99 protein-coding genes, 1 tRNA gene and 1 riboswitch (2 of these 101 only partly in view) are annotated in these 113,900 nt (G+C 68.0%); of the genes, 40 read left to right on the top strand and 60 right to left on the bottom strand.

Features of this window, described 5'->3' with window-relative positions:
* Positions 1-157, bottom strand: the 5' portion of a protein-coding gene (locus FHT32_RS26585) for a PQQ-dependent sugar dehydrogenase (RefSeq protein WP_176667569.1). Its footprint begins 974 nt before the window's first position; 157 of the gene's 1,131 nt are visible here — the first part of the coding sequence; it begins with the start codon at positions 155-157; its stop codon lies off the left edge, out of view.
* Between the two features lie 241 nt (positions 158-398).
* On the opposite strand from FHT32_RS26585, the gene FHT32_RS26580 reads away from it, so the two are divergent.
* Positions 399-974: a C40 family peptidase gene (locus FHT32_RS26580; RefSeq protein WP_176667568.1), complete on the top strand. Its 576-nt coding sequence runs from the start codon at positions 399-401 to the stop codon at positions 972-974.
* Between the two features lie 87 nt (positions 975-1,061).
* On the opposite strand, the gene lpdA is transcribed toward FHT32_RS26580, so the two are convergent.
* The 4 genes from lpdA to aceE are packed head-to-tail and all read right to left on the bottom strand — an operon-like array spanning position 1,062 to position 7,920.
* Positions 1,062-2,888: a dihydrolipoyl dehydrogenase gene (lpdA, locus tag FHT32_RS26575; protein ID WP_176667567.1), complete on the bottom strand. Its 1,827-nt coding sequence runs from the start codon at positions 2,886-2,888 to the stop codon at positions 1,062-1,064.
* Positions 2,885-3,478, bottom strand: coding sequence for an MFS transporter (locus FHT32_RS26570; RefSeq protein WP_176667566.1), 594 nt, complete (start codon positions 3,476-3,478; stop codon positions 2,885-2,887). The genes lpdA and FHT32_RS26570 overlap by 4 nt, the downstream gene beginning before the upstream one ends.
* Positions 3,475-5,148, bottom strand: a complete 1,674-nt coding sequence (gene aceF, locus FHT32_RS26565) for a dihydrolipoyllysine-residue acetyltransferase (protein ID WP_176667565.1) — start codon at positions 5,146-5,148, stop codon at positions 3,475-3,477. The genes FHT32_RS26570 and aceF overlap by 4 nt, the downstream gene beginning before the upstream one ends.
* A 57-nt stretch (positions 5,149-5,205) precedes the next feature.
* Positions 5,206-7,920 (bottom strand): pyruvate dehydrogenase (acetyl-transferring), homodimeric type, encoded by a 2,715-nt coding sequence (aceE, locus tag FHT32_RS26560; RefSeq protein WP_176667564.1) that lies wholly within the window; start codon positions 7,918-7,920, stop codon positions 5,206-5,208.
* Positions 7,921-8,117: 197 nt separating this feature from the next.
* Here aceE and FHT32_RS26555 point away from each other — a divergent pair, with 197 nt between their 5' ends.
* The 5 genes from FHT32_RS26555 (at position 8,118) to FHT32_RS26535 (ending at position 15,084) form a co-directional block, all read left to right on the top strand.
* On the top strand, positions 8,118-10,658 hold the full coding sequence (locus FHT32_RS26555) for a PAS domain S-box protein (RefSeq protein ID WP_176667563.1): 2,541 nt from the start codon (positions 8,118-8,120) through the stop codon (positions 10,656-10,658).
* Entirely contained in the window at positions 10,655-11,287 is a 633-nt protein-coding gene (locus tag FHT32_RS26550) for a response regulator transcription factor (protein WP_012747279.1), read from the top strand. Before FHT32_RS26555 ends, FHT32_RS26550 begins: the two co-directional genes overlap by 4 nt.
* A 79-nt stretch (positions 11,288-11,366) precedes the next feature.
* Positions 11,367-12,218, top strand: a complete 852-nt coding sequence (gene folD / locus FHT32_RS26545; RefSeq protein WP_176667562.1) for a bifunctional methylenetetrahydrofolate dehydrogenase/methenyltetrahydrofolate cyclohydrolase FolD — start codon at positions 11,367-11,369, stop codon at positions 12,216-12,218.
* A gap of 127 nt (positions 12,219-12,345) precedes the next feature.
* Positions 12,346-14,394 (top strand): M3 family metallopeptidase, encoded by a 2,049-nt coding sequence (locus FHT32_RS26540; RefSeq protein ID WP_176667561.1) that lies wholly within the window; start codon positions 12,346-12,348, stop codon positions 14,392-14,394.
* A 30-nt stretch (positions 14,395-14,424) separates the two neighbouring features.
* On the top strand, positions 14,425-15,084 hold the full coding sequence (locus FHT32_RS26535) for a glutaredoxin family protein (RefSeq protein ID WP_176667560.1): 660 nt from the start codon (positions 14,425-14,427) through the stop codon (positions 15,082-15,084).
* Positions 15,085-15,103: 19 nt separating this feature from the next.
* On the opposite strand, the gene rpiA is transcribed toward FHT32_RS26535, so the two are convergent.
* Entirely contained in the window at positions 15,104-15,817 is a 714-nt protein-coding gene (gene rpiA / locus FHT32_RS26530; protein WP_176667559.1) for a ribose-5-phosphate isomerase RpiA, read from the bottom strand.
* A gap of 40 nt (positions 15,818-15,857) precedes the next feature.
* Between rpiA and FHT32_RS26525 the strand changes: the two genes are divergently transcribed.
* Complete coding sequence (locus tag FHT32_RS26525) at positions 15,858-16,943, top strand: quinone-dependent dihydroorotate dehydrogenase (protein ID WP_176667558.1); 1,086 nt, start codon at positions 15,858-15,860, stop codon at positions 16,941-16,943.
* A gap of 24 nt (positions 16,944-16,967) precedes the next feature.
* On the opposite strand, the gene FHT32_RS26520 is transcribed toward FHT32_RS26525, so the two are convergent.
* The 13 genes from FHT32_RS26520 to uvrB form a co-directional block, all read right to left on the bottom strand.
* Positions 16,968-17,681, bottom strand: coding sequence for a phage holin family protein (locus FHT32_RS26520; RefSeq protein ID WP_176667557.1), 714 nt, complete (start codon positions 17,679-17,681; stop codon positions 16,968-16,970).
* Between the two features lie 57 nt (positions 17,682-17,738).
* Positions 17,739-18,035 (bottom strand): DUF883 family protein, encoded by a 297-nt coding sequence (locus FHT32_RS26515; RefSeq protein WP_093052316.1) that lies wholly within the window; start codon positions 18,033-18,035, stop codon positions 17,739-17,741.
* 149 nt (positions 18,036-18,184) lie between these two features.
* Positions 18,185-19,291 (bottom strand): NAD(P)/FAD-dependent oxidoreductase, encoded by a 1,107-nt coding sequence (locus tag FHT32_RS26510; protein WP_176667556.1) that lies wholly within the window; start codon positions 19,289-19,291, stop codon positions 18,185-18,187.
* Between the two features lie 428 nt (positions 19,292-19,719).
* Positions 19,720-19,794: transfer RNA gene (locus FHT32_RS26505), tRNA-Val, on the bottom strand.
* A gap of 60 nt (positions 19,795-19,854) precedes the next feature.
* Complete coding sequence (gene dnaQ, locus FHT32_RS26500; RefSeq protein ID WP_176667555.1) at positions 19,855-20,577, bottom strand: DNA polymerase III subunit epsilon; 723 nt, start codon at positions 20,575-20,577, stop codon at positions 19,855-19,857.
* Positions 20,578-20,656: 79 nt separating this feature from the next.
* Positions 20,657-20,995, bottom strand: a complete 339-nt coding sequence (gene fdx, locus FHT32_RS26495) for an ISC system 2Fe-2S type ferredoxin (RefSeq protein WP_176667554.1) — start codon at positions 20,993-20,995, stop codon at positions 20,657-20,659.
* A gap of 9 nt (positions 20,996-21,004) precedes the next feature.
* Positions 21,005-22,867: a Fe-S protein assembly chaperone HscA gene (hscA, locus tag FHT32_RS26490; RefSeq protein ID WP_176667553.1), complete on the bottom strand. Its 1,863-nt coding sequence runs from the start codon at positions 22,865-22,867 to the stop codon at positions 21,005-21,007.
* Positions 22,868-22,871: 4 nt separating this feature from the next.
* A complete protein-coding gene (gene hscB / locus FHT32_RS26485) occupies positions 22,872-23,390 on the bottom strand; it encodes a Fe-S protein assembly co-chaperone HscB (RefSeq protein ID WP_176667552.1) in 519 nt (172 codons plus the stop codon).
* 68 nt (positions 23,391-23,458) lie between these two features.
* On the bottom strand, positions 23,459-23,782 hold the full coding sequence (gene iscA, locus FHT32_RS26480; RefSeq protein WP_093201676.1) for an iron-sulfur cluster assembly protein IscA: 324 nt from the start codon (positions 23,780-23,782) through the stop codon (positions 23,459-23,461).
* 1 nt (position 23,783) lies between these two features.
* Entirely contained in the window at positions 23,784-24,206 is a 423-nt protein-coding gene (gene iscU, locus FHT32_RS26475; protein WP_126018730.1) for a Fe-S cluster assembly scaffold IscU, read from the bottom strand.
* Positions 24,207-24,271: 65 nt separating this feature from the next.
* Positions 24,272-25,492 (bottom strand): IscS subfamily cysteine desulfurase, encoded by a 1,221-nt coding sequence (locus tag FHT32_RS26470; RefSeq protein WP_176667551.1) that lies wholly within the window; start codon positions 25,490-25,492, stop codon positions 24,272-24,274.
* A 91-nt stretch (positions 25,493-25,583) separates the two neighbouring features.
* Complete coding sequence (iscR, locus tag FHT32_RS26465; RefSeq protein ID WP_007828186.1) at positions 25,584-26,120, bottom strand: Fe-S cluster assembly transcriptional regulator IscR; 537 nt, start codon at positions 26,118-26,120, stop codon at positions 25,584-25,586.
* A 235-nt stretch (positions 26,121-26,355) separates the two neighbouring features.
* Positions 26,356-28,473 (bottom strand): excinuclease ABC subunit UvrB, encoded by a 2,118-nt coding sequence (gene uvrB, locus FHT32_RS26460; RefSeq protein WP_218088416.1) that lies wholly within the window; start codon positions 28,471-28,473, stop codon positions 26,356-26,358.
* Between the two features lie 105 nt (positions 28,474-28,578).
* On the opposite strand from uvrB, the gene FHT32_RS26455 reads away from it, so the two are divergent.
* The 4 genes from FHT32_RS26455 (at position 28,579) to FHT32_RS26440 (ending at position 32,636) form a co-directional block, all read left to right on the top strand.
* Positions 28,579-29,775 (top strand): amino acid aminotransferase, encoded by a 1,197-nt coding sequence (locus FHT32_RS26455; protein ID WP_176667550.1) that lies wholly within the window; start codon positions 28,579-28,581, stop codon positions 29,773-29,775.
* A gap of 158 nt (positions 29,776-29,933) precedes the next feature.
* Positions 29,934-31,340 (top strand): polyhydroxyalkanoate depolymerase, encoded by a 1,407-nt coding sequence (locus FHT32_RS26450; protein WP_176667549.1) that lies wholly within the window; start codon positions 29,934-29,936, stop codon positions 31,338-31,340.
* Between the two features lie 25 nt (positions 31,341-31,365).
* The gene (locus tag FHT32_RS26445; protein WP_176667548.1) at positions 31,366-32,001 is read left to right on the top strand and encodes an RnfABCDGE type electron transport complex subunit B; all 636 of its coding nucleotides are present in this window, start codon (positions 31,366-31,368) and stop codon (positions 31,999-32,001) included.
* On the top strand, positions 31,998-32,636 hold the full coding sequence (locus FHT32_RS26440; RefSeq protein WP_176667547.1) for a LysE family translocator: 639 nt from the start codon (positions 31,998-32,000) through the stop codon (positions 32,634-32,636). Before FHT32_RS26445 ends, FHT32_RS26440 begins: the two co-directional genes overlap by 4 nt.
* On the opposite strand, the gene yedA is transcribed toward FHT32_RS26440, so the two are convergent.
* Positions 32,602-33,531, bottom strand: coding sequence for a drug/metabolite exporter YedA (gene yedA, locus FHT32_RS26435; RefSeq protein WP_176667546.1), 930 nt, complete (start codon positions 33,529-33,531; stop codon positions 32,602-32,604). The genes FHT32_RS26440 and yedA overlap by 35 nt on opposite strands.
* 116 nt (positions 33,532-33,647) lie before the next feature.
* Between yedA and FHT32_RS26430 the strand changes: the two genes are divergently transcribed.
* Complete coding sequence (locus tag FHT32_RS26430; protein ID WP_176667545.1) at positions 33,648-34,145, top strand: Lrp/AsnC family transcriptional regulator; 498 nt, start codon at positions 33,648-33,650, stop codon at positions 34,143-34,145.
* Here the strand turns inward: FHT32_RS26430 and FHT32_RS26425 are convergent.
* From FHT32_RS26425 to scpA, 8 genes are read right to left on the bottom strand one after another with little or no spacing between them, the layout of a single operon-like run.
* Positions 34,135-34,626 (bottom strand): VOC family protein, encoded by a 492-nt coding sequence (locus FHT32_RS26425; RefSeq protein ID WP_176667544.1) that lies wholly within the window; start codon positions 34,624-34,626, stop codon positions 34,135-34,137. The two genes, FHT32_RS26430 and FHT32_RS26425, sit on opposite strands and share 11 nt — an antisense overlap.
* Complete coding sequence (gene bioB, locus FHT32_RS26420) at positions 34,623-35,651, bottom strand: biotin synthase BioB (RefSeq protein WP_176667543.1); 1,029 nt, start codon at positions 35,649-35,651, stop codon at positions 34,623-34,625. The genes FHT32_RS26425 and bioB overlap by 4 nt, the downstream gene beginning before the upstream one ends.
* On the bottom strand, positions 35,651-37,699 hold the full coding sequence (gene accC / locus FHT32_RS26415; RefSeq protein WP_176667542.1) for an acetyl-CoA carboxylase biotin carboxylase subunit: 2,049 nt from the start codon (positions 37,697-37,699) through the stop codon (positions 35,651-35,653). The genes bioB and accC overlap by 1 nt, the downstream gene beginning before the upstream one ends.
* Positions 37,700-37,719: 20 nt before the next feature.
* Positions 37,720-39,264 (bottom strand): acyl-CoA carboxylase subunit beta, encoded by a 1,545-nt coding sequence (locus FHT32_RS26410; RefSeq protein ID WP_019653176.1) that lies wholly within the window; start codon positions 39,262-39,264, stop codon positions 37,720-37,722.
* A gap of 21 nt (positions 39,265-39,285) precedes the next feature.
* Positions 39,286-40,299 carry a hypothetical protein gene (locus FHT32_RS26405; protein ID WP_176667541.1) on the bottom strand — a complete coding sequence of 338 codons (1,014 nt, stop codon included), beginning with the start codon at positions 40,297-40,299 and terminating at the stop codon, positions 39,286-39,288.
* On the bottom strand, positions 40,287-41,270 hold the full coding sequence (meaB, locus tag FHT32_RS26400) for a methylmalonyl Co-A mutase-associated GTPase MeaB (RefSeq protein ID WP_176667616.1): 984 nt from the start codon (positions 41,268-41,270) through the stop codon (positions 40,287-40,289). The genes FHT32_RS26405 and meaB overlap by 13 nt, the downstream gene beginning before the upstream one ends.
* A 47-nt stretch (positions 41,271-41,317) precedes the next feature.
* A complete protein-coding gene (locus tag FHT32_RS26395) occupies positions 41,318-41,791 on the bottom strand; it encodes a GNAT family N-acetyltransferase (protein ID WP_019653178.1) in 474 nt (157 codons plus the stop codon).
* A gap of 11 nt (positions 41,792-41,802) precedes the next feature.
* A complete protein-coding gene (gene scpA, locus FHT32_RS26390) occupies positions 41,803-43,965 on the bottom strand; it encodes a methylmalonyl-CoA mutase (protein ID WP_176667540.1) in 2,163 nt (720 codons plus the stop codon).
* Positions 43,966-44,097: 132 nt separating this feature from the next.
* On the opposite strand from scpA, the gene FHT32_RS26385 reads away from it, so the two are divergent.
* Positions 44,098-44,739 carry a GntR family transcriptional regulator gene (locus tag FHT32_RS26385; protein ID WP_176667539.1) on the top strand — a complete coding sequence of 214 codons (642 nt, stop codon included), beginning with the start codon at positions 44,098-44,100 and terminating at the stop codon, positions 44,737-44,739.
* Between the two features lie 133 nt (positions 44,740-44,872).
* Here the strand turns inward: FHT32_RS26385 and FHT32_RS26380 are convergent, their stop codons facing one another.
* The 4 genes from FHT32_RS26380 to FHT32_RS26365 form a co-directional block, all read right to left on the bottom strand.
* Positions 44,873-45,658, bottom strand: coding sequence for an IclR family transcriptional regulator (locus FHT32_RS26380; protein ID WP_176667538.1), 786 nt, complete (start codon positions 45,656-45,658; stop codon positions 44,873-44,875).
* Between the two features lie 179 nt (positions 45,659-45,837).
* Positions 45,838-46,863 (bottom strand): tRNA dihydrouridine(20/20a) synthase DusA, encoded by a 1,026-nt coding sequence (gene dusA, locus FHT32_RS26375; RefSeq protein WP_256099163.1) that lies wholly within the window; start codon positions 46,861-46,863, stop codon positions 45,838-45,840.
* A 13-nt stretch (positions 46,864-46,876) separates the two neighbouring features.
* Positions 46,877-47,704 carry an AraC family transcriptional regulator gene (locus FHT32_RS26370; protein WP_176667536.1) on the bottom strand — a complete coding sequence of 276 codons (828 nt, stop codon included), beginning with the start codon at positions 47,702-47,704 and terminating at the stop codon, positions 46,877-46,879.
* A gap of 28 nt (positions 47,705-47,732) precedes the next feature.
* Positions 47,733-48,518 carry an acetoacetate decarboxylase family protein gene (locus FHT32_RS26365; RefSeq protein WP_176667535.1) on the bottom strand — a complete coding sequence of 262 codons (786 nt, stop codon included), beginning with the start codon at positions 48,516-48,518 and terminating at the stop codon, positions 47,733-47,735.
* 275 nt (positions 48,519-48,793) lie between these two features.
* On the opposite strand from FHT32_RS26365, the gene FHT32_RS26360 reads away from it, so the two are divergent.
* Positions 48,794-49,177 carry a response regulator gene (locus FHT32_RS26360; RefSeq protein WP_176667534.1) on the top strand — a complete coding sequence of 128 codons (384 nt, stop codon included), beginning with the start codon at positions 48,794-48,796 and terminating at the stop codon, positions 49,175-49,177.
* 19 nt (positions 49,178-49,196) lie between these two features.
* Here the strand turns inward: FHT32_RS26360 and FHT32_RS26355 are convergent, their stop codons facing one another.
* The gene (locus FHT32_RS26355) at positions 49,197-50,135 is read right to left on the bottom strand and encodes a GntR family transcriptional regulator (protein WP_176667533.1); all 939 of its coding nucleotides are present in this window, start codon (positions 50,133-50,135) and stop codon (positions 49,197-49,199) included.
* Positions 50,136-50,308: 173 nt separating this feature from the next.
* Between FHT32_RS26355 and FHT32_RS26350 the strand changes: the two genes are divergently transcribed.
* The 7 genes from FHT32_RS26350 (at position 50,309) to FHT32_RS26320 (ending at position 59,658) form a co-directional block, all read left to right on the top strand.
* On the top strand, positions 50,309-51,664 hold the full coding sequence (locus FHT32_RS26350) for an aspartate aminotransferase family protein (protein ID WP_176667532.1): 1,356 nt from the start codon (positions 50,309-50,311) through the stop codon (positions 51,662-51,664).
* 19 nt (positions 51,665-51,683) lie between these two features.
* On the top strand, positions 51,684-52,781 hold the full coding sequence (locus FHT32_RS26345) for a C45 family peptidase (RefSeq protein ID WP_176667531.1): 1,098 nt from the start codon (positions 51,684-51,686) through the stop codon (positions 52,779-52,781).
* Positions 52,782-52,838: 57 nt separating this feature from the next.
* Positions 52,839-54,461 (top strand): ABC transporter substrate-binding protein, encoded by a 1,623-nt coding sequence (locus tag FHT32_RS26340; RefSeq protein WP_176667530.1) that lies wholly within the window; start codon positions 52,839-52,841, stop codon positions 54,459-54,461.
* A gap of 17 nt (positions 54,462-54,478) precedes the next feature.
* Positions 54,479-55,423, top strand: coding sequence for an ABC transporter permease (locus FHT32_RS26335; protein WP_176667529.1), 945 nt, complete (start codon positions 54,479-54,481; stop codon positions 55,421-55,423).
* Complete coding sequence (locus FHT32_RS26330) at positions 55,420-56,238, top strand: ABC transporter permease (RefSeq protein WP_176667528.1); 819 nt, start codon at positions 55,420-55,422, stop codon at positions 56,236-56,238. Before FHT32_RS26335 ends, FHT32_RS26330 begins: the two co-directional genes overlap by 4 nt.
* Entirely contained in the window at positions 56,235-57,893 is a 1,659-nt protein-coding gene (locus FHT32_RS26325; RefSeq protein ID WP_176667527.1) for an ABC transporter ATP-binding protein, read from the top strand. Before FHT32_RS26330 ends, FHT32_RS26325 begins: the two co-directional genes overlap by 4 nt.
* A 97-nt stretch (positions 57,894-57,990) precedes the next feature.
* Positions 57,991-59,658 (top strand): hypothetical protein, encoded by a 1,668-nt coding sequence (locus FHT32_RS26320; protein ID WP_256099162.1) that lies wholly within the window; start codon positions 57,991-57,993, stop codon positions 59,656-59,658.
* 21 nt (positions 59,659-59,679) lie between these two features.
* Here the strand turns inward: FHT32_RS26320 and FHT32_RS26315 are convergent, their stop codons facing one another.
* Together FHT32_RS26315 and FHT32_RS26310 are read right to left on the bottom strand one after the other, a co-directional pair.
* Positions 59,680-60,981 carry an MFS transporter gene (locus FHT32_RS26315; RefSeq protein ID WP_176667525.1) on the bottom strand — a complete coding sequence of 434 codons (1,302 nt, stop codon included), beginning with the start codon at positions 60,979-60,981 and terminating at the stop codon, positions 59,680-59,682.
* Positions 60,978-61,733, bottom strand: a complete 756-nt coding sequence (locus FHT32_RS26310; protein ID WP_371132255.1) for an aldolase — start codon at positions 61,731-61,733, stop codon at positions 60,978-60,980. Before FHT32_RS26310 ends, FHT32_RS26315 begins: the two co-directional genes overlap by 4 nt.
* 206 nt (positions 61,734-61,939) lie before the next feature.
* Here FHT32_RS26310 and FHT32_RS26305 point away from each other — a divergent pair, with 206 nt between their 5' ends.
* Positions 61,940-62,932, top strand: coding sequence for a helix-turn-helix domain-containing protein (locus tag FHT32_RS26305; protein WP_176667523.1), 993 nt, complete (start codon positions 61,940-61,942; stop codon positions 62,930-62,932).
* A 208-nt stretch (positions 62,933-63,140) separates the two neighbouring features.
* A complete protein-coding gene (locus FHT32_RS26300) occupies positions 63,141-64,700 on the top strand; it encodes a sodium:proton antiporter (protein ID WP_176667522.1) in 1,560 nt (519 codons plus the stop codon).
* Between the two features lie 24 nt (positions 64,701-64,724).
* On the opposite strand, the gene ilvB is transcribed toward FHT32_RS26300, so the two are convergent.
* Positions 64,725-66,509 (bottom strand): biosynthetic-type acetolactate synthase large subunit, encoded by a 1,785-nt coding sequence (ilvB, locus tag FHT32_RS26295; RefSeq protein WP_176667521.1) that lies wholly within the window; start codon positions 66,507-66,509, stop codon positions 64,725-64,727.
* Between the two features lie 65 nt (positions 66,510-66,574).
* Here ilvB and FHT32_RS26290 point away from each other — a divergent pair, with 65 nt between their 5' ends.
* A complete protein-coding gene (locus FHT32_RS26290) occupies positions 66,575-67,069 on the top strand; it encodes an Lrp/AsnC family transcriptional regulator (protein ID WP_176667520.1) in 495 nt (164 codons plus the stop codon).
* 21 nt (positions 67,070-67,090) lie between these two features.
* Here FHT32_RS26290 and FHT32_RS26285 read toward each other — a convergent pair whose 3' ends face one another.
* Positions 67,091-68,104 carry an OmpA family protein gene (locus tag FHT32_RS26285; RefSeq protein ID WP_256099161.1) on the bottom strand — a complete coding sequence of 338 codons (1,014 nt, stop codon included), beginning with the start codon at positions 68,102-68,104 and terminating at the stop codon, positions 67,091-67,093.
* A gap of 344 nt (positions 68,105-68,448) precedes the next feature.
* On the opposite strand from FHT32_RS26285, the gene FHT32_RS26280 reads away from it, so the two are divergent.
* Entirely contained in the window at positions 68,449-70,362 is a 1,914-nt protein-coding gene (locus tag FHT32_RS26280) for a sensor histidine kinase (protein ID WP_371132254.1), read from the top strand.
* Between the two features lie 28 nt (positions 70,363-70,390).
* Here FHT32_RS26280 and FHT32_RS26275 read toward each other — a convergent pair whose 3' ends face one another.
* A complete protein-coding gene (locus FHT32_RS26275) occupies positions 70,391-71,284 on the bottom strand; it encodes a LysR family transcriptional regulator (RefSeq protein WP_176667518.1) in 894 nt (297 codons plus the stop codon).
* 89 nt (positions 71,285-71,373) lie between these two features.
* Here FHT32_RS26275 and FHT32_RS26270 point away from each other — a divergent pair, with 89 nt between their 5' ends.
* Positions 71,374-72,153 (top strand): NAD(P)H-dependent oxidoreductase, encoded by a 780-nt coding sequence (locus FHT32_RS26270; RefSeq protein ID WP_176667517.1) that lies wholly within the window; start codon positions 71,374-71,376, stop codon positions 72,151-72,153.
* A gap of 6 nt (positions 72,154-72,159) precedes the next feature.
* Here FHT32_RS26270 and FHT32_RS26265 read toward each other — a convergent pair whose 3' ends face one another.
* The 4 genes from FHT32_RS26265 to FHT32_RS26250 form a co-directional block, all read right to left on the bottom strand.
* Complete coding sequence (locus tag FHT32_RS26265; RefSeq protein ID WP_176667516.1) at positions 72,160-74,256, bottom strand: alpha/beta hydrolase domain-containing protein; 2,097 nt, start codon at positions 74,254-74,256, stop codon at positions 72,160-72,162.
* Between the two features lie 73 nt (positions 74,257-74,329).
* Positions 74,330-75,295 (bottom strand): tripartite tricarboxylate transporter substrate binding protein, encoded by a 966-nt coding sequence (locus FHT32_RS26260; RefSeq protein ID WP_176667515.1) that lies wholly within the window; start codon positions 75,293-75,295, stop codon positions 74,330-74,332.
* Between the two features lie 48 nt (positions 75,296-75,343).
* On the bottom strand, positions 75,344-75,709 hold the full coding sequence (locus tag FHT32_RS26255) for a hypothetical protein (RefSeq protein ID WP_176667514.1): 366 nt from the start codon (positions 75,707-75,709) through the stop codon (positions 75,344-75,346).
* Positions 75,706-77,097, bottom strand: coding sequence for an acyclic terpene utilization AtuA family protein (locus FHT32_RS26250; RefSeq protein ID WP_176667513.1), 1,392 nt, complete (start codon positions 77,095-77,097; stop codon positions 75,706-75,708). The genes FHT32_RS26255 and FHT32_RS26250 overlap by 4 nt, the downstream gene beginning before the upstream one ends.
* A 91-nt stretch (positions 77,098-77,188) precedes the next feature.
* Here FHT32_RS26250 and FHT32_RS26245 point away from each other — a divergent pair, with 91 nt between their 5' ends.
* Positions 77,189-78,106 (top strand): LysR family transcriptional regulator, encoded by a 918-nt coding sequence (locus tag FHT32_RS26245; protein WP_176667512.1) that lies wholly within the window; start codon positions 77,189-77,191, stop codon positions 78,104-78,106.
* Between the two features lie 76 nt (positions 78,107-78,182).
* Here FHT32_RS26245 and FHT32_RS26240 read toward each other — a convergent pair whose 3' ends face one another.
* The 3 genes from FHT32_RS26240 to FHT32_RS26230 all read right to left on the bottom strand — a co-directional run bounded on the left by FHT32_RS26240 (position 78,183) and on the right by FHT32_RS26230 (position 80,408).
* Entirely contained in the window at positions 78,183-78,926 is a 744-nt protein-coding gene (locus tag FHT32_RS26240) for an FABP family protein (RefSeq protein WP_176667511.1), read from the bottom strand.
* Between the two features lie 82 nt (positions 78,927-79,008).
* The gene (locus FHT32_RS26235; protein WP_176667614.1) at positions 79,009-79,998 is read right to left on the bottom strand and encodes a tripartite tricarboxylate transporter substrate binding protein; all 990 of its coding nucleotides are present in this window, start codon (positions 79,996-79,998) and stop codon (positions 79,009-79,011) included.
* A gap of 2 nt (positions 79,999-80,000) precedes the next feature.
* Positions 80,001-80,408 carry a helix-turn-helix domain-containing protein gene (locus tag FHT32_RS26230; protein WP_218088415.1) on the bottom strand — a complete coding sequence of 136 codons (408 nt, stop codon included), beginning with the start codon at positions 80,406-80,408 and terminating at the stop codon, positions 80,001-80,003.
* A gap of 94 nt (positions 80,409-80,502) precedes the next feature.
* Here FHT32_RS26230 and FHT32_RS26225 point away from each other — a divergent pair, with 94 nt between their 5' ends.
* From FHT32_RS26225 to FHT32_RS26215, 3 genes are all read left to right on the top strand, one after another.
* On the top strand, positions 80,503-80,820 hold the full coding sequence (locus tag FHT32_RS26225) for a multidrug efflux SMR transporter (protein WP_176667510.1): 318 nt from the start codon (positions 80,503-80,505) through the stop codon (positions 80,818-80,820).
* A 151-nt stretch (positions 80,821-80,971) separates the two neighbouring features.
* Positions 80,972-81,439, top strand: coding sequence for an FMN-dependent NADH-azoreductase (locus tag FHT32_RS26220; protein ID WP_256099160.1), 468 nt, complete (start codon positions 80,972-80,974; stop codon positions 81,437-81,439).
* Positions 81,440-81,574: 135 nt separating this feature from the next.
* A complete protein-coding gene (locus tag FHT32_RS26215) occupies positions 81,575-81,964 on the top strand; it encodes a DUF427 domain-containing protein (RefSeq protein ID WP_176667509.1) in 390 nt (129 codons plus the stop codon).
* Between the two features lie 135 nt (positions 81,965-82,099).
* Here the strand turns inward: FHT32_RS26215 and FHT32_RS26210 are convergent, their stop codons facing one another.
* From FHT32_RS26210 to FHT32_RS26200, 3 genes are all read right to left on the bottom strand, one after another.
* Positions 82,100-82,480, bottom strand: a complete 381-nt coding sequence (locus FHT32_RS26210) for a helicase SNF2 (protein ID WP_176667508.1) — start codon at positions 82,478-82,480, stop codon at positions 82,100-82,102.
* Between the two features lie 244 nt (positions 82,481-82,724).
* Complete coding sequence (locus tag FHT32_RS26205; RefSeq protein WP_176667612.1) at positions 82,725-83,561, bottom strand: APH(3'') family aminoglycoside O-phosphotransferase; 837 nt, start codon at positions 83,559-83,561, stop codon at positions 82,725-82,727.
* 75 nt (positions 83,562-83,636) lie between these two features.
* The gene (locus FHT32_RS26200; protein ID WP_176667507.1) at positions 83,637-84,107 is read right to left on the bottom strand and encodes a plastocyanin/azurin family copper-binding protein; all 471 of its coding nucleotides are present in this window, start codon (positions 84,105-84,107) and stop codon (positions 83,637-83,639) included.
* Positions 84,108-84,347: 240 nt separating this feature from the next.
* Between FHT32_RS26200 and FHT32_RS26195 the strand changes: the two genes are divergently transcribed.
* Both FHT32_RS26195 and FHT32_RS26190 read left to right on the top strand, forming a co-directional pair.
* A complete protein-coding gene (locus FHT32_RS26195) occupies positions 84,348-84,704 on the top strand; it encodes a DUF2845 domain-containing protein (protein WP_176667506.1) in 357 nt (118 codons plus the stop codon).
* 6 nt (positions 84,705-84,710) lie between these two features.
* Positions 84,711-85,220, top strand: a complete 510-nt coding sequence (locus FHT32_RS26190) for a GNAT family N-acetyltransferase (RefSeq protein WP_176667505.1) — start codon at positions 84,711-84,713, stop codon at positions 85,218-85,220.
* Positions 85,221-85,363: 143 nt separating this feature from the next.
* On the opposite strand, the gene FHT32_RS26185 is transcribed toward FHT32_RS26190, so the two are convergent.
* Positions 85,364-86,443 carry a DNA ligase gene (locus FHT32_RS26185; protein ID WP_176667504.1) on the bottom strand — a complete coding sequence of 360 codons (1,080 nt, stop codon included), beginning with the start codon at positions 86,441-86,443 and terminating at the stop codon, positions 85,364-85,366.
* Between the two features lie 139 nt (positions 86,444-86,582).
* Between FHT32_RS26185 and FHT32_RS26180 the strand changes: the two genes are divergently transcribed.
* The 7 genes from FHT32_RS26180 (at position 86,583) to FHT32_RS26150 (ending at position 97,630) form a co-directional block, all read left to right on the top strand.
* On the top strand, positions 86,583-89,771 hold the full coding sequence (locus FHT32_RS26180; protein WP_176667503.1) for a hypothetical protein: 3,189 nt from the start codon (positions 86,583-86,585) through the stop codon (positions 89,769-89,771).
* On the top strand, positions 89,768-91,474 hold the full coding sequence (locus FHT32_RS26175; protein WP_176667502.1) for an SWIM zinc finger family protein: 1,707 nt from the start codon (positions 89,768-89,770) through the stop codon (positions 91,472-91,474). Before FHT32_RS26180 ends, FHT32_RS26175 begins: the two co-directional genes overlap by 4 nt.
* Positions 91,475-91,756: 282 nt before the next feature.
* Complete coding sequence (locus FHT32_RS26170) at positions 91,757-93,697, top strand: reverse transcriptase family protein (protein WP_176667501.1); 1,941 nt, start codon at positions 91,757-91,759, stop codon at positions 93,695-93,697.
* 375 nt (positions 93,698-94,072) lie between these two features.
* Positions 94,073-95,173, top strand: a complete 1,101-nt coding sequence (locus tag FHT32_RS26165; protein WP_176667500.1) for an N-acetyltransferase — start codon at positions 94,073-94,075, stop codon at positions 95,171-95,173.
* On the top strand, positions 95,170-96,021 hold the full coding sequence (locus FHT32_RS26160) for a PA4780 family RIO1-like protein kinase (protein WP_176667499.1): 852 nt from the start codon (positions 95,170-95,172) through the stop codon (positions 96,019-96,021). Before FHT32_RS26165 ends, FHT32_RS26160 begins: the two co-directional genes overlap by 4 nt.
* 34 nt (positions 96,022-96,055) lie before the next feature.
* The gene (locus FHT32_RS26155; protein ID WP_176667498.1) at positions 96,056-96,997 is read left to right on the top strand and encodes an ABC transporter substrate-binding protein; all 942 of its coding nucleotides are present in this window, start codon (positions 96,056-96,058) and stop codon (positions 96,995-96,997) included.
* A 105-nt stretch (positions 96,998-97,102) separates the two neighbouring features.
* Positions 97,103-97,630, top strand: coding sequence for an SET domain-containing protein (locus FHT32_RS26150; RefSeq protein ID WP_176667497.1), 528 nt, complete (start codon positions 97,103-97,105; stop codon positions 97,628-97,630).
* A 1-nt stretch (position 97,631) separates the two neighbouring features.
* Here the strand turns inward: FHT32_RS26150 and FHT32_RS26145 are convergent, their stop codons facing one another.
* The 8 genes from FHT32_RS26145 to FHT32_RS26110 all read right to left on the bottom strand — a co-directional run bounded on the left by FHT32_RS26145 (position 97,632) and on the right by FHT32_RS26110 (position 109,653).
* The gene (locus FHT32_RS26145; RefSeq protein ID WP_256099169.1) at positions 97,632-98,078 is read right to left on the bottom strand and encodes a VWA domain-containing protein; all 447 of its coding nucleotides are present in this window, start codon (positions 98,076-98,078) and stop codon (positions 97,632-97,634) included.
* Positions 98,079-98,281: 203 nt separating this feature from the next.
* Positions 98,282-99,376, bottom strand: coding sequence for an ATP-binding protein (locus FHT32_RS26140; protein WP_176667496.1), 1,095 nt, complete (start codon positions 99,374-99,376; stop codon positions 98,282-98,284).
* On the bottom strand, positions 99,373-103,188 hold the full coding sequence (cobN, locus tag FHT32_RS26135; protein WP_176667495.1) for a cobaltochelatase subunit CobN: 3,816 nt from the start codon (positions 103,186-103,188) through the stop codon (positions 99,373-99,375). The genes FHT32_RS26140 and cobN overlap by 4 nt, the downstream gene beginning before the upstream one ends.
* Positions 103,189-103,200: 12 nt before the next feature.
* Complete coding sequence (cobW, locus tag FHT32_RS26130) at positions 103,201-104,268, bottom strand: cobalamin biosynthesis protein CobW (RefSeq protein WP_176667494.1); 1,068 nt, start codon at positions 104,266-104,268, stop codon at positions 103,201-103,203.
* 135 nt (positions 104,269-104,403) lie between these two features.
* Positions 104,404-105,081: an energy-coupling factor ABC transporter permease gene (locus FHT32_RS26125; RefSeq protein WP_176667493.1), complete on the bottom strand. Its 678-nt coding sequence runs from the start codon at positions 105,079-105,081 to the stop codon at positions 104,404-104,406.
* Positions 105,082-105,154: 73 nt separating this feature from the next.
* Positions 105,155-106,693 (bottom strand): PepSY domain-containing protein, encoded by a 1,539-nt coding sequence (locus tag FHT32_RS26120; protein ID WP_176667492.1) that lies wholly within the window; start codon positions 106,691-106,693, stop codon positions 105,155-105,157.
* A gap of 23 nt (positions 106,694-106,716) precedes the next feature.
* Complete coding sequence (locus tag FHT32_RS26115) at positions 106,717-108,909, bottom strand: TonB-dependent siderophore receptor (RefSeq protein WP_176667491.1); 2,193 nt, start codon at positions 108,907-108,909, stop codon at positions 106,717-106,719.
* Between the two features lie 132 nt (positions 108,910-109,041).
* A riboswitch (cobalamin riboswitch) is annotated at positions 109,042-109,337 on the bottom strand.
* A gap of 91 nt (positions 109,338-109,428) precedes the next feature.
* A complete protein-coding gene (locus FHT32_RS26110) occupies positions 109,429-109,653 on the bottom strand; it encodes a hypothetical protein (protein ID WP_176667490.1) in 225 nt (74 codons plus the stop codon).
* 172 nt (positions 109,654-109,825) lie between these two features.
* Here FHT32_RS26110 and FHT32_RS26105 point away from each other — a divergent pair, with 172 nt between their 5' ends.
* A complete protein-coding gene (locus tag FHT32_RS26105) occupies positions 109,826-110,230 on the top strand; it encodes a hypothetical protein (RefSeq protein ID WP_176667489.1) in 405 nt (134 codons plus the stop codon).
* Between the two features lie 24 nt (positions 110,231-110,254).
* Here FHT32_RS26105 and ybaL read toward each other — a convergent pair whose 3' ends face one another.
* From ybaL to phbB, 3 genes are all read right to left on the bottom strand, one after another.
* Positions 110,255-111,967, bottom strand: coding sequence for a YbaL family putative K(+) efflux transporter (gene ybaL, locus FHT32_RS26100; protein ID WP_176667488.1), 1,713 nt, complete (start codon positions 111,965-111,967; stop codon positions 110,255-110,257).
* Between the two features lie 63 nt (positions 111,968-112,030).
* The gene (locus FHT32_RS26095) at positions 112,031-113,374 is read right to left on the bottom strand and encodes a dicarboxylate/amino acid:cation symporter (RefSeq protein WP_176667487.1); all 1,344 of its coding nucleotides are present in this window, start codon (positions 113,372-113,374) and stop codon (positions 112,031-112,033) included.
* A gap of 126 nt (positions 113,375-113,500) precedes the next feature.
* Positions 113,501-113,900: the 3' portion of an acetoacetyl-CoA reductase gene (phbB, locus tag FHT32_RS26090; protein WP_093201910.1), read on the bottom strand. 338 nt of this gene lie beyond the right edge of the window; the window shows 400 of its 738 coding nt (coding positions 339-738); its start codon lies off the right edge, out of view; it ends in the stop codon at positions 113,501-113,503.

Below are 113,900 nucleotides of genomic sequence, written 5' to 3'. Positions count from 1 at the left end.
GGCCGCCCGGAAGGAAGGCAACACCCCACGGGTTCTCGAGCCCCGTCGCCACGGTTTCAGACCGAGTCTGCGCGGCGGTGAGGCCGCAGAACCCGATTACCGTGACAAATGTCCAGCATCGAAGTGATGTCCAAAGAGGCAAGCGCGGCAAGTTCATGGCTTTTCCGTGAAGTTGGGGCGATCTTGGCGAGAAATAGCGACCGAATCCAGCATGAGCATCGATCCACCCGAGGTCTGAAGGCCTTTCGGCCGTCAACCGTTTATGGACCATAAACGTTCGCCGTTACATTTTTTCTTTGGCCGGATCGAAATTTTTCATGTAAATCAATGACTTACAGAGGGATCCGCTAATTCTGTTTAAATTGACATAACCGCGCGTCATCAATATCCTACGCGCCATGCGTTTTTTCGTCCTACCCGCATCCCTCCTCTTTGCCGTTGCAGTCCATGCAGCCCCCCAACAGGAAAAAACCGATGACGAGCTGGCACGAATGCTTGCCGACAAAGGCCTGATCGGGCAACTCAAGCAGGTTCGCCAAACCGTCACCGAACGCACTTCCGACCTGGTCGTCACCGCCATCGGATTCCTCGGCGTTCCCTACCGCCGCGGCGGCAACACCGCCGAATCCGGTTTCGACTGCAGCGGCTTCGTCCGCGCCATGTACAACCAGACGGTCGGCCACATGCTCCCCCGCCGCGCCGAAGAGCAGGCCGCCGCCACCGAGAAGATCGACCGCGACCAGCTCAAGCCCGGCGACCTCGTGTTCTTCAACACCATGCGCCGCGCCTTCAGCCATGTCGGCATCTATGTCGGCGAAGGCAAGTTCATCCACTCTCCCCGCTCCGGCGCGCAAGTCCGCGTGGAAGACATGAACGGCAGCTACTGGCAGCGCCGCTTCGACGGTGCCCGTCGCGTGGTCGGCGGTCAGGCGGACGAAGTGAAGGCCGCAGCGGTCGCGAATACCGGCAACTGAGCCCCCTTCCCGTCAAGGACGAAAAGAATCCCGCCTCGGCGGGATTTTTTATGGGCGCCCGACAGGCAGGCGCCCTTCGGCTCTTCTTCAGCCCTTCTTCTGCGGCGGCAGGTCCGTGCAGGTGCCGTGCGCCACTTCCGCCGCCATGCCGATGCTTTCGCCCAGCGTCGGGTGCGGGTGAATGGTCTTGCCGATGTCGATCTCGTCGGCGCCCATCTCGATGGCCAGCGCGATCTCGCCCAGCATGTCGCCGGCATGCGTGCCGACGATGCCGCCGCCCAGGATGCGATGCGTCTCGGCGTCGAACAGCAGCTTGGTGAAGCCCTCGTCGCGGCCGTTGGCAATCGCCCGGCCCGAGGCCGTCCAAGGGAAGTGCCCCTTCTTGACCTTGATGCCTTCGGCCTTCGCCTGGTCTTCCGTCAGGCCGACCCACGCCACTTCGGGGTCGGTGTAGGCCACGCTCGGGATCACGCGGGCGTTGAAGGCCGCGCTCGACAGCTCCTTGTCGCCCTTCAGCTCGCCGGCGATGACTTCTGCCGCCACGTGCGCCTCGTGCACCGCCTTGTGCGCCAGCATGGGCTGACCCACGATGTCGCCGATGGCGAAGATGTGCGGCACGTTGGTGCGCATCTGGATGTCGACCGGAATGAAGCCGCGGTCGCTCACCGTGACGCCGGCCTTCTCGGCGCTGATCTTCTTGCCGTTGGGGCTGCGGCCCACGGCCTGCAGCACCAGGTCGTACACCTGCGGCTCCTTCGGCGCGTTCTCGCCCTCGAAAGTGACCTTGATGCCTTCCTTCGTGGCCTCGGCACCGACCGTCTTGGTCTTGAGCATGATGTTGTCGAAGCGCGGCGCGTTCATCTTCTGCCAGACCTTCACCAGGTCGCGGTCCGCGCCCTGCATCAGGCCGTCCAGCATCTCGACCACGTCCAGGCGCGCACCCAGCGTGGAATACACCGTGCCCATTTCGAGGCCGATGATGCCGCCGCCCAGGATCAGCATGCGCTTGGGATCGGTGCCCATCTCCAGCGCGCCGGTCGAGTCGACCACGCGCGGGTCCTTCGGCATGAAGGGCAGGCTCACGGCCTGCGAACCGGCCGCGATGATCGCGCTGCGGAACTTGACGGTCTGCTTGCTGCCGGTGGTGTCCCAGCTGGTGCCGGAGGTTTCCTCGACCTCGATGTGGTACGGGTCGATGAAGTTGCCGACGCCGCGCAGCACCGCCACCTTGCGCATCTTTGCCATGGCCGTGAGGCCGCCGGTGAGCTTGCCCACCACCTTGTTCTTGTGGCCGAGCAGCTTGGCGCGGTCGACCGTCGGGGCGGCAAAGCTCACGCCGAGGTCGGCGAAGTGCTTGACCTCGTCCATGACCGAAGCCACGTGCAGCAGCGCCTTCGAGGGGATGCAGCCGACGTTCAGGCACACGCCGCCGAGGGTGGCGTAGCGCTCGATCAGCACGACCTTCAGGCCCAGGTCGGCGGCGCGGAAGGCGGCCGAGTAGCCGCCGGGGCCGGCGCCGAGCACGATCACGTCGCACTCGACGTCGACCTTGCCGCCGTAGCTGGACACGGCCACGGCCGCAGCAGCGGGGGCTGGCGCGGGCGCGGGAGCAGCAGCCTTCGCGGGGGCGGCGGCCGGGGCAGGCGCTGCCGCTGCGGGCGCTGGTGCCGCGGCACCGTCGACTTCCAGCGTCAGCACCACCGAGCCTTCGCTGACCTTGTCGCCCACCTTCACGGCCAGCGCCTTCACCACGCCGGCGGCGGACGACGGGATCTCCATCGAGGCCTTGTCCGATTCGACCGTGATCAGCGACTGCTCGGCCTTGACCGTGTCTCCGACGTTGACCAGCACCTCGATGACCGCGACTTCGTCGAAGTCGCCGATGTCGGGCACCTTGATTTGTTGTTCGCTCATTTGGACACTTTCAGTTTGAGTGTGAGAACGTCGACCGGTGGGGCCGAATTGCGATCGAATTCGCAGGCGGCGGCGATGCCCGCCTCCGCCACGTCGCGCGACGTGCGCGACTTGATGTCATAGGCCGCGTGCATGGCGCCGAGGGCAAAGCTGCGTCCCGAGCCGATGGCCCAGAACTCCTTGAACTCGAACACCTCGCGGTAGCTGTAGATGCCGTAGATGCCGCTCTGGTTGGCCATCAGCATCGTGAACTGGCTCGACTCGTAGGGCTCGTGCTCGTCTTCCTTGGTCTGCATGAAGAACGAGTCCTTCAGCACCGGATGCAGCATCGTGAAGGTGCGGAAGATCTCGTGCTTGCTGCCGAACAGCAGCTGCTCGCGCGGCTGCGCGGCCAGCGCGTGCTGCAGCACCAGGAAGTGCGCGGCGGCGCCGGCCAGGGCGAACAGGCTCTGCCCCGCCGCGTCCTCGACGGTGAAGATCTTCTGGTTCGTCTCGGCGCGGTGCGAAAGCCGCGTGTCGCCGAAGGTCACCAGAGAATCCGCTGCCATCGTGACCTGGCCGCCCTTGCGGACGGCCACTACCGTGGTCATAGCAGGATGCGGCGATAGTCCGCGAGCACCTGGCCCAGGTAGGCGTTGAAACGCGCAGCCAGGGCGCCGTCGATCACGCGGTGGTCGTACGACAGCGACAGCGGCAGCGTGAGGCGCGGCACGAACTGCTTGCCGTCCCACACCGGCTTCATCTGGCCCTTGGAGAGGCCGAGGATGGCCACTTCGGGCGCGTTGATGATCGGCGTGAAGTGCGTGCCGCCGATGCCGCCGAGCGAGCTGATCGAGAAGCAGCCGCCCTGCATGTCGGCCGAGCCGAGCTTGCCGTCGCGCGCCTTCTTGGCGAGCTCGCCCATCTCGGCGCTGATCTGCAGGATGCCCTTCTTGTCGGCGTCCTTCAGCACCGGCACCACGAGGCCGTTGGGCGTGTCCGCCGCGAAACCGATGTTGTAGTACTGCTTGTAGACGAGCTGGTCGCCGTCCAGGCTGGTGTTGAACTCGGGGAATTTCTTCAGCGCCGCGACCACCGCCTTGATGACGAAAGCCAGCATCGTCACCTTGACGCCCGACTTCTCGTTCTCCTTGTTGGTGGAGACGCGGAAGGCCTCGAGCTCGGTGATGTCGGCTTCGTCGTTGTTGGTGACGTGCGGGATCATCACCCAGTTGCGGTGCAGGTTCGCGCCGCTGAGCTTCTTGATGCGCGACAGGTCCTTGCGCTCGACCGTGCCGAACTTGGTGAAGTCGACCTTGGGCCAGGGAATGAGGCCCAGCGCCGCGCCGTCGGCACCGCCGCCACCGGCCGGCGCCTTGGCCGCCGAGGCCTTGGTGCTGGCCTGGCCGCTCATCACGGCCTTGGTGAAGTTCTGGATGTCTTCCTGCGTGATGCGGCCCTTGGGACCGGAGCCCTTGACCTCTTCGAGCGGCACGCCAAGCTCGCGGGCGAACTTGCGCACCGAGGGCGAGGCGTGCGGCAGGCTGCCGCTGGGGGCGACCGTCGGGTTGTGGGCCGGTGCCTCCGCCGCAGGTGCGGGTGCAGATGCGGCCGGGGCAGGAGCGCTGGCCGTGGCGGTCGCCGGAGCAGCGGCGGCTGCAGCCGGCGCCGGTGCCGGGGCAGCGGAACCGGCTGCGCCCTCGAGCACGGCGATCAGGTCACCGATGTTGACCGTGTCGCCCACCTTGACCTTCAGCTCCTTGAGCACGCCGGCGGCCGACGACGGAATCTCCATCGAGGCCTTGTCCGATTCGACCGTGATCAGCGACTGCTCGGCCTTGATCGCGTCGCCCGGCTTCACCAGCACTTCGATAACTGCGACGTCCTTGAAGTCGCCGATGTCGGGCACCTTGACCTCGACCGGGCCCGAAGCCGCCGGCGCGGCTGCGGGGGCCGGTGCGGGCGCCGCCGCGGCCGGCGCAGGCGCGGCGGCAGCGGGAGCCGCGGCAGGCGCAGGGGCCGGAGCCGCTGCAGCACCCACTCCCTCGGCCTCGAGCACGAGGACCACCGAGCCCTCCTTCACCTTGCTGCCGACCTCGACCTTCAGTTCCTTGACCACACCGGCGGTCGACGACGGGATTTCCATCGACGCCTTGTCCGATTCGACCGTGATGAGCGACTGCTCGGCCTTCACCGTGTCGCCCACCTTCACGAGCACCTCGATCACCGCGACTTCATCGAAATCGCCGATGTCCGGCACCTTCACTTCCACTGCTGCCATATCGTTGTCTCCCGCCGTCAGGCGCCGTTCGTTCGTTGATTGGTTGTTGATTGGGGATCAGGCGTAGAGCGGGTTGACCTTGTCGACATTGATGCCGTACTTCTTGATCGCTTCCACCACCTTGGCCACCGGCACGGTGCCATCTTCGCTCAGCGCCTTGAGCGCAGCCACCACGATGTAGTGGCGGTTGACCTCGAAGTGCTCGCGCAGCTTGTTGCGGAAGTCGCTGCGGCCGAAGCCGTCGGTGCCCAGCACCTTGTAGTTGCGGCCCTTCGGGATGAAGGGGCGGATCTGCTCGGCGTAGGCCTTCATGTAGTCGGTCGATGCGACGACCGGGCCGGTCGTGGCGCCGAGCTGCTCGGCCACGAAGGGCACGCGCGGGGTCTGGTCGGGGTGCAGCAGGTTCCAGCGGTCGGCGTCCTGGCCGTCGCGGGTGAGCTCGTTGAAGCTCGGGCAGCTCCACACGGAAGCCGACACGCCCCAGTCCTTCTCGAGCAGTTCCTGCGCGGCAAAGCTTTCGCGCAGGATGGTGCCGCTGCCCAGCAGTTGCACCGTGGGTGCCTTGGCCTTGAGCGCGGGGCCCTGCTTCGACAGGTACATGCCCTTGATGATCTGCTCTTCGGTGCCGGGCTGGAGGCCGGGCATCGCGTAGTTCTCGTTGAGCAGCGTCAGGTAGTAGTAGACGTTGTCCTGCTTCTCGACCATACGCTTGAGGCCATGGTGCAGGATCACGCCGACTTCATGCGCGAAGGTCGGGTCGTAGCTCACGCAGTTGGGGATGGTGTTGGCCAGGATGTGGCTGTGGCCGTCTTCGTGCTGAAGGCCTTCGCCGTTCAGCGTGGTGCGCCCCGAGGTGCCGCCCAGCAGGAAGCCGCGCGCCTGCATGTCGCCGGCAGCCCAGGCCAGGTCGCCGATGCGCTGGAAGCCGAACATCGAGTAGTACACGTAGAACGGCACCATGATGCGGTTGTTGGTGCTGTACGAGGTGGCGGCAGCGATCCAGCTGGACATGCCGCCGGCTTCGTTGATGCCTTCCTGCAGGATCTGGCCGGCCTTGTCTTCCTTGTAGTACATGACCTGGTCCTTGTCGACCGGGGTGTACTGCTGACCGTGCGGGTTGTAGATGCCGACCTGGCGGAACAGGCCTTCCATGCCGAAGGTGCGGGCCTCGTCGACCAGGATGGGCACCACGCGCGGGCCGAGCGCCTTGTCGCGCAGCAGCTGCGTGAGGAAGCGCACGTAGGCCTGCGTGGTCGAGATCTCGCGGCCTTCGGCCGTGGGCTCGAGCACCGCCTTGAAGGTGTCCAGCGCGGGCACGGTGAAGCTCTCGTCGCTCTTCACGCGGCGGTGCGGCAGGTAGCCGCCCAGCGCCTTGCGGCGCTCGTGCAGGTAGCGCATTTCCGGCGTGTCGTCGGCTGGCTTGTAGAACGGCAGCTCGGCGATCTGGCTGTCGGGAATCGGGATGTTGAAGCGGTCGCGGAAGGCCTTGATGTCCTCGTCGCCGAGCTTCTTGGTCTGGTGGACCGTGTTCTTGCCTTCGCCGATCTTGCCCATGCCGAAGCCCTTGACGGTCTTCACGAGCAGCACGGTGGGCTGGCCCTGGTGGTTCTGGGCGGCGTGGAAGGCTGCGTACACCTTCTGCGAGTCGTGGCCGCCGCGCTGGAGGTTCCAGATCTCGTCGTCGGTCATGTGCTCGACCATCTTCAGCGTGCGCGGATCGCGGCCGAAGAAGTTCTTGCGGACGTAGGCGCCGTCGTTGGCCTTGAACGACTGGTAGTCGCCGTCGTTGCACTCCATCATGATCTTGCGCAGCGCGCCGTCATGGTCCTTCTCGAGCAGGGCGTCCCAGCCCTTGCCCCAGACCAGCTTGACGACGTTCCAGTTGGCGCCGCGGAACTCGCCTTCGAGCTCCTGAATGATCTTGCCGTTGCCGCGCACCGGGCCGTCCAGGCGCTGCAGGTTGCAGTTGATGACGAAGATCAGGTTGTCGAGGTTCTCGCGAGCGGCCAGGCCGATGGCGCCCAGCGATTCGACCTCGTCCATTTCGCCGTCGCCGCAGAAGACCCAGACCTTGCGGTTCTCGGTGTTGGCGATGCCGCGTGCGTGCAGGTACTTGAGGAAGCGGGCCTGGTAGATCGCCATCAGCGGGCCCAGGCCCATCGACACGGTCGGGAACTGCCAGAACTCGGGCATCAGCTTCGGGTGCGGGTAGCTGGAGAGGCCCTTGCCGTCGACTTCCTGGCGGAAGTTGAGCAACTGTTCTTCGGAGAGGCGGCCTTCGAGGTAGGCGCGGGCGTAGATGCCGGGAGAGACGTGGCCCTGGATGTAGAGCAGGTCGCCGCCGTGGTTCTCGCTCTCGGCATGCCAGAAGTGGTTGAAGCCGGCGCCGAACATGCTGGCCAGCGAGGCGAAGGAGCCGATGTGGCCGCCGAGGTCGCCGCCTTCGGCCGGATGGTGGCGGTTGGCCTTGACCACCATCGCCATCGCGTTCCAGCGCATGTAGGCGCGCAGGCGCTGTTCGATCTCGAGGTTGCCGGGGCTGCGGGCTTCCTGCGAGGGTTCGATGGTGTTGACGTAGCCGGTGTTGGCCGAGAACGGCATGTCGACCGTGTTCTGGCGGGCATGTTCGAGCAGTTGCTCGAGGAGGAAGTGAGCCCGCTCAGGCCCCTCGCTCTGGATGACGGAAGACAGAGCATCCATCCATTCACGTGTCTCCTGGGCGTCCGCGTCGTTAGCGGCCGAGCCGAACAGGTTCTCGGGGTTTGCCGACATGCTTATGTCTCCTTTTAGGGCTGTGGCTGTAATTTAAGTGCGCTGTGCAGCGAACGCGGCGGAGTTTCGCATAGAAACATCGCAATTTCAAATAGTGCTTATTGATTTTTCAATGTGAAATTCAAAAGAAATCAGGGCAGGAACGGATGTCCGCACGGGACATGGCAAGCCGAGAGGGCAAGCCTAGAATCCGCCCCATGCCTCTCTCCTCCCCGCTGGCGGTTGCCCGCAGTGCCGTGAACGCCTCGCCGCTGTCCTGGTGGCGCAGGTGGTGGCGACGCCAGACTCCGGTGCTGCAGGACGCGGTCGCCATGCTCGCGCCGATGGCGGCCGTGCTGCTGTTCCTCGCCGCCATCGTTTCCGCCTTCTGGTACCTGCGCACCGAGGAGGTCGAGCGCGAGCAGGAGTCGGTGCGCCGCGACGTCGAATACGCACAGCAGCGCATGCGCCTGCGGCTGCTCGAGCGGCAGGAGCAGTTGATGCGCATCGCGCGCGACGCTTCCAACCGCGAGATCGACCCCGTCGAGTTCACCAGCCGCGCCGAATCGCTGGTGAGCCAGTTTCCCGAGCTGCAGACCATCACCTGGATCGATGACCGCCGCCGCTTCAAGGCCGGCTATGCGGCACCCAGCGTGCATCCGGCGCAGCAGCACCTGATCGGCGACGTGCTGCGTCCCGGCGACATCGAGAGCAACTACGCACTGGCGCGCGAACTGCGCCAGCCGGTCTTCTCGCAGCCCGTGGCAGGCGGCGACCCGCCCTCGATGCTGCAGCTGCACATTCCCCTTTTCGACCAGGGCCTGTTCGCGGGCGTCGTACTGGGCGAGTTTTCCATCGACGGGCTGCTGCGCTACGGCATGCCCTCCGAGGTGCAGGCGCGCTACGCGGTGTCGCTGCTCGACGCCAAGGGCCATGTGATCGCCGGCAACACCACGAACCTGAAGGAAAGCGGCACGCGCCTGCTGCCCTGGTCCGAGCGCACCAACGAATATGAAGTGCCGGTGTCGCCCGTCGGCAATGCGCTGGTGCTGCGGGCGCAGGCCTATCGCACCTCGCAGGGCGTGGTCGGCAACGGGCTCTTCTGGCTGGTCTGCGCGTTGAGCGTGCTCACGAGCTGGATGCTGATCGGCACCTGGCGCCACACGCGCCGGCGGCTGCAGGCGCAGCAGCGGCTGGTGGCCGAGACCAACTTCCGCCGGGCGATGGAGAACTCCATGCTCACCGGCATGCGCGTGCTCGACCTGCAGGGCCGCATCACCTACGTCAATGCCGCCTTCTGCGCGATGACCGGCTGGAGCGAGGAAGAGCTGGTCGGCCAGTCGCCGCCCTTCCCCTACTGGCTCGAATCCGATCGCGAGGTGATGAACGAGCGGCTCGAAGAGGAACTGCACGGCCGCGCCCTGCCCGGCGGCTTCCAGGTGCGGGTGAAGCGCAAGAACGGCAGCGTGTTCAACGCCCGCCTCTATGTGTCGCCGCTGATCGACGCACGCGGCCACCAGACCGGCTGGATGACGTCGATGACCGACATCACCGAGCCCACGCGCATCCGCGAGCAGCTCTCGGCCTCCTACGAGCGCTTCACCACGGTGCTGGAAGCGCTGGACGCCGCCGTGTCGGTGGCCCCCATCGGCAGCGAGGAGCTGCTGTTCGCCAACAAGCTGTACCGCCTCTGGTTCGGCTCCGACACCGTGGGCCACCTGGGCATGGTCGCGCAGGCGGGCGTGCCGGCGTCGAATGCGCACGACGAAGGCCTGGACGACGTGGACCCGTACGCCGGCTTGCCGATCGACACCCTCACCGCCGCACAGACCGCCAACAACGAGATCTTCGTGCCCCACCTGGGCAAGTGGCTCGAAGTGCGCTCGCGCTACCTGACCTGGGTGGACGGCCGGCTCGCGCAACTCGTGATCGCCACCGACATCACGCCGCGCCGCGACGCCGAGGAACAGGCCGCCGCGCAGGCCGACAAGGCCCAGGCCGCCAGCCGCCTCATCACCATGGGCGAGATGGCCTCCAGCGTGGCGCACGAACTCAACCAGCCTCTGACCGCCATCACCAACTACTGCAACGGCATGATGTCGCGCATCAAGGGCCAGTCGATCGACAACGAGGCCCTTCTGGCCGCGCTCGAGAAGACGTCGAAGCAGGCCCAGCGCGCGGGCCAGATCATCCAGCGCATCCGCTCCTTCGTGAAGCGCAGCGAGCCCAACCGCACGCCAGCCGACGTGGCCACCATGGTGAGCGAGGCGGTCGAGCTCGCCGGCATCGAGCTGCGCCGGCGCAACGTGCGCCTGAACCACTACGTGGCGGCCCGGCTGCCCGTGGTGCGCGTCGACCCCATCCTCATCGAGCAGGTGATGGTCAACCTGCTGAAGAACGCGGCCGAGGCCATCGACCTCGCCGACCGCCCGCTGGCGCGCCGCAGCGTGGAACTGCGCGTGCTGCCCAAGGTGATCGAGGGCCACAACGCCATCGAGTTCTCGGTGCAGGACACCGGCAAGGGCCTGGCGCCCGAGGTGATGGACCGGCTCTACGAGGCCTTCTTCTCCACCAAGCCCGAAGGCATGGGCATTGGGCTCAACTTGTGCCGCACCATCGTCGAGTCGCACCGCGGCCGGATGCAGGCGGAGAACATCTACAATGGCCCGGATGTGATCGGATGCCGTTTTTCCTTCTGGATTCCGGTGTTGGACGCTATCAGTTCCGTAGCTAGCGACGAGGCAAAGGTACCTGCATGAGTTTGATTCCGAAGAAGGGCACGGTCTATGTCGTCGACGACGACGAAGCCGTACGCGATTCGCTGCAATGGCTGCTCGAAGGCAAGGACTACAGAGTCCGCTGCTTCGATTCCGCCGAATCCTTTCTCTCCCGATACGACCCGCGTGAAGTCGCCTGCTTGATAGTCGACATCCGCATGGCGGGCATGACCGGCCTTGAACTACAGGACCGGCTGATCGAACGGCGCTCCCCGCTGCCCATCGTGGTCATCACCGGCCACGGCGACGTGCCGATGGCGGTCGACAGCATGAAGAAGGGTGCGATGGACTTCATCCAGAAGCCCTTCAACGACGAGGAGCTCGTCACGCTGGTCGAGCGCATGCTCGAACACGCTCGCGGCGCCTTCACGCAGCACCAGCAGTCGGCCAGCCGCGACGCGCTGCTGTCCAAGCTCACCGGCCGCGAGGCACAGGTGCTCGAGCGCATCGTCGCCGGCCGCCTGAACAAGCAGATCGCCGACGACCTGGGCATCAGCATCAAGACGGTCGAGGCGCACCGTGCCAACATCATGGAAAAGCTCAACGCCAACACCGTGGCCGATCTGCTCAAGATCGCGCTGGGGCAGGCGGCGCCAGCCGCCAAGGCCTAGAAACAGCTATCCGCCCGATAGCGACACATGACCCCCACGCCTGCGAAAGCGGGCGTTTTTACTTGGAAAATCGAAACCGATGACCGCCCAACTGATCGACGGCAACGCACTCGCCAAAACCATCCGCGCCGAAGTTGCCGGCCGCACCGCGGCGCTCAAGGCGCGCGGCGTGAACCCGGCCCTTTCCATCATCCTCGTGGGCGAAGACCCGGCCAGCCAGGTCTACACGAAGCACAAGGTCAACGACAGCGCGCAGACCGGCCTCGACGCCACGCTCGAGACCTACCCCGCCGACATGAGCGAGGCCGACCTGCTGGCCCGCATCCGCACGCTCAACGACGACCCGAAGGTGCACGGCATCCTGGTGCAGTTGCCGCTGCCCAAGCACATGGACAGCCAGAAGGTCATCGAGACGATTTCTCCGGCCAAGGACGTCGACGGCTTCCACGTTGCCAGCGCCGGCGCGCTGATGACCGGCGCCCCCGGCTTCTGGCCCTGCACGCCGCACGGCTGCATGAAGATGCTCGAATCGATCGGCTACGACCTGCGCGGCAAGCATGCCGTGGTCATTGGCCGCAGCAACATCGTCGGCAAGCCGATGGCCATGATGCTGCTCGCCAAGAGCGCCACCGTGACCATCTGCCACAGCGCCACCAAGGACCTGGGCGCCATCACGCGCCAGGCCGACGTGATCGTCGCCGCTGTGGGCAAGCTCGATCTGCTGACCGCCGACATGGTCAAGCCCGGCGCGGTCGTCATCGACGTGGGCATGAACCGCCGGCCCGACGGCAAGCTCGCCGGCGACGTCGACTTCGACGGCGTGAAGGAAGTGGCCGGCTGGATCACGCCCGTGCCCGGCGGCGTGGGCCCCATGACGCGCGCGATGCTGCTGGTCAACACCCTTGAAGCAGCCGAGCGCGCCGCAAGATAAGAACCACCCCGTTGCTTGCTCACTTCGTGTAGCCGCCTCCCCCTCGAGGGGCGCCACCGGCGGCCCGGCAGAGTCGGTTCCGCGGTGGCTCCCGAATGGGTCCGTCAGTTCGAACAGGATTTCTCACATGACCAACCCGCTTCTCGATTTCACCGATCTCCCGCTGTTCGACAAGATCAAGCCGGAACACGTATCGCCCGCTGTCGATGCGTTGCTGGCCGATGCCGAGTCCGCGCTGCAGACCGTGACCGCGCCCGACTTTCCCGCTGACTGGAACGCGATCTCCAAGGTGCTGGACGTGGCTTCCGAACGCTTCAGCCGCGCCTGGGGCGCCGTCGGCCATCTCAATGCCGTGGCCGACACGCCCGAGCTGCGCGCCGCCTACAACGAGGCCATGCCGCGCGTCACCGCCTTCTGGACCCGCCTGGGCTCCGACGAGCGGCTGTATGCAAAGTACAAGGCCATCGACGTCAAGACACTCAATGCCGAGCAGCGCCAGGCCCACAGCAACGCGGTGCGCAACTTCGTGCTGGGCGGCGCCGAGCTGCAGGGCGAGGCCAAGAAGCGCTTCGCCGACATCCAGGAGCGCCTGGCCGAACTGAGCCAGAAGTTCAGCGAGAACGCGCTCGATGCCACCGATGCCTTCGCCTACTACGCCACGCTCGGCGAGCTCGAAGGCGTGCCCGAGGACGTGGTGAGCGCCGCGCGCGCGGCCGCCGAGGCCGACGGCAAGGAAGGCTACAAGCTCACGCTGAAGATGCCCTGCTACCTGCCGGTGATGCAGTTCGCAAGGAGCAGCGCGCTGCGCGAGAAGCTCTACCGCGCCTACGTCACGCGGGCCAGCGAGTTCGGCGACGCGGCCTTCGACAACACCGCGCTCATCACCGAGATCCTCGCGCTGCGCGAGGAAGAGGCCAAGCTGCTGGGCTACAGGAACTACGGCGAGCTGTCGGTGGTTCCGAAGATGGCCGAGTCGCCCGAGCAGGTGGTGAAGTTCCTGCGCGACCTCGCGGCCAAGGCCAAGCCGTATGGCGAACGCGACCTGGCCGACCTGCGCGTCTTCGCAGCCCAGCAACTGAACATCGCCGACCCGCAGCCCTGGGACTGGAGCTACATCGGCGAGAAGCTCAAGGAAGCACGCTATGCCTTCAGCGAGCAGGAGGTGAAGCAGTACTTCCCGGCACCGAAGGTCATGGCCGGCCTGTTCAAGATCGTCGAGACGCTCTTCGAGGTGTCGATCCGCCGCGACTCGGCGCCGACCTGGCATCCGAGCGTGGAGTTCTATCGCATCGAACGCGCCGGGCAGAAGGTCGGCCAGTTCTATCTCGACCCGTCGGCCCGTGCCGCCAAGCGCGGTGGCGCGTGGATGGACGACGTGCGCGCCCGCTGGCTGCGCCCCGACACGGGCGTGCTGCAGACGCCCGTCGCGCAGCTGGTTTGCAACTTCGCCAGCGGTGTCGACGGCAAGCCGCCGCTGCTCACGCACGACGACGTGACCACCCTCTTCCACGAGTTCGGCCACGGCCTGCACCACATGCTCACGCAGGTGAACGAGCGCGACGTCTCGGGCATCAGCGGCGTCGAGTGGGATGCGGTCGAGTTGCCGAGCCAGTTCATGGAGAACTTCTGCTGGGAGTGGGACGTGCTCAAGCACATGACGGCCCACGTCGACACCGGCGAGCCGCTGCCGCGCGCCCTCTTCGACAAGATGACGGCGGCCAAGAACTTCCAGAGCGGCCTGCAGACGCTGCGCCAGATCGAGTTCTCGCTGTTCGACATGCTGCTGCACACCGAGTACCACGCCGCCACCGCCAAGCCCGGCGACGTGATGGCGCTGCTGGGCAAGGTGCGCGCCGAAGTCGCGGTGATGCCCTCGCCGCCTTTCAGCCGCACGCCGAATACTTTCAGCCACATCTTCTCGGGCGGCTACGCTGCCGGCTACTACAGCTACAAGTGGGCCGAGGTGCTGAGCGCCGACGCCTACGCCGCCTTCGAGGAAACCGTGGGCGCCGACGGCGAGCCGAACATCGAGACCGGCCGCAAGTACCGCCAGGCCATCCTTGAAGCCGGCGGCAGCCGCAGCGCCATGGATTCGTTCAAGGCCTTCCGCGGCCGCGAGCCCCAGCTTGATGCGCTGCTGCGACATCAGGGCATGGCCGAGCCCCAGCCGGCTTGATGCATCGCTGAAGCTTGCGATACTCGGGCGATGCATACGATTTACAAAATCTCACCATTGCATCGCCTGACCGGCCTTGCCCTTGTGCTCGTCGCCGCGGGCGCCGTGGCACAACCCGTCTACCGCCAGGTGGACAAGAACGGCAAGGTCACTTTCTCCGACCGCGCCCCGAGCGCGAGCACCGAGCCGGCGCCGGCTGCCGGCCAGCCCGGCTCCGCCCCCTCCTCCACGGCCAACACCTCCGGCCTGCCGTACGAACTGCGCCAGGTGGCGCAGCGCTATCCCGTCACGCTCTACAGCGGAGACGAGTGCGGCCCCTGTGGCGCGGCACGCACGCTGCTCATCACGCGCGGCATTCCGTTCGAGGAACGCACCGTCAAGAGCAACGCGGACATCGAGGCCCTGCAGCGCCTGAGCAACCAGAACGCGTTGCCGCTGCTGACCATCGGCTCGCAACAGCTCAAGGGCTTCTCGGACGTGGAATGGTCGCAGTACCTCGACGCGGCCGGCTATCCCAAGAGCAACAGCCTGCCCGCGGGCTATCGCAACGGCCCGGTCCGGCCGCTGGTAGCGCAGACGGCTCCCGCGCCTCGTGCCGCCGCAACCCCCGCGCCGGCCGCGCAGCCCGCGCCGCCGCCGCCGGCCTCGAGCGAACCGACGCCGAGCAATCCGGCCGGCATCAAGTTCTGAGCTTGCGTTCGGCTGCGACTCAGACGCCGAACTCCATCGTCTTCACGCCGGCCGCGGTGCCCAGCAGGCACACGTCGGCCTTCTGGTGCGCGAAGACGCCCACCGTCACCACGCCCGGCCATTGGCTCACCGTCGATTCGAACGCCAGCGGATCGGTGATGCGCAGCCCCGTCACGTCGACGATGTGCTGGCCGTTGTCGGTGACCAGCGGCAGGCCTTCCTTCTCGCGCACCTGGGCGATGCCGCCCATGGCGGCGAACTGGCGCATCACGCGCTGCGCGGCCATCGGGATCACCTCCACCGGCAGCGGAAACGCGCCCAGCACCTCCACCAGCTTGGACTCGTCGGCGATGCAGACGAACTTGCGCGACTGCGCCGCGACGATCTTCTCGCGCGTGAGCGCTGCGCCGCCGCCCTTGACCATGAAGCCGCGGTGATCGATCTCGTCGGCGCCGTCGATGTAGACCGACAGTTCCTCCACCTCGTTGCTGTCGAACACCGGGATGCCGAGGGCCCGCAGGCGTTCGGTAGAAGCGACCGAGCTGGAGACCGCGCCCTTGATCTCGTCCTTGATCGTGGCCAGCGCATCGATGAACTTGTTCACCGTCGAGCCGGTGCCCACGCCCACGATTTCGCCCCTGGCGACATAGGCCAGCGCGGCGCGGCCGACCTGGGCCTTGAGTTCGTCCTGGGAAAGCGGTTGGGAGGAAGTTGGGGAGGCGGGTGCGGTCATCACGGACAATCCTTGGCTCATTGAAGCCCCGAATTATCCGATGCCCCTGCTGATGCCCTCCTCGCTCTACGGCCTGGCCCGCCCCTTCCTGTTCGGTTTCGACCCCGAACATGCCCATGAAATCACGCTGGACGGGCTGGCGCGCACCCAGAACACCCCGCTGGCCTGCGCCTACTCGGCACCACGCGTCGACGACCCGGTCCAGCTCGCCGGCCTGAGCTTTCCGAACCGCGTGGGCCTGGCGGCCGGCCTGGACAAGAACGCCCGCTGCATCGACGCCTTCGCCGCCATGGGATTCGGCTTCGTCGAGGTCGGCACGGTCACGCCGAAGGCGCAGCCGGGCAACCCAAAGCCGCGCATGTTCCGCCTGCCGCAGCGCGAGGCGCTGATCAACCGGCTCGGTTTCAACAACGAGGGGCTGGATGCCTTCCTGGCCAACGTGCAGAAAGCACGCTTCCGCAAGAGCGGCGGCCGGGGTGCGAAATCGCCGATGCTGCTGGGCCTGAACATCGGCAAGAACGCCGCCACGCCCATCGAGCGCGCGGTCGACGACTACCTGGCCTGCCTCGACGGCGTGTACCCGCACGCCGATTACGTGACGATCAACATCTCCAGCCCGAACACCGCCAACCTGCGCTCGTTGCAGAGCGACGAGGCGCTCGATGCACTGCTCGGTGCCGTGGCCGAGCGGCGCGAGGCGCTGGCGGCGCGCCACGAGAAGCGCTCGCCGCTGTTCGTGAAGATCGCGCCGGACCTGGACGAAGCGCAGGTCGCGGTCATCGCCGCCACGCTCAAGCGCCACGGCATGGATGGCGTGATCGCCACCAACACCACGCTCGCGCGCGACGCGGTCAAGGGCCTGCCGCATGCGGAGGAAGCGGGTGGATTGTCTGGAGCGCCAGTGCGCGAGGCGAGCAACCGCGTGATCGCCCAACTGCGCGCGGCACTGGGCACGGGCTTTCCGATCATCGGGGTCGGCGGCATTCTGAGCGGCGCCGATGCCAAGGCGAAGATCGCCGCGGGTGCGGACGTCGTGCAGATCTACACCGGACTGATCTATCGCGGCCCGGCGCTGGTCCGCGAAGCGGCCCAGGCGCTGCTGCGCGATCGCGGCAACAAGGCCTGAGCGCCTTCTTTTTCTCTTCTTCTCTCAGCGCATGCGCCAGAGCACTGGCGCAATGACCGCGGCCCAGCGCAGCAGCCGCTTCGGCCGGATCACGACCACGGCGGCAGCCGCGACGACGCCGGTTGCCACGGGATGCGCACGCGCGATGCGCAGTGCGGCAGCCGCGGCCGACTCGTTGGGCGGAGGCACATCGTCACTGGCGGGCCGGGTCTCGCGCCCGCCCTGCATCGTCGCGATGCGCAGGCGCTGAAGCTCCATGCGCGCCAGCAGCTCTTCGCGAGTGACTGGCCTGCGGACCCGGCGCGGTGCCTCTTCCTCATCGTCCGCCGGATCCTTGCCCAGTCCGAAGCGCTCCTGGGCCCAGGCCCAGTCGCGCTCGAATTCCTGGCGAGCAGGCAGGAAGCCGTTGGATGCATTGCGCAGCGTCAGAAGCAGCCCGATGGCGGCGGCCAGCCAGAGCGCGATCCAGACACCCGCCACCGACCACGCGGCCGTGATGCGGTACGGCGTGTCCCAGTAGTTCACCACCACCGCCACCGACAGCAGGGCCACGGTGACCGTGGTCAGTCCCAGCACCGCCAGTGCGAGGAGAAGCATCAGCTTGAGGCGCTGCTTCTCGTCCTCCCAGGCCATGCGCAGCAGTTGCACCCGGTCTTCGACGGCCAGCGCGCCTTCTGCCGCGGCAATGCGCAGCCGGCGGATCCGGGCATTCAATCCGAACAGGGACGACAGCCTCATGCGCTGCCTCCCCTCATGTCCGGGCTGACGTCAATGCTGCTGCGATGCGTGTTCAGGTCAGCGGCGGCCAAGCAGCAAGCCCACCAGCACGCCGACGGCCAGTGCGGCACCGGCGATCTGCCATGGTTCGTCGTGGGCGTAGGCGTTGGCGGAGGTTGCCGCCTCGCGGGCCTTCTTGGCCGCGAGCTTGCTCTTCTCGGCCGCGAGTTCGCGCGCGATGGCCAGCTTGGTGTCGATGCGCTGGCGCAGCGCCTTGATGTGGGGAACCGAATCCAGGTCCTTGCTCGCCAGCACGCCGCGCACGTCGCTCGCGATGTCTTCGGCCGCTGCTTCAAGATTTTGGGATGCACTCATTGGAAACTTTCCTCCGTGATGACACCGGCACCGCGCCGGCGGCTTCGCGCCGCAAATGGCGTCCTGTCATGTTACAGGCACAAAAGACCCTCGGGCGCGACAGATGTGCAGCTTTTGGCACGCAATACGCTCCATCGCCCGCATGGGGCTCATCGGCTGTCGGCCAGCAGGGCTGCCACGTGGCGCCCGATGGCCAGGCTGCTCGTGAGCCCTGGCGACTCGATGCCGAAGAGATTGACCAGCCCCGGCACGCCGTGCGACGCGGGGCCGTCGATCATGAAGTCGGCCGCGGGCTCGCCGGGGCCGGATATCTTGGGCCGCATGCCCGCATAGCCCGGAATGAGCGCGCCGTCGGGCAGCGCGGGCCAGTACTTGCGTACCTCGGCATAGAAGCTGTCGCCGCGAGCGGGGTCGACCACGAGGTCGTCGGGCGAGGACACCCACTGCACATCGGGCCCGAACTTGGCCTGCCCGCCAAGGTCGATCGTGAGATGTACGCCCAGCCCGCCCGGCTCCGGTACGGGATAGACGAGGCGCCCGAACGGTGCGCGCCCCGACAGGGTGAAGTAGTTTCCCTTGGCGAAGTATTCCTTCGGTACCGCGGCAGGCGGCAGCCCCTCGAAACGCCGGGCCAGCGCGGGAGCGCCAAGACCGGCTGCGTTGACCACGCTGCGGCAACGCAACGCCGTGCCGTCTTCAGCCAACAGCACGATGGCGCCACCATCGCACTCGGCACGCAATACGGGCGATTTCAGCGCCAGCATGCCGCCAGCGTTCTCGAGGTCGCCGAGCAGGCTCAGCATGAGCGCGTGGCTGTCGACGATGCCGGTGCTCGGCGAATGCAGTGCCGCCACGCAATGCAGTTGTGGCTCCATCCCGATGGCCTGCTGCGCGGTGATGAGCGTCAGGTCGTCGACACCGTTCGCGGCAGCCTTCGCCCGGATGACCTCGAGCTGCCCCGCCTGCTCGGGCGATGTCGCCACGATGAGCTTGCCGCAGCGCCGGTGCGGCACGCCCCGCTCGACCGCATAGGCATACAGCAGTTCCTTGCCTTCGACACAGAGCCTGGCCTTGAGCGAACCCTGCGGATAGTAGATGCCGGCATGAATGACTTCGCTGTTGCGCGAACTCGTTCCCGTGCCGATGCCGCCTTCGGATTCGAGCACCAGCACCTCCCGGCCAGCGAGCGCCAAGGCGCGCGCCACTGCCAGCCCCACCACACCACCGCCGATGACGGCGCAATCGATTTCATCCATCGCGCGAGCTTAGCGCGGCTCGCGTACGGGTCGTGGATTTCGCCCCGCGCCGCACCCCGTCACTGCACGGACGGCGGCGGCTCGGGATCGGTGGGTTCGTCTGGCGAGGTCTCGGCCCCTTCGTCGGGCTCGACAGGAAGGTCCGGTGCAACGGGCGGGGGAACATCGGGATGAGTGGCCATGGCTGCGCTCCTTTCCCTCTGGTTCTAGATCACCGCTACGGGAAAGTCGACAGCGCACGGCTGCACCTGCCGTCGGTGCGTGCCGACACTGTGGGCTTGCCCAGGCGGTGCGGACGCGCCGCGCACTGCTTATTTGCCGCGATGCAAGCCGAAGCTCCGACGTTCGGCACGACGAAGTAAACGACAAAGACAATCCCGGCGCAGAAAACAAAAAAGCGACCTGGAAATCCAGGTCGCTTTTTGATTTGGTGGGCGGTGGAGGCTTCGAACCTCCGACCCCAGCAGTGTGAATGCTGTGCTCTACCCCTGAGCTAACCGCCCAAAGCAGCGCATTCGATTGCGTTGCTTTGAATTGTGTATCGCGTTCAGCGAAGACTTAGATTATGCCACAGCTTTTTCGTCATTCTGGCGAAACAGTGTGCGGCCACCAGAAGATTTGTCGAGCTGGGCCAACACGGCTTCGTGCGCGGTCAGCTCGTGCTCGGCCGCCATGATGACCGGCAATTCGAACTGGCTCAGGTCGACGGCCACCACGGCAGTACCCTGCACAGGCTCGGCAGCAGCCACGTCGATGAGCAGCGCGTCCTGCCCGCGCGTGAGGTTGATGTAGACGTCGGCCAGCAGCTGGGCGTCGAGCTTGGCGCCGTGGAAGGTGCGGTTGGAACGATCGACACCGAAGCGGTCGCACAGCGCGTCGAGCGAATTGCGCTTGCCCGGGTACACCTGCTTGGCCATCGCCAGCGTGTCGGTCACTTCGCTGACGAAGGTGCGCAGCGGCGGCAGGCCCGCGCGCTCGAATTCCTTGTTGAGGAAGCCGACGTCGAAGGCCGCGTTGTGAATGATCAGCTCGGCGTCGCGCAGGTATTCGACGATGTCGTTGGCGAGTGTGGCGAACTTGGGCTTGTCGCGCAGGAAGTCAGTCGTCAGGCCGTGGACCTTGAGCGCGTCCTCATGGCTCTCGCGCTCGGGGTTGAAGTAGATGTGCAGGTCGTTGCCGGTGAGCTTGCGGTTGAACAGCTCCACGCAGCCGAGCTCGATGATGCGGTCGCCGTTCTCGGCCGAGAGACCGGTGGTTTCGGTGTCGAGGACGATCTGGCGGGTCATTGGAGTACCTCCGTGCTTCGCACTGCGGTGCGAGCTTGCTTGGGGCGGCCCGGCGCGGCGCTCATGCACTCCTTGCTCATCAGTGGTTTTCCTTGGCGTGGTTGATCGTGTACTTGGGGATCTCGATCGTCACATTCTCCTGCGCCAGGATCGCCTGGCAACTCAGGCGCGACTGCGGCTCCAGTCCCCAGGCGCGGTCGAGCAGGTCTTCCTCGCCCTCTTCCGCCTCGTTCAGCGAGTTGAAGCCCTCGCGCACGATCACGTGGCAGGTGGTGCAGGCGCAGCTCATCTCGCAGGCGTGCTCGATGTCGATGTGGTTGTCGAGCAGCGCCTCGCAGATCGAGGTGCCGGCGGGCGCGGTGATTTCTGCACCTTCGGGGCAGTACTCGGGATGCGGGTAGATCTTGATCGTGGGCATGTCGTTGTTCTAGAGGGATTCGACCTTGCGCCCGGCAAGCGCGCGCGCGATGCCCGCGTTCATGCGCTGTGCGGCGAAGGCTTCGGTGTCGTCGGCAAGCTTCTTGGTGGCGGCCTCGATGGCTGCCGCATCAGTGCTGCCCTTGACCGCTTCGCGCAGCCGGGCCATCGATGCGTCGATGGCCGCGCGCTCTTCGTCGCTCAGCAGGTCGCCGTCGGCATCGAGCGCGCTCTGTGTGGCCAGCAGCATGCGGTCGGCATCGACGCGCGCCTCGACCAGCGCGCGGGCCTGCATGTCCTGCTGCGCGGTGGAGAAGCTCTCCTGCAGCATGGTCGCGATCTGGTCGTCCGACAGGCCGTACGAGGGCTTGACCGCCACGCTGGCCTCGACGCCGCTGGCCTGCTCCTTCGCGCTCACGCTCAGCAGGCCGTCGGCGTCGACCGTGAAGGTCACGCGGATACGCGCCGCGCCGGCCGCCATCGGCGGAATGCCGCGCAGCGTGAAGCGCGCGAGGCTGCGGCAGTCGGACACGAGGTCGCGCTCGCCCTGCACCACATGCAGCGCCAGCGCGGTCTGGCCGTCCTGGTAGGTGGTGAAGTCCTGCGCCATCGCAGTCGGAATGGTCTGGTTGCGTGGCACGATGCGCTCGACGAGGCCGCCCATGGTCTCGATGCCGAGCGACAGCGGGATCACATCGAGCAACAGCAGTTCGCCCGCGCCGTTGTTGCCGGCAAGCTGGTTGGCCTGGATGGCGGCGCCCAGCGCGACGACTTCATCAGGGTTCAGATTGACCAGCGGCTCGCGGCCGAAGAAATCGGCGACCGAGCGGCGGACCTGCGGCATGCGGGTGGAGCCACCCACGAGCACGATGCCCTTCAGCTCTTCCGCCTTGAGCTTCGCATCGCGCAGCGCCTTGCGCACGGCGGCGATGGTGCGGTCGGTGAGCGGCTGGGTGGCGGCGTAGAACTGCTCGCGCGTGACGTCGAACGAAATCGTCTTGCCTGCGACCTCGGCCTTGAACACGACCGTTTCCGAATCGGTCAGGGCCTCTTTCACGGCACGGGCGGCCACGAGCAGCGCAGCCTTGTCGGCATCGCTGCCGGCTTGCAAGCCGGTCTGCGCGAGCACGAAATCTGCCAGCGCATGGTCGTAGTCGTCGCCGCCGAGGGCCGAGTCGCCGCCGGTGGCGATCACCTCGAACACGCCCTGCGTGAGACGCAGGATCGAGATGTCGAAGGTGCCGCCGCCAAGGTCGTAGACCGCGTAGACGCCCTCGCTCGCGTTGTCCAGGCCGTAGGCGATGGCAGCGGCCGTCGGCTCACTGATCAACCGCAGCACGTTGAGGCCGGCGAGCTGCGCGGCGTCCTTGGTCGCCTGGCGCTGGCCTTCGTCGAAGTACGCGGGCACGGTGATGACGGCGCCGTAGAGCTCGTCGTCGAAGGTGTCTTCCGCACGGAAGCGCAGCGTGGCGAGAATCTCGGCGCTGATCTCGACCGGCGACTTCTCACCCGCCAGCGTCTGCACCTTGACCATACCGCCGTCGCCGCTGCCGATGCGGTACGACATCGACTCGCGGTTCGCGATGTCAGCCAGGCCGCGGCCCATCAGGCGCTTTACCGAGGTGATGGTGTTGGCCGGGTCCTGCGCACGCGCAGCCAGCGCGTCGTACCCGATCTGGCGGCGGTCGCCTTCGAGGTAGCGCACGGCCGAAGGCAGCAGCAGGCGGCCCTTTTCGTCGGGCAGGCATTCGGCCACGCCGTTGCGTACCGAGGCGACCAGCGAGTGCGTGGTGCCGAGGTCGATGCCCACGGCGATGCGGCGCTGATGCGGGTCGGGCGCCTGGCCGGGTTCTGAAATCTGGAGAAGAGCCATGCTTCTATTGTCCCAACTGATCGAACCTGGCTTCGACGTCCTGTGCGAAGCGCTCAATGAACATGAGGGCTCTCACCTGCTTGGCTGCGGCGGGGTAGTCGCCCTTCTCGTCGATCAGCCAGTCGAGCGACGACAGCGCGCGCGTGCGGCCGGCCTCGACCTCCGCGTGGAGCTTTTCGAGCGAAGCGATGTCCGTCACCTCGTCGAGCGACTCGCGCCATTCCATCTGCTGCATCAGGAAATCGGGGGGCATCGCGGTGTTGTTCTCGGCTTCCAGCGGCGCGCCGTTCAGCTCGCAGATGTAGCTGGCGCGGCGAATCGGGTCCTTCAGCCGCTGGTAGGCCTCGTTGATGCGCACCGACCACTGCATGGCCACGCGCTGCGCCGCGGCGCCCTGCGCGGCAAAGCGGTCCGGGTGGGCCTCTCGCTGCAGTTCCTTCCAGCGCGCGTCAAGCACGGCGCGGTCCTGCGCGAAGGTCGCGGGGACGGCGAACAGTTGAAAGTCGGTATCGTTCAGGTTCATGGCAAGAAAAAACCGCCAGCACATGACATGTTGGCGGCTGTGGTCGCAGTCAGCGACGGCGCATCAGTTCAGATGCGGAAGCTTTCCCCGCAACCGCAGCGGTCGCGCTCGTTCGGGTTGTTGAACTTGAAGCCCTCGTTCAGGCCCTCGCGCACGAAGTCGAGCTGCGTGCCGTCGATGTAGGCAAGGCTCTTCGGATCGACCAGCACCTTCACGCCGTGGTCTTCGAAGACCACGTCCTCGGGCGTCAGTTCGTCCACGTATTCGAGCTTGTAGGCCAGGCCCGAGCAACCCGTGGTCTTCACGCCCAGCCGCACGCCCACCCCCTTGCCCCTCTTGCCGAGGTAGCGGGTGACATGTCGGGCAGCGGCTTCGGTCAGCGTGACGGCCATGTCAGTGGACGGCTTCGGCAGCGGCACCGGTTTCGGTCTTGACGCCGTGCTTGGCCTTGTAGTCGTTCACTGCTGCCTTGATGGCGTCTTCGGCCAGGATGGAGCAGTGGATCTTCACCGGCGGCAGCGCCAGTTCTTCGGCGATCTGTGCGTTCTTGAGCGCGGCCGCTTCGTCGAGCGTCTTGCCCTTGACCCATTCGGTCACGAGCGACGACGAGGCGATGGCCGAGCCGCACCCGTAGGTCTTGAAGCGCGCGTCTTCGATCACGCCGGTTTCGGGGTTGACCTTGATCTGCAGCTTCATCACGTCGCCGCAGGCCGGTGCGCCGACCATGCCGGTGCCGACGGAGTCGTCGCCCTTTTCGAAGGAGCCGACGTTGCGCGGGTTTTCGTAGTGGTCGATGACCTTGGAAGAATATGCCATGGTGTACCTCTCAAACTTTGTTCAATCGTGGTGCCTGGTGCGGGCCTGAGCTGTCGCTCGTCGCGTCAGTGGGCCGACCACTGGATCGTGCTGATGTCGACGCCGTCCTGGAACATCTCCCACAGGGGGCTCAGCTCGCGCAGCTTGGCAACGTTGTGCTTGATGGTCGAAATGGCGTAGTCGATTTCTTCTTCGGTCGTGAAGCGGCCGATGGTCATGCGCAGGCTGCTGTGGGCCAGCTCGTCGCTGCGGCCCAGGGCGCGCAGCACATAGCTGGGCTCCAGGCTGGCCGAGGTGCAGGCCGAACCCGACGACACCGCCAGGCCCTTGATGCCCATGATCAGCGACTCGCCCTCGACGTAGTTGAAGCTCATGTTCAGGTTGTGCGGCACGCGGTGCTCGAGGTCGCCGTTGATGAACACCTGCTCGATGTCCTTCAGGCCGTCGAGCAGGCGCTTCTGCAGGCGGCGCGCGTGTTCGATGTCCTTGTGCATCTCCAGCTTGGCGATGCGGTAGGCCTCGCCCATGCCGACGATCTGGTGCGTAGGCAGCGTGCCCGAGCGCATGCCGCGCTCATGGCCGCCGCCGTGCATCTGCGCCTCCAGGCGCACGCGCGGCTTGCGTCGCACGAACAGCGCGCCGATGCCCTTGGGGCCGTAGGTCTTGTGCGAAGCCAGGCTCATCAGGTCGATGGGCAGCTTCGTGACGTCGATGTCGATCTTGCCGGTGGCCTGGGCAGCGTCGACGTGGAAGACGATGCCCTTCTCGCGGCAGATGTTGCCGATGGAGACCACGTCCTGGATCACGCCGATTTCGTTGTTCACGAAGAGCACGCTGACCAGGATGGTGTCGGGGCGGATCGCCGCCTTGAGCTTCTCCAGGCTGACGAGGCCGTTTTCCTCGACGTCGAGGTAGGTGACCTCGAAGCCCTGGCGCTCCAGTTCGCGCATGGTGTCGAGCACGGCCTTGTGCTCGGTCTTCAGGGTGATGAGGTGCTTGCCCTTGCCCTTGTAGAAATTGGCCGCGCCCTTGAGGGCGAGGTTGATCGACTCCGTGGCGCCCGAGGTCCAGACGATCTCGCGCGGGTCGGCGTTGATCAGTTCCGCCACCTGGCCACGCGCCTTCTCGACCGCCTCTTCAGCCTCCCAGCCCCATGCGTGGCTGCGCGACGCCGGGTTGCCGAAATGTTCGCGCAACCAGGGAATCATGGCGTCGACCACGCGCGGGTCGACCGGCGTCGTTGCGCCGTAATCGAGATAGATCGGGAAATGAGGAGTTACGTCCATGGCTGGCTCGTGCTGGCGTGGGGGTTGTTCTTTGATCTGGGCTGCTCAGGCTGGCGCCCGAAGGCGCCGCCGGAACTCTGACTCAGCGCTTTCAGGACTTCGCGAATGCGTTCCCGAGCGCGAACACCGAATTCGGCGCGTTCACGCGAATCGGCTTGACCACCGGCTGCGCGGAGATGGCGCGCTTGACGACCGGCTTGTTCTCGATCTGCACGCCCTTGGCGATCTGGTCGTCGACCAGCTTCTGCAGCGTGACGGAGTCGAGGAACTCGACCATGCGCTGGTTCAGCGAGGCCCAGAGCTCGTGGGTCATGCAGCGGCCGGCTTCGCCGAGGCAGTTTTCCTTGCCGCCGCACTGGGTGGCGTCGATGGGTTCATCGACGGAAACGATGATGTCGGCCACGGTGATGTCCGCGGCCTTGCGGCCGAGGCTGTAGCCGCCGCCGGGGCCACGGGTCGACTCGACCAGCTCGTGACGGCGCAGCTTGCCGAACAGCTGTTCGAGATACGACAGCGAGATCTGCTGCCGCTGGCTGATCGCGGCCAGCGTGACCGGACCGGTGTTCTGACGCAACGCCAGATCGATCATTGCTGTGACCGCAAAACGGCCTTTGGTAGTGAGACGCATCGCAAGCTCCTTCAAGTGCTTACCGTTGAAACGACACCGTGGTCCAGGACCGCGGTGACTTCGTCTCCGCCCTGCCCGACCCCTGACGCTGGTGAACCAGCCGGTAGGAGTCGGTCCTTCATCGCGAAGTTCTTCTCTTTGTTGTTGAGTATTTCGCTCAAGTATAACAGAAGCCCCCGAGGCCTGCTCGGGTAAACCCCAGCGCGGGTTTCGCAGGGAGATGCGAACGTCCGGCTTACTGCGCCAGACCGGCGATGTTGTCGCCGCCGGACGCTCCGAAAGCCTGCTCCCGCAGCAGCGCCAGCTGGTCGCGGACGCGGGCCGCCTTCTCGAATTCGAGGTTGCGGGCGTGCTCCAGCATCTGCTTTTCGAGCCGCTTGATTTCCCGGGCGATGTCCTTCTCGCTCATGTCCTCGACCTTGGCGCGCTCCAGGTCGAGCTTGGCCGCTTCCTTGCCGCTCTTTTCGCTGTAGACGCCGTCGATCAGGTCGCGCACCTGCTTGACGATGCTGCGCGGCGTGATGCCGTTGGCCTCGTTGTAGGCGATCTGCCGGGCGCGGCGGCGCTCGGTCTCGCCGATGGCCTTCTTCATCGAATCGGTCATCCTGTCGGCGTACAGGATCGCCTTGCCGTTCAGGTTCCGCGCGGCGCGGCCGATGGTCTGGATCAGCGAGCGCTCCGCGCGCAGGAAGCCTTCCTTGTCGGCGTCGAGGATCGCCACCAGCGAGACCTCCGGAATGTCCAGCCCCTCGCGCAGCAGGTTGATGCCCACCAGCACGTCGAAGGTGCCCAGGCGCAGGTCGCGCAGGATCTCCACCCGCTCCACCGTGTCGACGTCGCTGTGCAGGTAGCGCACCTTTACGCCGTTGTCGCCCAGGTAGTCGGTCAGCTGCTCGGCCATGCGCTTGGTCAGCGTGGTGATCAGCACGCGCTCGTTCTTCTCGACGCGCGTGCGGATCTCGCCCAGCACGTCGTCGACCTGGTGCGTGGCGGGGCGCACCTCGACCTCGGGGTCGATCAAGCCGGTGGGCCGCACCAGCTGTTCGACCACATTGCCGGCATGGTCCTTCTCGTACTGCGCCGGCGTGGCCGACACGAAGATGCACTGCCGCACCCGGGCCTCAAACTCCTCCAGCTTGAGCGGGCGGTTGTCCAGCGCACTCGGCAGGCGAAAGCCGTACTCGACCAGCGTGACCTTGCGCGCCCGGTCTCCGTTGTACATGCCGCCGAGCTGGCCGACCATCTGGTGGCTCTCGTCGAGGAACATCAGCGCGTCCTTCGGCATGTAGTCGGTCAGCGTGGGCGGCGGGTCGCCAGGGGCGGCGCCCGAAAGGTGGCGCGTGTAGTTCTCGATGCCCTTGCAGTGGCCGATTTCCGACAGCATTTCGAGGTCGAAGCGCGTGCGCTGCTCCAGCCGCTGCGCCTCGACCAGCTTGCCGGCGCCGACCAGCTCCTTGAGCCGATCGGCCAGCTCGATCTTGATGGTTTCCACCGCCGCAAGCACCTTGTCGCGCGGCGTCACGTAGTGGCTCGACGGATACACCGTGAAGCGCGGCACCTTCTGCCGGATGCGCCCGGTCAGCGGGTCGAAAAGCTGCAGCGACTCGATCTCGTCGTCGAACAGCTCGAAGCGGACTGCCAGTTCGCTGTGCTCGGCCGGGAACACGTCGATGGTGTCGCCGCGCACCCGGAACGTGCCGCGCGCAAAGTCCTGCTCGTTGCGCGTGTATTGCATGCGGATCAGCTGGGAGATCAGGTCGCGCTGGCCGACCTTGTCGCCGACGCGGGCAATCAGCCGCATCTCCATGTAGTCCTCGGGCGTGCCGATGCCGTAGATCGCACTCACCGTGGCCACGATGACCGTGTCGCGCCGCTCCAGCACGCTCTTGGTGGCCGACAGGCGCATCTGCTCGATGTGCTCGTTGATCGACGAGTCCTTCTCGATGAACAGGTCGCGCTGGGGCACGTAGGCCTCGGGCTGGTAGTAGTCGTAGTAGCTGACGAAGTACTCGACGGCGTTCTTGGGGAAGAACTCGCGGAATTCGCTGTAGAGCTGCGCTGCCAGCGTCTTGTTGGGCGCGAACACGATGGCCGGGCGGCCCAGGCGGGCGATCACGTTGGCCATGGTGAAGGTCTTGCCGGAGCCGGTGACGCCCAGCAAGGTCTGGAATGACTCGCCGTCCTTCACGCCCTCGACCAGCCCCTCGATCGCCGCAGGCTGGTCGCCGGCCGGCGGATAGGGCTGGTAGAGCTCGAAGGGCGAGCCGGGAAATTTGACGAATTCGCCCTGCTTCGCCGGCCCGATCGGGTCGAGTTTCTTCAGGTCTGCTATGGCTTCGTTGTTCTCTGGCATGGCTGTTCCCGACAGGTGGCGCTCGCGCCGGTAAAATTCAAGGCAACCGGAAAGCATAAAGCCACATCCGGTTGCAGCGCAGCTTTCATCCCAAAGGACCTTTCCATGTCTATGTTCACCGCGGTCGAAATGGCACCGCGCGACCCGATCCTCGGCCTCAACGAACAATTCGCAGCCGACACCAACCCCAACAAGGTCAATCTCGGCGTCGGCGTCTATTACGACGACAACGGCAAGCTGCCCCTGCTGCAGTGCGTGCAGGCGGCCGAGCAGAACATGATGAAAGCGCCCACCGCGCGCGGCTATCTGCCCATCGACGGCATCGCCGCCTACGACAACGCCGTCAAGGCGCTGGTCTTCGGTGCCGACAGCGAACCCGTCACCTCCGGCCGCGTCGCCACCATCCAGGCCATCGGCGGCACGGGCGGCCTGAAGGTCGGCGCCGACTTCCTGAAGAAGCTCAACCCCAACGCCAAGGTGCTGATCAGCGACCCGAGCTGGGAAAACCATCGCGCCCTCTTCACCAACGCCGGCTTCGAAGTCGAGAGCTACCCCTACTACGACGCAGCCAAGCGCGGCGTCAACTTCGACGGCATGCTGGCCGCGCTCAACGCAGCCCCCGCCGGCACCATCGTCGTGCTGCACGCCTGCTGCCACAACCCGACCGGCTACGACATCACCGCGGCCCAGTGGGACCAGGTCGTCGCCGCCGTCAAGGCCAAGGGCCTGGTGCCCTTCCTCGACATGGCCTACCAGGGCTTCGGCTACGGCCTGAAGGAAGACGGCGCCGCCGTCGCCAAGTTCGTCGAAGCCGGCCTGACCTTCTTCGTCTCGACCTCGTTCTCCAAGAGCTTCAGCCTGTACGGCGAACGCGTCGGTGCCCTGTCGGTGCTGTGCGAGAACAAGGAAGAAGCCGGCCGCGTGCTGTCGCAGCTCAAGATCGCCATCCGCACCAACTACAGCAACCCGCCCACGCACGGCGGCGCAGTGGTGGCAGCGGTGCTCGGCAACCCCGAGCTGCGCGCCCTGTGGGAAAAGGAACTGGGCGAGATGCGCGTGCGCATCAAGGCCATGCGCCAGGCGCTGGTCGACGGCCTGAAGGCCGCCGGCGTGAAGGAAGACATGAGCTTCATTACCACCCAGATCGGCATGTTCAGCTACTCGGGCCTCACCAAGGACCAGATGGTCCGCCTGCGCAACGAGTTCGGCGTGTACGGCACCGACACCGGCCGCATGTGCGTGGCCGCGCTCAACAGCAAGAACATCGGGCACGTCTGCGCCTCGATCGCCAAAGTCATCTAGGTGACAGCAAGGTGTGAGGGAATCCGCCCAGGCGACGATTCCTTCACACTTCTTCGCAGAAGGGCTCTGGCAACGGCTCGATGTAGGGGTTAGTGCCTCCTGCAACGCCGCGGATGCACTGATATATTGCACCGCAACATTCCACTCCAACTCCAGCGATGCTCTATCAACTCTACGAAGCCCAGCGTTCCTTGATGGAGCCGTTCTCGGACTTCGCCCAGGCGGCCTCCAAGCTCTACAGCCCCGGCGCCGTATGGGGCCAGCTGCCGATGGCCCAGCGCATGGCCGCGAGCTACGACCTGCTCTACCGCCTCGGCAAGGACTACGAGAAGCCCGAGTTCAACATCAAGTCCGTCAAGGTCGAGGGCAAGGAAGTCGTGATCCAGGAGGCCGTCGAGCTCGACAAGCCCTTCTGCGAGCTGCGCCGCTTCAAGCGCTTCACCGACGAGCCGCACATCCTCAAGACGCTCAAGAGCCAGCCCGTGGTGCTGGTCGTGGCGCCGCTGTCGGGCCACTACGCCACGCTGCTGCGCGATACCGTGCGCACCATGCTGCAGGACCACAAGGTCTACATCACCGACTGGAAGAACGCGCGCCTGGTGCCGTTGTCGGAAGGCGAGTTCCACCTGGACGACTACATCAACTACGTGCAGGAGTTCATCCGCCGCCTGCAGGCCGAATACGGCAACTGCCACGTGGTGAGCGTGTGCCAGCCGACGGTGCCCGTGCTCGCGGCCGTGTCGCTCATGGCCAGCCGCGGCGAGCCGCTGCCGCTCACCATGACCATGATGGGCGGCCCCATCGACGCTCGCAAGTCGCCCACCGCGGTGAACAACCTCGCGATGAACAAGAGCTTCGAGTGGTTCGAGAACAACGTGATCTACCGCGTGCCGCAGGGCTTCCCAGGTGAAGGCCGCCGCGTGTACCCCGGCTTCCTGCAGCACACCGGCTTCGTGGCGATGAACCCCGACCGCCACGCGAGCAGCCACTACGACTACTTCAAGGACCTGATCAAGGGCGACGACGCCAGCGCCGAGGCCCATCGCAAGTTCTACGACGAGTACAACGCCGTGCTCGACATGGACGCCGATTACTACCTCGAGACCATCCGCACCGTCTTCCAGGAGTTCGATCTCGTCAACGGCACCTGGGACGTGAAGAACCCAAAGGGCCAGGTGGAGCGCGTGCGTCCGCAGGACATCCACAGCACCGCCCTGCTCACCGTCGAGGGCGAGCTCGACGACATCTCCGGCTCTGGCCAGACCGAGGCGGCGCACAGCCTGTGCACCGGCATCGCCGACGACAAGCGCGAGCACTACGAGGTCAAGGGTGCCGGCCACTACGGCATCTTCAGCGGCCGCCGCTGGCGCGAACTGGTCTATCCGAAGATGAAGAAGTTCATCGAGGCCAACGACCAGCCGCAAAGCCGCGCCGGCAACCGTGGCGGCCTCGGCGCCGAAGACACCGTCAGGCCCGGGCGCAAGATCCCCGCTTCCGTGGCCGCCAAGAAGGCGCCCGCGAAGAAGACCGCGACCGTGGCGGCGAAGAAGCGCGCCGCCCGCTGAAGCGGCTGCGCATCGACAACGCGAAGTGAACGGACTGGCCGCACGCATCAACGACGCACTGCCTCAGACGCAGTGCACACGGTGCGGCTACCCGGATTGCGCAGGCTACGCGCAGGCCATTGCCGACGGCGAGGCCGGCATCAACCAGTGCCCGCCCGGCGGCGCCGAAGGCATTGAGCGGCTCTCCCGCATCACCGGCCGCCCCGCCCTGCCCCTCGATCCCCAGTTCGGCGCCGAAGGCCCGCGCGCCATGGCAGTGATCGACGAGGCCTGGTGCATCGGCTGCACGCTGTGCCTCGATGCCTGCCCCACCGATGCCATCGTCGGCATCAACAAGCGCATGCACACCGTGATCGAAGCCCATTGCACGGGCTGCGAGCTGTGCATTCCGGTCTGCCCGGTGGACTGCATCTCGCTCGAGGTCGAGACGCCGGGCCTCAGCGGCTGGCAGGCCTGGTCGGCCGAGCAGGCCAACAGCGCGCGCGCCCGCTACGAGGTGCACGGCAAACACCGCAACACCGACGCCCGGCTGGCAGAAGCCGCCGACGCACCCGAAGCCCCGCAAGACGCCGACGCGCGCAAGCGCTCCATCGTCGAGGCGGCACTGGCGCGTGCCCGCGCCGCCTCGCAACAGAAACGCCCTCCGGCGGCCAAGCCATGACGCTCGACACCCTGCTGATCTACGTCGTCGCCTCGCTCGCGCTGGCCCTGATTCCCGGGCCGACGATGCTGCTGGCGCTGTCCAACGGCATCGAAGGCGGCATGCGCCGCGCGAGCTGGGGCATTGCCGGGGCGTCGCTCGGCAGCATCACGCTGATCGCCGTCGTCGCGCTCGGGCTGGGTTCGCTGCTGGCGGCTTCGGAATGGCTCTTCAACGCGATCCGCGTGGCGGGCGTTGTCTACCTCGTGTGGCTGGGCATCAAGCTGTGGCGCAGCGAGGCGACCGACCTGCGCACCGCGCTGGCCAGGGCGCCGCTCGAAACGCGGCCGCACGGGCGCATCGCACTCGTGCGCAGCCTGGCGGTGGCGCTGTCGAACCCGAAGACGGTGCTGTTCTTCGCGGCCTTCCTGCCGCAGTTCGTCGACATCACGAAGCCGCAGGGCCCGCAGTACCTGCTGCTGGGCGCGGTGTTCGTCGCGCTCGACACCTGCGTGATGCTGGCCTACGCAGGCGCCGGCACGCAGGCCGTGCGGTTTCTCTCGCAGCGCGGCATCAGGATGATGAACCGCGGCTGCGCGGCCGGCATGTGGCTGCTCGCCGCTACCCTGGCCGTGTGGCGCCGTCCCGGCGCTTGAAGAGCATCAGCAGCACGCCCGCTAGCACCACAACCACGGCGTACCACTCGAAGCGCGTGACGGCTTCGTTGGCAATCCACACGCCCAGCAGCATCGCGATCACCGGGTTGACGAAGGTGTAGCTCGCGGCCAGCGCGGCCGGCGCCCTGGCCAGCAGCACCATGTAGGCGTTGAAGGCGATCAGCGAACCGAACACCACCAGATAGGCCCACGCGGCGAGCGCCATGGGCTGCGGCGGCCAGCTCATGGTCTCGCCCGAGACGGCGGCCATCCCCATCAGCACCACGCCGCCGCAGAGCATTTCGCTCGCGAAGCCCATCGCGCCGGGCGCCAGCGGCAGGCTGCGCTGGCTCAGCACGCTGCCCAGCGACCAGCAGGCTGTGGCGATGCAGATCGCCACCAGCCCCTCGGGCGACGAACGAAAGCCGCTGCCCTGCGTGAGCATCAGCACGCCGACAAGGCCGAGCGCAATGCCCGCCGCTTCCAGCTTCGACGGCTTAACACCCCAGATCAGGTTGAGCAGCGCGATCAGCAGCGGAATCACCGCGATGAACGCCACCACCAGCCCCGAGCCGATCGACACCTCGGCGTACGCCGTGCCGCCCATGCCGCCGCCCAGCATCAGCGCGCCGACAATCAGCGCGTTGCGCCACTGCGCGAGCGACGGCCACGGCGCGCCGCGCCAGCGCATCCAGGCCGCGAGCAGCACGCCCGCGAACAGGAAGCGCGAGCCCATCTGAAGGAAGGGCGGGAAGCTGATCAGCGCGTACTTGATGGCGAGGTAGGTGGAGCCCCACACCACCCATGTGGCGGCAAGGCAGAGCCACAGCAGTGGCGGCAGCCCGGGGCGCGTGGTGCCGGGTGCGGCCTGGGCGGGAGAAGCGAGAGTCGGCATGCGAGGGTGTCTCTTGTTGGTATCGAGGTGCCGGTCATGGTATGAAAGCCATCCTTCCGCAGCCATGCAGTTTTCATGGTTCTGCCCCTGCTTCACCGTCGATTTGAAGGACTTGCATGGACTTTGCCTTGAACCCCGCCCTGGACGCCCACGACACCCGCATCCTCGCCGAACTGCAGGCCGATGCGCGCCTCACCATGGCCGAACTGGGCCGCCGCGTGCACCTGAGCCAGCCGGCCGTGACCGAGCGCGTGAAGAAGCTGGAGGCGGCCGGCGTCATCAGCGGCTACCGCGCCACCGTCAACCTCGGCAAGCTGGGCTATGGCATCCGCGCCGTCATCCGCGTCGGCCGCGCCGACTACGACCTCGTCGTGAAGCTGGTGCAGGAGACGCCCGAATGCGTCAATGCCTACAACGTGACCGGCGAGGACAGCTGGATCCTCGAGATCGCGGTGATCGACGTGAGCCACCTCGACGCGGTGGTCACCAAGTTCTGCATCCTCACCGAAACGGCGACCTCGATCATCCTGAACCCCGCGCGCGAGCACCAGCCGATGCTGCCGCCCCGCAGTTCGGACGTGAAGCCGCCGATCCGGAAGGTGCTCAACGCGTAGCGGCCAACGCGCCGAAGGCCGCCACCACCTCGGGCGGCGCCTGCACCATCTCGATCAGCACGCCCTCGCCCGCGATCGGGAATTCGTCGTTCGCCTTCGGGTGCAGGAAGCAGATGTCGAAGCCGGCCGCACCCTTGCGGATGCCGCCCGGCGCGAAGCGCACGCCCTGCGCGGTGAGCCATTCGACGGCCTTGGGCAGGTCGTCGATCCACAGGCCGACGTGGTTCAGCGGCGTGGTGTGAACAGCGGGCTTCTTCTCGGGGTCGAGCGGCTGCATCAGGTCGACCTCGACCTTGAACGGCCCCGCGCCCATCGCGCAGATGTCCTCGTCGACGTTCTCGCGCTCGCTCTTGAAGGTGCCCGTGACCTCGAGCCCCAGCATGTCGACCCACAGCTTCTGCAGCCGCAGCTTGTCGGGCCCGCCGATGGCGATCTGCTGGATGCCCAGCACCTTGAAGGGACGCTCGGTGACGGCAGTCATGCGGCGCACCCTTCCGCCTGCTCCTGCACCTGGCGCGAATTCAGGCCGAGCTTGCGCAGCAGCACCGTGTCAGCCTCGACGTCGGGGTTGCCGGTGACGAGCAGCTTGTCGCCGTAGAAGATCGAGTTCGCGCCCGCCATGAAGCACAGCGCCTGCACCGCGTCGCCCATCTGCTGGCGGCCGGCCGACAGCCGCACGCGCGCGGTCGGCATCGTGATGCGCGCGACGGCGATCAGGCGCACGAAGTCGAACGGGTCGACCGGCTCCGAGTCGGCCAGCGGCGTGCCGGGCACGCGCACCAGGCTGTTGATGGGCACCGATTCCGGGTACGGATTCAGGTTGGCCAGCTGCGCGATCAGCCCCGCCCGGTGCACCGGCTGCTCGCCCATGCCGACGATGCCGCCGCAGCACACGCTGATGCCGGCGCTGCGCACGTTGGCCAGGGTGTCGAGCCGGTCCTGGTAGGTGCGGGTGTCGACCACGTCGGTGTAGTACTCGGGCGCGGTGTCGAGGTTGTGGTTGTAGTAGTCCAGGCCGGCGGCCTTGAGCTGGTGCGCGTGGTGCGGCTCCAGCATGCCAAGCGTGGCGCAGGTCTGCATGCCCAGGCCCTTCACGGCCTCGACAAGTACTGCCACCTTCTCGACGTCGCGGTCCTTCGGCGCGCGCCATGCGGCGCCCATGCAGAAGCGCGTGGCGCCGGCGTCCTTGGCGGCCTGCGCGGCGCGGACCACCTCTTCCACCTCCATGAGCTTCTGCGCCTTCACGCCGGTGTCGAACTCGGCCGACTGCGGGCAGTAGCCGCAGTTCTCGGGGCAGCCGCCGGTCTTCACCGACAGCAGAGTCGCCAGCTCGATGTCGCCTTCGGGGAAATGCTGGCGGTGCACGGTCTGCGCCTCGAACAGCAGGTCCATCAGCGGCTTGTCGAGCAGCGCCTGGATCGCCTCGACGGACCACGGGCCCTGCGGCGTCGCGACCTTGGCGGGGCGGTGCAGCGTGATCGCTTGTTGAAAGTCGTTGGCACCCATCAGTTGAACTCCAGAATGATCTGATCGACGGCGAGCGATTCGCCCTTGTTCGCCGAAATCTTGCCCACCACGCCATCCTGCGCGGCGAACAGCACGTTTTCCATCTTCATGGCCTCGATCACGGCCAGCTTCTCGCCGGCGCGCACCTGCTGCCCGGGCTGCACCGCCACCTCCACCAGCAAGCCCGGCATCGGCGACATCAGGAACTTGCTGAGGTCCGGCGGCGCCTTGTAGGGCATGAGCTCGAGCAGGCGCGCGCCCAGCGGCGACAGCACCATCGCCTCGATCTGCGTGCCGTCGTGCGACACGCGCAGCGCCAGCGGGCTCTTGCCTGCGCCGCGCTCCACCTGCGCGGTGAAGGGCCTGTCGTTGACGATGCCTTGCACGCGGATGGCGCCCAGCGCGAGGCTGCTGTCGATCTTGTAGGTCTTGCCGTTCACGGTCACCGAACTCGCGCCGGTCTTGCCGTGGAAGTCGGTCACCGAGACCGGGTGGTGCACGTGCTTGCCCTCGTGCCCCAGCTCGACCACCACAAACTGCTCGCCCACCTTCACGCCGTGCCCTTCGAGCTGCCCGCTGATGCCCGAAGCCCGCGCGCGGTAGCGGCGATGCACGTAGGCCGCCAGCGCGACCAGGAACGAGGGGTCGGCGTGCGGCACGTCCTCGGCGTGGAAGCCCTTGCCGTAGTGCTCGGCGATGAAGCCGGTGTTGAAGTCGCCCGCCACGAACTTCGGATGCGCCAGCAGCGCCGCCTGGAACGGGATGTTGCTGCTGATGCCGCGGATCACGAAGCCGTTGAGCGCCTCGCGCATGCGGGCAATGGCGTGCTGGCGGTCCTTTCCGTGCACGATGAGCTTGGCGATCATCGAGTCGTAGTACATCGGGATCTCGCCGCCCTCGTACACGCCCGTGTCCACGCGCACGCCGTTCAGGTGCTGCGTGTCGCTCGCGAACATGGTCTCGCCCGGCGGCTGGAACTTCACCAGCCTGCCGGTGGAAGGCAGGAAGTTGCGGAACGGGTCTTCGGCGTTGATGCGGCACTCGATGGCCCAGCCGTCGCGCTTCACCTGCTCCTGCGTGAGCGGCAGCTTCTCGCCGGCCGCGACGCGGATCATCAGCTCCACCAGGTCGAGGCCGGTGATGCACTCCGTGACCGGGTGCTCCACCTGCAGGCGCGTGTTCATCTCGAGGAAGTAGAAGCTCTGGTCCTTGCCGACCACGAACTCCACCGTGCCCGCGCTCTGGTACTTCACCGCCTTGGCCAGCGCCACGGCCTGCTCGCCCATCGCCTTGCGCGTGGCGTCGGAGATGAAGGGCGACGGCGCCTCCTCGATCACCTTCTGGTGGCGGCGCTGGATGGAGCATTCGCGCTCGTTCAGGTAGATGACGTTGCCGTGCGAGTCGCCCAGCACCTGGATCTCGATGTGGCGCGGCTCCTCGACGAACTTCTCGATGAACACGCGGTCGTCGCCGAAGCTGTTGCGCGCCTCGTTGCGGCAGGAGGTGAAGCCCTCGAAGGCCTCCTTGTCGTTGAAGGCCACGCGCAGGCCCTTGCCGCCGCCGCCGGCGGAGGCCTTGATCATCACCGGGTAGCCGATGTCCTTCGCAATCTCGACGGCGCGCTCCGCCGTTTCGATGGCGTCGTTCCAGCCCGGAATGGTGTTGACCTGGGCCTCGTTGGCGAGCTTCTTCGAGGCGATCTTGTCGCCCATGGCCGCGATCGAGTAGTGCTTGGGCCCGATGAAGGCAATGCCCTCTTCCTCGACCTGCCGCGCGAAGGCTTCGTTCTCCGACAGGAAGCCGTAGCCCGGGTGCACGGCCTCGGCGCCGGTCTTCTTGCAGGCCGCGATGATGCGATCGGCCTGCAGGTAGCTTTCGCGGCTCGGCGCGGCGCCGATGTGCACGGCCTCGTCGGCCAGCTCGACGTGGCGGGCCTCCTTGTCGGCGTCGGAGTAGACGGCGACCGTGAGGATGCCCATCTTCTTCGCCGTCTGAATCACGCGGCAGGCGATTTCGCCGCGGTTCGCAATCAGGATCTTCTTGAACATGTTCTTCTTCTCCGTACCGCTCACAGTGGAATATTTCCGTGCTTGCGCCACGGGTTCTCGAGCTTCTTCTCGCGCAGCATCACCAGCGAGCGGCAGATGCGCTTGCGGGTCTCGTGCGGGAGGATCACGTCGTCGATGTAGCCGCGCGCGCCCGCCACGTAGGGGTTCGCGAAGCGGGCCTTGTACTCGGCCTCGCGGGCGGCGAGCTTCTCAGGGTCGTTCTTGTCCTCGCGGAAGATGATCTCCACCGCGCCCTTGGCGCCCATCACCGCGATCTCGGCGCGCGGCCAGGCGAGGTTGACGTCGCCGCGCAGGTGCTTGGAGGCCATCACGTCGTACGCGCCGCCGTAGGCCTTGCGCGTGATGACGGTGATCTTCGGCACCGTGCACTCGGCGTACGCGTAGAGCAGCTTCGCGCCGTGCTTGATGATGCCGCCGTACTCCTGGCCCGTGCCGGGCATGAAGCCGGGCACGTCGACGAAGGTGACGACCGGGATGTTGAATGCATCGCAGAAGCGCACGAAGCGCGCGGCCTTGATGCTGCTCTTGATGTCGAGGCAGCCCGCCAGCACCAGCGGCTGGTTGGCGACGATGCCGATGGTCTGGCCTTCCATGCGTGCGAAGCCGATCACGATGTTCTTCGCGTAGTCGGGCTGCAGCTCGAAGAAGTCGCCGTCGTCCACCACTTTCAGGATGAGTTCCTTGATGTCGTAGGGCTTGTTCGGGTTGTCGGGCACCAGCGTGTCGAGCGAGTAGTCGAGCCGGTCGGCCGGGTCGCCCAGGCCGTTGTTGCCCAGGCGCACCGGCGGCTTCTCGCGGTTGTTCAGCGGCAGGTAGTTGTAGAGGCGGCGCAGCATCATCAGCGCCTCCACGTCGTTCTCGAAGGCCATGTCGGCCACGCCGCTGCGCGTGGTGTGCGTGATGGCGCCGCCGAGCTCCTCCGCGGTCACGCTCTCGTGCGTGACGGTCTTCACCACCTCGGGGCCGGTGACGAACATGTAGCTCGAATCCTTCACCATGAAGATGAAGTCGGTCATGGCGGGCGAGTACACGGCGCCGCCGGCGCAGGGGCCCATGATCATGCTGATCTGCGGCACCACGCCCGAGGCCATCACGTTGCGCTGGAACACGTCGGCATAGCCGCCGAGCGAGGCCACGCCTTCCTGGATGCGCGCGCCGCCCGAGTCGTTCAGGCCGATGACCGGTGCGCCGACCTTCATCGCCTGGTCCATCACCTTGCAGATCTTCTCGGCATGCGCTTCGCTGAGCGCGCCGCCGAAGACGGTGAAGTCCTGGCTGAACACGAAAACCAGGCGGCCGTTGATCATGCCGTAGCCGGTGACCACGCCGTCGCCGGGCACCTTCTGCTCGGCCATGCCGAAGTCGACCGAGCGGTGCTCGACGAACATGTCCCACTCTTCGAAGGTGTTGTCGTCGAGCAGCAGCTCGATGCGCTCGCGCGCCGTGAGCTTGCCCTTGGCGTGCTGCGCGTCGATGCGCTTCTGCCCGCCGCCGAGACGCGCCTGGGCGCGGCGCTTTTCGAGTTGTTCGATCAGTTCTTGCATGAGAAAAGCCTCTTTGAAAAATCAGCAGTCGTAGGTTTCGCTGTACTGGAACGACGCGCCTGGCATGGTGGCCAGGATGTCCATGAATTGCGCGATGGCACCGCAGCGTTCGCGCGGGCAGTAGGACTGCGCGTTGGAGAGCGGTCCGAACGACAGGTCGGTGAAGCCGCCGCCTTTAGCCGGCAGCACCTGCACCCATTGCGCCCGGAGTGTTTCGCCGTGGCGGCAATACACGGTGTTGTGGATGTCCGATACGCCCCAGGCATCGCCGGAGGCCGCGGACCACAGCACCAGTTGGTGGTTGGCCGCGCCATTGCCCTTCAGCAGCGCGAAGTCGGGCACGGTGAAGTGCAGCGACGGCCTGCGCAGCACGCGCTGTGCCGTGATCAGCGCGCGGATGTCCCCTGGGCTGCCGCGGTGCAGCGCCTGTTCGTGCGCAGGGCCGGCCTGCAGCCTCGCCACCGTGTGGGCCTGGCGCAGCATGGCGTCGAGCGTCACTTGTTCCTGCTGCCACGCATCGACCCACGGCGTGGCCGCGGCGATCTCGTCGTCCCAATCCAGGCACAGGATGCCGCTGGTCTTCCCCTCGGCTTCGTCGTTGCGTGGCGCGCCGTACCAGGAGACGCTCACGTTCACACCGCCCACGCGCCACCCGGCGTTCACGACGACATTCCAGGCGTTCTCTTCCTTGAAGCGCGCCGGTTGCATTTCGCCGTAATCGGGCATGCTGAGTTGCGCGACCAGTTGCGCATGCGCTCGCAGCACGAAGTCGACGTGCGACTCGCTCTCGGGCAAGTCGAGCCGGTGCCACACCTGCATCACCGGACGTCCCGGGTACGGCGCCATGAGTTGCATGCGGCTGCTGCGCAACCCCAGCACATCCACACCCGGCACGCGCCAGGCGCCCAAGCCAAGTTCCGCATCCGCAGATCGCAGACCCAGCGCCTCCAATTGCTCGAAGGTCGTGCCCCAGGCGAAGGTGCCCGCCGCGGTGTCGAAGCCGCGCGCGATGCTGTCGGCGTTCAGCCAGTCCATGCGGTTTCGTCGCCTGCGTAAAGGCCGAGCAAACGGCGTGCCGCGGTGGACGGCGCCAGCTCAAGCGCGCCAACCTGGCCCAGCAGCGCCGGCAGCTCTTCCTTCACGCGCGGGTGGTGGCGGAAGGCATGGCGCAGCCCCGCTTCGATGCGGTCCCACATCCATGACTTGGCCTGCAGTTGGCGGCGTGCCATGAGCCGGCCGTTGGCGCCCTGCAGCATGCGAAAGCGCTCGACCTGCGTCCAGAACGCCTCGACGCCCTGCCCCAGCAACGCGCTCAACTGGATGGCTTGCGGGTGCCAGAAGGTCTCGTCGTGATGGGCATGATTTGGATGGCCATGCTGGCCGAAGAGCCGCAGCGCCGAGGTAATCTGCGCCTGCGCGCGGGTGGCGGCGTCCTTGTCGATGTCGGCCTTGTTAATGACGACGAGGTCGGCCAGCTCCATCACGCCCTTCTTGATGGCCTGCAGGTCGTCGCCTGCGTTGGGCAGCTGCATGAGCACGAACATGTCGGTCATGCCGGCCACCGCGGTTTCGCTCTGGCCCACGCCGACGGTCTCGACGATCACGATGTCGTAGCCAGCGGCTTCGCACACCAGCATCGCCTCGCGCGTCTTCTCCGCCACGCCGCCGAGCGTGCCGCTCGACGGGCTGGGCCGGATGTAGGCGCGCTCGTGCACCGAGAGGCGCTCCATGCGCGTCTTGTCGCCGAGGATCGAGCCGCCCGAGACAGTGGACGACGGGTCGATGGTGAGCACCGCCACGCGATGCCCCTTGCCGATCAGCAGCAGGCCCAGCGTCTCGATGAAGGTCGACTTGCCGACGCCCGGCACGCCCGAGATGCCAAGTCGGAAGGAATTGCCCGTGCGCGGCAGCAGCGCCGTGAGCAGCTCGTCGGCCTGCGCGCGGTGGTCGTCGCGCGTCGATTCGAGCAGCGTGATCGCCTTGGCGATGGCGCGCCGCTGCGGCATGCCTTCGGTGCCGGCGATCGCGTTCTCCAGGACCTTTGCCTTGTCGCTCAGCACGCAGCCTCCGACGCCACGCGCCAGCGGTAATGCAGGTCGACGCCCTCGCCGCCCTCGAGCACGAAGCCGTGGCGCAGGTAGAAGCGGTTGGCGTCGCTCTTGACGAGCGCGGTGAGCTTGATGTCCAGCCGCTGCTCGCGCGCCTGCGACTTGGCCCATTCGAGCACCCATTCGCCGATGCCCAGGCCCTGGAAGCCGGTGCGCAGGTAGAGATGATCGAGGCGCAGCGCATCGCTGTCCTCGGGCTTGAGCGTGACGAAGCCGATGCGCTGGTCGCCGTCGAGCACGATGTGGTGCATGTACGGCACCACGAAGCCCGCGCTCAGGCGTTCGCGCGAACGCGCCACGTCGAAGCGGCCGACGCGCTCCAGGCTCGGGCGCATCGCGTCGATGCGCAGGGCCAGCATGGCCTCGAAATCGCTGGAATCCACCGGCTGCAGCGACAGCCGCGACAAGAGATCGCTCACGACGGCGCGCCTCAGGCAGTGACCGCCGCGCGAATCTGCTCCAGCACGTCCTTGGCGCTGGCGGGAATGGGTGTGCCCGGTCCGTAGATGCCCTTGACGCCGGCGTCGTAGAGGAACTCGTAGTCCTGCCGCGGAATGACGCCGCCGACGAACACGATGATGTCGTCCGCGCCCTGCTTGCGCAGCTCGTCGATGATGGCCGGCACAAGGGTCTTGTGGCCGGCCGCGAGGGTGCTGACGCCGACGGCGTGCACGTCGTTCTCGATGGCCTGGCGCGCGCATTCCTCGGGCGTCTGGAAGAGCGGGCCCATGTCCACGTCGAAGCCCAGGTCGGCGAAGGCCGTGGCGACGACCTTGGCGCCGCGGTCATGGCCGTCCTGGCCGAGCTTGGAGATCATCACGCGCGGGCGGCGGCCCTGCTCTTCGGCGAAGGCGTTGATCTCGGTCTTGAGCGTTTCCCAGCCCTCGGCGGAGTCATAGGCGGCGGCGTACACGCCGGTCACCTTCTGCGTGTCGGCGCGGTGGCGGCCGAACGATTTTTCGAGCGCATCGGAGATCTCGCCCACCGTGGCGCGCAGGCGCACCGCATCGATGCTCAGGGCCAACAGGTTGCCGGTGTTGTTCTCGGCGGCCTCGGTGAGCGCGTCGAGCGCAGCCTGCACCTTGGCGCCATCGCGCGAGGCACGGATCTTCTGCAGGCGCGCGACCTGCTGCTCGCGCACCTTCACGTTGTCGATCGAGAGGCTGTCGATCGCGTCTTCGCTCTTCAGCTTGTACTTGTTGACGCCGACGATCACGTCCTTGCCGGAGTCGATGCGCGCCTGCTTCTCGGCGGCGGCGGCCTCGATCTTGAGCTTGGCCCAGCCGCTGTCGACCGCCTTGGTCATGCCGCCCATCGCCTCGACCTCCTCGATGATGGCCCAGGCCGCGTCGGCCATGTCCTGCGTGAGCTTCTCCATCATGTAGCTGCCGGCCCAGGGGTCGATCACGTTGGTGATGTGGGTCTCTTCCTGGATGATGAGCTGCGTGTTGCGCGCGATGCGCGCGCTGAACTCGGTGGGCAGCGCGATGGCCTCGTCGAGCGCGTTGGTGTGCAGGCTCTGCGTGCCGCCGAACACCGCTGCCATCGCCTCGATGGTGGTGCGCACCACGTTGTTGTACGGGTCCTGCTCGGTGAGGCTCCAGCCGGAGGTCTGGCAGTGGGTGCGCAGCATCAGGCTCTTGGGGTTCTTCGGCTCGAACTCCTTCATGATGCGGCACCACAGCAGGCGCGCGGCGCGCATCTTGGCGACTTCGAGATAGAAGTTCATGCCGATGGCCCAGAAGAAGCTCAGGCGGCCGGCGAAGCCGTCCACATCGAGGCCCTTGGCCAGCGCGGTCTTCACGTATTCCTTGCCGTCGGCCAGCGTGAAGGCGAGCTCGAGCGCCTGGTTGGCGCCGGCTTCCTGCATGTGATAACCGCTGATCGAGATCGAGTTGAACTTGGGCATCTTCTGCGCCGTGTACTCGATGATGTCGCCGATGATCCGCATGCTCGGTGCGGGCGGGAAGATGTAGGTGTTGCGGACCATGAACTCCTTGAGGATGTCGTTCTGGATGGTTCCACTGAGCTGGTCCTGCGCCACGCCCTGCTCTTCCGCCGCGACCACGTAGCCCGCGAGCACCGGCAGCACGGCGCCGTTCATCGTCATGGACACGCTCACCTTGTCGAGCGGGATCTGGTCGAACAGGATCTTCATGTCCTCGACCGAGTCGATCGCCACGCCGGCCTTGCCGACGTCTCCGGTCACGCGCGGGTGGTCGCTGTCGTAGCCGCGGTGGGTGGCCAGGTCGAAGGCCACGCTCACGCCCTGCCCGCCGGCGGCCAGCGCCTTGCGGTAGAAGGCGTTCGATTCCTCTGCGGTGGAGAAGCCGGCGTATTGGCGGATGGTCCAGGGGCGCACCGCGTACATGGTGGCCTGCGGGCCGCGCAGGTAGGGCTCGAAGCCCGGCAGCGTGTCGGTGTACTTGAGGCCCTGCAGGTCGGCGGCGGTGTACAGCGGCTTCACCGTGATGCCGTCGGGCGTGATCCAGTTCAGCGCGCTCACGTCGCCGCCGGGTGCGGACTTGGCTGCGGCCTTGGCCCAGGCTTCGAGATCGGCTTGCTTGAAAGAGGGTTCGGGTTTGCTGCTCATGAAGGGGCCGTTCGCAGTGTCTTGCTTGCAGGGTATTCGCAAATTCGCCTGCAGGGATCTGCAAGCCGGCCGCGAGTCTAACCGATCCATAATTATTAATTCAAACACCGTTTTTGAAGTACAGTCCGGCCCATGTCCGCCGTCACCCTCACCCCCCGCGCCCTCTACGAAGAGGTCGCCGAACTGCTGCGCCAGCGGATCTTTCGCCGCGAGCTGGAGCCCGGCAGCTGGATCGACGAACTCAAGCTGGCCGAGGAATACGGCATCAGCCGCACCCCCCTGCGCGAGGCGCTGAAGGTGCTGGCCGCGGAAGGCCTGGTGACGATGAAGGTGCGCCGCGGCGCCTACGTGACCGAGGTGTCGGAGCAGGATTTGGCCGACGTCTACCACCTGCTCTCTCTGCTGGAGAGCGACGCCGCCGGCGTGGTGGCCGAGCGCGCCACCGACGCCCAGCGCGCCGAGCTGAAGGCGCTGCATGCCGAACTTGAGGCCGCAGCCTCGCCGGAGGACCGGGAACATTTCTTCGCCGTGAACGAGCGCTTCCACATGCGCCTGCTGGCCATCGCCAACAACAAGTGGCGCGACCAGATGGTGGCCGACCTGCGCAAGGTGATGAAGCTCAACCGGCACAACTCGCTGCTCAAGGCGGGCCGCATCGGCGAATCGCTGGCCGAGCACCGCTCGGTGATGGCAGCCATCGAGGCGCGCGACGCGGAAGCCGCCATGGCCCGGATGCGCGAGCACTTCCAGAACGGGCTGGAAGCCGCGAACTGAGACCGCCCCCAGGCTTCGCGCACTTCGTGTCGCTTCGCCAACCCCCTCGCGGGGGCGATACCTGCGGCCCGGCAAAGCCGGTTCCGCGGTATCCCGCGAATCCTCGGGTCGCTTCGCATCCCCGGGAAGGAAATCAGTCCAGGCGGAGGGTGCCGGTTTCGTTGGCCAGGCGCTGGGCGGTTTCGAGGAGCAGCGGAGCTATGCGCCCCACCATGGCTTCCTTGGGCAGCAGGTAGGCGGGGCCGCCGCAGCTCACCGAATAGCGCTCGCCGCGCGGGCCTTCCAGGGCGAAGCCGATGGCGTGGATGTGCGGGTTCCATTCGCCGAAGGAGCCGCAGTAGCCCAGCGCGTCGTACTCGTCCAGGCTCGAGATCAGGCCCGGCTCGATGGCGCCCCAGCTTTCTCCGCTCTCGGCCCGGATCTGCGCCAGCAGTTCGGACTGCTCCACCTCGGGCAGCGCCGCGAGGTAGGCACGCCCTGCGGCCGAGGTGGCGATGGTCATGCGCGTGCCCACCTCGATGCGCGAGCTGATGACCACCGAGCGGGGCCGCAGCGAATCGATGACGAGCATGTCGAGTTCGTCGCGCACGCCCAGGTGCACGCTCACGCCAGCCGCCTCGGACAGCGCCGCCAGGTGCGGCCGCGCCACGGTCCGAAGGTCGAAATGGCGCAGGTAGCGGCTGCTCATGTCCAGCAGCGCCGGACCGAGGCTGAAGCGCTCGCTGTCCTGGGACTGTCGTAAATACCCCGCACTCACCAGCGTGGCGGTGAGCCTCGATACCGTGGCCTTGGGGATGCCGGTGGTGTCTGCCAGTTCGCGATTGCCTATGGGAGCCGATGCCATTCCGATGACTCTGAGGAGGGCGAGCCCTCTGGCGAGTGCACTTACTTCTTCTTTGCCGCCAATCGCGTCACTCATGTATCCAAACCTTTTTATGTCCCTGATGCTCCTCATTCTTCAGCAAAAAACGGTTGACGCGCCACTAATCGTGAAGTAGCAATTTCGGAACAGTGTTTCAGGCGAGCGCCGACGGAGCCGCGCCCGGTCGGCGTCGGCCCGTGAAAAAGCAGGAAGTCGCGCGAAAAGAGGAAAAAGGTTCAGGCAGCCTGGACGGCTGGCTCGCGAGCCAGCGCCATGACTTCGTGCGCCGGCAGGGTCTTGAGCCGGTGGTCGCTCCAGACCTGCCGCCAGCGGCGCGCTCCCGGCAGGCCGTTGCGCAGGCCCAGCATGTGGCGCGCGATCGGCCACCAGTGCGTGCCGTGCTCGGCCGCCTCGCGAGCCATGTAGTCGCACATGAGCGACTCGACCTCTTCGCGCGTCAGCGTCTGCTCGCCAGCGCCGAAGAACTCGGCGTCCCATTCGGCGAGCCACCAGGGGTTGTGGTACGCCTCGCGCCCCACCATCACGCCGTCGAGCAGCCGCAGATGCTCGTGCACCTGCGCGTTGACGGTGATGCCGCCGTTGATGGCGATGTGCAGGTCGGGAAACTCGTGCTTCAGCCGGTGCACGAGTTCATAGCGCAGCGGCGGGATCTCGCGGTTCTGCTTCGGGCTCAGGCCCTGCAGCCAGGCGTTGCGCGCATGCACGATGAAAGTGTTGCAGCCGGCCTCGCTCACCTTGCCGACGAAGTCGCGCACGAACTCGTAGCTCTCGATCTTGTCGATGCCGATGCGGTGCTTGACCGTCACCGGGATGCCGACCACGTCGACCATCGCCTTCACGCAATCGGCCACCAGCTGCGGCTCGTTCATGAGGCAGGCGCCGAAGGCACCGCGCTGCACCCGCTCGCTGGGGCAGCCGCAGTTCAGGTTGATCTCGTCGTAGCCCCATTCCTCGCCGAGCTTCGCGCAATGCGCCAGGTCGGCCGGCTCGCTGCCGCCGAGTTGCAGCGCGACAGGGTGCTCCTCGGCGTTGAAGCGCAGGTGGCGCGGCACGTCGCCATGCATCAGCGCGCCGGTCGTGACCATCTCGGTATAGAGCAGCGCACGACGCGACAGCAGGCGATGAAAGTACCGACAAAACCTGTCAGTCCAGTCCATCATGGGTGCAACGGAGACGACCTTCTCTTCCAAAACGCGGGATTCCTGTGGCTGTGATCGCCAGCCCCGACGCCGGGCCGGCAAGCCCGCTAGTTTCTCACGCGGCCCTTTCCATGCGCTCCCGGCCGGCCATGTAGTTGCCCGGCGTCACGCCGAAGCAGCGGCGGAACCAGCGCGAGAAGTGCGCCTGGTCGACGAAACCGCACTGCGCCGCCACCTCCGCCGCCGCGTGGCCGTCGCGCAGCAGCGCCTTGGCCCGCCCGATGCGCGCGAGCCGCGCATAGTGGGCCGGCGTCATGCCCACGGCCACGCGGAAAAGGCGATGGAAGTGCTCCCGCGACACCCCCAGCCGCCGCGCCAGCCCGGCCGGATCGATCTGGCAGGCATCCTCCGTCGCCAGCGCCTCGCAGACAGCCTCCACGCGCGCGTCGCCCATGTGGCGCTCGACCGGCACGAGTTCGCCATCGGCCTGCGCGCGAAGAATCTCTTCCAGCAAGCGGCCGACCTGCGCGCCGTCTTCCGCCTGCGCGGCGGATGCCAGCGCCTCGGCCATGTCCGCGTCGCGCCACACGCCCTGCCCCAGCGTGCCTCGCAGGCCGGGCGGCCACCCCAGGCGCCCGCTCGCCCAGGCGTGCGGCACGTAGAGCATCACCATCCGAAAGCCCTGCGCGCTGACGCCGGCCGTATGCAGCATGAAGGGCGCCATCAGCACGATGTCGCCGGCCTGCGCCACCTGCCGCTCTCCGGCGCAGGTGAACTCGCAGCGGCCTTCCAGGATAGCGCCCACGCTCCACTCCGCGTGCCAGTGCAGCTCGAAGCGTGCCTTGGGATCGGCTGCGAACATGGCCTCGATCTGCGTGCCGCCTTCCATCGGCAGGCCGATCACGTGCGAGGCGGGTGGGCTTGCGGGCAGGTTGCGGCTCATCCCGCAAAGGGTAGCGCGGCCGGCGGCGTCACGCCGCGATGGCACCGCGCACGGTGAGGCCCATCCAGCCGGCGCTCGCGCCCGTGGCCTCCACCGGGCCGAGCGATGCCAGTTCCTCGACCGGATGCTCGTGGAATTTCAATGTCGCGCTGCCAGCGGTCCAGCCCGGCTCGACGCGGTCGATGATGTCGGCGCGCAAGTAGCGCGGCCGCGCCGCGATGCCCGGCTGCGTCAGGTCGGGCCAGCCGATGGCGCCCACGGTCGGCGCGGAAAGAAAACCCAGCCGCCCCGCCTTCTCGCCCGACAGCGTGACCGAGGCATCCACCAGGCGCCGCTCCTTCACGCTGAGGCTTGCGCCGAGACGGCTTCCCGCGGCAAGCGGCGCCGCCGCCGGATGGATCAGCGGCATGCTGCGCGTGAGCCAGGTCTGCCCGATCTTCTTGGGCCAGCCCTGCAGCCAGCCGCGCAGCAGCGAGATGTCCTGGTCGACGTAGATCAGCGGGCAATGGAAGAAGCGCGCATCGCCTGCACCGTCCTTCGGCGCGAACTCGAGCACCACGATGGTCTCGCGGTACTGCGCATACACCGGGTCTAGCAGCTCGCGACCGTCGTCGCCGCAGTACTGCCAGTCCGCGAAATGGACGCAGCCCTTGCCGGTGGCCGTTCCCAGTTCGGCCGGCACCAGCGCGGCGCCGCACGCGGCATCGAAGTCGAAGGCGATGTTGACGAGCCAGCCCGCGTAGTGCCAGGGCGGAGCCTGCACCAGCGCGCTGCGGCCGGAGGATGTGAAAGGAGGCGTAAAAGATTGCGGCATGACGATGCGCTGCGGGCGAGGCCGTTGTTGAAGACCGCCGCACGATATGGCCGTGCGCGCCACCACGTCTTGTACGCCAGTGATCCCGATCCCTCGTCCCGCAGCACTTTCCGTTCCTTCCCTTTCTTTTTCTTCTCCCGCGCAGGGTTCTACGGCAGATGAAGGCGTTGTCCGACTCGACACGCCGCGCCGGCAGGGACAATGCCCCGGTCGGCCCGAGACAAGCCGGCAAGAGAGCAAAGACAGAACAGAACGAGAAGCACCGACTGCGAACAATGACCCGTATCTACCTGATAGAAGACAACCCCCTGATCGCCACCACATTGACCGACGGCCTGCAGGAATTCGCCGACTGCGACGTGATCGGCACCGCCGCCACCTCGGGCAGCGCCATCGACTGGCTCAGGCAGAACCCGCAGGAATGGGACGCGGCGGTCATCGACATCTTCCTGGCCGAGGGCAACGGTCTCACCGTGGCGCAATACCTGCAGGAACACAAGTCGCCCGCACAACGCACCGTGGTGCTGATGAACCACGCGACTTCCGAAGTGCGCGAGGGTGCGCTCTCGGCGGGCGTGGATGCGGTGTTCGACAAGTCGCTGGAGCTCGAGGCCTTCTACGACTTCTGCAAGAAGCTGAACATCTCGCCGCGGCGCTGAGCACCGCAGCCCCGGCCAGTCAATCCCCCAACACGCCCGTCACACGCTGTTCGACCAGGTCGCTGGCACGGCTCAGATGCTGGCGCATGTGCTCGGCGGCGGTTTCGAGATCGCCGAGTTCAACCGCATCGAGGATCGCGAGGTGCTCATGGCAGGACTTGTGCAGGAGGTCGATGTTCACCAGCGGGTAGTCCGAGAGGTCGGACATGCGCCGCAGCCGGTTCTGCTGCTGCACCGCATCGAGAAAGAAGCGGTTGCCCGAAGCGCTGGCCAGCAGTTCGTGGAACTGCGCGTTGGCCTCGAAGAAATCCATCCATGAATAACGCGACGCCTGCGCGAGCAGCCCCTGCTGGCGCTCGCGGCAGGCGCGCAGCCGCTGCAGGTCAACCCGGAAGCCCGGCTCGCGCAGCCCGGCGCATTCGACGGTCAGGCGAAACCGGTAGCTCTCGCGCTCGCTCTCGACCGAATCCAGCGTCTCGGTGAATTCCCAGCGCTGGTAGTGGCGACCGCGCAGCACGCCGTCTTGTAGCAGCGTGGTGAGCACGGTGCGCAACAGCGGCCGGGGCACGGCATAGGCCTGCGCCAGTTCCAGTTCGTTGACTCGCGTGGGCAGCTTGCCGGAGAGACGGTCGCGCAGCAGGCGGTAATAGAGTGTCTTTTCCTCGTCCTCGGGCATCTCGCGCCGGGCCCGCGCCAATGCGTTGCGATCGGCGAGCAGGGTGTAGCCGCGGTTCGGCGTGTGCGCCAGCAGCGCCCGTTCATGCAGGAAGCGCAGCGCCGCGCGCACCGGGGTGCGGGAGATGCCCAGCCGGCCGGCGAGTTCGGATTCGGTGAGGTGATGCCCGCTCTCGTAGCCGCCGGCCAGCGCCTGGTCGAGCACATAGCGGCTCACGCGCTGGACGAGCGGAGCGGCGGTCGTGGGCGATGCGGTGGGTCGGTCGTCCGTCTGGGATGCCATCCAGGGTCTCCGGAATCGCGGGGTGGAAATTCAGGCGCCGATCATCGCCCGGCTTTTGTATTTTTGCCCTGAAAAAACCATGTATATCCCGCGCCAAAAATACAATTCGAGTTTCAAGATCGGCCCCACGACGACCCAGGAGCCGGGTCGCTTTCCCAACGGAGAACTATCTCGTGGCCCTTGCCGACACCCTCGCCTCCCCCGCGTCGCTCGACGCGTTCTGGATGCCCTTCACCCCCAACCGCAAGTTCAAGCAATCGCCGCGCCTCATCGTCGGCGGCGAAGGCCTTCATTACGACCTGGCCGACGGCCGCCGCGTGCTCGACGCGATCGCGGGCCTGTGGTGCGTGAACGCCGGGCACCGCCACCCGCGCATCAGCGCCGCGATGAAGGCGCAGATCGACGTGCTCGACTACGCCTCGAACTTCCAGATCGGCCACCCGGGCGCCTTCGTGCTCGCGCAGCGCCTGGCCGAGATGGCGCCGGCCGGCATGAACCACGTGTTCTTCACCAACTCGGGCTCCGAGTCGGTCGACACGGCGCTGAAGATCGCGCTGGCCTACCACCGCGCGAGGGGCGACGCGGGCCGCTACCGGCTTATCGGCCGCGAGCGCGCCTATCACGGCGTGGGCTTCGGCGGCATCTCGGTGGGCGGCATCGGCCGCCAGCGCAGCACCTTCGGGCCGCTGCTCAACGGCGTGGACCACCTGCCGCACACGCTCGACCTGGCGCGCAACGCCTTCTCGCGCGGCGAGCCGGCGCACGGCATCGAGAAGGCCGACGCGCTGGAGGCCCTGATCGCGCTGCATGACGCATCGACCGTCGCGGCCGTGATCGTCGAGCCGGTGGCCGGCTCCACCGGCGTGCTGCCGCCGCCGCGCGGCTACCTCAAGCGCCTGCGCGAGATCTGCGACAAGCACGGCATCCTGCTGATCTTCGACGAGGTCATCACCGGCTTCGGCCGCCTGGGCACCAACTTCGCGGCCGATCTGTTCGGCGTGACGCCCGACCTCATCACCACCGCCAAGGGCCTGACCAACGGCGCGGTGCCCATGGGCGCGGTACTGCTGCGCGACGAAGTGCACGACGCCTTCATGCAAGGCAGCGTGAGCGGCATCGAGCTTTCGCACGGCTACACCTACTCGGGCCATCCGCTGGCCTGCGCCGCGGCGATGGCCACGCTCGACGCCTACACGCAGGACGGCCTGATCGCACAGGCGGCGGCCACCGCGCCCTACTTCGAGGAATGCCTGCACGCCCTGCGCGGTCTGCCGGGCGTGATCGACGTGCGCAACGTCGGCCTGCTGGCCGGCATCGAACTGCAGCCCTGGGTCGAGGGCGCGGGCACCCACGCGCAGGCGGTGGCCCAGCATTGCGTGGATCAGGGCGGCGTGCTGGTGCGCTCGGTGGGCGACACCATCGCGCTGTCGCCGCCCTTCACGCTGGAGCGCCGGCACGTCGACCAGATCGTCGACAGCCTGCGCGCCGCCATCGCGCAAACCGCCCGTCCCACCGACGCCGCAGCCTGAACACACACGAAAGCACCAGATGGACATCGAATCGTTTCCCCTCTACGACATCGAAGGCGACGCCCGCCAGTGCGGCCAGCAGTACGGCCGCGCCGCCGGCGACCGCATCGACCTGAGCCTGCGCACCTACCGCGCAGCCTTCGAGCGCGTGGGCCTGAGCTGGGACCGCACCCGCGCGCTCGCACGCCGCTTCATGCCGGTGATCGAGGCCTTCGACGCCGGCATGCTGCGCGAGATCGAGGGCGTTGCCGAAGGTGCCGGCGTGCCGCCGGAAGACATAGTGGCGCTGAACGCGCGCAGCGAGATGCTCTACGCCTTCCAGCAGCTCGAAGCCACCGAGCCGCCCGACGGCTGCACCGGCGTGGTGGTGATGCCTTCGGCCTCGCGCGAGGGCCGGCTCATCCATGCGCAGAACTGGGACTGGCGCGTGGAGAGCCTGGAGCTGGGCATCGTGCTGCGCATCCAGCCCGCCAAGGGCCCGTCGATGCTGACCTTCGCCGAGGCGGGCACGCTGGCGCGCGCCGGCCTCAACAGCGCGGGCATCGCCGTCACCGGCAACTTCATCAAGGCCGACAGCGACGGCAGGCAGCAGGGCGTGCCGCTGGCGCTGATCCGCCGCGGCATCCTGCAGTCGGAGCTGTACGCCAACGCGCTTGGCGTGGTGTGCCGCACTGCGCGCTCCATCTCCAACAACATGATCGTCACGCACGCCGAGGGCGAGGCCGTGAGCCTGGAGACCTGCCCCGAGCAGGTGTTCTGGCAGCAGCCCGAGGGCGGCATCCTGGTGCATGCCAACCACTTCAAGACGCCGGCCGCGCTCGCGCGCGTGGTGGACCGCAGCCTGGAGACCACGCCCGACTCGCTCTACCGCGACCGCCGCGTGACCGAGGCGCTGCACAACCGGCGCGCGGCAGGCCTTCTTGGCGAACAGGACGTGCTCGACGCGCTGCAGGACCGCTTCGGCGCGCCGCGCGCCGTATGCCGCAGCCCGAGTGCGGGGCCTGGCGGCGCCTCGTCGGCCACGGTGGCGACGATCGTCATGGACCCGGCGGCACGGAAGATGCGCATCGCCCCGGCGCCCTTCAGGGCCCATCGCTTCACCGAATATTCGCTCTGAACCCGAACGCCAGAACGTCCTAACGCCGCCGAGACCGCCCACGCCAGGAGTGTTGCCATGAAGAAAGTCCCCGTTCCTCCGTCCCGCCCACCCTCCGCATCGACAGCATCGCCAGCCTCGCTGGTCGCCGCCCTGGCGCTCGGCCTGGCAGCCGCTGTGCCCGCGCTCGCCCAGCCGGTGGTGGGCGCGGGCCAGACGCTGCGCATCCAGATCAATTCCGACATCCGCAGCACCGACCCCGGCGGCAACCGCGACGACAACACCGACAACGTGCTGCTCCACGTGGCAGAGGGGCTGGTCGCGCTGCGCGAGGACACCTCGGTGGGCCCGATGCTGGCGAGCAAGGTCGACACCTCGGCCGACGGCCTGACCTACACCTTCACGCTGCGCGAGGGCGTGAAGTTCCAGAACGGCGCCACGCTCACGGCCGACGACGTGGTCTGGAACTGGCAGCGCTATCTCAAGCCCGCCGGCGGCTGGCGCTGCCTGCCCGAGTTCGACGGCAAGGGCATGACCAAGGTGCTCTCGGTGGAGGCGCCCAACCCGAAGACGGTGGTGTTCAAGCTGGAGCGCGCGAGCGCGCTCTTCCTCACCATGATGGCCCGGCCCGACTGCGGCGGCGCCGCCATCCTGCACCGCAGCTCGGTCGGTCCCGACGGCCAGTGGAAGGAGCCCGTGGGCACGGGCCCCTACAAGCTCAAGGAGTGGAAGCGCGGCCAGTACGTGGAGCTCACGCGCTTCGACGGCTACACCTCGCGCGCCGAGCCGCGCGACGGACTGGCCGGCGGCAAGAAGGCCGAGATCGAGACCCTGCGCTTCGTCGTCATTCCCGATTCCGCCGCAGCCAAGGCCGCGCTCTACAGCGGCGGCATCGACGCATTCGTCAACCCCAGTCCGGCCGACGTGGTCGAGATGCGCAAGCGCTCCGACGTGCTGGTCGACACCACGCCGGTGATGTCGATGGTCGCGCTGCTGCTGCAGACCAGCGACCCGGTGCTCAAGGACGTGCGCATCCGCCGCGCGCTGGCGCTGTCGCTTGACACGCCCGAGATCGCACGTTCCGTCACCGAGGGCCTCTCGCCGGTCAACAACTCGGTGGTGCCTTCTTCCAGCCCCTACTACGACGCGGTGCAGGCCGGCGGCTTCAAGCGCGACATCGCCGCCGCGAAGAAGCTGCTGGCCGAGGCCGGCTACCGCAACCAGCCGATCCGCATGATCGCCAACAAGCGCTACGAGGCCCTGTACTCGGCCGCGGTGCTGGTGCAGGCCATGGCCTCCGAGGCGGGCATCAACATCGAGCTGGAGGTGCTCGACTGGGCCACGCAGCTCGACCGCTACACCAAGGGCCAGTACCAGAGCATGGCCTTCATCTACTCGGCGCGCATCGATCCCTCGCTCAATTTCGAGATGGTGTCGGGCGACAAGGCCGCGCAGCCGCGCAAGGTCTGGGACAGCGCCTACGCCCAGCCGCGGCTGGCCGAGTCGATGGTCACGCGCGACAAGGCGCGCCGCCAGGTGCTGTTCGACGAGATGCACAGGCAGATGCTGCAGGACGTGCCGATGATCGTGCTCTTCAACGCCAGCGACGCCACCGCCATGCGCAAGAACGTGCTCGGCTTCAAGGGCTGGGCGCCGGCCAAGCCGAGGTTCTGGAACGTGCGGCTGGCCGCCGCCGGCTGAACGGAGCCGCGCGAGCAATGCCCGCCTATCTCCTGCGCCGGATCGCGATGACGATCCCGACCCTGCTGCTGGTTTCCATCGCGGTGTTCACCCTGATGCGGCTGATTCCGGGCGACCCGGTGCTGCTCATGCTGGGCGAAGGCGCCGACCCCGCGCAGCTGGCGCTCATGCGCCACCAGATGGGGCTGGACCAGCCCCTGCCCGTGCAGTACCTCGTGTGGCTGAAGCACGCGCTGTCCGGCGACCTGGGCGTATCGACCACCAACGGCCTGCCGGTGCTGCCGCTGATCTGGGAGCGCTTCCAGGTCAGCGCGGTCATCGTGCTCGTCGCGGTGGCGCTGGCCTCGCTGATCGCCGTGCCCGCCGGCCTCGTCGCCGCCTGGCGCAAGGACAAGCCCACCGACCTCGCCATCATCGGCGCCGCGACGCTGATGCTCTCGGTGCCGAGCTTCTGGCTGGGCCTGCTGCTGCTGATGTTCTTCGGCCAGTACCTGGGCTGGCTGCCGGTGGTGGGCTACGTGCCGATGTCGGAGAACTTCTCGCAGGGCGTGCTCTACGTGATTCTTCCGATCGTGACGCTGCTGCTGGTGGAGACCGGCGTGCTCACGCGCATGTCGCGCGCCAGCACGATCGAGATCCTGCGGCTCGAATACGTGACGCATGCGCGCGCCAAGGGCGTGCCCGAATCGCAGGTGTTGCGCCGCCACGTGCTGCCCAACGCCTTCAACCCGACGCTCACCATGATCGGGCTGATCCTCGGGCACCTGCTCAGCGGCATCGCGGTTCTGGAGACGGTGTTCACCCTGCCCGGCCTGGGGCGGCTGATGATCGACTCGATCTTCGCGCGCGACTACCCGGTGCTGCAGGGCTGCATGCTGTTCACCGCCTGCATCTACGTCGTGATCAACCTGATCGTCGACATGTGCTACCCCCTCTTCGATCCGCGGGTGACTGTGCAGTGAAGACGAAGTTCAAGACCCATACCCTCATCGGCGGCGCGCTGGTCGCGGTGCTGCTGGCCGTTGCCGTGGCCGCCGCGCTGTGGACGCCCTACAACCCGCTGGGCATCGACCTGCGCTCCAAGCTGCAGCCACCTTCGATGGCGCACTGGCTGGGCACCGACGAGTTCGGCCGCGACGTGGCCAGCCGCGCGATGCAGGGCGCCGCCACCAGCTGCCTGGTGGCGCTGCTCACGGTGACGCTGGCCACCGCGATGGGACTGGTGATCGGCGTGGTCGCGGGCTTCGTGCGCGGCTGGACCGACCGCGTGCTGATGGCTTTCAACGACACGCTGCTGGCTTTTCCGGGGCTGCTGCTGGCGCTGGGCGTGATGGTGATCGTCGGCGCCAACAAGTGGGGCATCGTGCTGGCGCTGAGCATGGCCTATGCGCCTTCGGTGGTGCGCGTGGTGCGCGGCACGGTGCTGTCGCTGCGCGAGCGAGAGTACGTGGAGGCCTCGCGCATGATCGGCAACGGCGAGCTCTACACCATGTGGCGCCACGTGCTGCCCAACTGCATGGCGCCGGTGGCGGTGCTGGCCACCAGCATGTTCGGCTGGGTGCTGCTGTCGGAGAGCGCACTGAGCTTCCTCGGCCTGGGCGTGCCGCCGCCCGCGCCCACCTGGGGCAACATGCTCGCGAGCGCGCGGCCGTACATGGCCTCGGCCGTATGGCTGTGCGTGGTGCCGGGGCTGTGCATCGCGCTCACGCTGCTGGGCATCAACCTGCTGGGCGAATCGCTGCGCGATCGGCTCGATCCGCGGACGGAGAAGGCATGAACACCGCATCGAACCCCACCGTGCTGTCGGTGGAGCACCTGAAGATCGAACTGCGCAACGGCGCCCAGCCGCTGGTGCACGACCTGTCGTTCGAGGTGAAGGCGGGCGAGTTCCTCGCGGTGGTGGGCGAATCGGGTAGCGGCAAGACGATGGCCGCGCGTGCCATCCTGCAGCTGCTGCCGCCGGGCATCTCGCAGACGGGCGGGCGCATCGTGTTCGACGGCGAAGACCTGAGCACGCGCGACGCGAAGGCCATGCGCCCCATCCGCGGGCCGGGCATCGGCATGGTGTTCCAGGAGCCGATGGTCTCGCTCAACCCAGTGCACCGCATCGGCGAGCAGATGGCCGAAGGACTGCGCATGCACACGCAGCTGCCGGCCGCGGAGATCCGCGCGCGCATCGTCGACATGCTGCGCCGCGTGCAGATCGCCGACCCGGAGCGCTGCATGCACGCCTACCCGCACGAGTTCTCCGGCGGCATGCGCCAGCGCATCATGCTGGCCAGCGTGATGCTGCTGAAGCCGCGCCTGCTGATCGCCGACGAGCCGACCACCGCGCTGGACACGCTGAGCCAGCGCGAGGTGCTCGACCTGATGGTGGGCCTGGCGCGCGACAACGGCACTGCGGTGCTGCTCATCACTCACAACCTCGGCCTCGTGGGGCGCTATGCGCAGCGCGCGATCGTGCTGGAGAAGGGCCGGCTGGTCGAGACCGGCGAGGTGCCCGGCATCCTGCTGTCGCCGAAGCAGCCCTACACCCGCAAGCTGGTCGACGCGCTGCCGAGGCGCCAGGCGGCCAAGCCGGCGCCGGCGGAAACGCAACAGCCGCTGGTGCAGGTGCGCGGCCTGTGCGTGAGCTACGCGGGCGCGCGCGCCGGTTTCTTCAAGCGCCACGCACCCGTTCGCGTGATCGACTCGCTCGACCTCGACATCCACCCGGGCGAGATGGTCGCGCTGGTGGGCGGCAGCGGCTCGGGCAAGACCACGCTGGGCCGCGCCATCCTGCGGCTCGCGCCTTCGCAGGCGGGGCAGATCCTGTTCCGCGGTGAGGACATCCGCAGCGCCAGCCGCGCGGCGCTGCACCGCTTCAGGCTGGCCTGCCAGCTCGTGTTCCAGGATCCGTTCTCCTCGCTCGATCCGCGCATGCGCGTGCATGACATCGTGGCCGAGCCGCTGCGCCACCTGCCCGAACTCGACGCGGCGGCGCGCACGCGGCGCATGAACGAAACGCTGGACGAGGTCGGCCTGGACGGACTCGGCGCGCGCTACCCGCACGAGCTCTCGGGCGGCCAGCGTCAGCGCGTGGCGATCGCCCGCGCGCTGGTGCGGCGCCCCGCCTTCGTGGTGGCCGACGAGCCGGTGTCGGCGCTCGACATGACGATCCAGGCGCAGGTGCTCAAGCTGTTTCAGAGCCTGCAGAAGCACCACGGCTTCGCATGCCTGTTCATCAGCCACGACCTCGCGGCGGTGGAGCAGATCGCCGACCGCGTGATCGTGATGGAGCGCGGTCGCATCGTCGAGCAAGGCGCGCGCGACGCGGTGTTCGACGATCCGCGCCATGCCTACACGCAGGCGCTGCTCGCGGCCACGCCACGGCCCCTGATGACGATCGACGCGGCGCTGGCGGTACCCCAGGCGGAACGGGCCGTCGCGTGAACGCGAACGGCACGACGGCACAATGGGCCGCGTGCCGCGCATCCGACATCGCCTTCCCACCGCCCTCCTCGCACTGACGCTCGCTTGCGCCGCGCCCATGGCGCAAGCGGTGGAACCGGTGCTGCTCGTCACTTCGCCCGCCGCGCTGCAGGCGGCAGAGAAATCCGGCGCCGGCTTCGCGCGCTGGATGAACGGCGAATCGGCGCCGTCCGCCGATGGCGTCACCACCAACGATGCGCTGATGCGCACCCCTGCGTGGCGCTCGATTACCGAGCCGCTGGGCGCGAGCCTCGCCGGCATCCAGCGGCGCGACAAGCAGGCGGGCGTGGGTATCTCGCGCTATCCGCATCGGCTGTTCGATGCACGCTGGCTCGCGAGCCCCGACGCCTTCTTCGAGCTTGTCGGCGTCGCCAACCGCATGGACCGGCGGCCCTTCCAGAACGGCGCCTGCGGCGAGACGCGGCTGGTGTACCGGCTGGCCTACCGCACGGCCGCGATGCAGTCGCGCCTGCCGATGACGGTCAACGTCGAACTGCGCGGCGATGCGCCCGATGCCGACGGCAGTTGCGCTACGGCCGCGAAGCGCTGGCAGCCGCCGCAGGCCGCGATGGGCGACGAGGCACTGGGCCGCTGGCTCACTTCGGCCGACGGTCCGCTGGCGTCGAAGCGGCTGGCGCACGCGCGCATCGCGCAGGTCACGACCAACCTGCAGAGCGTGCGCTGGCCCTCGGCGGTGCGGCCTGACCTGGGCGGCCATGCCGAATACATGCTGCGCGCCTTCCGCTGGAACGCGGGCGCCAGGCGCTTCGATGTCGCGCCGCTGGAGAACACGCCCGATGTCGCGAAGCTCAAGGCCAGCGCCCCGCTGCGCAAGGAACTGCAGCTATGGCTGCATCAGCCCGCCAACCTGCGCGCGCTGGACGAGGCCACGCTGCAGATTCCCGACAGGTTCCTCGCGACCGAGGCCATCTCGGTCGCGCCGCGCGGGCTGGAGCGCCTTGCGAACCGGCCCTTCGAGCAGATCTACCCGGCCGGCGAATGGAAGGCCGTGCCCGGCAGCCGCACGCTGCAGTCGCCGCAGGCGGTGCTGCGCCGCCTCGACGACCTGAGCTGCATGGGCTGCCACCAGAGCCGCGCGGTGGCGGGCTTCCACCTGCTCGGCGTCGACCGTCGCGGCGCCTCGCGGACCTTCACCACCGGCAACGCGCTCGCGGTGCCGCACTCGCCGCACGTGCAGGACGAACTGGCGCGTCGCGAAGGCTATGTGCGGGCCGCGCTCTCCACGCCGCGGCCCGATCCGTTCCGCCCCTTGGCCGAGCCGATGGAAACGGATGGCCCGGCCGAACGCGCGACGGTCGGCGCACGCTGCGAGCCCACGCGCATCACGCAATCGGCCAACGCATGGCTCGACCGCGCCGAGAAGCTGCCGCGAATCTCCTGCGAAGGCCCGGCATCGGTCTGCGAGAAGACCTCGGTCGGCTTTCCGGGCGGCATGTGCTCCGGCCCCTGCGACCCCAAGGACCCGAACGGCTCCTGCGGCGGCATCGCGATCCTCAGCGACTTCAACAGCTGCCTGGCCGCGAAGAAGCCCTTCGGCGAATGCCTGGCGAAGCACACGCGCCCCGGCAACCTGCGCACTTGCTCGGCGCAGCAGGCCTGCCGCGACGACTACATCTGCGCGCAGGCCGAGGGCCGGCCCGAGGGGCAAGGCGCCTGCATACCGCCTTACTTCCTGTTCCAGATGCGGGTGGACGGGCACTCCTGAGAGTGCCCGCGCCAAGAGCGCTCACTCGTTCATCGTCGGCCGCATCAGCCAGGCCGAGACCGCCGCCACCACACCGAGCACGGCCACGTAGACGCCCACCGGCACGATGCTCGAATACCTGGCGATCAGCGTGGCAGCGATGATCGGCGCCAGCCCGCCTCCGATGGCAGCGGCGAACTGGATGCCGATGGAAATGCCCGAGTAGCGCAACTCCGCCGGAAACTGCGCCGCGTAGAGATTGGACTGCGGTGCGAACATCAACGGGTAGTTGAGCGACAGCGCCAGCGCCATCGCCACCGTGTAGGCCGTGAGCGATCCGCTGCCGATGGCCTGGAAGAGCGGCACCGCCATCAGCGCCAACAGGAGGCCGCCGAACACGTACAGGCGCCGTGCGCCCACCTTGTCGGCAAGCCAGCCGGCCGCCGGAATGGTGAAGACCATCGCCGCAGAGCCCGCGATGAGCGCATGCAGCGCGTCGGAGCGCGAGAAGCCGAGGCGGCTGGTGGCGTACGAGATCGAGAACACCAGCACCGTGTAGATCAGCGTCACCTCGGCCAGCTTGCCGCCGATGGTCAGCAGCAGCGGCTTCATGTGCGCGGACACGACCTCGCGCGCCGGCAGCACCGCCGTCTTGCGATGGACCTTGACCTGCATGAACTCCGGCGACTCGTCTACCTTCATGCGGATGAACACACCCAGCACGATCAGCACCGCGCTCGCGAGGAAGGGCAGCCGCCAGCCCCAACTCAGGAAGCTGGACTCGGGCAATTGCGTGACCAGTGCGAAGGCGCCGGACGACAGCAGCACGCCGATCGGCGCGCCCATCTGCGGCATGCTGCCGACCAGCGAGCGCCATCGGGGCGGAGCGTGCTCCACCGCCATCAGCATCGCGCCGCCGAGTTCGCCGCCGAACGACAGGCCCTGCCCGATGCGAAGCAGCACCAGCAGCACCGCGGCCCAAAGACCGATGGACTCGTAGGTCGGCAGCAGGCCGATCAGCACCGTGCAGATGCCCATCAGCAGCAGGCTCAGCGTGAGCATCGACTTGCGGCCCAGCCTGTCTCCGTAGTGCCCAAAAATGATGCCGCCCAGCGGCCGAGCGAGCATGCCGCTCGCGAAGGTGCCGAAGGCCGCGAGCGTGCCGACGGTGGCGTCGAAGTTGGGGAAGAAGAGCTTGTTGAACACCAGCGCCGCGGCGGTGCCATAGGCCAGGAAGTCGAAAGCCTCGATGGCCGTGCCGACCATGGTGGCGGTGCCGATCTTCCACACGCTCTGGTGCTTCCTGCCGGCGGCGCCTTGCAAGGGAGGTGCGATGCTGTTCATGGCCGCTCCCCGGTGATCTGCCGCGCGAACATCGCGAAGCTGGCGTTGACGATGCTCCGCTGCAGCAGGAAGTCGTGCGACTCCTTCGCCAGTACCGGGTCCACCGGCTTGAGCCGGCCATAGGCCGACTGCGCGATCAGCTGGTTGCGCGCGGCGCGCTCGATGAGCACCGACATGTAGAGCGATTCCTCGATGCTCGCCGTGGCAGCCAGGAAGCCGTGGTTGGCGAGCAGCACGCAGCGCTTGGTGCCGAGCGCGGCCGAGATGATCTCGCCCTCGACGTCCGCGATCGGCAAGCCGGGCCACTCGGCCAGGAAGGCGCAGTCGTCGAAGAACGGGGTGGCGTCCATGTGGGCGATCTGCAGCGGCTCGCCGGTCATCGACAGTGCCGACACGTACGGCGGATGCGTGTGGATCACGCAGTTCACGTCCGGCCTGCGCTTGTAGACCCAAAGGTGGAAACGCACCGCCGGGTTGGGCACGCCGCGGCCTTCGAGCACGCGCAGCGAATCGTCGATGCGCATGACCGACTCAGCACGGATCTCGCCGAAGGCATGCGCCAGCGGCGTGGTCAGGAAGGTGCCGTCCGGCTGCCGCACGGTGACCTGTCCGGCCAGAGTTTCGGAATGGCCCTCCCTGGCGAGGATGCGGCAGCTCAGCGCGAGCTTCTCGGCCTCGCTCCAGTCGCCGTAGCTGAGGCCGTCGAGGGACGGTGCGGGGGTGTCGTGTCTTGCTGGGCTGGGATCGCTCACGCTGTGGCTCCTGTGCGTTCGTAGGGGTGCTGTCAATGTAAGAAGCAGCCCGCCGTTCGCTCTTGCGCCTGGGTGCACGCGCATTGATCCAGTGCGCCAACTAGTGGAAAGTCTTAGCCCCCGCGCAACGGATCGCTGCCTAGACTGCTGCTGCCGCCGCCCCCGCCTGGCACGAAGCATGCGGACCGTCGGCAGGAGCCCCACCCATGCACCACGACACGACAGCAGCCTCCGACCTGAGCTTCGCGCCCCGTTTCCGGCCGTTCTATCCGGGCGACGTGCAGGGCTACTCGAACGCGCTCGATTCGCTGGTCTATCCCGGCCAGCTCAGCGTGCGGGACAGCAATCCGCGCATGAGCCTCGAAGCCTGCCGCCTGGTGGGCGGGGGCCTGGCGATCAGCTTCTCGTCGACGCCGCTGGCGGTGCGCCACGACACCGCCCTGCCGTGTGCCGCAGGCGCTGGCGACGTGCTCGCGATGATCGCCGTCGAAGGCGAAGGCGCCATCGAGCAAGGCGGACGCCGCATGCCGTTTCGCAAGGGCGACATCACGTTCAGGACCACGCGGCTTCCATCCGCCTGTACGCTGACCGCGCCCGGCAAGCTGGTGGTGCTGCGGGTGCCGTCCGAGCGCTTCTTCGGCATCTACGCCGACCTGCACGAGCGCTTCGTGCCATCGATCGCTCAGGCGGATTCGCGGCTGGCAGAAGCCGCGCGCTCGCACATGGGGCATGTGTTCCCGGGAGCGGCGCACGTTGCGCCGGCGCTCGCCTATTTTTCCGAGCAGTCCTTCGTCGCACTGCTGGCCGCGGCCTATTGCGAGTCGCTGGACGAGTCGGCCGACCAGGACACGGCCGACGGCAAACGCCGCGAGCGCGACCGCTGGCAGCGGCTGGTGGCTTTCATCGAGGCGCATCTGGGCGACCCGGAACTGTCGGTCGACGCGGTCTCGCGGGAGCTCGGCATCTCGCGGCGGCTTACGCATCGGCTCTTCGAGACGCATCGCACGCAGTACGGCGCGTACCTGCGGATGCGCCGGCTTGAGCGCGCGAAGGACGAACTGCAGAACCGGCGGCTCGATCATCTGAGCGTGGCCCAGATCGCCTATCGCAACGGCTTCGGCGACGCGAGCCACTTCAGCCGCTGCTTCAGGGACCGGTTCGGCGTGCCTCCGGGGGGCTTTCGCAGGTCGCCGGACTGAGGGATCAAGTCCTTCTCGGAGACCAACTTCGATGAGGACCCGAAGAAGTTCGACGCGCCCACGCTCGTCGTGCAAGACCAAGCTGGTGAAGAACACACTGGCGACGAGGGGGCTCGCAGCGGGCCCATCGTCTTTTGCCGGCCTGCAGGAGCCCGTCTTCCGGTGACCTCTTAGTATTCGGGGCAAACAACACCAAGACAGAGGCCCGATGGACGTCTTCGAGAACGTACTCGTCATGCTGATCGCCGCCTGCCTGCTGCTGCAGCTGTCGCGGCGTCTCGCGCTGCCCTACCCCTCGATGCTGGCGCTGGCCGGCGTTTGCCTGGGCGCGATGCCCTGGGTGCCGCACGTGAGCCTCGACCCGCACCTGGCGCTCGCGCTTTTCATCGCGCCTGCACTGCTCGACTCGGCCTTCGACACCTCGCCGCGCGAACTGCGGCGCAACTGGATGTCGCTGGTCTCGCTGGTGCTGGTGGCGGTGCTGCTGACCACGGCCGTGGTGGCGTGGGCCGGCTGGGCTTTCGCGGGGCTGCCGCTGGCCGCGGCGATCACGCTCGGCGCCATCGTCGCGCCGCCCGACGCGGTGGCCGCGGCGGCGGTGATGCAGCAGTTCCGCATTCCTCGGCGCACGCTGTCGATCATCAACGGCGAGAGCCTGCTCAACGACGCCGTGGCGCTGCTGGTGTTCGGCGTGGCGGTGTCGGCGGCGGGGGCCGCGCACGTGCCGATGACGAGCTCGCTGCCGATGCTGCTGGTGGCGGTGCCGGGCGGTGCGCTGGTGGGCTTCGCCTTCGCCAAGCTCAATCTGCATTTCGGCGCACCGCTCTTCGCGGGCACGCGCTCGGCCATCATCTTCCAGTTCGTGATGACTTTCGGCGCCTGGATCGTGGCCGAGCGGCTGCACCTGTCGCCCATCATCTCGGTGGTGGCCTTCGGCATGACGCTGGGCCAGTACGCACCGAGGCGCCATGCGCCGCGCGACCGCGTGCACTCCTATGCGGTGTGGGGCGCGGTGGTGTTCACGCTCAACGTGCTGGCCTTCTTCCTCATGGGGCTGCAGGCGCGCGGCATCCTCACGCGGCTGTCGGGGCCGCAGCTGACGCATGCGCTGGAGTTCGCCGCCCTCGTGCTGGCGCTGGTCATCGGGGTGCGGGTAGCGTGGTTGCTGATCTACGGCGCCGCGATGCGCAAGTACAAGCTGCGCCTGATCGTGCAGGGGCGCAAGGTGCCGCTGCCCTCCAGGCGCATCAACCTGCTGGTCGGCTGGTCGAGCATGCGCGGGCTGGTGACGCTGGCCACCGCCTTCGCGCTGCCGGCGGAGTTTCCGGGGCGCGATCTCATCGTGCTGAGCGCGTTCGCGGTGGTGCTTGGCACGCTGGTGATCCAGGGCTTCACCATCGGACCGCTGATCAGGGTGCTGAAGATCGAGCCCGACGATTCGCAGGACAGGGAGATCTCGCTCGCCCGCACCGCGATGATGGATGCGGCGCTCACGGCCATCGAAGCCGAGGACGGACGCGAGGCCGATGCCGTGCGCGACGAATACCGCGCCGCGCGCGCCCTGGCGCAGGACGAGCGCCATCCGCAGGCCAAGACCGCGCACGACCAGCTGCGCGCCGTGGCCATTCGCGCGCAGCGGCAGGCGCTCGACTCGCTGCGCCAGACGGGCGAGATCGAGGACGACACCTATCACCAGCTGGAGGAAGAGATGGACTGGGCCGAGCTCAACGCCATTCCGGCGAACGACGTGCGGCTGCAGAGCGTCTGAGGCCCGGCTTCCTCTTCTCTGCCTTCAACCCTCCTCGTACCACCGGTCCTTCGCCAGCATCACCCGGTGGTGGCCGTGGCCCGAGGGCATCATCGGAAAGCAGTTCTCCTGCGCCTCGACCTGCACGTCGAGGAAGAACGGCCCCTCGCTCGCGAGGCACTCGGCCAGCGCGTCCTCGAGGTCCGCCGGGTCGCAGACCCGTCGCGCGCCCCAGCCGAAGGCCTTGGCGAGCGCCACGAAGTCGGGCAGCGCCTCGTTCCAGCTGTGGCTCAGGCGGTTGCCGTGGTTCAGCTCCTGCCACTGGCGCACCATGCCCATGTAGCCGTTGTTGCTCAGCACCAGCTTCACCGGCACGCGGTGCTGCACGGCAGTGGAGAGCTCCTGGATGTTCATCAGCACCGAGGCATCGCCGCTCACGCACACCGTGAGCGCGCCGGGGTGGCCGATCTGCGCGCCGATGGCGGCGGGCAGCCCGTAGCCCATGGTGCCGGCGCCGCCGGAGGTGAGCCAGCGGCGCGGGCTGTCGAAGCGCAGGTACTGCGCGGCCCACATCTGGTGCTGGCCCACGTCGGTCGACACGATGGCGTCGCGCCCGGCAATGGCGCGCTGCAAAGAAGACATCAGCTGCTGCGGCAGGATCGACCCGGCCTTGGGCTCGAAGGCCAGGCAGTCGACGGCGCGCCAGCGCTCGATGCGCTCCCACCACGGCGCAAGGCGCTCGGGCGCGAAGCCCTCGGCGGGCAGCAGCGCGAGCAGGCTCTCGAGGATCGCGGCGCAGTCGCCCACCATCGGCACGTCCACGCGCACCACCTTGTTGATGCTGCCGGGGTCGATGTCGATGTGGATCTTGCGGGCGTGCGGGCAGAACTCGTCGAGCTTGCCGGTCACGCGGTCGTCGAAGCGCGCGCCGATGCAGACGACCAGGTCGGCCTCATGCATCGCAAGGTTGGCCTCCAGCGTGCCGTGCATGCCCAGCATGCCGATGAACTTCGGGTCCGATGCCGCAAAGGCGCCCAGCCCCATCAGCGTGAGCGTGCACGGCGCATGCATCAGGTTGACCAGCTTCGTGAAGGCCTCGCAGGCGGCCGGCCCCGAGTTGACCAGCCCGCCGCCGCCGTAGATGACGGGCCGGCGCGCGGTGGAAAGCAGATCCGCGGCGCGCTGCACCATGGCCTTGGGCGGCAGCGCGGTGCGGCTGGTGCGCAGGGGGCGCAGCGGCGCGGACTCTGGGGCGCGGCCCAGGCGCTGCAGCTGGATGTCCTTCGGCACGTCGAGCAGCACCGGGCCGGGTCGGCCGGTCGATGCGATCTCCAGCGCGCGGCGCACCAGCGCGGGCACGTCGTCGGCGGCGCGGACCTGGCGGTTCCACTTCGTCACCGGGCGCGACATGCCCAGCGCGTCGCTTTCCTGGAACGCCTGCGTACCGATGACGGCGGTGGCGACCTGCCCGCTGATGCACAGCACCGGCACCGAATCGCTCATCGCGTCCAACAGCCCGGTGATGGTGTTGCCCACGCCCGGCCCCGAGGTGACCAGCACCACGCCCACGCGGCCGGTGCTGCGCGCATAGCCCTCGGCCGCGTGCACGGCCGCCTGCTCGTGGCGCACCAGCACGTGGCGCAGCCGGGGTTCGCCGTGCAGCGCGTCGTACAGCGGCAGCGCCGCCCCGCCGGGGTAGCCGAAGATGGTGTCCACGCCGCACTCGACCAGGGTGTCGAGCAGGGCCTCGGCGCCGTTGCGGATGCGAACCGGCTTGGTATCGGGGTGGAGGGACGGGGAGGACGTGGGGGGTAGGTCGAGCAGTCGCATGCCGTCAATTCTTCCGTTTCGGGCGCAGAATATGCATCTTTCTTTTGGCTCTTTAAGCTCGATTCATGAAAACCAATCGGCAAACACCCGGCGACAGCGAAGGATCTTTCGACAAGACCGACCTGGCGATTCTGCGGGTGCTCCTGCTCGACTCGCGCAAGACGCTGCAGGAGATCGGCAACGAGGTCGGCCTTTCGCCCACCAGCTGCTGGACGCGCATCAAGAAACTGGAGGCCACCGGGGTCATCAAGCGCTATACGGTAGACGTCGACCCGGCCAAGCTCGGCTACCACGACTCGGTGATCGTGCAGGTCACTCTGGAGAGCCACACCGACGAGACGCTCTACGACTTCGGCCGCACGCTCGCCACCATCCCGGAAATCCAGGAGGCCTATCTGGTCTCGGGCGACTACGACTACTACATCCGCATTGCCGTGCGCGACACGCGCGACTACGAGCGGCTGCTGCGCGAGAAGCTCTACAAGATCCCGGGCATCCGCCACAGCAAGTCGCATTTCGTGCTGCGGGTGCTGAAGGAAGCGAGCGTGCCCGTCATCTGAGGCACGCCGCCGTGGCCGGGCTCAGAGGCGGATCAGCTCCACCCGGCGGTTCTTCGCCCGCCCCGCCTCGCTGTCGTTCGGCGCCACGGGCTCGGAGGCGCCCGCGCCGCGGGTCGTGAAGCGCCGCGGGTCCACGCCCGCCTTCACCAGCACCGAGATCACCGCCAGCGCGCGGCGCTTCGAAAGATCGTCGTTGTGCTTCGCCTCGCCCTGCGCATCGGTGTGGCCCACCACCGACAGCTTCAGGGGCGGGTTGTTGCGCATCAGCTTGGTCATCTCGTCGAGCGTGGGCTGCGACTCGGGGCGGATCACGTCCTTGTCGAGGTCGAACAGGATGCCGTAGAGATTGACGCGCCCCGTCTCCGCCAGGCTCTTCTGCATGGCCGTGGCGTCGAGGAACACGATCTTGTTCTCCTCCATCGCCTTGCTCTCCACCACCCGCACGAAGGCGTGGTTGCCGACCTCGGCGTTGTGCTCGGCCAGGGCGATGCTGGCGTAGACGGTGCCGCCCGGCCCAGTCTTCCTGGCAAGCAGGTAGCGTCCGCTCACGGCGAAATAGTTGCGCGCGTAGTCGCCCCGGCTGCCCAGGCGCGGCCACTCGGGGGCGTCGAAGGCCAGCGCGAAGTCGTAGGGCGTGGTGGTATCCACGCTGCCGTCGCGCGGCTTGTAGCACGAGCCATTGGCGGTGCCGCAGCTGAACAGCACCTCGAAACCCTTGGCCTTCAGGCTGGACTCGTAGTTGCGCTGCACCTCCAGCAGCGAGCGCTCCTTGGGCAGCCTGTATAGATAGAGCGTGACCTTGCCCTCGACCTTGAGCAGGTCGGGCTTGCCGCCACCCCAGTTCTGAAACGGCTCCTTGATCAGGCCCACTTCGTCGTAGGCGGCCGCCTTGTAGCCGTCGAGCACCGAGCCCTCGTAGCGCCCGACCAGCGGGTTGTCCTTGGCCGGCTCTGCGGCGAAGGAGCCGGCAGCCGTCGAGAGCAGCGCGCCTGCCACCAGGCGGGCAACGAGAACCATGAAGGCGGACTGTTTCATCGGCGGGCCTGGAAGAGGAATGGAAGCGGGAGCGGAATGCGGCGTCCTTTCCATGCTAGGGAACGCCGCCGCCGCTGTGCATTCGACGGACGGCCTATGCCGCCGCCCCGCCGGGTCGTCGGCGTGTTAACGGTCGTAATCGCAGGCGTATTCGAGGGGGAACATAATCGCGCCCGTCTCGCGAGGGCGGGATCCGGGCTCCACGGCACGGAGCCGTAACGCAGCGGCTTCAGGCCGGTGCAAACCACAAAGAAGCGACTTCCAAGGCAAAGCGATCTATGAGGCTGGGCAGCAAGAGCTGTTGGCGAATCGGCAGGTGGATCGCAAAGCTTTTGCTGGCCGCCGTGCCGGTGCTCCTGTCTTGCGCGCACGCCGCCGAGCCGGCGACGGCGCAGTCGCCGCAGAGCGGCGAGGCCGTCCACATCACGCGGGTCGAGCTGCTTTCCGTGCCGGGCAACGGCTATACCGCTCCTCCGCGCGACGTGCAGGAGGCGGCACTGCCTCCCAAAGGCTGGAGAAACGTCAACCTCCCGCACACGGTCGGACGCGAGCTGGTGCCCGACGAAGGCAGCGGCACACGCACCGTCACCGACTGGTACCGCATCGACCTTTCCGGCAGGGCTTCCGTGCGCGAGCCCCAGTTGCTCTATCTCCCGCGCTGGAAGACGCTGGGCCACATCGCGGTGTACGGCGACGGCGCCCTGCTCTACCAGTCGCACGGCAGCCCGATCCACAACGGCTACAACCATCCGCTGCTGCTGCCGCTGAACCCGACGGCCGGCGCGCCGCCGCCGAAGACCGTGCTGATCCGCGTCGACCGCCTGCGCAACAGCGGCAGCGGCTTTTCCACCGTCTGGGTCGGCAGCGAGGCCTCGCTGAGCTGGCGCTACCAGATCCGCCAGCTGCTGCAGGTGCAGCTGCCCTTCATGGGCAGCGCCGCCTTCCTGGCGGTCGGCGCATTCGCCTTCGCGGTGTGGCTGGGCAGGCGGCGCGAACTGCTCTACCTGCTGTTCTTCGCCATCTCGGCGATGGCTTTCCTGCGCACGCTGCACTACTACGCGGGCGGCAGCTTCATCCCGATCTCGGACGACTGGTTCGAGTGGATGACCGTCTCCAGCCTGCTCTGGCTGATCATCCTCATCCACCTGTTCCTGCAGCGCCTGCACCAGCAGCCCTCGGTCTGGCTGACGCGCATCTCGATCGGACTGGTGCTGGCCTGCAACATCACGACGCTGCCGCAGCTGTCGACGAAGATCGTCAACCTCTACCTGTTCACGCCGCTGCTCAACCTGGCGGTACTGCCCATGGCGGTGCTGATCTTCACGGTGAACCTGCGCAAGTCGCTGCGCAACCAGCAGAGCGAAGGACGGCTGGTGGCGGGCTGGACGGTGTTCGCGCTCGCGCTCACCTCCTGCGACGGACTGCTGCAGAACAACCTCGTGAGCCCGGAGAGCGTCTACATGTCGCCCTACGCCATCATCAGCCTGTTCTTCGTGTTCTCGTACATCATGTTCCAGCGCTACACCGACGCCTTCGCCGAGGTGGGCCGGCTGAACAGGGGCCTGGCCCAGCGACTGCAGGCGCGCGAGGCGGAACTGGAGCAGAGCTACCAGCGGCTGCGCGTGAGCGAGAACCAGCACATGCTCAGCGCCGAGCGCCGCCGCCTCATGCAGGACATGCACGACGGGCTGGGCTCGTCCCTCATCAGCGCGATCCGCTCGGTGGAACGGGGCGCCATGACCGAGGCCGAGATCTCCCGCGTGCTCAAGGGCTGCATGGAAGACCTGCGGCTGGTGATCGATTCCATGGAAAGCGTCGACGCCGACCTGCTCCTGCTGCTGGCGACCATGCGCTTTCGCCTCGCGCCGCGCATCGAGAGCGCCGGCATCACCCTGCAATGGGAGGTGCAGCCCGTGCCCAGCCTGCCCTGGCTCGACCCGGACGGCGCGCTGCACATCCTGCGCATCGTGCAGGAGTGCGTCGCCAACGTGCTGCGCCACACGCGGGCCACCACCATCTGCGTGAGCACCGCCACGGCGAACGACGGCGTGTGCGTGATGGTCGAGGACAACGGCGGCGGCTTCGACGTGGAACAAGCCATGCGGCGCGGCGGCCGCGGGCTGCGCAACCAGCAGCGGCGCGCGCAGGAGATCGGCGGCACCGTGAGCTGGGAAGCCGGCGCCGCCGGCACGCGCTTCGTGCTCTGGCTTCCGCTGGAACGGCCGGCCGGGGTCGGCAAGGTCCTGAGCGCGGCCTGAACGCAGTGCAGGCTCAAAGGCTCAAGCCTCAGAGGCTGGCCGCGATCTGCTCGCGCAGCCACTTGTGGGCCGGATCGCGATGCCGGCGTTCGTGCCAGAGCATCGCCATCTCGTAGCCCGGCACTTCCAGCGGCGCCTCCACCACGCTCAGCCCGGGCGCGTTGCGTGCCAGCCGCTCGGGCAGCATCGCGACCATGTCGGTGCCCGCCACCGCCGACATCATGAAAAGGAAGTGCGGCACCGACAGCACCACCTTGCGCGCCAACCCCTGCTGCGCCAGTACCTCGTCGGTGGGCCCCGCGAAGCCGCCGCCGGCCGGAGACACCACCACATGCTCCAGCGCGCAGAACTGCGCGAGCGTGGGCCGGCGCTTCAGGCGCGGATGGCCCGCACGGCCGACGAGCACATAGCGCTCATTGAACAGCACCCGCGCATGCAGTCCCGGCGGTGCGCCCACGCTGGTGTGGAAGAACAGGTCGATCTCGCCGCTTTCTAGCTGCCGCGCCATGCGCGAAGGCACGGCCTCCACCACCGCCAGCCGCGTGTTCGGCGCGGCCGCACGCAGCCCGGCCAGCGCCGGCAGCAGGATGGCCGACTCGGCGTAGTCGGCCGCGGCAACGCGCCATGTGGTGCCGGCCTCGGCCGGCTCGAAGGGCCGAGTCGGAGCGACCGCGCGGCCCAGCGCTTCGAGCGCCTCGTGCAGCGGCTCGCGCAGCTCGTCGGCCCGCGCGGTGGGCCGCATGCCGCGCTGCGCGGGCAGCAGCAGCGGATCGCCGAAGACCTCCCGCAGCTTGGCCAGTTGCACGCTCACCGAGGGCTGCGACAGGTTCAGCCGCTCGGCGGCTCGCGTGACGTTGCGCTCGGCCAGCAGGGTGTCGAGCGTGACCAGCAGGTTCAGGTCGAGGCGGCTGAAATTGTTCATGTCAATTCCTGGAATTCAGACTATTCATTTCCAATATATCGCCAGGCGACCTAACCTGAAGGCATCCCCACTCGAACCCTCAGGAAATCATGAACGTCCTACTGGTCCTTGCCCATCCCGAACCCGCCTCGCTCAACGGCTCGCTGCACCGCTTCATGCTCGATCGCCTCACGGCCAACGGCCACAGCGTGCGCGTGTCCGACCTCTACGCCATGCGCTGGAAGCCCGCGCTCGATGCCGACGACTTCCCGGCGCGCGACACCGCCGCGCGTTTCGACCCGGTCCTGGATTCCCAACAGGCCTTCGAGGCCGGCACGCAGACAGCCGACATCGCCGCCGAGCAGGAGAAGCTGCTCTGGGCCGACGCGGTGATCCTTCAGTTCCCGCTCTGGTGGTACTCGATGCCCGCCATCCTCAAGGGCTGGATCGAGCGCATCTACGCTCATGGCTTCGCCTACGGCGTGGGCGAGCATTCAGACCGGCACTGGGGCGACCGCTTCGGCGAAGGCGTCATGGCGGGCAAGCGCGCCATGCTGATGGTGACGGCCGGCGGCTGGGCCTCGCACTACGCGCCGCGCGGTGTCAACGGGCCGATGGAAGACCTGCTCTTCCCGATCCACCACGGCATCCTCTACTACCCCGGCTTCGACGTGCTGCCGCCCTACGCCGTGTATCGCACAAACAAGATCGACGAGGCCGCCTACGCGCGCATCACGCAGGAGCTGGGCGAGCGGCTCGACACGCTCTTCAGCGCCGAGCCGATTCCCTTCCGCCGCCAGAACGGGGGCGACTACGAGATTCCCGCACTCACCCTGCGCGAGCACATCGCGCCGGGCAGGACGGGTTTCGCGGCGCACGCCGCGGGCTGAGCAGGCTCAGGGCAGCACCGGGTTCGCCACTGCGTTCGCGATGGCCGCGTCGGCATCCACGCGCAGCATGAAGCGCTTCGCCACCAGGTCGTTGGCGGCAGCTGTCACCGCCGCCATGTAGCCGGCCTGGTCGGTGTAGCGCTCCTGCAGCGAGGGGCGCGGATCGGCGCCGCGCAGCGCTGCCGTCTTCGCGAACGGGAAGTACGAGCCGAAGAGGCCCGCCTGGTCGATGCGGCCCGGCACGCTCGTGTAGTTCCAGCCGGTGTTGGTGCCCAGCGGCACGGCCACATCGAGGCTGCGGATGCCGGCGACGTCGTTGCCGTCGGCGTCCACCTGCGGCACCAGGATCGCGTAGTCGCGGCCCAGATAGGCCGGCGGCACCTGCGTGGCGATGCCGCTCTCGTCCTGCGGACGGTAGTTCGGGCCCCAGTCGAGCAGCGAGTAGTTGTTGACCAGGCCCGTGTAGCTCACGCCAGGAATGGACGGGAACTTGACCTGCTGCGGCCGCACCAGCGTGGCGTCGGCGATCTTCGGCACCTGGCTGTCGGGCGGCGTCGTGCCCTTGACGACCCAGTCCTCCAGGTTCTGGTACAGCGCTCGCACCACCGGGATCACGCCGGCATTGCCGTTGGTCGCGTAGAGCGCGCCGGCGCTCGAGCCCGGCAGCGACGCGAGGCCCAGCAGATGGTGCGTGCTCGCGTAGTAGTAGACGCGGGCGTTGGCGGGCTGCACGAGGTCGGTCGTGCCCCAGGCGTCGGTCAGCAGCGGCGAGCCCTGCAGCACGTAGAACTCGGTGCCGCTGAAGCCGATGAAGAGCTTGGGGCAGGTGCCGCTGGCCTCGCAGCGCGACAGGATGCCGCCGCGGCGCTGCGCCACGTCGTCCACGTAGTCCTTCGAGAGCCCGCGCGTGCCCGCCTGTCCGAAGGCCGTGTGGTCGGCGCGCACGCCACCGCCGCCGCCGGGAATGGCGAAGCGCATGTTGATGTTGGTCTGCCGCGCCGCGATCTGCGCGAACACGCCGTCGAACACCTTCTGACCTGCGCGGTCCTCATTGAAGCCGAGGTGCACGAAGGTCTTCATGAAGTTGCCGCACTGCGAGACGCCCGAGGCGATCGTGTTCCTGATCGCGGCCGCCACCGGGTTGGCCGTGCCGGCCGAGTCGCTGGCATCGCGATGGAAGAAGGTGATCATGTCGCGCAGCGCCGCGAGGCCCAGGCCCATGACCTTCGGGTCCTTCGCGACGTAGACCAGCTCGTACAGATAGGCCGGATCCCACTTGTCCTTCAGGCACACGCTCGTCTCATCGGGCGTGCCGGGGAACGGCGTGGCGGCGCTGCACTTCGCGAACTTCCAGTCGCTCGCGGGAATGAGCTGGCGCGCGTCGCCCTCGTTGATGCGGCGCGTGAGCACGTAGCCGGGCTTCGTGTTATCGAGGCTGGCGGTGGCGTAGGCCTGCATCGCGGCGTTGAACGGACCGCCGGGCAAGGGCAGCGAATCGTTGGTGGCGGCGGTGGGCAGCAGCTCGGCGCGGTAGGTGCCGGTGATGCTGCTGCCGTCGGCGTTCTTCGCGACCGGCACCTTCAGCGTGAGCTTGCCTGCCGCGGCGGGCACGTCGCCCTGCCACGCGGCCGTGAGGAACACGTAGCCGCGCGAGGCGAAGTACGGATCGAGGTTCACGATGTTGCCGCGGTTCGGCGCGTCATAGCGCAGCACGCCGCTGGCCTTGCTCATGTCCTTGGGCTTGAAGAGCACGAAGTCGGAGGTGTATTCGACCTTGCCGTTGGCATTGAGCGGCGCGAGCTGCAGGTCCTGGATGATCGCGTTGCGCGCGTCCTTCGGGTCGACCTCGCCGGTGAATGTGCCGGTGATCTTCTCGTAGGCGCCGACGCTGCCGAAAGTGCCGGCCACGTCTTCCGTGGCGGTGATCGCGAGCTTGTACTTCGGGGCGGCGGCCGCGGCAGGCGGAGGCGTCGACGGGGTTCCGGTGGAAGGCGGCGGCAGTATCAGCCCGCCCCCTCCTCCGCCGCCGCTTCCGCCGCAGGCGCTCAGAAGAAAAAGGGCGGCCGAAGCCACCGTGGCAGCCCTGAGGCTCCAGCGTTTCATGGTTTGTCTCCTTCGTTGTGTGTCTTTGTCTGCGTGCGGCGCCGATCCCCGCTACGGCGTGCGGGCCGTCAGATCACTCGGCCTCGATGCCGGCCGCCTTCACGATGCGGCCCCATTTCTGCGACTCGCCGGCCTGGAACTTCGCCAGTTCCTCGGGCGAGCTCGTGAACACCTCGGTGCCGGTCGGCTCGTAGAAGGCGGTCTTCGCTGCCTCGCTCTTCGCGGCCTTCACCAGCAGCTCGTTGAGCCGCTTGACCACGGCCGGCGGCGTCTTGGCAGGCGCGTAGGCCGCGAACCAATAGCCCATCTCGTAGCCCTTCACGCCGGCTTCGGCGATGGTGGGCACGTCGGGCGCGAGCGCCGATCGCGTGGAGCTGGAAAAGCCCAGCGCGCGCAGCTTGCCGGCCTTGACCTGCGGCAGGCCGGTGGCGGTGTCGGTGATCATCATGTTGATCTGCCCGCCCAGCAGGTCGGTCACGGCGAGCGTGTTGCTCTTGTAGGGCACGTGCAGCAGCTTGATGTCGGCCATCTGCTGCAGCAGCTCGCCCGCCATGCGGCTCGACGAACTGCCGCTGCCGAAGCTGTACTTGCCCGGCTCCTTCTTCGCCAGCGCAATGAACTCGGCCACGCTCTTCGCGGGGAAAGTTGGGTTCACCACCATGATCTGCCCGCCCTTGCCGAGTGCTGCGACGGGCGAGAAGTCCTTCACCGGGTCGTAGGGCAGCTTCTTGAACAGATGCTCGTTGGCCGCGTGCGTGGTGTTGGTGGTGATGAGCACCGTGTAGCCGTCGGGCGGCGCCTTGGCCACATTCTGCGAGGCGATGAAGCCGCTGGCGCCCGCCTTGTTGTCGATGACCACGGCCTGTTTGGTCTCGGCGGTGATCTGGGTGCCGAGCGCACGCGCGATCTGGTCGGTGGCCGTGCCGGCCGCGAAGGGCACGACGAAGGTGATCGGCTTCTCGGGAAAGGCCTGCGCCTGCGCCAGCAGCGGCACCACGGCCAGCGCGGCGGTCAGCACGGTGAGGGGGAATCGTTTCATTGTCTTGTCTCCGTATGGAATGGCTTGGTAAGGAAAAAAGGGTTGCGGCTACGGCCCGGCCAGCAGCGGCACCAGCTCGCGCGGCACGCGCACCGGCATGTCGAGCAGCAGGAAGGAAAGCGCCTTGCCGTGCGCGTCGAGGTTCAGCGCGTCGTTGACGCCGCCGTCGAGAACCGCATCGAGCACGAAGTTCATCGCGTGCAGCTTCGGCAGCAGGAAGCGCTGCACCTGAGAGGGCGAGCGGTGATGGAACTGCGCCGCCACGCGCTCGGGCGCGATCTGTTCCACCAGCACGGGATAGAGCTGCGCATGCCAGGCGATGACGCTGATGTTGGAGCGGTCGCCCTTATCGCCGGTGCGGCCGTGGGCGGCGCGGTACAGGGGCACTTCGACGGTGTCTGCCAGGCCGTTCATGCCAGTTCCTCCTGCGGGATCAATTCGAAGCGCACCGGTATCGCCTCGCGCGGCAGCAGGCACGACAGCGTGTTGAGCCTGGGCGTGAGCGCGGTGCGCACGCCGCCGCCGCCGGCCGGGCCGCAGGTGTAGAGCGCCATCACTTCGCGCGACAGCCGCTCGGCCTGCGCGCGTTCCGTGTGCGAGGCGGCGACACGCAGCCGCACGTCGCGCAGGCCGGCATCGGGCGTGTCCGCCAGCGCACGGCCGGCGTCGTCGCCGAAGATGCTCAGCGCGCCGATCAGGTCCACGCGCAGCGAGAGGCCGTCGAGGCGCTTCCTGAGCACCTCCGCCGCGAGCCTCGCCCGCGCCTCGGCGCGCGGGCCGGCATAGGAGATCTCGCCCTCGGCCAGCCAGCCGCCTTCATGGCACACGTTGACCTTGTAGCGATCCGGCCGCGCATGGCCGCGCACGCCGGAAAGCGCCACGCGGTCGGCAGCGTCAAGTGCCTGCACCTCGGCTTCGGAGATGTCGGCGACCACGTCGGGCGTCAGGTAGGCGGCCGGATCGTGCACCTCGTAGAGCAGCTGTTCCTTCACCGTCGCCTCGCTCACGAGGCCGCCGGTGCCGTCGGCCTTGCCGATGGTGCAGCGGCCTTCGGCGTCGATCTCGGCGATGGGAAAACCGACGGACTCCAGTCCGGGCACGTCCTTGTAGCCCGGGTCGGCGAAATAGCCGCCGCACACCTGCGCGCCGCATTCGAGCAAGTGGCCCGCCATGGTCGCGCGGCCCAGCCGGTCCCAGTCGTCGGCGCGCCAGCCGAAGTGCGACATGGCCGGGCCCACCGTGAGCGACGGGTCGGCCACCCGGCCGCACACCACGATCTGCGCGCCCGCATCGAGCGCCGCCGCGATGGGCTCGGCGCCGATGTAGGCATTGGCGCTCACCACGCGCAGGCCTTCCATCTGCGCGCCCAGTGCTTCCTGGAGCATCGCGCGGTGCTCGGGCCCCGACAGGTCGTCGCCCTCCACCACCGCGATGCGCGGCGCGCTCGCGCCCAGTTCGCGCGCCATGCGTGCGATGTGCCGGGCGGCGGCGCGCGGATTCGCTGCGCCGAAGTTGCTGACGATGCGGATGCCGTGTGCCAGGCAGCGCGCGAGCACGGGCCTCAGCATGGGGTCGAGCAGCGGCTCGTAGCCGGCCTCGGGGTTGTCGCGGCGGCGCAGTTGCGCCAGCGCGAGCGTGCGCTCGGCCAGCGTCTCGAAGATCAGGAAGGCGCGCTGCCCGGCGGGGCCGCTGGCAAGGCGCGCGATCAGCGTGTCGACCACCGGCCCCGCGGCGTCGGTGCGATCGCCCGAGAAGCCGGCGGCGCAACCGATCAACAGCGTGGGCGGAACATTCGGATTCATCGGCGTGCACTGTAGGCAGCACGGGGTCATCCGTAAAATCGAAAATCCGGATCGATTGATCCGCTTTTCAAATAACAAGAGAGACAAGAAGATGAGAAAGACGCCCGACCTCTCCACGCGCCAGCTGCGCGCCTTTCTCGCGCTGGCCGAGCACCGCAACTTCACGCGCGCGGCGCAGGGCAGCCATCTCTCGCAGCCCGCCTTCAGCGCGCTGATCCGCACGCTGGAAGACGCCGTCGGCACCCGCCTCTTTGACCGCGACACGCGCAGCGTGCAGCTCACGCCCGAGGGCAGGCTGTTCGAGAGTTCGGCGCGCCGGCTGCTCGACGACATGGGCAGCGCCATGGACGACCTTGCCGATCACGTGGAGCGCCGCAAGGGCCGTGTGCGTGTGGCCGCCCTGCCCTCGCTCGCGGCCGGCTGGCTGCCTTCGGTGTTCGCCGAGTTCATGCAGGCGTGGCCGGGCATCCGCATCGACCTGGACGATGCGCTGTCGGACGCCTGCATCGCGCTCGTGCGCAACGGCCAGGCCGACTTCGCGCTCGCGGCATCGGGCGCGGGCGGCACTGCAGACGGCGACCTGCGCGCGCGCAAGCTCTGCACCGACCGCTTCCATCTCGTGTGCCGCGCCGACCATCCGCTCGCGAGCGAGCCGCGCCTGACGGTGAAGAAGATCGCGCCCTACCCGTTCATTCAGATGGCACGCAACAGCAGCGTGCGGCAGGCACTCGACGCTGCCCTGCATCCGCAGCGGCTGAACTCGGTGTTCGAGGTGGAGCACCTGGCCACGGTGATGGGGCTGGTAGAAGCCGGCCTGGGCATTAGCGTGGTGCCCGCGCTCACGCTGTTCCACTTTCAGCGCGAAACACTGGTAACGCGCCCGCTGCCCTTGCCCTCGCTCACGCGCACGCTCTACGTGGTGCAGCGGCGCGAAGGCAGCCTGTCGGTGGCGGCGCAGACGCTGCACGACCTCATCGTCGAGCGGCTCGGGGCGCTGCGACTGGACTGAGGGCCGGCCCACCGCCCCGACCCGCCATCCGCTCGCGCCGTGCCCTTCGGGCTTGCCGCCGGATGCCGGCAACAGCTCAGGCCGCTTCGGTGCCCGCCTTGCCCGTCGCCGCCACGGCTCCCACTGCCGCTTCCACCACCGACTCCACCGCCGCCTCTGCCTGCGCTTCCATCGCGGCACGCGCGGTCGGGTTCGGCGTGGGCTCGCCGATCTTGCGCATCGTGTTGCGGTCGGTATGGCTGAAGGGCTCGGGCTTTCCGAGCACTTCGAGCACCGTCTCGAGCTCGTACGACCAACTGCCGTCGTCGTGCACCGTCACCTCGATGCTGTAGCGCAGCGTCTTGAATGCATGCTCCAGGAACGGGTTGGCCACGATGCCGTTGGTTTCGCCGCCGCGCACGGCCTCGAGCCTGAAGCTGCGGTCGTCGGCCTTCGCGCGGCCGGTGGCCATGGCGGTAAGGCCGCGCGGAATGGTGAGCGTCTGGATCAACGCGCCGGTGGAGGGCTCCCAGAGCCAGTAGCCGACCTGGTCATGGAAGGTCTCCACGTCGTCGGGCTTGACGATGCGCAAGTGGTAGCGCAGGCCGTAGAAGATCTGCGGGCCGTTGGTCTGCGCATCGATGGGCTGGAACTCCGCGTGCTCGATGTAGGCTTCGGCCTCGGGGCCGTCCTCCTTCGGGCTCACGTCGTGGCCGGCCGAGCCGGTCCAGATGCCGGCCAGCGCGGTGAGCGGCCCCAGGTTGGCGAGCGTGTTCGGATCGGGTTCCGGCTCTGTGTAGATGTCGCGCGGGAATTGCGTCGCGGGTTGCTGCTGTTCCATGTTCTTCTCTCCTCGATGGGGCTTGCTGTATGGGGCAGGAGTGTCGCTCATCAACCTTCTGCTTCCCTGACTCGCCTGCCGCTCACTGGTCGAGCCGGATGCCGACCTTCGCGATGATCGCGCCCCACTTGCGCCCTTCGGCGTCGATGAAGGCCCTGAACTCCTCGGGCGAACCGCCGCCCGCCACCAGACCCTGGTTGGCAAGCAATTCGCGCACCACCGGCTCCTGCAGCACGGCGTTGACGTCGGCGTTGATGCGCTGCACCACTTCGGGCGGCGTGCCGGCGGCGGTGAAGAAGCCGTTCCAGGCCAGCGACTCGAATCCGGGATAGCCCGCCTCGGCCACGGTCGGCAGTTCCTTCATGAGCTCGGAGCGCTTCGCGCTGGTGACGGCGATGAGCTTCACCCGCTGCCCCTGGATCAGCGGCAGCAGCGCGGGCGCCACGGCGAACAGCGCCTGCGTATCGCCCGCCGCGAGCGAGAGCCCGGCGGGCGGCGAGCCCGAATACGGCACGTGCACCGCCTCGATGTGCGCCACGCTGCGGAACAGTTCCATCGTGAGATGCGACGAACTGCCCGCGCCCACCGACGCATAGCTGAACCTGTTGCCCCGCTTCTTCGCCCATTCGACGAACTCGGGCAGCGTGTTCGCCGGGTTGTCGGCCCGCACCGCAAGCACGTTGGGCTGCGAGGTGGTGAGCACCACCGGCACCAGGTCGCGCGAAGGCTCGTAGGGCATGCGTGCATACATGTAGGGTCCGAACGCGATCGGGCCGTTGAAGCCTATGCCCAGCGTGTAGCCGTCATGCGGCGCCTTGGCGACCGCGTCCATGCCGATCAGGCCGCCGGCGCCGGCCTTGGTCTCGATCACCACGGGCTGCTTCCATATCACGCGCAGGCGGTCCGCGAGCGTGCGGGCGATCAGGTCGAGCGAGCTGCCGGCCGGCGCGGGCACGATCACGCGCACCGGCTTCGATGGCCACGCCTGTTGCTGCTGCTGCTGTGCCCATGCGCCTGCGGCGAGCAGGCCGGCTGCAAGGAAGACTGCAAGGGTCGCCAGCGGGTTCTTCATCTTCACTTTCTGGCCTCCTCTCGCGCCGCATCGATCTGCGCATGATTGGCCTCGGCCCATCGGTCGACCGCGATCAGCGTCCTGCTCAGCGACAGGCCCAGGGGGCTGAGCCTGTACTCGACGTGCGGCGGCACGGTCTGGTGGTCTTCGCGCAGCACGAGCCCGTTGAGCTCCAGGTCGCGCAGAGTCTGCGTGAGCATCTTCTGCGAAATGCCGCCCACCTTGCGCAGCAGCTCGTTGTTGCGCTGCGGCTTGCCGCGCAACAGCGGAATGAGCAGCAGTGCCCACTTGTTGGCGATGAGCTCCAGCACGCGGCGCGAGGGGCAGTCGGCGCTCCACACGTCGGCGGGGGCTGCTTCGGCCTCTGCCACATCCGAGGTCTTCTTCGACGGCGTCTTTGAATTTCCCATGGTTACCAGAAGGTGCGTACTTGTCGGTTGGTGCCTGGGCCGGAATTATCGGGTTCCTCTTTTCCGCAACGAACGACAACGAAGGAGTTTTTTCATGGGTTGGATATTTCTGCTGTCCGCCGGGCTGGTCGAGATCGCGATGGCCGCCGCGCTCAAGCAATCGGAGGACTGGTCGCGGCTCGTTCCGTCGGTGGTGGGCGTGCTGACCGCGCTGCTCAGCATCTACCTGCTGGCGCGGGCGCTGCGCTACCTGCCGCTGGGGCCTGCCTACGCGATCTGGACCGGCATCGGCTCGGTGGGCGTGGTGCTGATGGGCGTGCTGTTCTTCGGCGAATCGCTCTCGGCTGCACGGCTGGCATGCATCGCCATGGTGATCGGTGGCACCGTGGGCCTGCGCCTCGTCAACGGCTGATGCGCAAAGGAAACAGAATCGTGACCACACGCATCCTGCACATCGAGGCATCGCCTTCGGGCGAACGTTCGCGCTCTACGGATACGGCGCGTTACTTCCTTCAGCAACACCGTGCACACCACCCGGAGGCCTGCCCGCCTTCGACGCCACGATGATCGAGGCCAAGTTCGCGGTGCTGCGAGCCACCAACGCCACCGAGGAACAGAAGCGCCGCTGGCAGGGCGCCGTGCGACTCTCGCGCGCCTTCAATGCTGCCGACAAATACGTCTTCAGCCTGCCGATGTGGAACTTCGGCATTCCTTACATACTGAAGCACTACATCGATATCGTTACCTTGCCGGGCGAAAACTGGCTCTGGACGCCGGGGGAAGGCTATAGCGGCCTGCTGCAGGGCAAGCGCGCCGCGCTCATTTATTCGAGTGCCGGCGACTATCCGGTGGGGCTGCCGTCGCACGATAAGGATTTCCAGAAACCGTATATGCGCACCTGGCTAGGTTTCCTCGGAATCGATGACCTTGTCGAGATAACGGCGGCGCCAACGCTCGCATCACCCGAGGCCGTGGCAGCCGCCCTCGCAAGGGCACGAAATGAAGCCGAAAGGCTTGCAGAGGGCTTCTGATGGGCTCCGTGCCTTTAACCACGTTGCGAATGGGCTGATTTTCGGGGGACTTCAAATCGACACGCGGTAGGGGCAATATCCGCATCCCCCGATTCCTGTGTCACCCGATCCGACCTGAGGACTAAGGAGCTTTCCATGTTCGCTACAGCAGAGCGCACCATCAAGACCCCCGGCCCGGAACACCCGATCACCATCACACCCAACCCGCTGCGCGTGGTGGTGTCGGTCGACGGTTGCGTCATTGCCGATACCCGTGAGGCCCTGACGGTACGCGAAGCACACTTCGGCACCGTGCACTACTTTCCTCGCAAGGACGTGAAGATGTCGCTGCTGGAACGCACCGCGCACGCGACCTACTGCCCATACAAGGGCGAGTGCAACTACTACAGCATCCCGGCCGGCGGCGAACGCTCGGTGAATGCCGTATGGACCTACGAGTCGCCGTACGACCCGGTCTCGCAGCTCAAGGACTACGTGGCCTTCTATCCCGATCGCGTGGGTCCGATCGAAGAGCGCGTCTACTGAGCACTTCGACACGCGCCTCATACATCGACGCAATCAACGTACAAAAGCAAAAAGCCGGTCCCCGCTTACACGGGGACCGGCTTTTTGCTTTTGCTTTCGCGCTATTTCACCAGCGTGGCACCACGCACCCGGCGATCACAGCGGCAGCGAGTCGCCGCGTGCGGCGGCACGGGCAGCTGCGCGCACCGTGGAGCGATCCAGGCCGCTGGCGAGAACCGGTGCAACGCGCGAGGTCACGCCTTCGGCATACGGGTTCTCGCTGTGGGCAGCGGCCACGGCTTCGGCGCGAACGGCGGCGCGGCTGGTGGTGGAAACGATCAGTTGCACGGGACCTTGGTTGGCGCCGTCAGCGTACGGGTTGCCGCTGCGGGCGGCGACCACGGCCTGGCTGGCAACGTCGGCACGGCTCGCGGCCGAGCTGAGCTGATGCACGCCGTCATAGCTTTCGGCATGGGCGGCACCGGCAGCAGCCAGCAGGGCGATGGAGATGGCGGAGAGGAGCTTGGAGGCGGTCATTTGGATTTCCTTCAGTTCAGTTCTTTGCATACGGGATGTTTTCGAACCGGTCTTGGGTGGGGCACCGTCCCTTTCGGGGGCGGCCACCTCGCTCGGGGCCTGTTCATCCAGACTGGCTTGCTTGTTGTCGGCGGCTGGTCTGCGGGATGAATTGTGAGCCGCCGGATAGGTAAAAACCCGCAGCAAAAAGAACCGCGGCGTTCATGCGATGGAAACAATCGCAGCGCCTCGGCGGGTGTGCCCCTCAGCCCCAGGTCAGGGGATCCAGGCGCAGGTAAAAGTCGAGCCGCCCGTCATCGGGCTCGCCGATCTCCAGGGTGTCGAACAGGCCTTGGCGAGCGGCAAATTCGTCGTGCGGACCGCGCCAGCTGTCGCGCGCATTGGCAAGAAAGAGCGAAAGATCGACGTAGCGGTCGGCCGTTCCGAGGCGGCCGAGGTCGATCAGCCCGGTGCAGCGCAGCGTTTGCGGATCGATCATGAAGTTGGGCATGCATGCGTCGCCGTGGCACACGACGCGGTCTCGCGCCTCTTGCGCCAGGCGTTGAATCAACTGCACCCGCAATGCGTCGAGGAGCAGTGGCGGCGGAACGTCCTGCTGTTCCGGGTCCAGGAATTCCTTGTTGACCGCATTGCGCGCTACCACGTCGCAGGCACGCTCGAACATCGTGGAAAGAGCGCGCGCGAAGGGGCAATCCGCTGCGGGAATCTCGTGCAGCAGCCTCAGCCGCTGCACCATCGAAGGCCACGCCTGCAGCAGTTTCTCGGCGGGCAGTTCGCTGGCGGGCACCCCGGGAACAACGCTCGTCACCAGGCATGCCCCTTCCTGCGATGCACACCAGTCGAGCACCTTCGCGGACCCCAGCTCGAAAGGCGCGAGCCATTCGGTGCGAAGCCGCTCGCCGGCCAGCGACTCCACGCCGCCGGCGCTTCCAGGGGACACCTTGGCGAAGGCCGCGCCGTCGCTGCGGCGATAGACGCTGTCTCCAGACTCGCCGAGATTCACGGGAAGCCATTCGATGCCGGCTGGCAGGGCAGGAAGAAGGCGCCGGGGTTCCGGGAGGCCTGGGGTCGAGGGATGCATGCGATTGGGCACTGGTTGTTGCGTTGCTCGAGTGAATTTATCCAATCCCTCCCGCCACGCGCCCAATGCCCCCATCTATCGACCAGCCTGCGCCACGTTCACCACGCCCTTCATGCCCGCGTCGTAGTGCCCGGGCTGCAGGCAACCGAAATCGACCTTGCCGGCCTTCGTGAACTGCCAGACGACTTCGCCCGTCTTGCCCTGCGCCAGCGTCACCATGTTCGGTTCGGCATGCTCCATCTCGGGGTTCTTCATCATCGCGGCATAGTGCGACTTCAGTTCCTGCGCCGTGCCCAGCACCAGTTCATGCTTCAGCTTGCCCGAGTTCCTGACCACGAAGCGCACGGTCTCGCCCTGCTTGACGCTGATGTCGGCCGGCGTGAAGCGCATGCCGTCCGTCATGTCGACCTCGACCGTGCGGGTTGCCTTGGCGGCCACGCCGGGCTTGCCGATCGCGTCGTCGTGCGTACCCGAGGCCGATGCGCCGGTGGCAAGCACGGCGAGCAGCGCTGCGCAGGCGGAGGTGGCGAGGAATGCGTGTTTCATGAGGCGATGCTCCTTGAGGTGAAGAGGTGAATGAAGAGGCGAATGAAGACGAGAATTCTGGAAAGCCCACCCGGCCATCGCCTTTCACGCCGATTACAAGGGCGTAATCCGCAGGCACGCCCGCAAGATGGCGCCCGCCGCTTCGGCCCTTGCCTGGAGCGGCCCGAGGTCGTGATGAAGGCAAGCGAAACTATCGAGGCCCGCCGTGGTCCCAGCCTGCAAAAGGAACCCATCGACACCATGCGCACATTCGCCGCAAGCGCCCTCTTCTGTCTTGTCGTCCTCATGCCCGCCGGCAGCGCATCGGCCCAGTCGCTGAGCTGCGGCGGCACGCTCTCCGGCGTGGGCGACTCCAAGTTCTCGGTGGTGCAGAAATGCGGCGAGCCGATGTCCAAGGAATTCGTCTGCGTGCCCCGCCCGCAGGTGGCATGGGTGCTTTCGCCCTACCCCGGCGGCCCGGCGCAGCAGGTGGTGACGCAGGCTTGCGTGCCGATGGAAGACTGGGTGTACCACCGGGGCCAGGGCAACTTCCTGGGCATCGTGAGGTTCTACAACGGCGCCGTCGAATCGGTGCGCGACGGCGAACGGATGCGATAGCAGCCGATGAACATCCGTATCCGAAACGAAGTGCCTGCGGACGCACCGGCCATCGAGGCGTTGACGGCAGCCGCATTTCTCGCAGCAGAGTATTCGAGCCATACCGAGCAGTTCATCGTCAATGCATTGCGGCGCGCCGGCCAGCTCTCGGTCTCGCTGGTTGCGGAAGATGACGGACAGACGATCGTCGGGCACGTCACCATCTCGCCGGTGCGCATCTCCGATGGCTCGCCCGGCTGGTACGGGCTCGGTCCGGTGTCGGTCGGACCCGGGCAGCAGGCGCTGGGCATCGGCACGCGGCTCGTGAACGAAGCGCTGGCCGCGTTGCGCGGCATGGGTGCATCCGGTTGCGTGGTGCTCGGCGAGCCGGCCTATTACGGCCGCTTCGGATTCGCGGCCACGCCTGCCCTGGTCTATCCCGGCGTGCCGCCACAGTATTTCCAGGCGCTGCCGATGGCAGGAGCGATGCCGAGCGGCACCGTCGCGTATCACGCGGCCTTCGAAGCGACGGCCTGAATGCGCCGAAGGCTCAGGGCGGCGGCAACAGCGGGCTGCAGTTCTCCTCGGCAACGAACAGCACCGCCAGCCTGGCCGGCTTGACCGGATCGGGGTCCTCCGCGAACAGGTGCGGCGTACCCGGCGGCCGAAGCGAGTGCGGTTCAGGCGGCTTCGTCGTCGAGCGCCGCGCTGCGGTCCTTGATGCGCGTGACCTGCGACAGCACCGCGTCCTCTGGCGTCATGTCCGGCCGCTGGCCCTTGTAGACCGGCTGCTCGAACTTGCCGCCCGCATAGCGGTAGAGATAGCGCACCTCCACCAGCGCGCCCACCGCGGGCAGCGCCTCGTTGGGCGGCACGGTCACGTTGCCCAGGTCGATCATGGCGCCCGCGTCGTCGCGCAGTCCCACGGCCACCGAGCGCTGCGCGTTGACGCGGATCACTTCGCAGGTCGCACTCTGGTTGAACTTGAACTTCAGGCTGCTCGTGCTGCGGCCCGCTGCGAAAGGCGCGTCGAGTGCCTTGAGCACGTAGCCCTCGCCATGCGCGGCCAGCAGCTGCGCAGCGCGGCGGCGCTTGCCTTCGGCGGTGAGTTCGAGTTCGAGCAGCGCGATCCACGGCATGGCCGAGGCCACCGTGCGCAGATGGCCGAAGCGCTCGATGAACGGCGCGCCGCGCAGGTCGCGGCCATGGAGTTCCAGCAGGTCGAAGGCCATGAAGGCATCGCCCACGTGCTCGCCGGCGATCACGGTGCGCCCTGCGGCAGTTGCCGTGCCGACCCAGGCCTGCGGAATGTCCACGAAGAGTCCGCGCCGGTTGGTGCCGCGCACGGCCTCGCCCTCGATCAGCAGGATGCGGTTCTCGCCGTCCGCCTTTTCCTGAAGGCCCCAGCCCGGATCGTCGAAGTAGCGCTCGGCCTGTTCCTCGAGGATCAGCGTCGGCAGCTGCGGCAGTTCGCCGCTCACCCGGCCGGCGAGGTCGGTCGAGGTGTAGAGCGCGCCGGACTGGTCGGGCGTGTAGCCCTTCGAGGTTTTTTCCTTGACGACCTTGTCGTAGATCTTCAGCGCGGCCTCGTAGGCGACGGGGCTGCTGGTCTTGGTGCCGGTGGAAAGCGTGCCGCCGCGCCGGCCGTTGCCGTAGTCGACAACCCAGCCGCCGTCCTTCTGGCGCAGGTGCACCTGGTAGACCTTGTCCGAGCCCTGGCCCGTGAAGTAGAGAAAGCTCGAGCGCTCAGCCTGTTCCATGTTCGACACCTGAAGACCCCCCATGCGATTGCCGGAGCGCGCATGCTACACAGGCCGCGCCGGCGCCAACGCCCGCTAAGATGCGCGGCGACACAAGAAAGCAGCACAAGCATCGACCGAAGGCAGGGGAGGCCTCCGCGTGAAGCGCATTCGCTCAGAAAAATTCATCCGCACGAAGCCCGGCGTGGCAGGCGCCGCCGGCTTCAGCACCGTGGAACTGTTCGCCCTGCCGGAAGCTCCCGGCCACGTGGTGCATGTGAGCACCAGCCGCGACGGGCTGCAGTGGAAGGAGACGGTCCATACCCCGTCGCCGCTGCCGCTGGAAGCCGCCACCGCCGTCTTCGAGCGCGCCGTGGCGGCGCAGATCGCGCAGGGCTATGTGCCCGAGGGCTCCGCCGTCGTTCCTGCCGCAGCCCCCGTGGCCGCTGCCCTCTCCCATCCCGGCGACGCCGTCCTGCTCGCCAGCATCCGCCCCGACGCGTGGAGGCTGCTGCCCCCCGTGCGCCGCAGCCGCGTGGTGTGGCGCATCGGCGAACGCCGGCTGGCGGCGGCGGTGCCGCAGCTCGTCGACCTCATCGAGACCGGCGAGCCAATGCTCGACTATTGCATCGCATGGGCCATCGGCCGCTGCGGTGACGGCGGCGCCTTCGAGGCGATGCGCGAACTCTCCCGGCGTGGCCGCACGCCCGTGGTCACCCGGGCGGCGCGTTGGGCCGCGCTCGCGCTCTGGCCCGCCGAGCAGCGCGCGGCCGAAGCGGCGCGCATCGTCGACGACTGGCCCGCTGCACTGCGCCGCGCCTGGACAGCCATGGGCGAAGCCCCTGCAGGGCAAGCCATGCCGATGCTGCGGCAGCACCTGGCCGACCCCGCGCTCTGGAACGGAATGAAGTACGCGGCCTGGGTCGAGCAGCTGTTCGACCTCTCGCTGCTCGAAGGCCCCGCGGGCGAGGGGCTCGCGCATGCCGCGCTGCTCGAGATCGCGCCGACGCTGCAGCTCGCGGCCGGCAGCTTCCGCGCATGGCGCCGGCTCTACAAGGGCGCGGAGTTCTCGGGCGACTACGCCCTGCTTGGCGTGCTGCACCAGCGCCTGGAAACGCAGCGCGCGGCCTTCCGCACCGGCGGGCGCTGGGCGCAGGTCGACGGCCGCTACGTGGACATCGCCAAGGAAATCGTGCGGCCCGACAGCCGCCTCGCCTACAGCCAGCGCACGCGCGACTACCTGCGCCGCCGCACGTGGCGCAACCTGCGCCGGCTGGCGCTGGCCGGCACGGCCGACGAGCCCGACTGGCTGCGGCTCGCCATGGGCGTGCTGCTCGCGGCCGACGACAGCGAGGCGGGTACCGCCGGCCAGCAGCGCGAATCGCGCTGGACGCCCGAACCCCGCAGCTGGCACACCGGCCCCTACAGCCGCTGGCTGGTGCTGATGCAGCTGCTGCATCGCCACGACCCCGAATGGGAAGCCCAGCGCGGCGGCCTGCAGTGGCGCCGCAGCACGCCGCTGCCCACGCAGCGCCTGAACCGCACCGAAGCCTGGCCCGAACGCTGGGACCGCCATCCGCAGGCGCTGCTGCAGCTGATGCAGCAGAGCCGGTGCGCGGCGGTGCACGCCTTCGCCGCGCGCGCGCTGCAGGACAACAAGCCCTTCTGCGATGCCCTCGAGCCGCCCGCCGTGTGGCGCCTGCTGGCCAGTACCTGGGAGGACACTGCGCGCTTCGCGCTCGCCATCGCGCGCCAGCGCATCACGGCCGGCGAGCCCGCCCTGCCCTGGCTGCCCGCGATGCTGGGCTCGCCGCTGGCCGAGGCGCGCACGCTCGCGCTCGAATACATCGGGCAGGATCCGGGCCTCTACAGCCAGCAGGTCGACCTGCTGCTGATGCTGCTGACATCGGCCGATGCCGAAGTGCGCCGCGCCTCGCGCCTGCTGCTGCAGGCCGCCGCGCCGAATCTTTCGACGCTCGACGCGCTGGCCACCGAACTGCTCGCATGGCTGTCGGCCTGCGACGCCGCGCAGCCGGCGCTCGACGCCATCTGCGAGAACGTGCAATGGGCGCTGCAGGGCCTGCTGCGCACGGCTGCCGCGAAGGCGCCGCTGAACAGGCTGCTCGCGCTCTTCGATCACGCGAGCCCGGACGTGGTGCGCACCGCCGCCGAGTGGCTGCTGCTGCATCCGGCCTCCGTCCAGGGCCTGCCGGTGAGCGTGCTCACCCGCCTGCTGCAGTCCGACGACGAGCGCCTGCGCGGCGCCGGCGTGCGGCTCTTCACCTCCCTGCCGGATGCCACGCTGGTCAACCAGCCCGAGCTGTTCGCGGCCTTCTGCAGCAGCCCGATGCCGGCCGTACGCGCCGCCGTCGCGCCGCGCCTGGCGCAGCTGCTTCCCGCCCACCCCGAATTCGCCGCCGCGCTGATGCCGCTGCTGCGCGACGAGCTGTTCCGCGCCGAAGCGGCCGAAGGCGTGTTCGATTCGCTGCTGCAATGGCTGTGCGGCCCGCTGGCCGAGCACACGCGCCGCGGCGAGCCCGCCGTCACGCTGCGACTGCTCGAAGCGCGCAGCAAGGGTGCGCAGCGCCTCGGCGCGTGGCTGCTGCCGCAGCAGGATGCGCAGGGCTTCGACGTGCTGCAGACAGCCAGCCTCGGCCTCGTCGACACCGCCGCCGCGCGCCGCTGGGCCATGGACCAGCTGGCCTCGAACCCCGAACGCACGCTCTCGAACCTCGGCGATGCGCTGCGCATCTTCGACAGCCGCTGGGACGACGCGCGCGACTGGGCCCGCCAGTGGTTCGGCTCGCAAAGCGGCGCAAGCCAGTGGACGCCCGCGCTGCTGGTTCGCCTGTGCGACCACAAGGACGCGGGCGCGCAGCGGCTGGGCCGCGAGCTGCTCACCACGCATTTCGACGTGACCGACGTCACCACCTACATGCTGCAGCTCAGCCAGCACCCGTCGGCGGGCATGCAGCTGTTCGTCACCAACTGGCTGGCATCGGCCGCGAGCCGCAACGCCGACGTGCTGGCACGGCTGGAGCCCTACTTCCTGAGCGTGCTTTCGCAGGCCAACCGGGGGCGGCTGGCCAAGGCGCGCGTCATGGAATTCCTGGCTGCGCAGGCCGCGCATTCGGAAGACATCGCGCGCATCGTTGCGCGCGTCTTCGCGCGGCAGGCCGTCACCGGCGCGATCACGGAGCGCGCGCAATACGTGGCGGGGCTGCGCAGCATCCAGGAAGCCTTTCCCCAGTTGGACAACCCGTTGCAGACCGCGCCGGTGCGCAGCATCGCGCCGCGACGTTCGCCGCCGCCCTCTTCCTCCGCCCTGACCGGAGGGCCCGCAGCATGAGATTCCAGTACCGCTACTTCGGCCACTCCGGCGCGCAGCACACCGCCAACAGCACCGCGCTGCAATTCGCGCCCGACACGCTGCGCACGCCGGTGCACTTCGTCGCCGACATCAACCGCCACCTGCCGTTCCGCGAAGGCATGTCCGCGCTGCACGACGTAGTGGTGGGCGACCTGCGCTTCAAGCCGCGCGACAAGAGCGCGTACCTCGAATGGCTGGCCGGACAGGAAAGCGAGCTGCTCGCCCAGTTCATGGCGCGCAGCGACGAGCTGAAGGCGCAGATGGAGCCGATCAGCAGGGAGCTGGCCGAGCTGCGCAAGAGCAAGCGCGCGGTGATGCAGCCCTTCATGAGCGCGCAGCAGCGCTACTTCGACCACATCTACAAGGTCAACCGCGAGGCGTGGTTCGTGCTCGACCCGGTGATCACGGTGCACCCCGACCGCGTGTTCTTCGAATGCTTCAGCCAGGACGAGTCGAGCTACGGCATGTTCTCGTGCAGCCACGACATCTTCGACCGGGTGAGCGACCACGCCTTCGGCACCACCAACGTCGATTACTCCGAATCGCTGTACGACGAGTTCCAGAAGATCCGCGACTACAAGACGACGCGGCTGGCCATCGACCCGGGCGGCTTCCAGGTTCAGAGCGACAACGATCCGGCCTTCCACGAGCCGAAGATCGACGTGCCCGACAGCTGGGTTCGCGGCTTCCTGCAGGTCAGCAGCGCGATGCTGCTGCCTGCGCACCGGCTGCAGCTGCACCCGATGGACATCCACAACATCTGCCTGGTGCTGCGCCGACGCAAGGAGCGTGTGGGCCCGCGTTCGCTGCGCTTCGTGCTGCGGCCGGGACAGCCGGTGCGCATCGTGTTCGAGCCCTGGGGCCACGAGCTGGTGTGCCCGCGCTCCACGCACAGCGCCACCTCCGACATCGACATCCGCGTGTGGGGCCGGCGCCGATTGCTGCAGCTCGAACGGCTGGTGCCGGTGGCACAGGGCTTCACCGTGCACCTGCTGGGCACCGGCATGCCCAGCTTCTGGGTCGCGCAGATGCCCGACATGGAATTCACGCTCGGCCTCTCGGGCTGGACCGCCAACGACTGGTCGCGCAACGGCCACTTCGAGCTGCTGCAGCCGCGCCAGACGGTCGACCAGGACAGCCTGCTGCGCGTGTTCGCCGCGCTGGGCGAACGCTGGCGCGCCACCACCGACGAGCTTGCCGCGGCAACCGGCCTTTCGACGCTCACGGTCGACGCCGCGCTCGGCGGCTACGTGCAGGCCGGCCGCGTGGTGTACGACATCGCGCACGGCGTGTGGCGGCTGCGCGAGCTCAGCCGCGAACCGCTGCCCATGGACAAGCTGCGCTACGCCAGCCCCGAGGAAGAAGCCGCAGCCGAGCTGGTGCGCGCGCGTCGCATCGCCGGCGTGAAGACGCAGGCGCGCGCCGATGGAGGCGTCTCGATCAGCGGGAAGTGCAAGGGCTCGGCCGGCCAGCGCGAGTACTTCACGAGCCTTCAGCTCGATGCCGACCAGCGCGTGGCCTCGGGCGAGTGCCAGTGCAGCCACTTCGTGCGCCATCGCATGACCAGGGGGCCGTGCGAGCACATGCTTGCGCTGCGCCTCTCGGCCGCGCCGTCCATTGCGGCGAACACCACGACAACAACAACGACAGACCAGGAAAGGACCACCGCCCACATCGGCTGATACACTGCTTTTTGCGAACGGAGCGGGAAGGCTCTTGCAATCCGGTCGGCGTATCGCCGCCCTCGCACACAGCACTTCCCAAGCGTCACTGGACGTCTCTTCACTGTGCCGTATGGCCATGGTGACGCGACAACAGTGCGGCTTCCTCGAAGCTCATCGGCGTCACCATGGCCATACGGCGTCGAGTGGAGCCCTCCAGTCCCGAGGCTCTTCGACGAGATTCCCGCTTCGTTCGCAATCTTTCCCTTCTCCAAGCAGTGCATCGGCCGGTGGCGCAGCGCCATGACCATGCAGTCTCCCGCCGCTTCTTCATCTTCCGTTCCCGACTCCGCGCTCACCCGCGAGCAGCTGTACGAGCGCATCCGCAAGAGTTCCAAGCAGGAAGTCGTCCTCGAGGAAATGCAGCGCCTGGGCTTCTGGCCGCACGACGTGGCACAGCCAACGGTCGAGGAGCAGCTGATCCGCCGCGAGGGCGAGTTGCAGACCGCGCTCTCGAAGCTCGGCACCGAACTGCGCGGCATCGAGGACCGCGACCGGGCCCTGAAGATGATGCGCAAGGAGCGCATGGCCCGAGCCCGCGAGCGCCGCGAGGAAACCCGCCAGCGCCTCGCTCAGGGCCGCCATGCGCGCGCCGTGGCATGGCACGAGCGGCGCAAGCGCGAGTTGCTGTATGTGGGCGACGGCGTCTCGGGCGGCCTCAACGACGGGCACAGCGACAGCCAGGCGCTGGCCCGCAACACCCTGCCCGCGCTGGACCATGCGGGCGACCTGGCGCAAGCCATGGGCGTCGGCCTGGGCGAGCTGCGCTTCCTGGCATGGCACCGCGAGGTGTCGAGCGTGAGCCACTACCAGCGCTTCACCATGCCCAAGAAGAGCGGCGGCGAGCGGCACATCTCCGCGCCCATGCCGCGGCTGAAGCGCGCGCAGTACTGGGTGCTCGACAACATCCTCGCGAAGATGCCGGTGCACGAGGCCGCGCACGGCTTCATGCCGGGCCGCTCGATCATCACCAATGCCGCGCCGCACGTGGGCCGCGATGTGGTCGTCAACCTCGACCTGAAGGACTTCTTTCCCTCCATCGGCATGCGCCGCGTGCGCGGCGTGTTCCGCCAGCTCGGCTATTCGTCGCAGGTGGCGAGCCTGCTGGCGCTGGTGTGCACCGAGGCGCCGACCGACGAAGTGCAGCTCGACGGCAACCGCTATTTCGTCGCGCGCGGCGACCGCGTGCTGCCTCAGGGTGCGCCCACCAGCCCGATGATCACCAACCTGCTGTGCCGCAGGCTCGATGCGCGGCTGGCCGCAAGCGCGGCGAAGCTGGGCTTTCGCTACACGCGCTACGCGGACGACCTGACGTTCTCCGCCGGCCCCGAGCACAGCCGCGACACGGCCAAGCTGCTGTGGCGCGTGAAGCAGATCGTGGCGAGCGAGGGCCTCACGCTGCACCCCGACAAACAGCAGGTGATGCGCAGGCACCGCCAGCAGCATGTGACGGGCATCGTCGTCAACGACAAGCTCTCGGTCGACCGCGACACGCTGCGGCGCTTCCGCGCGGTGCTGCACCAGGCGGAGCGCCACGGCCCGCAGGGGCTGCAATGGAACGGCAACAGCGACGTGATCGGCGCGCTGCGCGGCTATGCGAACTTCATCGCGATGACCGATGCGGCGCGCGCCGAGCCGTATCTGCAGCGGGTGCGCGCGCTGGCGGCGAAGCATGAAGGCGGCTCGGCACCGAAGACGCAGGCATCGCAGCGCAAGCTCGGCGCAGGCGCGTTCCGCAAGCTGTCCGCCGAGGGCAAGGCGCCCTGGCCGGCGTGGTGGCAGCCAGCTGAAGCAGCCGCACCGGTATTGGAGAAAACCGCCGAGCAGATCGCCGAAGAGAAGAAGGCTCAGCGCGAAGAGGCACGCCCGCAAGCGGCCACGGCCAGCCGGGCACCGGCGCCCGCACCCGCCGCGGCGCAGGCCGCGACAGGCCAGGCAGCCGCCCCGGCTGCGAAGCAGGCACCGGGCGCCCTCTCCCAGATCGGCTGGGTCGCCAGCATGATGCTGCAGGCCCTCTACGTCGTCAGCGTCTTCCTCTCGGGAACCAGCCCGCTGATCTGGCTGATGACGGGCGGCGTCGTCATCGGCAACTTCGTGCAGCGCAAGTCGGGCTGGCTGCGCTTCATCGTGGCCATCTTCATATCGTCGGCGCTGGCGTCCCTGGTCCACAGCATGAAGAACTGAGGACGGCATGTTCAGGGCCGACGCACCGATCGGGCGTGTCGGCTCTCGTGTGCCGCCCGCACCACGCGGCACCACGCAGCACTTCACAGCAGGCGACCAGCCCGCTACAGTGGCCGCTTCGACAACCACCTGCGAAAAGGAGGCACGAGATGGAAGACGCCGTAATTCACGCCCCCACCATCGTGCGGTTTGTCGTGCCCCCCACCCGCTGATCGATTGCTGACGCGCCTCCCGCGCAGCACGTGCCCCTGACGGGCACGGCCAGTCCGGCACCCGCGGCCTTTTCGCCGCCGCGACAAACCGCCCCGATTCAAACGCCGCCGCCAGCACGCATGTGCCGTCGGCGCCCCGTTCCCTTTCGAATCAAGGCACACCATGTCCGAAGCCAACGCCGCGCATTCGCGGCCCGTTGCAACCACTGTATTTTTCGATCCCCAGCGCGCCTCCGAGGCTGAGTGGCGTGATGCCCTCGCCTACTGGCGCCAGCGCAGCGCCGAGGACTTTCCCGACGAACCCTCGACGAGCGACGCCGAGACCCGGCACGGTGTGCTGCAGAACGCGCCGCTGTACGTCGTCCACCGGGTGCTCGCGCTCGGCGAGCACGGCAAGCCCGTCGGCAGCCTCAACATGGGCATCCGCCGAGCGGGAACGCCCGACTACGAATCCTTCGCGCCCTTCGTCGATGCCTGGGGCGGCGTGCTGCGCTCGCATCAGCGCCGCGGCGTGGCCAGCACGCTGCTTGGCGCGCTGCTCGCGCTCATGGAAGCACAGGGCAAGACCACCGCGACGGTCAAGGCGCACCTGCCCGAGGGCCACGCCTTCCTGCGCGCCATCGGAGCGCAGGAAAAGCACCGCAGCGTCGAGAACCGCGCAACCTTCGCCGGCCTCGACTGGCAGGCTCTCTCCCGGTGGGAAGCCGAGGGCTTCGCGCCCGCCCACGGTCTGCGCGCCGAGATCCATGCCGGGCGCGTGCCCGTCGAGCGGCTCGCGACACTGCTGCCCGCGCTGTCGACGTTGCTGAACGATGCACCCACCAGCGCGTTGGAGCGAGCGCCCATGCGCTATGAAATGGCGGAATACGTCGCGTGGTACGCCGAGATCGACCGCCGCGGCGGCGAACACTACCTCGTGCTGCTGCTCGACGGCGACGAGGTCGTCGCGGTGTGCGACGCCAGCTGGAACCAGCTGTTCCCCGATCGCATGTTCCAGCGGCTCACGGCCGTGGCCCGCCACTGGCGCGGCAGGGGCCTGGCCAAGGGCGTCAAGGCCGCGATGCTGCGGCTGGTGCACTCGCGCCACCCGGAGCTGGCGCTGATCTCCACCAGCAACGCGGAGGTCAACGCGCCGATGCTCGCCATCAACCGCCAGCTGGGCTTTGCCGTGCACCGGCAGGAGAGCATCTACCAGTTCGGCACGAACAGCCTGCGGGCCTACCTCGCTATCCGTCCCATGATCTCCCGGGAGGCCCGCGCATGAAGGCACCGCAAAGACTGCAGGCCCTGATCGACGAAGGCCTCATCGACACCGTGGTGCGCCAGCTCATGAGCGGCAAGGAAGCCATGGTCTACGTCGTGCGCTGCGGCGACGAGACGCGCTGCGCCAAGGTCTACAAGGAGGCCGACAAGCGCAGCTTCCGGCAGGCCGTGGACTACACCGAGAACCGGCGCGTCAAGAACAGCCGCGAGGCGCGCGCCATGGCCAAGGGCACGCGCTTCGGTCGCAAGGTGACCGAGGCCATCTGGCAGAGCGCCGAGGTCGATGCGCTCTACCGGCTTGCCGCCGCCGGCGTGCGCGTGCCCACGCCGCACAACTTCCTGGAGGGCGTGCTGCTGATGGACCTGGTGACCGACGCGAACGGCGACGCCGCACCCCGCCTGAACGACGTGATGTTCTCGCCCGCGGACGCCATGCGCCACCACGCCAGCCTGCTGCGCGAGGTGATGCGCATGCTGTGCGCGGGCATCGTGCACGGCGACCTCTCGGAGTTCAACGTGCTGCTGGCCGAGGACGGTCCGGTCGTCATCGACCTGCCGCAGGCGGTCGATGCCGCGGGCAACAACCACGCCCGGCGCATGCTGCTGCGCGACGTCGAGAACCTGCGCAATTTCTTCGGCCAGTTCGCGCCCGTGCTGCTGGACACGCGCTACGGCGAGGAGATCTGGCACCTCTACGAGCGCGGCCAACTGCGCCCCGAGACCGAACTCACCGGCAGCTTCGTTCAGGAGACCGGCCCGGTCGACCTGCGCCACGTGATGCGCGAGGTGGACGACGCGCGCGAGGAAGAAGCCGCGCGGCGGCTGCGCCTGCGCACGCCGCGACAATAGGCGGGCCAACGCCTGCCCGCCACCTGCCAGATCGATGACCTCCTCCGCCCTGCCGAACCCCGCCCCGCGCCAGCTTCTGTCTTCCACCGTCCGCCGGGTCGCCGAGGCCGCGGCCTTCGTCGCGCTGGGCTTCGGCCCGGCCGCGCATGCCGCCGGCACGGCCATCCGGCTGGAGGACGACCGTGGCACCTCGGTCGAGCTGCAGGCCCCGGCCAAGCGCATCGTGTCGCTGATGCCCTCGCTGACCGAGACCGTGTGCGCGCTCGACGCCTGCGACCGGCTGGTGGGCATCGACCGCCACGCCAACTGGCCGGCGTCGGTGAAGGGGCTGCCGCAGGTGGGCGGCATCGACGACGCGAACGTCGAGCGCATCGTCGCGCTCAAGCCCGACCTGGTGCTGCTGCGCCCTCGCAGCCGCGCCGCCGAGCCGCTGGAGCGCCTGGGCCTGAAGGTGCTGGCGCTCGACGCCAAGACCCACGCCGACATGCGCCGCGTGATGGAAACCGTGGCCCGAGCCACCGGCCGCCCCGGTGCGGGCGAGGCCTACTGGCGCAAGCTCGACGCCGGGCTGGACGCAGCCCGCGCCCGCGTGCCGGCCGGCTGGAAGGGCCGGCGCGTGTATTTCGAGGTGCATGGCGGCATGGCCGCGGCCAGCGAGAGCTCCTTCATCGGCGAGACGCTGGCCCGCCTCGGGCTCGGCAATGCGGTGCCCGGCACGCTCGGCCCCTTCCCCAAGATGAGCCCCGAATTCGTGGTGCGCGCCAACCCCGACGTGCTGATGGTGTCGGCCCTCGGCGAGATCTCCGCCATGGCCGCACGGCCCGGCTGGTCTGCCATGTCGGCCATCCAGCGCGGGCGGGTGTGCAGCTTTGCCTCCGCGCGCTTCGACCTGATGATGCGGCCCGGTCCCCGGCTCGACGAGGCTGCCGATGCGATCGTGGGTTGCCTGAACTCCCTGGGCGACCCGAAGCCCTGAACGACCCGATGACGCAGCACCTGTCATCCGCCGGATCGAAATGCCGTTGACACTCCAGCAAGAAACCACGAGGAGCCATTCGCCCGACGGGCTCCCCTCCCCCCCATGAAGCACCACAAGCGAACCTCGTCCACCCCCTTCGTGCGCGTAGGCCCCAGCGGCGTGCACGGCCTCGGCGCCTTCGCCACGCGCGACCTGCCGGCCGAAGCCTTTCTCGGCCTCTACGAAGGCCGCCGCTACACCAAGGCCGAGATCGCCACCAAGGTCTGGGACGACCAGCTCACCTACCTGTTCACGCTGTCGAACAACGAGACCATCGACGGCGCCAAGGGCGGCAACGCCACCCGCCACCTCAACCATTCGTGCGAGCCGAACTGCGAGGCGGTGGAGGAATACGACGAGGGCGGCGAACTGGTGCTCAAGTTCCAGACGCTTGTGGCGGTGGACGCGGGCGACGAGCTTTTCATCGACTACTCGCTCACAGCGGACGACGGCTCACCGCCGTCGAAGTACCCCTGCCACTGCGGCTCGCCGAACTGCAGGGGAACGATGCTGGCGCCGCCCGAGACGGAAAACGAAACCGCGGCCGTACAGGCCGTGCAGGCCGTGCAGGACGCCCCGGCCGCTCCTTGATTCAGGCCATCCCGCCCGCGGCGAGGTAGCGCGCATCCCATTGCGCGGCCAGCCGCCTCGCGCGATGCAGCGGCAACCGCGCCGCCTCGAAGTCGATCACGCATGCCACGTCGGCGGCCTCCGGCCGCGTCGGGCTCTCGCTGCTGCGTCCGTCCGTCAGTAGCCACAGCCAGCGCTGCCGCGTCTCGCTCTTCGCCAGCAACTGGTCGGCGCGCCGCACGCCCAGCGCGAGCGGCGTGCCGCCGCCGGCAGCGATGGGCGCGACCCAGTCGTCGTTCCACGCACTGGCGCGGCGCGGCGGCAGGCGCAGCTCCACCGTGTCGCCGGCAAAGCACAGCAGCGCGACATGGTCGCGGCGCTGGTAAGCCTCCTGCATCAGCGCGAGCAGCAGGCCCTTGGCGCGCGCGAGGCCGCCGTCGTCGCGCATGGAGGCCGAGCAATCGAGCAGGAAGCAGTGCAGCGCGCCGCTGCGCGCCTCCCGCGGACGATGGCGCAGGTGTTCGGCACGGAGCCGGCCGGCGCCGCGCGCCGCGAAGGTGCGCGGCCAATCGAAGGCAGCGCCGTGCGTGGCTGTGGCGTGCCATGCGTCCCTGTGCGAACCCTGCCTCCGGTCACCCTGGCGCGAGCCAGCGGGCGTGGCGTCCCGGAGGCTCAGGCTTTTTTTGAGGCGACCGCCTGCGCGGGGGCGATCAGCGGGCGCAGCGGCTTCACGCGCTCGATGCCGACGGGCTCGGGAGGCATGGCGCCCCAGTCCTCTCCACCCACATCTCCCGTGCCGCCCAAGTCGTTCGCGCTGTTCGTGCCGTCCTGCCCATTGACGGTCGCGGCGGGCCTTGCAGCGCCGGATGCCGGAGCCGGCGCTGCAGCCTCGGCCCCGGGCTTGCGACGATGCAGCAGCACCGCTTCGGCCACGCGCCGCACGTGGTCGGCCGTGATCCCGTCAGCACCTTCCCAGGCCGCGAGCGCCCGGGCCGAGCGCAGCATCACGAGATCGGCGCGCAGCCCGTCGACGCCGGCGGCAATGCACAGCGCGCCTACGGCCTCGTGCACCGCATCGCCATAAGGCAGCGCCGACGCATCGGCCACGAGCGTCCGCGCGCGCGCCAGCGAGGCAGCCAGCGCCGCCTCTTCCTGCGCATGCTTCGCGCGAAAGCCCTGCGGATCGGCATCGAAGGCCAGCCGGGCGCGAACGATGGCCTGCCGCTCGGCCGGCTCGTCGATGTTGCGCAACTGCACGCACAGGCCGAAGCGGTCGAGCAACTGCGGGCGCAGCGTGCCCTCCTCCGGGTTCATCGTGCCCACGAGCACGAAACGCGCGGCATGCCGGTGCGAGATGCCGTCGCGCTCCACCACGTTGACGCCGCTGGCGGCAGCGTCGAGCAGCGAATCGATCAGCGCGTCGGGCAGCAGGTTGATTTCGTCCACGTACAGCACGCCGCCATGCGCGCGCGCCAGCAGGCCGGGCGCGAAGGCGAGCTCATGGCCCGCCAGGGCTTTCGCGAGGTCCAGCGTGCCGACCAGGCTTTCGAGGCTCGCGCCCAGCGGCAGCGTGACGAAGGGCGCGCCGGGCAGCAGCTCGGCGAGCGCGCGCGCCGCGGTGGTCTTGGCCGTGCCGCGCGGTCCTTCGATGAGCACGCCGCCCAGGCCCGGGTCGACGGCGGCCAGCAACAGGGCCTGGCGCAGATGCGGCTGGCCCGCTATCGCGGCAAAGGGAAAGGGCACCGGCATCGGGGCGGCTGTGGTCATCGGGGGATTCCTTCCATCCGCTGCTCGTGGTCGAGCAGCAGGTTCTCCAGCTGGGCGCGGTAGTCGCCGGGCGACTGCCAAAGGCCGCGCTGCATGGCTTCGAGCAGGCGGTTGAGCATGTCGGTCAGCGCGCGCGGGTTGTGTTCGTTCACGAAATCGCGGGTGGCTTCGTCGAGCACGTAGGCGTCGGCCAGCATCGCGTACTGGTGGTCGCCGACCACGCGCGCGGTAGCGTCGAAGCCGAACAGGTAGTCGACCGTGGCAGCCATCTCGAAGGCGCCCTTGTAGCCGTGGCGCTTCACGCCGGCTATCCACTTCGGGTTCACCACGCGCGAGCGCACGACGCGGCCGATCTCTTCCTTCAGCGTGCGCACGCGCGGCGCCTGCGGGTTGCCGTGGTCGCCGTGGTACATGGCGGGCTGGCGGCCGCTCAGGTGGCGCACCGCGGCGGCCATGCCGCCCTGGAACTGGTAGTAGTCGTTGGAGTCGAGCAGGTCGTGCTCGCGGCTGTCCTGGTTCTGCATGACGACGGTCATCGCGCGCAGCCGGCGCTTCAGCGCGTCGGCCGCCGGCACGCCGTCACTGCCCTGGCCGTAGGCATGGGCGCTGCCGCCGACGTAGGCCTTCGACAGGTCGTCGTCGCTTTGCCAGTCGCCGCGGTCGAAGAGCGGCTGCAGGCCGCTGCCGTAGCTGCCGGGCGCCGAGCCGAACACGCGCCAGCCGGCCTGCGTGCGGGCAAGCTCAGGCGCCATGCCCCGGGCCTGCAGCGCGGCGGTCTCGCGAAGGATGCGCGCGCGGATCGGGTTGCGTTCCTCGTCCTCGTCTTCCTGTGCCGCCACGGCCTGCACTGCCGCGTCGAACATCTGAACGGCATTCGGGAAGGCGTCGCGGAAGAAGCCCGAGATGCGCAGCGTGACGTCGATGCGCGGACGCCCGAGCCCGACCGTGGGCAGCACCTCGAAATCGACCACCCGCTGGCTGCCCGGCGCCCACTTCGGCCGCACGCCGATCAGCGCGAAGGCCTGCGCCAGGTCGTCGCCGCCGGTGCGCATGGTCGCCGTGCCCCAGACCGACAGGCCTAGCGCCGCCGGATAGTCGCCGTGCTCCTGCATGTGCCGTTCGACCAGCTGCGCTGCCGACTTGAGGCCGAGCATCCAGGCCGTGGGCGTGGGAATGGCGCGGGTGTCGACGGCGTAGAAGTTGCGGCCCGTCGGCAGCACGTCGGGCCGGCCGCGCGAGGGAGAGCCGCTCGGGCCCGGCGGCACGAAGCGGCCCTGCAGGGCGCGTGACAGCTGACGCAGCTCCTGCGTGCCGCAGGCGTCGAGCGCGGGTGCGAGGCTGCTGTCGATTCGGCTCATCACGGCGGCGGTGCGCGGCAGCTCGGGAGGACACGCGCCCTCTTCCATCAGCCGCTGCGCGAGCAGTTCCAGCCGCTCGCGCGTGTCGCCCTGGTGGCGCCATGCCTCCGTACTCACCGACTGCAGCAGCTCGGGGCGCGCGCCCTGCCATGGCTTGGCCGCGTCGATGTCGAGCGGATCGAAGGCGTCGTCGGGCAGCAGGTCTTGCGAGAGCGCGCCGAGCAAACCGGCGTTCGCACCCGCGCCATCGGCAGCGGGATAGCGCGCCAGCGCCAGCAGCGTGTCGCGCCGCAGCCGTCCGTTCGGGGAGGCGCCGAAGACGTGCAGCCCGTCGCGTATCTGCGTTTCCTTCAGCTCGCAGAGGTAGGCGTCGACGCGCGCGAGCACGGCGTCGTCTTCCTCCTGCGCGCCGGGCAAGCCCAGCTCCTCGATCAGGTGCTGCGCACGCACCGCGGCGAGGATCTGCGCGCGCAGCACCTTCGCGCGGCGCGCGTCGACCAGCAGCGCGTCGTAGTACTCGTCGACCTGCCGCTCCAGGTCCTGCATCGGGCCGTGGTTCTCCGCCCGCGTGAGCGACGGCATGAGGTGGTCGACGATGACCGCCTGCGTGCGCCGCTTGGCCTGCGCGCCCTCGCCCGGATCGTTGACGATGAACGGATACACGTTGGGCAGCGGCCCGAGGATCGCGTCGGGCCAGCAGGCCTGCGACAGCGCGATGCTCTTGCCGGGCAGCCATTCGAGGTTGCCGTGCTTGCCCACGTGCACCACCGCGTCGATGGCGAAGGCCTCGCGCAGCCAGAAGTAGAAGGCCAAGTAGCTGTGCGGCGGCACCAGCTCGGCGTCGTGGTAGCTCGCGTAGTCGGCGGCGCCCAGGCTGCCGAGCGCGCGCGCGGGCTGGATGCCGACGAACACGCGGCCCAGCCGCAGGCCGGCGATCATGAAGCGGCCGTTGCGCAGCATCGGGTCTTGCTCGGGCGCACCCCAGCGTTCGTCGATGGCTGCGGCCATGCCATCGGGCAGGCGTGACAGGCATGCCCGGTAGTCGGCCAGTGCGAAGCTCTGCCAGGCGGGCCGCGAAGCCCACTGCGACGGGTCGTTGGCGATGCCTTCCTGCAGCTTGCGCATCAGCGCATCGCCGTCGACGGGCATCGCATCGGGATCGCCGAGCGCATAGCCCTCGGCCGTCATCGCGTGCAGGATCGCCATCACCGAGGCCGGCGTGTCCAGCCCCACGCCGCTGCCGATGCGGCCTTCGCTGCCCGGGTAGTTGGCGAGGATCAGCGCGACGCGCTTCTCTTCTGCGCGCAGGCTGCGCAGCTTGCACCAGCGCCGCGCCAGCTCTGCCACGAAGGCGATGCGGTCGGGCTCGGGCTGGTAGTTCACCACCTCGGTCTGCGTGAGCTCGCAGCGGTGCGACAGGCCCTTGAAGCTCACGGCGCGCGTGACGATGCGGCCGTCCATCTCGGGTAGCGCGATCTGCATCGCGATGTCGCGCGGGCGCAGGCCCTGGCTGTCGGCCAGCCAGTCTTCCCGGTTGCCGCCGCTCACGATCACCTGCAGCACGGGGGCGTCGCCGGCCAGCTCGACCTCGTCGCTCTGTCCGCCCTGCCCCAGCGCCGCGAATGCGGTCGTGTTGAGCACGAGCTGCACATCGTGCTCTGCGCACAGCGCGCGCAGTGTGGAAAGGCACAGCGGATCCTTCAGCGAATCGAGCGCGACGGGCAGCGGGTTCAGTCCCTGCGCAGTCAAGGCCGCGGCGAGCGCATCGAAGGCCGCCGTGTTGCCCGACAGCAGGTGCGAGCGATAGAACACCAGCGCCACCACCGGCGCGCCCGCGTGCCAGCCGGCGCGCAGGTCGTCGATGCCGGCCACGGTATGCGAAGCGCCCACGCCGCCCGGCACGTGCAGCGCCACCTGCGGCAGGCTGCGCGGCGGCAGCGGCGCTTCGCCGTGGCCCAGGCCGTGAAAGGCCACGGCGCGCAGGAACTGCATCGCATTGCCTGCCCCGCCGCTGCGCATGTACTGCCAGAGCCGGCGGCTCACCGCGCGCGACAGCGTGCCGCGCGCGAGCAGGTCTTCGTCTTCCTGCAGGTCGCCGGAGAACATGGCGAGTTGCTGGCCCTTGCGCCTGGCCAGCTTCTCGAGCTGCTGCAGCCCGTAGGCCCAGGCCGATTCGGCGCCCAGGTGGTCGACCACCACCACGCGCGCATGCTGCAGCACCTCGTCGACGTAGAGGTCGAGCGAGGCCGGCTGGCGCAGGTACATGAGGTTGGCCAGCCGCAGCGACGGATAGCCGGGGTCGGTGGCCGCCAGCGCGGTGCGCGCGGCGGCGAGCAGCGCGAGCGTCGTGTCGGCCGAGCTGAGCACCACGATGTCGCCCGGCGTCTGGTCGAGGCGCGTGACGACGCTGTCGTCCTCGACGAAGCGTCCGGGCTGGGTGCTCAGCAGGTGCATGCGCTCGGGGCGTCAGGCGGTGGCGACCGCGCTCGCCTCTTCGAGCGCCTTGCGCAGCGCGCCTTCGTCCAGGTCTTCGCCGATGAACACCAGCCGCGTGCGCTGCGCCTCGCCGTCGCGCCAGCGGCGGTCGAAGTGATGGTCGAAGCGGCGGCCCACGCCTTGCACCAGCAGGCGCATCGGCTTGCCCGGCACGGCGACGAAGCCCTTCACGCGGTAGATGGTGTGCTGCTCGACCAGCTTGCCGAGCGCGGCCAGCAGGCTGTCGCGCTCGACGGGCGGCAACTCGATCACGAGCGAATCGAACTCGTCGTGGTCGTGGTCTTCCTCGTGGTCGTGGTGGCTCTCGCGCAGGTGGATGGTGTCCTCGGCCGCGCGGCCCTGGCCCAGCAGCAGCGCGAGCGGCAGCCGGCCTTCGCTGGCGGCGACGATCTTCACCTCGGGCGGCAGTTCCTCGCGCACCAGCGCCTCGACCTTGGCGCGCGCCGCGTCGTCCATCAGGTCGGTCTTGTTGAGAACCACGAGGTCGGCGGCCGAGAGCTGGTCTTCGAACAGCTCGTGCAGCGGCGATTCGTGGTCGAGGTTGGGATCGGCGCGGCGGGCTTCATCGACCGCCTGCGGGTTCTCGGCGAATTGGCCCGAGGCGGCGGCGGGACCGTCGACCACCGTCACCACCGAATCGACGGTGAAGATGTTGGCGATGTCCGGCCACTGGAAGGCCTGCACCAGCGGCTTGGGCAGCGCGAGGCCGGAGGTTTCGATGAGCACCGCGTCGAGCTCGCCGCGGCGTTCGGCCAGTTGCAGCATCACCGGCAGGAACTCCTCCTGCACCGTGCAGCAGACGCAGCCGTTGGCCAGTTCGTAGAGCGCGCCTTCACGCTCGTTGCCTTCGTCGTCGCAGCCGATGCCGCAGCCGCGCAGGATCTCGCCGTCGATGCCCAGCTCGCCGAACTCGTTGACGATCACCGCGATGCGGCGGCCTTCGGCGTTGCCGAGGATGTGGCGCAGCAGCGTGGTCTTGCCGCTGCCGAGGAAGCCCGTGACGATGGTGACGGGGATCTTGGCGTTGCTTGGGGTCATGGGGTGGATTCTTTCAGGCGCTCGCGAGCGGGGCGCACCAGCAAGGCGAAAGTGGCGCCGGATGATTCCGGCGCCACCGATGGAAACGGACAGCCTCCCCGAGGCCTGCCCCGGGGAAGCGACGAGAGGAAGAGGTCAGACGCCGCCGTACAGGCGGCGCTCGACGAAGACGGAACCCTGCAGCCGGCGCCATGCCTTGGCGGCAGCCAGCACGCCCAGGTCGACCAGAGGCTCGACCAGCACCACCGTCATGTAGGCGGCGCCGAAGCTGGCGATCTGGCTCATGTTCTCGATGCCGGTGCCGCGTCCGTACAGCGCCCAGAAGCCGACCCACACCACGATGCCGCCCTGGTAGGCCACCGAGAGCTTGAAAGCCTCGCGGTAGCCGATGTCCACATAGGCCAGCTTCTCGGGAATGATGCGGCGCGCCAGCGCGGAGGTCGCGAACAGCGGCACCAGCAGCGTGGTGACGTTCATGCCGTACTGCGGAATGTCCTGCGGCTCGAAGAACAGCCCCTGAATCAGCAGGCCGCCCGCCAGGCCAATGGCCGCGGGCGCGAGACCGAACACCAGCAGCAGCGTGGTGCCCAGGATCAGGTGCACCTCCGACACGCCCACCGGGTGATGCGGAAACACCTCGAAGAAGCAGAACACCAGCGCCATGGCAATGGCGGAGCGCAGCACCAGTGCGGCAGGCCCGTCCTTCATGAGCGTCTGGAACGCGACCTTGCCGGTGTAGGCAAGCGCGGCGGCTGCCGTCGCGTAGCTGAGGAATATCTTGGATCCGTCGACTAGACCTGGTTCGATGTGCATCGAGCACCTCCTGAAATGCACCGCGGTGCGAAAGTTGATTGTTGGTGGATGGGCAGGCTGGCGCAAGCCCCGTTCATGAACGCCGCAGCGCCTGCCGCGCGCCCGGCATGGCCGCCGGCTTCGGTTTTCGCCGCAGCCGTCGCCAGCCGATCACGACGCCGCTGGCCGAAGCCACCGCGCCGACGAGGGAAAGCAGCCACATCACGAGATCCCAGGCCGGCCGGTATTGGATGAGCCAGGGAAAGTCGAGGCTGTGCGCCGCATTGAAGAGCCAGCGGCGCAGGCGCGAGCTGGCGTCGCTGCTGCCGGCCACCTGGCCGCTGGATGGGTCGATGTAGATCCAGCTGCGCACCGGGTCGTCGAACTGCAGGCGCCAGACGGGCACGATGCGCTCGCGGTGATGGCCGTACCAGTGGAAGTCCTCGCGGGTCTGGAGCACGGCCTCGGTGATGTTCGAGCCGGGGCGCAGGCGGGCGGCGGCGCGCAGGATGTCGTCCTTCGCGATGGTGGCCGGCGCGCCGGTGGCGGCATCGACCACCCGCACGCGGGCCTTGGCATCGCGCAGCTGCAGCAGCGGCCTGCCGTCGAACCACAGCAGCACGGCCTCGCGGGGTGCGTCGGCGCCGTCGTCCGCCGGCAACGACGCGGGCGGCCACGGGAACGGCGACGTACCGGCTCCCGTGTAGTTCGCCATCGCCGCGGCATCGCCGGCTCCGCGCTGGAACCAGCCGTTGGGGTTCATCGACAGCCAGCCGCTGACGATCCAGGTCAGCACGAAGAAGCCGCCGACCAGCCCCGCGATGTGATGCCAGGCCATCCAGCCGCTGTAGGGCGTGACCGCCCCGCTGCGGAAACGTCGCCGCAGGCGCACGCGAAGGATGCCGATGACGATGCCCGTCACGGCCGAGACGATGCAGGCGGCCGACAGCCACACCACCACGTCGTGCCACAGCGGCGGATCGGCGCGCAGCGGCGTGAAGTAAATCCAGTGCGGCACCGAGCCCAGCCAGTTCCAGAAGCGCTCGTGTCGCGTGGTGTCGCGCACCACTTCGCCATTGACCTGCGACACGTAGAGCTCGGTGCCCGGTGCGTCGCCGACCTCGATGCGGTGCAGCGGTCGCAGCGGGTTCAGGCCCTGCGGCACGGTCCACTGGTCGCGCTCCAGCGTCTCGGCCCAGCGGGCGCCGGCATGGCCGGAGAAGTCGCGCGCGATCGACTCGGCCTGCACGGCATCGACCGGGCCGGGCATGCGGCCGTCGCGTGCCGACACCGTATGCCGGCCGCCACGCGCGTCAACGATGCGCCAGACGGGGCCGGCGCCGGTTCCGCCCTGCGTCTCCAGCACCATGCGCCGCGGCGGCTGGGCGCGCACATCCTTGGGCAGCGCTTCGAGCGCAGCCGCTGGAGACACCGTCGCCTGCCGGAAGCGCAGCGGCGAGAGCCCCGCAAGGCGCTCCTCGTCCGTGAGGTTCGGATATCCCACGTACATCATCACCACGCCCGAGAGGAACCACATGACGAACAGCAGGCAGCCGCCGATGCCCAGCCACCGGTGCGTCCAGTAGAGCCAGTGCCGGATGCGCGGCCAAGCGCGGCGCCATGCGGAGGTCATGCGTTCTTCGTCCTGCCCGTCGTTCAGAAGCTGACCAGCGCCGACAGCTCGAAGGAGCGCGGACGCCCCAGCAGCCACTGGTTGCCGCCGTTCGAGAACGACACCGGATAGCGTCGGTCGGCCAGGTTGTAGGCACGCAGCGCGAGCTTGAGCGACGGATTCGCCTGCCAGCTCACGCCCGCATCGGCGACCGTGTAGGAGCCGATCTTTCGCGAGTTGGCCGAATCGACCTGGCGCGAGCCCACGTAGCGCAGGCCGACGTCGGCCTCCCACTGCGGCAGGAAGCGCCAGGTGAGCCAGAGGTTGGCGGCCTCCTCCGGCACGCCGGTGGGCGTGTTGCCGGCGCGAGAGACCAGCCTGCCGCCGACCACTTCGTTGAAGTCGTCGTAGCGCGCACGCAGCTTGGCGACGTTGGCCTCGAGCCGCAGCGTGGAGCTCAGCGCCAGGTCGAGCGTGGCCTCGATGCCTTCGGAAGACTGCTTGCCGACCTGCTGGGTGACGGTCGGATCGATGGCGTCGCGCGACAGCAGCTTGTTCTTGTCGATGCGGTAGGCGGCGACGGTCCAGGCGCCGCGGTTGTCCGCGAGCTGGCGCTTGTAGCCGACCTCGACCTGCCGGCCGGTGCTGAGGTCGAAGGCCGCCTGCGACGCGGAGGTGGTCACCAGCGAGCCCAGCGGATCGGCCGCGCGCGCCACTTGCGCGTAGAACGACTGCGAGGCGTCGGGTGCGTAGACCACACCGAGGCGGCCGGTGGCGTACTCGAAGGTCTTGCCGAAGCTGTTGGCGGCGTTCTGCAGGTCGGTGCGCGCGACCTTCGCGTGGTCCCAGCGCAGGCTGCCCACCACCGACCACCGCTCGTTGAAGGCCAGCTTGTCCTCGGCAAAGAAGGCGTAGGTGCTGGTCTTCGTCTTGTAGCGCGGCGTGTAGGCCACGGGCGACGCGTAGTAACCGGGGCTGAAGACGAAGGGATCGACCACCGATCGGCCACCGTAGGGAGAGTCGTTGGTGTGCGTGAAGTCGATGCGGTTCACGTCGAAGCCCACCAGCACCTGGTTGGCCAGGCCGAACATCCCGTGCCTGAAGGTGGCGTCGGTGCGGTTGCCGATCTGCTCCTGGTCGTGGCCGATCTCCAGGTAGTCGCCGCGCGTCACGCGGCGGGTGGCGGGGCTGTAGGTGTAGGTCTCGCTGTTGCGCCAGTGGCGCTTGCTCTCCAGCCGGTAGAGCTGGTTGCGCACGGTGACGGCGTCGCTGGGCGTCCACTGGGCGTCGAGGCGGGTCCACTTGTCGCGGTACTTGATCTCGGCATCGTCCACGTTGTAGTTCTGTCGCAGCGTCTGGCTGCTCAGGCGGCCGTCGATCAGCGGCACGCCGTAGTAGCGCTGCGGCGACTGGCGGCCCTCGTCGTGCGAGAGCGTGAACTGCAGCTGCGGTGACACGTCGAGCCGCACGGCCGCGCTCACGGCCAGGCTCTCGGCCTCGCCGCGCTGCATGAAGCCGTCTGTGTTGCGCTGGCTGATGTCGAATCGGTACGAAAGCCGGTCGTTGATCGCCCCGCCGCTGCCGAAGGCCACCTGCCGCGTGGCGTCGGAGCCGAGCGTGAGCAGCGCTTCATTGCGGATCGGCCCGCGCGTGGGCTTCTTCGGCACCACGTTGATCGCGCCGCCGATGGCGCCCTCGCCGTACATCACGGAGGCCGCGCCGCGCAGCACCTCGATGCGGTCGGCCGACCAGGTGTCGAAGGGAAAGGTGACGGTGCCGGCGCCCGCGTAGAGGCGCGTGCCGTCGAAGAGCTGCATCACCGAGCCGTGGCCGAGGAAGCCGCGCGCCACCAGCGCGGTGCCGCCGTTGCCCGGACCGGGCGAGCCGGTGATGCCGGTGGCGCGGGTGACGGCGTCGACCACCGAGACGTCGCCGCGCGCGCGGATGGTGTCGCCCGACAGCACCTCGACGCTGGCCGGCGTCTCGAGCGGCGTGAGGCCCAGGCGGCTGCCGGTCTGCGTGGGTTCGTCGATGGCCAATGGCGTGTGCCGTTCGGCATCGACCTGGATCGGCTTGAGGGTCTGGCCGTCGGGCGTTTGCGCGAAGGCCGCCGCACAGGGCCCCAGGGCCAGCCCCCAACCCAGCGAAAGACTGGAAAGCCCCGAAAACCGCGCCCAGCGCCGCGGCCGTTGCGACGCCCTCCTGCGATCGCGTCCTGGCGGCGATGCATGACCCATGAAGTTTCTCCTCCGGCCTGCGTCCCCGCAGGCTCCTGACCGATGAAGGACGCGGCGGGGGGTAGAGGCGAAGGGACTGCGGCGGCTCGCGGGCGAGTGAAGCGGCAGGCCCGGACACGCACTCCCGCAGCGTCCGAAGGCGGTTGCGAAGGCCGGTATCCGGGCTTGCGGAGTGCCGCGGCATGCTTTGGATGCACGCCGCGGCGGAAATCCTCGCCTTCCCACGCCAAAGCGCAGTGGCTGCCCGTGCCGATCGATGAGGCACGAGCCCGAGGGTTCCAGATCCGCTGACCGTTGCGGGGGCAGCGCAGGAATTGGCGCGTCCATCGCTCTCGGGAGAGAACGACGGCGCAGCTCACCTGCTTCCCGTTTAACCCCGTCGCCAAGGATGAGATGGCGTGCGGGGCACCTTCGAACCGTGTTGTCCGGTGCGGCGGGTAACTAATGAAAACTGCCGCATCGGAACGGCGGGATTATAGGTAGCGCCCCTCCGGGCCCCTCCAGGCCCCGCTGGCGGCCTCAGGGGCCGCCGGGCCCGAACAGCCGCCGCATCATGGCCACTCCCGCCACAAGCGCATTGGAGTAGGTGGCGTACGGCTCGTGGGCCGCCTCCAGCGGCACGTAGACGTGGGAGGTTTCGCCGGGCGCGCCGGGCGAGTCGTCCACGGCTTCCATCAGCACCCAGTAGAACTCGCCCGCCTCCAGTTCGTGGACGGTGAGCGCGATGTTTCTCGAGGGGGGCATGGTGCGAGGATGAATGTGCTGCCTGATTACTGGATGAACAGGGAACGCACGGGTGCGGTTGACAGAGCTTTCGGGGTTCTCCTACAGAGCATGCCCCGGCTGCGACCTAATGTTGTATTCACAGGGATCTCCGAGTTTTCGAAGAAGAACCGACCAAGAACAGGAGGCAGCAATGAAGCACTTCACTCTTGAACCCGGCATGCGATCGAGCATCGGCGGCGCCTTCTACCCGACCGGCTACTCGATGGTGATGTTCCCCAGCGCGCAAGACGCGGACCGCATCGGCCACCGCCTGATCGAAAAAGGCGTGAGCGGCGACGAGGTCTACCTGCTTCCCGCCGAGACGGTGCTCGCGGAGATCGCGCCGACGGTGAGTTCGGCCGACAGCCCCCTTCCCTCCGCCGGCACCGACGCGGCGACGGTGCGTGCCTACGCCAAGCTGGCGCAGGAGGGCCATACCGGCCTGCTCGTCAGGACCAAGGACGGCGCGGCGGCCGAGCGGCTGATGGAACTGGTGCGCACCGTGCCCTACTCCATCGCCCAGCGCTACCGCACGCTGGTGATCGAAGATCTCTGAGCCGACGGCGGCGCCCGCCAAGCGTCAGGCCGGCACCGCCATCGATACAGCCCGCTGCACCACGTCGCGGGCCATGGCCTGAGCCAGTTCGTGCTCGCCGAGGAAAACGGTGGCTGATGTTTCCTGCGTGAGCAACCGCGCTTCCTGCTCGTTGTGGCTGCGGATCACGGTCTGGATGGCGGGGTTGAGCGTGCGCGCGGTTTCCATCATCTGGCGCACGTTCATGGTGTCCGGCGTTGCAACCACCAGCACGCGTGCACGCGCGATGTGGGCCTGGATCAGCACCGCCGGGTCGGCTGCATCGCCCCACACCGCCGGCGTGCCTGCCTCGCGCAGCTTCTCGACCAGCTCGCGGTTCTGCTCCGCCACCACGTAGGGAATGTCGTTGGCGTCGAGTTCGGCCGCGATGCGGCGCCCGACCCGGCCGTAGCCCACCAGCACCACCTGCCGCGAGAGGTACTTGGCCTCGGTGGTCATGGGCAGCTCGGCCAACGGGTCCTCGCGCATCTCCAGGCCGCGCGCGAAGGAGGAATGCGCATGCAGCCATTTCTGCATCGGCGCGATCAGGCTGAACCACAGCGGATTGGTGGCGATGGAAATCAGCGCCCCGGCCAGCACCAGGCTCTGCCCTTCCACCGGCAGCAGGCCCAGCGACACGCCCAGCCCGGCCAGGATGAAGGAGAACTCGCCGATCTGCGCCAGGCTCGCGCTCACCGTGAGCGCCGTGCCCAGCGGATAGCGGAACACCAGCACCAGCGCGCAGGCCGCGAGCGACTTGCCCAGCACGATCACCAGCACCACCGCCAGCACCTGCAGTGGCCGCTCGATCAGCACCGATGGGTCGAACAGCATGCCGACCGACACGAAGAACAGCACCGCGAAGGCGTCGCGCAGCGGCAGCGACTCCTGCGCGGCCCGGTGGGCGAACTGCGACTCGCGCATCACCATCCCGGCGAAGAAGGCGCCCAGCGCGAAGGAAACGCCGAAGAGCGCCGCCGACGCGTAGGCGATGCTCACGGCCGCCGCCACCACGCACAGCGTGAACAACTCGCGCGAGCCGGTGCGCGTGACCTGCCAGAGGATCCACGGGAACACGCGGCGCCCCACCACCAGCATCAGCGCGACGAAGCCGCCCACCTGCAGCAGCGTGAGGCCCAGCGTCTGCCACAGCGGGTCGGCATTGCCAGCTGCGCCTGCCCCGCCCTGCACGCCGAGCGTGCCCGCCAGCGGCGGCAGCAGCACGAGCACCAGCACCATCGCCAGGTCTTCCACCACCAGCCAGCCGACGGCGATGCGCCCGGTGAACGAATCGAGGATGCCCAGGCTTTCCAGCGCGCGCAGCAGCACGACCGTGCTCGCCACCGACAGCGCCAGCCCGAACACCAGCGCAGCGCCGGGGCTCCAGCCCCACCACAGGGCCAGGCCGCCGCCCAGCAGCGTGGCCACCGCAATCTGCGCGAGCGCGCCCGGCAGCGCGATCTTGCGCACCGCCAGCAGGTCGTCGAGGGAGAAATGAAGGCCCACGCCGAACATCAGCAGCATCACGCCGATTTCCGCGAGCTGGGCCGCGATGCCCGCGTCGGCCACGAAACCCGGCGTGAAGGGCCCGATGATCACGCCCGCCAGCAGGTAGCCGACCAGCGCCGGCAATCGCAGCCTGGCCGCAAGAAAGCCGAGCATGAGCGCCAGCCCCAGGCCGGCGGCGATCGTGTTGATGAGGGAGACGCTGTGGGGCATCGCTGCATTTTGCAGGAACGATGCCCGGCCTTTTGGTTCGTCAGGCCATCCGCGGACGGCAGCTCAGCCGGCCATCTTGCTGGTGCGGGCGGCGTCGAGCGCCTCGGGCTCCTGCGCCTCCACCCAGCTCTCGTTGTTGAGCCCGGCCTGCAGCCGGGCCTCGTCGAGCTCGTTGGTCCACTTGGCGACCACGATGGTGGCGACGCCGTTGCCGATCAGGTTGGTCAGCGCGCGGGCTTCCGACATGAAGCGGTCGATGCCCAGGATCAGCGCAAGGCCAGCCACCGGCACGTGCCCCACCGCCGACAGCGTGGCCGCCAGCACGATGAAGCCGCTGCCCGTGACGCCTGCCGCGCCCTTGGAGGTGAGCAGCAGCACCGCCAGCAGCGTGATCTCCTGCGTGAGCGTCATTGGCGTGCTGGTCGCCTGCGCGATGAACACGGCCGCCATCGTCAGGTAGATGGAAGTGCCGTCGAGGTTGAACGAATAGCCGGTGGGGATGACAAGGCCCACGCAGGTCTTGTTCGCGCCCAGGTTCTCCATCTTCTCCATCATGCGCGGGAGCACCGATTCGCTGGACGAAGTGCCCAGCACGATCAGCAGCTCTTCCTTGATGTACTTGATGAACTTCCAGATGCTGAAGCCGTGGAAGCGGGCAATGAGCCCCAGCACCACGAAGATGAACAGCAGGCAGGTCAGGTAGAAGGTGCCCATCAGCTTGCCCAGCGAGAACAGGCTGCCCAGCCCGTACTTGCCGATGGTGAAGGCCATGGCACCGAAAGCGCCGATGGGCGCCAGCTTCATGATGTAGTTGACGATGCCGAAGAGCACGTGCGAGCCCTTCTCGATCACGTCGAACACCAGCGTGCCGCGGCCGCCGAAGCGGTGCAGCGCGAAGCCGAACATCACGGCGATCAGCAGCACCTGCAGGATCTCGCCCTTGGCGAAGGCATCCACGATGGTGTTCGGGATGATGTTCATGATGAAGTCGACCGTGCCGGTCATCTTGCCCGGGCCGGTATAGGCCGCGATGCTCTTGGTGTCGAGCGTGGCCGGATCGACGTTCATGCCGGCGCCTGGCTTGAGCACGTTCACCAGCACCAGCCCCACGACGAGCGCGATGGTGCTCACGACCTCGAAGTACAGCAGCGCCAGGCCGCCCGTCTTGCCGACCTTCTTCATGTCTTCCATGCCGGCGATGCCCACCACCACCGTGCAGAAGATGATCGGCGCGATGATCATCTTGATCAGCTTGATGAAGCCGTCGCCCAGCGGCTTCATCGCCTCGCCGGCCGCCGGATAGAAGTGGCCGAGCAGCACGCCGATGACCACGGCGGTGATCACCTGCACGTAGAGCGAGCGGTACAGCGGGAGCTTTCTGGCGGGTGTGCTTGTTGTGCTTTCCATGTTTGCCTCCGGAGGGTTGAAGACTGTAGGACGCGCATTCGCGGTTTTCTATCCGTGGAACCCGCATCGGTGAAATGAAAAGACCCGCCGAAGCGGGTCTTGTCGATCAGGTGTAAGTCAGCATGCTTAATGCATGTGCAGGCCGCCGTTGACGGAGAAGTCAGCCCCCGTGCTGTAGCCGCCTTCATCGGTGGCCAGCCACGAGATGATGGAGGCGATTTCGCTGGGCTCGCCCAGGCGCTTGACCGGGATGGTGGCCACGATCTTGTCGAGCACTTCCTGGCGGATGGCCTTGACCATGTCGGTGCCGATGTAGCCCGGGCTCACGGTGTTGACCGTCACGCCCTTGTTGGCCAGCTCCTGCGCCAGCGCCATGGTGAAGCCGTGCATGCCGGCCTTGGCCGCCGAGTAGTTGGTCTGGCCCGCCTGGCCCTTGGCGCCGTTGACCGAGCTGATGTTGATGATGCGGCCCCAGCCCTTTTCCACCATGTCGCCCACCACCTGCTTGGTGACGTTGAACATGCTG

This window comes from Variovorax sp. SG517, from assembly GCF_013376045.1.
GTDB lineage: Bacteria > Pseudomonadota > Gammaproteobacteria > Burkholderiales > Burkholderiaceae_C > Variovorax.
This window is presented reverse-complemented; position numbering and strand designations above follow the sequence as displayed.

Coding starts and splice junctions, on each gene's coding strand:
- FHT32_RS26580 (WP_176667568.1), top strand. CDS start 399: ATGCGTTTTTTCGTCCTACCCGCATCCCTCCTCTTTGCCGTTGCAGTC.
- lpdA (WP_176667567.1), bottom strand. CDS start 2,888: ATGAGCGAACAACAAATCAAGGTGCCCGACATCGGCGACTTCGACGAA.
- FHT32_RS26570 (WP_176667566.1), bottom strand. CDS start 3,478: ATGACCACGGTAGTGGCCGTCCGCAAGGGCGGCCAGGTCACGATGGCA.
- aceF (WP_176667565.1), bottom strand. CDS start 5,148: ATGGCAGCAGTGGAAGTGAAGGTGCCGGACATCGGCGATTTCGATGAA.
- aceE (WP_176667564.1), bottom strand. CDS start 7,920: ATGTCGGCAAACCCCGAGAACCTGTTCGGCTCGGCCGCTAACGACGCG.
- FHT32_RS26555 (WP_176667563.1), top strand. CDS start 8,118: ATGCCTCTCTCCTCCCCGCTGGCGGTTGCCCGCAGTGCCGTGAACGCC.
- FHT32_RS26550 (WP_012747279.1), top strand. CDS start 10,655: ATGAGTTTGATTCCGAAGAAGGGCACGGTCTATGTCGTCGACGACGAC.
- folD (WP_176667562.1), top strand. CDS start 11,367: ATGACCGCCCAACTGATCGACGGCAACGCACTCGCCAAAACCATCCGC.
- FHT32_RS26540 (WP_176667561.1), top strand. CDS start 12,346: ATGACCAACCCGCTTCTCGATTTCACCGATCTCCCGCTGTTCGACAAG.
- FHT32_RS26535 (WP_176667560.1), top strand. CDS start 14,425: ATGCATACGATTTACAAAATCTCACCATTGCATCGCCTGACCGGCCTT.
- rpiA (WP_176667559.1), bottom strand. CDS start 15,817: ATGACCGCACCCGCCTCCCCAACTTCCTCCCAACCGCTTTCCCAGGAC.
- FHT32_RS26525 (WP_176667558.1), top strand. CDS start 15,858: ATGCCCCTGCTGATGCCCTCCTCGCTCTACGGCCTGGCCCGCCCCTTC.
- FHT32_RS26520 (WP_176667557.1), bottom strand. CDS start 17,681: ATGAGGCTGTCGTCCCTGTTCGGATTGAATGCCCGGATCCGCCGGCTG.
- FHT32_RS26515 (WP_093052316.1), bottom strand. CDS start 18,035: ATGAGTGCATCCCAAAATCTTGAAGCAGCGGCCGAAGACATCGCGAGC.
- FHT32_RS26510 (WP_176667556.1), bottom strand. CDS start 19,291: ATGGATGAAATCGATTGCGCCGTCATCGGCGGTGGTGTGGTGGGGCTG.
- dnaQ (WP_176667555.1), bottom strand. CDS start 20,577: ATGACCCGCCAGATCGTCCTCGACACCGAAACCACCGGTCTCTCGGCC.
- fdx (WP_176667554.1), bottom strand. CDS start 20,995: ATGCCCACGATCAAGATCTACCCGCATCCCGAGTACTGCCCCGAAGGT.
- hscA (WP_176667553.1), bottom strand. CDS start 22,867: ATGGCTCTTCTCCAGATTTCAGAACCCGGCCAGGCGCCCGACCCGCAT.
- hscB (WP_176667552.1), bottom strand. CDS start 23,390: ATGAACCTGAACGATACCGACTTTCAACTGTTCGCCGTCCCCGCGACC.
- iscA (WP_093201676.1), bottom strand. CDS start 23,782: ATGGCCGTCACGCTGACCGAAGCCGCTGCCCGACATGTCACCCGCTAC.
- iscU (WP_126018730.1), bottom strand. CDS start 24,206: ATGGCATATTCTTCCAAGGTCATCGACCACTACGAAAACCCGCGCAAC.
- FHT32_RS26470 (WP_176667551.1), bottom strand. CDS start 25,492: ATGGACGTAACTCCTCATTTCCCGATCTATCTCGATTACGGCGCAACG.
- iscR (WP_007828186.1), bottom strand. CDS start 26,120: ATGCGTCTCACTACCAAAGGCCGTTTTGCGGTCACAGCAATGATCGAT.
- uvrB (WP_218088416.1), bottom strand. CDS start 28,473: ATGCCAGAGAACAACGAAGCCATAGCAGACCTGAAGAAACTCGACCCG.
- FHT32_RS26455 (WP_176667550.1), top strand. CDS start 28,579: ATGTCTATGTTCACCGCGGTCGAAATGGCACCGCGCGACCCGATCCTC.
- FHT32_RS26450 (WP_176667549.1), top strand. CDS start 29,934: ATGCTCTATCAACTCTACGAAGCCCAGCGTTCCTTGATGGAGCCGTTC.
- FHT32_RS26440 (WP_176667547.1), top strand. CDS start 31,998: ATGACGCTCGACACCCTGCTGATCTACGTCGTCGCCTCGCTCGCGCTG.
- yedA (WP_176667546.1), bottom strand. CDS start 33,531: ATGCCGACTCTCGCTTCTCCCGCCCAGGCCGCACCCGGCACCACGCGC.
- FHT32_RS26430 (WP_176667545.1), top strand. CDS start 33,648: ATGGACTTTGCCTTGAACCCCGCCCTGGACGCCCACGACACCCGCATC.
- FHT32_RS26425 (WP_176667544.1), bottom strand. CDS start 34,626: ATGACTGCCGTCACCGAGCGTCCCTTCAAGGTGCTGGGCATCCAGCAG.
- bioB (WP_176667543.1), bottom strand. CDS start 35,651: ATGGGTGCCAACGACTTTCAACAAGCGATCACGCTGCACCGCCCCGCC.
- accC (WP_176667542.1), bottom strand. CDS start 37,699: ATGTTCAAGAAGATCCTGATTGCGAACCGCGGCGAAATCGCCTGCCGC.
- FHT32_RS26410 (WP_019653176.1), bottom strand. CDS start 39,264: ATGCAAGAACTGATCGAACAACTCGAAAAGCGCCGCGCCCAGGCGCGT.
- FHT32_RS26405 (WP_176667541.1), bottom strand. CDS start 40,299: ATGGACTGGCTGAACGCCGACAGCATCGCGCGCGGCTTCGACACCGCG.
- meaB (WP_176667616.1), bottom strand. CDS start 41,270: ATGCCGCAGCGGCGCGCCATCGCCAAGGCGATCACGCTGCTCGAATCG.
- scpA (WP_176667540.1), bottom strand. CDS start 43,965: ATGAGCAGCAAACCCGAACCCTCTTTCAAGCAAGCCGATCTCGAAGCC.
- FHT32_RS26385 (WP_176667539.1), top strand. CDS start 44,098: ATGTCCGCCGTCACCCTCACCCCCCGCGCCCTCTACGAAGAGGTCGCC.
- FHT32_RS26380 (WP_176667538.1), bottom strand. CDS start 45,658: ATGAGTGACGCGATTGGCGGCAAAGAAGAAGTAAGTGCACTCGCCAGA.
- FHT32_RS26370 (WP_176667536.1), bottom strand. CDS start 47,704: ATGAGCCGCAACCTGCCCGCAAGCCCACCCGCCTCGCACGTGATCGGC.
- FHT32_RS26365 (WP_176667535.1), bottom strand. CDS start 48,518: ATGCCGCAATCTTTTACGCCTCCTTTCACATCCTCCGGCCGCAGCGCG.
- FHT32_RS26360 (WP_176667534.1), top strand. CDS start 48,794: ATGACCCGTATCTACCTGATAGAAGACAACCCCCTGATCGCCACCACA.
- FHT32_RS26355 (WP_176667533.1), bottom strand. CDS start 50,135: ATGGCATCCCAGACGGACGACCGACCCACCGCATCGCCCACGACCGCC.
- FHT32_RS26345 (WP_176667531.1), top strand. CDS start 51,684: ATGGACATCGAATCGTTTCCCCTCTACGACATCGAAGGCGACGCCCGC.
- FHT32_RS26340 (WP_176667530.1), top strand. CDS start 52,839: ATGAAGAAAGTCCCCGTTCCTCCGTCCCGCCCACCCTCCGCATCGACA.
- FHT32_RS26335 (WP_176667529.1), top strand. CDS start 54,479: ATGCCCGCCTATCTCCTGCGCCGGATCGCGATGACGATCCCGACCCTG.
- FHT32_RS26325 (WP_176667527.1), top strand. CDS start 56,235: ATGAACACCGCATCGAACCCCACCGTGCTGTCGGTGGAGCACCTGAAG.
- FHT32_RS26320 (WP_256099162.1), top strand. CDS start 57,991: ATGGCGCAAGCGGTGGAACCGGTGCTGCTCGTCACTTCGCCCGCCGCG.
- FHT32_RS26315 (WP_176667525.1), bottom strand. CDS start 60,981: ATGAACAGCATCGCACCTCCCTTGCAAGGCGCCGCCGGCAGGAAGCAC.
- FHT32_RS26305 (WP_176667523.1), top strand. CDS start 61,940: ATGCACCACGACACGACAGCAGCCTCCGACCTGAGCTTCGCGCCCCGT.
- FHT32_RS26300 (WP_176667522.1), top strand. CDS start 63,141: ATGGACGTCTTCGAGAACGTACTCGTCATGCTGATCGCCGCCTGCCTG.
- ilvB (WP_176667521.1), bottom strand. CDS start 66,509: ATGCGACTGCTCGACCTACCCCCCACGTCCTCCCCGTCCCTCCACCCC.
- FHT32_RS26290 (WP_176667520.1), top strand. CDS start 66,575: ATGAAAACCAATCGGCAAACACCCGGCGACAGCGAAGGATCTTTCGAC.
- FHT32_RS26285 (WP_256099161.1), bottom strand. CDS start 68,104: ATGAAACAGTCCGCCTTCATGGTTCTCGTTGCCCGCCTGGTGGCAGGC.
- FHT32_RS26275 (WP_176667518.1), bottom strand. CDS start 71,284: ATGAACAATTTCAGCCGCCTCGACCTGAACCTGCTGGTCACGCTCGAC.
- FHT32_RS26270 (WP_176667517.1), top strand. CDS start 71,374: ATGAACGTCCTACTGGTCCTTGCCCATCCCGAACCCGCCTCGCTCAAC.
- FHT32_RS26265 (WP_176667516.1), bottom strand. CDS start 74,256: ATGAAACGCTGGAGCCTCAGGGCTGCCACGGTGGCTTCGGCCGCCCTT.
- FHT32_RS26260 (WP_176667515.1), bottom strand. CDS start 75,295: ATGAAACGATTCCCCCTCACCGTGCTGACCGCCGCGCTGGCCGTGGTG.
- FHT32_RS26255 (WP_176667514.1), bottom strand. CDS start 75,709: ATGAACGGCCTGGCAGACACCGTCGAAGTGCCCCTGTACCGCGCCGCC.
- FHT32_RS26250 (WP_176667513.1), bottom strand. CDS start 77,097: ATGAATCCGAATGTTCCGCCCACGCTGTTGATCGGTTGCGCCGCCGGC.
- FHT32_RS26245 (WP_176667512.1), top strand. CDS start 77,189: ATGAGAAAGACGCCCGACCTCTCCACGCGCCAGCTGCGCGCCTTTCTC.
- FHT32_RS26240 (WP_176667511.1), bottom strand. CDS start 78,926: ATGGAACAGCAGCAACCCGCGACGCAATTCCCGCGCGACATCTACACA.
- FHT32_RS26235 (WP_176667614.1), bottom strand. CDS start 79,998: ATGAAGAACCCGCTGGCGACCCTTGCAGTCTTCCTTGCAGCCGGCCTG.
- FHT32_RS26230 (WP_218088415.1), bottom strand. CDS start 80,408: ATGGGAAATTCAAAGACGCCGTCGAAGAAGACCTCGGATGTGGCAGAG.
- FHT32_RS26225 (WP_176667510.1), top strand. CDS start 80,503: ATGGGTTGGATATTTCTGCTGTCCGCCGGGCTGGTCGAGATCGCGATG.
- FHT32_RS26220 (WP_256099160.1), top strand. CDS start 80,972: ATGATCGAGGCCAAGTTCGCGGTGCTGCGAGCCACCAACGCCACCGAG.
- FHT32_RS26215 (WP_176667509.1), top strand. CDS start 81,575: ATGTTCGCTACAGCAGAGCGCACCATCAAGACCCCCGGCCCGGAACAC.
- FHT32_RS26210 (WP_176667508.1), bottom strand. CDS start 82,480: ATGACCGCCTCCAAGCTCCTCTCCGCCATCTCCATCGCCCTGCTGGCT.
- FHT32_RS26205 (WP_176667612.1), bottom strand. CDS start 83,561: ATGCATCCCTCGACCCCAGGCCTCCCGGAACCCCGGCGCCTTCTTCCT.
- FHT32_RS26200 (WP_176667507.1), bottom strand. CDS start 84,107: ATGAAACACGCATTCCTCGCCACCTCCGCCTGCGCAGCGCTGCTCGCC.
- FHT32_RS26195 (WP_176667506.1), top strand. CDS start 84,348: ATGCGCACATTCGCCGCAAGCGCCCTCTTCTGTCTTGTCGTCCTCATG.
- FHT32_RS26190 (WP_176667505.1), top strand. CDS start 84,711: ATGAACATCCGTATCCGAAACGAAGTGCCTGCGGACGCACCGGCCATC.
- FHT32_RS26185 (WP_176667504.1), bottom strand. CDS start 86,443: ATGGAACAGGCTGAGCGCTCGAGCTTTCTCTACTTCACGGGCCAGGGC.
- FHT32_RS26175 (WP_176667502.1), top strand. CDS start 89,768: ATGAGATTCCAGTACCGCTACTTCGGCCACTCCGGCGCGCAGCACACC.
- FHT32_RS26170 (WP_176667501.1), top strand. CDS start 91,757: ATGACCATGCAGTCTCCCGCCGCTTCTTCATCTTCCGTTCCCGACTCC.
- FHT32_RS26165 (WP_176667500.1), top strand. CDS start 94,073: ATGTCCGAAGCCAACGCCGCGCATTCGCGGCCCGTTGCAACCACTGTA.
- FHT32_RS26160 (WP_176667499.1), top strand. CDS start 95,170: ATGAAGGCACCGCAAAGACTGCAGGCCCTGATCGACGAAGGCCTCATC.
- FHT32_RS26155 (WP_176667498.1), top strand. CDS start 96,056: ATGACCTCCTCCGCCCTGCCGAACCCCGCCCCGCGCCAGCTTCTGTCT.
- FHT32_RS26150 (WP_176667497.1), top strand. CDS start 97,103: ATGAAGCACCACAAGCGAACCTCGTCCACCCCCTTCGTGCGCGTAGGC.
- FHT32_RS26140 (WP_176667496.1), bottom strand. CDS start 99,376: ATGACCACAGCCGCCCCGATGCCGGTGCCCTTTCCCTTTGCCGCGATA.
- cobN (WP_176667495.1), bottom strand. CDS start 103,188: ATGCACCTGCTGAGCACCCAGCCCGGACGCTTCGTCGAGGACGACAGC.
- cobW (WP_176667494.1), bottom strand. CDS start 104,268: ATGACCCCAAGCAACGCCAAGATCCCCGTCACCATCGTCACGGGCTTC.
- FHT32_RS26125 (WP_176667493.1), bottom strand. CDS start 105,081: ATGCACATCGAACCAGGTCTAGTCGACGGATCCAAGATATTCCTCAGC.
- FHT32_RS26120 (WP_176667492.1), bottom strand. CDS start 106,693: ATGACCTCCGCATGGCGCCGCGCTTGGCCGCGCATCCGGCACTGGCTC.
- FHT32_RS26115 (WP_176667491.1), bottom strand. CDS start 108,909: ATGGGTCATGCATCGCCGCCAGGACGCGATCGCAGGAGGGCGTCGCAA.
- FHT32_RS26110 (WP_176667490.1), bottom strand. CDS start 109,653: ATGCCCCCCTCGAGAAACATCGCGCTCACCGTCCACGAACTGGAGGCG.
- FHT32_RS26105 (WP_176667489.1), top strand. CDS start 109,826: ATGAAGCACTTCACTCTTGAACCCGGCATGCGATCGAGCATCGGCGGC.
- ybaL (WP_176667488.1), bottom strand. CDS start 111,967: ATGCCCCACAGCGTCTCCCTCATCAACACGATCGCCGCCGGCCTGGGG.
- FHT32_RS26095 (WP_176667487.1), bottom strand. CDS start 113,374: ATGGAAAGCACAACAAGCACACCCGCCAGAAAGCTCCCGCTGTACCGC.